111 protein-coding genes and 2 pseudogenes (2 of these 113 cut by a window edge) are annotated in these 110,319 nt (G+C 73.2%); 57 read left to right on the top strand and 56 right to left on the bottom strand.

Translation table 11 applies throughout. From position 1 onward, the window contains the following. From IEZ27_RS19800 to IEZ27_RS19790, 3 genes are all read right to left on the bottom strand, one after another. A protein-coding gene (locus IEZ27_RS19800) for a DUF427 domain-containing protein (RefSeq protein WP_125638780.1) crosses the window boundary here: on the bottom strand, nt 1–270 show its 5' portion. It extends 474 nt beyond the left edge of the window; the window shows 270 of its 744 coding nt (coding positions 1–270); its start codon is at nt 268–270; its stop codon lies off the left edge, out of view. Between the two features lie 40 nt (nt 271–310). After that, complete coding sequence (locus tag IEZ27_RS19795) at nt 311–895, bottom strand: hypothetical protein (protein WP_189648591.1); 585 nt, start codon at nt 893–895, stop codon at nt 311–313. A gap of 93 nt (nt 896–988) precedes the next feature. Then, nucleotides 989–1,456 carry an adenylyltransferase/cytidyltransferase family protein gene (locus IEZ27_RS19790; RefSeq protein ID WP_189648590.1) on the bottom strand — a complete coding sequence of 156 codons (468 nt, stop codon included), beginning with the start codon at nt 1,454–1,456 and terminating at the stop codon, nt 989–991. Nucleotides 1,457–1,750: 294 nt separating this feature from the next. On the opposite strand from IEZ27_RS19790, the gene IEZ27_RS19785 reads away from it, so the two are divergent. Beyond that, entirely contained in the window at nt 1,751–2,113 is a 363-nt protein-coding gene (locus IEZ27_RS19785; RefSeq protein WP_229824136.1) for an ATP-binding protein, read from the top strand. 25 nt (nt 2,114–2,138) lie between these two features. On the opposite strand, the gene IEZ27_RS19780 is transcribed toward IEZ27_RS19785, so the two are convergent. Beyond that, the gene (locus tag IEZ27_RS19780) at nt 2,139–3,113 is read right to left on the bottom strand and encodes a helix-turn-helix transcriptional regulator (RefSeq protein WP_189648589.1); all 975 of its coding nucleotides are present in this window, start codon (nt 3,111–3,113) and stop codon (nt 2,139–2,141) included. Nucleotides 3,114–3,178: 65 nt separating this feature from the next. Between IEZ27_RS19780 and thrS the strand changes: the two genes are divergently transcribed. Next, complete coding sequence (gene thrS / locus IEZ27_RS19775) at nt 3,179–4,486, top strand: threonine--tRNA ligase (protein ID WP_268246072.1); 1,308 nt, start codon at nt 3,179–3,181, stop codon at nt 4,484–4,486. 36 nt (nt 4,487–4,522) lie between these two features. Here thrS and IEZ27_RS19770 read toward each other — a convergent pair whose 3' ends face one another. Both IEZ27_RS19770 and IEZ27_RS19765 read right to left on the bottom strand, forming a co-directional pair. Beyond that, nucleotides 4,523–5,491 (bottom strand): magnesium transporter CorA family protein, encoded by a 969-nt coding sequence (locus tag IEZ27_RS19770; RefSeq protein ID WP_229824135.1) that lies wholly within the window; start codon nt 5,489–5,491, stop codon nt 4,523–4,525. Next, nucleotides 5,491–6,204: a DUF72 domain-containing protein gene (locus IEZ27_RS19765; protein ID WP_125638762.1), complete on the bottom strand. Its 714-nt coding sequence runs from the start codon at nt 6,202–6,204 to the stop codon at nt 5,491–5,493. The genes IEZ27_RS19770 and IEZ27_RS19765 overlap by 1 nt, the downstream gene beginning before the upstream one ends. 71 nt (nt 6,205–6,275) lie before the next feature. Between IEZ27_RS19765 and IEZ27_RS19760 the strand changes: the two genes are divergently transcribed. Then, on the top strand, nt 6,276–7,529 hold the full coding sequence (locus IEZ27_RS19760; protein WP_189648586.1) for a YibE/F family protein: 1,254 nt from the start codon (nt 6,276–6,278) through the stop codon (nt 7,527–7,529). Here the strand turns inward: IEZ27_RS19760 and IEZ27_RS19755 are convergent. Continuing rightward, nucleotides 7,475–8,332, bottom strand: coding sequence for an NAD(+)/NADH kinase (locus IEZ27_RS19755; protein WP_189648585.1), 858 nt, complete (start codon nt 8,330–8,332; stop codon nt 7,475–7,477). The two genes, IEZ27_RS19760 and IEZ27_RS19755, sit on opposite strands and share 55 nt — an antisense overlap. Before the next feature lie 79 nt (nt 8,333–8,411). Here IEZ27_RS19755 and IEZ27_RS19750 point away from each other — a divergent pair, with 79 nt between their 5' ends. Continuing rightward, complete coding sequence (locus IEZ27_RS19750) at nt 8,412–9,263, top strand: DUF72 domain-containing protein (protein ID WP_189648584.1); 852 nt, start codon at nt 8,412–8,414, stop codon at nt 9,261–9,263. Nucleotides 9,264–9,284: 21 nt separating this feature from the next. Here IEZ27_RS19750 and IEZ27_RS19745 read toward each other — a convergent pair whose 3' ends face one another. Further along, the gene (locus tag IEZ27_RS19745; protein WP_229824134.1) at nt 9,285–10,556 is read right to left on the bottom strand and encodes a cytochrome P450; all 1,272 of its coding nucleotides are present in this window, start codon (nt 10,554–10,556) and stop codon (nt 9,285–9,287) included. Between the two features lie 135 nt (nt 10,557–10,691). Here IEZ27_RS19745 and IEZ27_RS19740 point away from each other — a divergent pair, with 135 nt between their 5' ends. Beyond that, nucleotides 10,692–11,834, top strand: coding sequence for a carboxylate-amine ligase (locus IEZ27_RS19740; RefSeq protein WP_189648582.1), 1,143 nt, complete (start codon nt 10,692–10,694; stop codon nt 11,832–11,834). Nucleotides 11,835–11,892: 58 nt separating this feature from the next. Here the strand turns inward: IEZ27_RS19740 and IEZ27_RS19735 are convergent, their stop codons facing one another. Both IEZ27_RS19735 and IEZ27_RS19730 read right to left on the bottom strand, forming a co-directional pair. After that, nucleotides 11,893–13,437: an NAD(P)-binding domain-containing protein gene (locus tag IEZ27_RS19735; RefSeq protein ID WP_189648581.1), complete on the bottom strand. Its 1,545-nt coding sequence runs from the start codon at nt 13,435–13,437 to the stop codon at nt 11,893–11,895. Then, the gene (locus IEZ27_RS19730; RefSeq protein ID WP_189648580.1) at nt 13,437–13,997 is read right to left on the bottom strand and encodes a carboxymuconolactone decarboxylase family protein; all 561 of its coding nucleotides are present in this window, start codon (nt 13,995–13,997) and stop codon (nt 13,437–13,439) included. The genes IEZ27_RS19735 and IEZ27_RS19730 overlap by 1 nt, the downstream gene beginning before the upstream one ends. 153 nt (nt 13,998–14,150) lie before the next feature. On the opposite strand from IEZ27_RS19730, the gene IEZ27_RS19725 reads away from it, so the two are divergent. Next, nucleotides 14,151–14,543 (top strand): nuclear transport factor 2 family protein, encoded by a 393-nt coding sequence (locus IEZ27_RS19725; protein WP_189648579.1) that lies wholly within the window; start codon nt 14,151–14,153, stop codon nt 14,541–14,543. A gap of 24 nt (nt 14,544–14,567) precedes the next feature. Here the strand turns inward: IEZ27_RS19725 and IEZ27_RS19720 are convergent, their stop codons facing one another. Beyond that, nucleotides 14,568–15,083: a carboxymuconolactone decarboxylase family protein gene (locus IEZ27_RS19720; protein WP_229824133.1), complete on the bottom strand. Its 516-nt coding sequence runs from the start codon at nt 15,081–15,083 to the stop codon at nt 14,568–14,570. A 321-nt stretch (nt 15,084–15,404) separates the two neighbouring features. On the opposite strand from IEZ27_RS19720, the gene IEZ27_RS19715 reads away from it, so the two are divergent. Beyond that, the gene (locus IEZ27_RS19715) at nt 15,405–16,076 is read left to right on the top strand and encodes an NADPH-dependent F420 reductase (RefSeq protein WP_379478677.1); all 672 of its coding nucleotides are present in this window, start codon (nt 15,405–15,407) and stop codon (nt 16,074–16,076) included. A gap of 75 nt (nt 16,077–16,151) precedes the next feature. On the opposite strand, the gene IEZ27_RS55570 is transcribed toward IEZ27_RS19715, so the two are convergent. The 4 genes and pseudogenes from IEZ27_RS55570 to IEZ27_RS19700 all read right to left on the bottom strand — a co-directional run bounded on the left by IEZ27_RS55570 (nt 16,152) and on the right by IEZ27_RS19700 (nt 19,599). After that, nucleotides 16,152–17,141 carry a PP2C family protein-serine/threonine phosphatase gene (locus tag IEZ27_RS55570; protein WP_407672843.1) on the bottom strand — a complete coding sequence of 330 codons (990 nt, stop codon included), beginning with the start codon at nt 17,139–17,141 and terminating at the stop codon, nt 16,152–16,154. Nucleotides 17,142–17,515: 374 nt separating this feature from the next. Further along, a pseudogene (locus tag IEZ27_RS55565) lies at nt 17,516–18,160 on the bottom strand (PAS domain-containing protein); the annotation flags it as partial. A gap of 117 nt (nt 18,161–18,277) precedes the next feature. Next, on the bottom strand, nt 18,278–19,042 hold the full coding sequence (locus tag IEZ27_RS19705) for an SDR family NAD(P)-dependent oxidoreductase (RefSeq protein ID WP_189648577.1): 765 nt from the start codon (nt 19,040–19,042) through the stop codon (nt 18,278–18,280). Nucleotides 19,043–19,152: 110 nt separating this feature from the next. Beyond that, nucleotides 19,153–19,599 carry an ATP-binding protein gene (locus IEZ27_RS19700; protein WP_189648576.1) on the bottom strand — a complete coding sequence of 149 codons (447 nt, stop codon included), beginning with the start codon at nt 19,597–19,599 and terminating at the stop codon, nt 19,153–19,155. A gap of 344 nt (nt 19,600–19,943) precedes the next feature. Between IEZ27_RS19700 and IEZ27_RS19695 the strand changes: the two genes are divergently transcribed. Then, nucleotides 19,944–20,324 (top strand): STAS domain-containing protein, encoded by a 381-nt coding sequence (locus IEZ27_RS19695; RefSeq protein WP_189648575.1) that lies wholly within the window; start codon nt 19,944–19,946, stop codon nt 20,322–20,324. Nucleotides 20,325–20,372: 48 nt separating this feature from the next. On the opposite strand, the gene IEZ27_RS19690 is transcribed toward IEZ27_RS19695, so the two are convergent. From IEZ27_RS19690 to IEZ27_RS19675, 4 genes are all read right to left on the bottom strand, one after another. Further along, nucleotides 20,373–20,765, bottom strand: a complete 393-nt coding sequence (locus tag IEZ27_RS19690) for an STAS domain-containing protein (protein WP_189648574.1) — start codon at nt 20,763–20,765, stop codon at nt 20,373–20,375. Between the two features lie 154 nt (nt 20,766–20,919). Next, on the bottom strand, nt 20,920–22,110 hold the full coding sequence (locus tag IEZ27_RS19685; protein ID WP_189648573.1) for an alpha/beta hydrolase family protein: 1,191 nt from the start codon (nt 22,108–22,110) through the stop codon (nt 20,920–20,922). 23 nt (nt 22,111–22,133) lie between these two features. Next, nucleotides 22,134–22,931, bottom strand: coding sequence for an ABC transporter permease (locus IEZ27_RS19680; protein WP_189648572.1), 798 nt, complete (start codon nt 22,929–22,931; stop codon nt 22,134–22,136). Further along, nucleotides 22,928–23,881 (bottom strand): ABC transporter ATP-binding protein, encoded by a 954-nt coding sequence (locus tag IEZ27_RS19675; RefSeq protein ID WP_189648571.1) that lies wholly within the window; start codon nt 23,879–23,881, stop codon nt 22,928–22,930. Before IEZ27_RS19675 ends, IEZ27_RS19680 begins: the two co-directional genes overlap by 4 nt. 134 nt (nt 23,882–24,015) lie before the next feature. Between IEZ27_RS19675 and IEZ27_RS19670 the strand changes: the two genes are divergently transcribed. From IEZ27_RS19670 to IEZ27_RS19655, 4 genes are all read left to right on the top strand, one after another. Continuing rightward, nucleotides 24,016–25,344 carry a sensor histidine kinase gene (locus IEZ27_RS19670; RefSeq protein ID WP_189648570.1) on the top strand — a complete coding sequence of 443 codons (1,329 nt, stop codon included), beginning with the start codon at nt 24,016–24,018 and terminating at the stop codon, nt 25,342–25,344. Next, complete coding sequence (locus IEZ27_RS19665) at nt 25,344–26,018, top strand: response regulator (RefSeq protein WP_189648740.1); 675 nt, start codon at nt 25,344–25,346, stop codon at nt 26,016–26,018. The genes IEZ27_RS19670 and IEZ27_RS19665 overlap by 1 nt, the downstream gene beginning before the upstream one ends. Nucleotides 26,019–26,058: 40 nt before the next feature. After that, nucleotides 26,059–26,655, top strand: coding sequence for a TetR/AcrR family transcriptional regulator (locus IEZ27_RS19660; protein WP_189648569.1), 597 nt, complete (start codon nt 26,059–26,061; stop codon nt 26,653–26,655). A 121-nt stretch (nt 26,656–26,776) separates the two neighbouring features. After that, on the top strand, nt 26,777–27,139 hold the full coding sequence (locus tag IEZ27_RS19655; RefSeq protein ID WP_189648568.1) for a DUF1622 domain-containing protein: 363 nt from the start codon (nt 26,777–26,779) through the stop codon (nt 27,137–27,139). A gap of 48 nt (nt 27,140–27,187) precedes the next feature. Here the strand turns inward: IEZ27_RS19655 and IEZ27_RS19650 are convergent, their stop codons facing one another. Further along, the gene (locus IEZ27_RS19650; protein ID WP_189648567.1) at nt 27,188–27,943 is read right to left on the bottom strand and encodes a PASTA domain-containing protein; all 756 of its coding nucleotides are present in this window, start codon (nt 27,941–27,943) and stop codon (nt 27,188–27,190) included. Between the two features lie 165 nt (nt 27,944–28,108). Next, nucleotides 28,109–28,861, bottom strand: coding sequence for a peptidylprolyl isomerase (locus tag IEZ27_RS19645; RefSeq protein WP_125638696.1), 753 nt, complete (start codon nt 28,859–28,861; stop codon nt 28,109–28,111). Between the two features lie 174 nt (nt 28,862–29,035). On the opposite strand from IEZ27_RS19645, the gene IEZ27_RS19640 reads away from it, so the two are divergent. The 3 genes from IEZ27_RS19640 to IEZ27_RS19630 all read left to right on the top strand — a co-directional run bounded on the left by IEZ27_RS19640 (nt 29,036) and on the right by IEZ27_RS19630 (nt 31,682). Then, a complete protein-coding gene (locus tag IEZ27_RS19640) occupies nt 29,036–30,238 on the top strand; it encodes a sensor histidine kinase (protein WP_189648566.1) in 1,203 nt (400 codons plus the stop codon). 18 nt (nt 30,239–30,256) lie between these two features. After that, nucleotides 30,257–30,964: a response regulator gene (locus tag IEZ27_RS19635; protein ID WP_189648565.1), complete on the top strand. Its 708-nt coding sequence runs from the start codon at nt 30,257–30,259 to the stop codon at nt 30,962–30,964. 310 nt (nt 30,965–31,274) lie between these two features. Then, complete coding sequence (locus IEZ27_RS19630) at nt 31,275–31,682, top strand: DUF402 domain-containing protein (protein ID WP_189648564.1); 408 nt, start codon at nt 31,275–31,277, stop codon at nt 31,680–31,682. Nucleotides 31,683–32,532: 850 nt separating this feature from the next. On the opposite strand, the gene IEZ27_RS19625 is transcribed toward IEZ27_RS19630, so the two are convergent. Beyond that, nucleotides 32,533–34,011, bottom strand: coding sequence for an alpha/beta fold hydrolase (locus tag IEZ27_RS19625; RefSeq protein ID WP_189648563.1), 1,479 nt, complete (start codon nt 34,009–34,011; stop codon nt 32,533–32,535). 195 nt (nt 34,012–34,206) lie between these two features. On the opposite strand from IEZ27_RS19625, the gene IEZ27_RS19620 reads away from it, so the two are divergent. Then, nucleotides 34,207–34,734, top strand: coding sequence for a P-loop NTPase family protein (locus tag IEZ27_RS19620; protein WP_189648562.1), 528 nt, complete (start codon nt 34,207–34,209; stop codon nt 34,732–34,734). Nucleotides 34,735–34,899: 165 nt separating this feature from the next. After that, on the top strand, nt 34,900–35,496 hold the full coding sequence (locus tag IEZ27_RS19615) for a hypothetical protein (protein WP_189648561.1): 597 nt from the start codon (nt 34,900–34,902) through the stop codon (nt 35,494–35,496). A gap of 150 nt (nt 35,497–35,646) precedes the next feature. On the opposite strand, the gene IEZ27_RS19610 is transcribed toward IEZ27_RS19615, so the two are convergent. The 4 genes from IEZ27_RS19610 to pdhA form a co-directional block, all read right to left on the bottom strand. Beyond that, a complete protein-coding gene (locus IEZ27_RS19610; protein ID WP_229824131.1) occupies nt 35,647–36,075 on the bottom strand; it encodes a GNAT family N-acetyltransferase in 429 nt (142 codons plus the stop codon). A 334-nt stretch (nt 36,076–36,409) separates the two neighbouring features. Continuing rightward, nucleotides 36,410–37,849 (bottom strand): dihydrolipoamide acetyltransferase family protein, encoded by a 1,440-nt coding sequence (locus IEZ27_RS19605; protein WP_189648559.1) that lies wholly within the window; start codon nt 37,847–37,849, stop codon nt 36,410–36,412. Next, entirely contained in the window at nt 37,846–38,862 is a 1,017-nt protein-coding gene (locus tag IEZ27_RS19600) for an alpha-ketoacid dehydrogenase subunit beta (protein ID WP_189648558.1), read from the bottom strand. The genes IEZ27_RS19605 and IEZ27_RS19600 overlap by 4 nt, the downstream gene beginning before the upstream one ends. Before the next feature lies 1 nt (nt 38,863). Beyond that, on the bottom strand, nt 38,864–39,970 hold the full coding sequence (pdhA, locus tag IEZ27_RS19595) for a pyruvate dehydrogenase (acetyl-transferring) E1 component subunit alpha (RefSeq protein ID WP_189648557.1): 1,107 nt from the start codon (nt 39,968–39,970) through the stop codon (nt 38,864–38,866). A gap of 120 nt (nt 39,971–40,090) precedes the next feature. Between pdhA and IEZ27_RS19590 the strand changes: the two genes are divergently transcribed. Next, nucleotides 40,091–40,600, top strand: a complete 510-nt coding sequence (locus IEZ27_RS19590; protein ID WP_229824129.1) for an Lrp/AsnC family transcriptional regulator — start codon at nt 40,091–40,093, stop codon at nt 40,598–40,600. A gap of 40 nt (nt 40,601–40,640) precedes the next feature. Here IEZ27_RS19590 and IEZ27_RS19585 read toward each other — a convergent pair whose 3' ends face one another. Both IEZ27_RS19585 and paaZ read right to left on the bottom strand, forming a co-directional pair. Beyond that, nucleotides 40,641–41,432: an enoyl-CoA hydratase/isomerase family protein gene (locus tag IEZ27_RS19585; protein ID WP_189648556.1), complete on the bottom strand. Its 792-nt coding sequence runs from the start codon at nt 41,430–41,432 to the stop codon at nt 40,641–40,643. Then, nucleotides 41,429–43,474: a phenylacetic acid degradation bifunctional protein PaaZ gene (gene paaZ, locus IEZ27_RS19580; protein WP_189648555.1), complete on the bottom strand. Its 2,046-nt coding sequence runs from the start codon at nt 43,472–43,474 to the stop codon at nt 41,429–41,431. The genes IEZ27_RS19585 and paaZ overlap by 4 nt, the downstream gene beginning before the upstream one ends. A 91-nt stretch (nt 43,475–43,565) precedes the next feature. On the opposite strand from paaZ, the gene paaA reads away from it, so the two are divergent. The 7 genes from paaA (at nt 43,566) to IEZ27_RS19545 (ending at nt 49,039) form a co-directional block, all read left to right on the top strand. Beyond that, the gene (gene paaA / locus IEZ27_RS19575; protein ID WP_189648554.1) at nt 43,566–44,531 is read left to right on the top strand and encodes a 1,2-phenylacetyl-CoA epoxidase subunit PaaA; all 966 of its coding nucleotides are present in this window, start codon (nt 43,566–43,568) and stop codon (nt 44,529–44,531) included. Beyond that, entirely contained in the window at nt 44,528–44,821 is a 294-nt protein-coding gene (paaB, locus tag IEZ27_RS19570) for a 1,2-phenylacetyl-CoA epoxidase subunit PaaB (RefSeq protein ID WP_125638654.1), read from the top strand. The genes paaA and paaB overlap by 4 nt, the downstream gene beginning before the upstream one ends. A 15-nt stretch (nt 44,822–44,836) precedes the next feature. Continuing rightward, nucleotides 44,837–45,751: a 1,2-phenylacetyl-CoA epoxidase subunit PaaC gene (gene paaC, locus IEZ27_RS19565; protein WP_189648553.1), complete on the top strand. Its 915-nt coding sequence runs from the start codon at nt 44,837–44,839 to the stop codon at nt 45,749–45,751. After that, a complete protein-coding gene (gene paaD, locus IEZ27_RS19560; RefSeq protein WP_268246071.1) occupies nt 45,748–46,257 on the top strand; it encodes a 1,2-phenylacetyl-CoA epoxidase subunit PaaD in 510 nt (169 codons plus the stop codon). Before paaC ends, paaD begins: the two co-directional genes overlap by 4 nt. Nucleotide 46,258: 1 nt before the next feature. Beyond that, nucleotides 46,259–47,344, top strand: coding sequence for a 1,2-phenylacetyl-CoA epoxidase subunit PaaE (gene paaE, locus IEZ27_RS19555; RefSeq protein ID WP_189648552.1), 1,086 nt, complete (start codon nt 46,259–46,261; stop codon nt 47,342–47,344). Nucleotides 47,345–47,447: 103 nt separating this feature from the next. Further along, nucleotides 47,448–48,188, top strand: a complete 741-nt coding sequence (locus IEZ27_RS19550; protein WP_189648551.1) for an enoyl-CoA hydratase/isomerase family protein — start codon at nt 47,448–47,450, stop codon at nt 48,186–48,188. Further along, entirely contained in the window at nt 48,185–49,039 is an 855-nt protein-coding gene (locus tag IEZ27_RS19545; RefSeq protein WP_189648550.1) for a 3-hydroxyacyl-CoA dehydrogenase family protein, read from the top strand. The genes IEZ27_RS19550 and IEZ27_RS19545 overlap by 4 nt, the downstream gene beginning before the upstream one ends. 7 nt (nt 49,040–49,046) lie before the next feature. Here IEZ27_RS19545 and IEZ27_RS19540 read toward each other — a convergent pair whose 3' ends face one another. After that, a complete protein-coding gene (locus IEZ27_RS19540; protein ID WP_125638637.1) occupies nt 49,047–49,676 on the bottom strand; it encodes a TetR/AcrR family transcriptional regulator in 630 nt (209 codons plus the stop codon). Nucleotides 49,677–49,811: 135 nt separating this feature from the next. Here IEZ27_RS19540 and IEZ27_RS19535 point away from each other — a divergent pair, with 135 nt between their 5' ends. Then, nucleotides 49,812–50,657, top strand: coding sequence for a PHP domain-containing protein (locus IEZ27_RS19535; protein WP_189648549.1), 846 nt, complete (start codon nt 49,812–49,814; stop codon nt 50,655–50,657). A gap of 13 nt (nt 50,658–50,670) precedes the next feature. Here the strand turns inward: IEZ27_RS19535 and IEZ27_RS19530 are convergent, their stop codons facing one another. Further along, on the bottom strand, nt 50,671–51,411 hold the full coding sequence (locus IEZ27_RS19530) for a tyrosine-protein phosphatase (protein WP_125638631.1): 741 nt from the start codon (nt 51,409–51,411) through the stop codon (nt 50,671–50,673). A gap of 163 nt (nt 51,412–51,574) precedes the next feature. Between IEZ27_RS19530 and IEZ27_RS19525 the strand changes: the two genes are divergently transcribed. The 4 genes from IEZ27_RS19525 to IEZ27_RS19510 all read left to right on the top strand — a co-directional run bounded on the left by IEZ27_RS19525 (nt 51,575) and on the right by IEZ27_RS19510 (nt 56,298). Then, entirely contained in the window at nt 51,575–52,729 is a 1,155-nt protein-coding gene (locus IEZ27_RS19525; protein WP_125638628.1) for an ROK family transcriptional regulator, read from the top strand. A gap of 66 nt (nt 52,730–52,795) precedes the next feature. After that, nucleotides 52,796–53,470, top strand: coding sequence for an alpha/beta fold hydrolase (locus IEZ27_RS19520; RefSeq protein WP_189648548.1), 675 nt, complete (start codon nt 52,796–52,798; stop codon nt 53,468–53,470). A gap of 59 nt (nt 53,471–53,529) precedes the next feature. Next, nucleotides 53,530–54,387 (top strand): PhzF family phenazine biosynthesis protein, encoded by an 858-nt coding sequence (locus IEZ27_RS19515; protein WP_189648737.1) that lies wholly within the window; start codon nt 53,530–53,532, stop codon nt 54,385–54,387. 222 nt (nt 54,388–54,609) lie between these two features. After that, a complete protein-coding gene (locus IEZ27_RS19510; RefSeq protein ID WP_189648547.1) occupies nt 54,610–56,298 on the top strand; it encodes an RICIN domain-containing protein in 1,689 nt (562 codons plus the stop codon). A gap of 156 nt (nt 56,299–56,454) precedes the next feature. On the opposite strand, the gene IEZ27_RS19505 is transcribed toward IEZ27_RS19510, so the two are convergent. Together IEZ27_RS19505 and IEZ27_RS54995 are read right to left on the bottom strand one after the other, a co-directional pair. Beyond that, entirely contained in the window at nt 56,455–57,672 is a 1,218-nt protein-coding gene (locus IEZ27_RS19505) for an aminopeptidase (RefSeq protein WP_189648546.1), read from the bottom strand. Continuing rightward, nucleotides 57,669–58,229, bottom strand: a complete 561-nt coding sequence (locus tag IEZ27_RS54995) for an ArsR/SmtB family transcription factor (RefSeq protein ID WP_268246070.1) — start codon at nt 58,227–58,229, stop codon at nt 57,669–57,671. Before IEZ27_RS54995 ends, IEZ27_RS19505 begins: the two co-directional genes overlap by 4 nt. Before the next feature lie 125 nt (nt 58,230–58,354). On the opposite strand from IEZ27_RS54995, the pseudogene IEZ27_RS55560 reads away from it, so the two are divergent. Then, nucleotides 58,355–59,200: pseudogene (locus IEZ27_RS55560) on the top strand (alcohol dehydrogenase catalytic domain-containing protein); the annotation flags it as partial. 208 nt (nt 59,201–59,408) lie between these two features. Here the strand turns inward: IEZ27_RS55560 and IEZ27_RS19490 are convergent. After that, nucleotides 59,409–62,585 carry an AfsR/SARP family transcriptional regulator gene (locus tag IEZ27_RS19490; protein WP_189648545.1) on the bottom strand — a complete coding sequence of 1,059 codons (3,177 nt, stop codon included), beginning with the start codon at nt 62,583–62,585 and terminating at the stop codon, nt 59,409–59,411. Between the two features lie 87 nt (nt 62,586–62,672). On the opposite strand from IEZ27_RS19490, the gene IEZ27_RS19485 reads away from it, so the two are divergent. Beyond that, complete coding sequence (locus IEZ27_RS19485) at nt 62,673–63,998, top strand: FAD-binding oxidoreductase (protein ID WP_308427291.1); 1,326 nt, start codon at nt 62,673–62,675, stop codon at nt 63,996–63,998. A gap of 23 nt (nt 63,999–64,021) precedes the next feature. On the opposite strand, the gene IEZ27_RS19480 is transcribed toward IEZ27_RS19485, so the two are convergent. Beyond that, the gene (locus IEZ27_RS19480) at nt 64,022–64,468 is read right to left on the bottom strand and encodes a hypothetical protein (RefSeq protein WP_189648544.1); all 447 of its coding nucleotides are present in this window, start codon (nt 64,466–64,468) and stop codon (nt 64,022–64,024) included. Nucleotides 64,469–64,712: 244 nt separating this feature from the next. Here IEZ27_RS19480 and IEZ27_RS19475 point away from each other — a divergent pair, with 244 nt between their 5' ends. The 10 genes from IEZ27_RS19475 to IEZ27_RS19430 all read left to right on the top strand — a co-directional run bounded on the left by IEZ27_RS19475 (nt 64,713) and on the right by IEZ27_RS19430 (nt 76,497). Next, nucleotides 64,713–66,920: a glycoside hydrolase family 18 protein gene (locus tag IEZ27_RS19475; RefSeq protein WP_189648543.1), complete on the top strand. Its 2,208-nt coding sequence runs from the start codon at nt 64,713–64,715 to the stop codon at nt 66,918–66,920. Nucleotides 66,921–67,033: 113 nt separating this feature from the next. Continuing rightward, a complete protein-coding gene (locus IEZ27_RS19470) occupies nt 67,034–68,149 on the top strand; it encodes a GntR family transcriptional regulator (protein WP_229824128.1) in 1,116 nt (371 codons plus the stop codon). 55 nt (nt 68,150–68,204) lie between these two features. Next, the gene (locus tag IEZ27_RS19465; protein WP_189648541.1) at nt 68,205–69,497 is read left to right on the top strand and encodes an ABC transporter substrate-binding protein; all 1,293 of its coding nucleotides are present in this window, start codon (nt 68,205–68,207) and stop codon (nt 69,495–69,497) included. Continuing rightward, entirely contained in the window at nt 69,494–70,426 is a 933-nt protein-coding gene (locus IEZ27_RS19460) for a carbohydrate ABC transporter permease (protein WP_229824127.1), read from the top strand. The genes IEZ27_RS19465 and IEZ27_RS19460 overlap by 4 nt, the downstream gene beginning before the upstream one ends. Beyond that, the gene (locus IEZ27_RS19455) at nt 70,419–71,231 is read left to right on the top strand and encodes a carbohydrate ABC transporter permease (protein ID WP_125638599.1); all 813 of its coding nucleotides are present in this window, start codon (nt 70,419–70,421) and stop codon (nt 71,229–71,231) included. Before IEZ27_RS19460 ends, IEZ27_RS19455 begins: the two co-directional genes overlap by 8 nt. Before the next feature lie 34 nt (nt 71,232–71,265). Then, nucleotides 71,266–72,273 carry a Gfo/Idh/MocA family protein gene (locus tag IEZ27_RS19450; RefSeq protein ID WP_189648540.1) on the top strand — a complete coding sequence of 336 codons (1,008 nt, stop codon included), beginning with the start codon at nt 71,266–71,268 and terminating at the stop codon, nt 72,271–72,273. Continuing rightward, complete coding sequence (locus IEZ27_RS19445; RefSeq protein WP_189648539.1) at nt 72,270–73,040, top strand: sugar phosphate isomerase/epimerase family protein; 771 nt, start codon at nt 72,270–72,272, stop codon at nt 73,038–73,040. Before IEZ27_RS19450 ends, IEZ27_RS19445 begins: the two co-directional genes overlap by 4 nt. Then, the gene (locus IEZ27_RS19440; RefSeq protein WP_189648538.1) at nt 73,037–74,476 is read left to right on the top strand and encodes a beta-N-acetylhexosaminidase; all 1,440 of its coding nucleotides are present in this window, start codon (nt 73,037–73,039) and stop codon (nt 74,474–74,476) included. The genes IEZ27_RS19445 and IEZ27_RS19440 overlap by 4 nt, the downstream gene beginning before the upstream one ends. After that, a complete protein-coding gene (locus tag IEZ27_RS19435; RefSeq protein WP_189648537.1) occupies nt 74,463–75,488 on the top strand; it encodes an NAD-dependent epimerase/dehydratase family protein in 1,026 nt (341 codons plus the stop codon). The genes IEZ27_RS19440 and IEZ27_RS19435 overlap by 14 nt, the downstream gene beginning before the upstream one ends. 1 nt (nt 75,489) lies before the next feature. Beyond that, a complete protein-coding gene (locus IEZ27_RS19430; protein ID WP_189648536.1) occupies nt 75,490–76,497 on the top strand; it encodes a dihydrodipicolinate synthase family protein in 1,008 nt (335 codons plus the stop codon). A 97-nt stretch (nt 76,498–76,594) separates the two neighbouring features. Here IEZ27_RS19430 and IEZ27_RS19425 read toward each other — a convergent pair whose 3' ends face one another. Further along, on the bottom strand, nt 76,595–77,743 hold the full coding sequence (locus IEZ27_RS19425; protein ID WP_189648535.1) for a mandelate racemase/muconate lactonizing enzyme family protein: 1,149 nt from the start codon (nt 77,741–77,743) through the stop codon (nt 76,595–76,597). Nucleotides 77,744–77,957: 214 nt separating this feature from the next. On the opposite strand from IEZ27_RS19425, the gene IEZ27_RS19420 reads away from it, so the two are divergent. Further along, complete coding sequence (locus IEZ27_RS19420) at nt 77,958–78,455, top strand: CAP family protein (protein WP_189648534.1); 498 nt, start codon at nt 77,958–77,960, stop codon at nt 78,453–78,455. 67 nt (nt 78,456–78,522) lie between these two features. Here IEZ27_RS19420 and ppk2 read toward each other — a convergent pair whose 3' ends face one another. From ppk2 to IEZ27_RS19400, 4 genes are all read right to left on the bottom strand, one after another. Next, entirely contained in the window at nt 78,523–79,494 is a 972-nt protein-coding gene (gene ppk2 / locus IEZ27_RS19415) for a polyphosphate kinase 2 (RefSeq protein ID WP_189648533.1), read from the bottom strand. Nucleotides 79,495–79,607: 113 nt separating this feature from the next. Then, on the bottom strand, nt 79,608–80,684 hold the full coding sequence (pstS, locus tag IEZ27_RS19410; protein WP_189648532.1) for a phosphate ABC transporter substrate-binding protein PstS: 1,077 nt from the start codon (nt 80,682–80,684) through the stop codon (nt 79,608–79,610). A gap of 177 nt (nt 80,685–80,861) precedes the next feature. After that, nucleotides 80,862–81,554 (bottom strand): alpha/beta fold hydrolase, encoded by a 693-nt coding sequence (locus IEZ27_RS19405; RefSeq protein WP_189648531.1) that lies wholly within the window; start codon nt 81,552–81,554, stop codon nt 80,862–80,864. A gap of 2 nt (nt 81,555–81,556) precedes the next feature. Then, nucleotides 81,557–82,216 carry a DinB family protein gene (locus IEZ27_RS19400; protein WP_189648530.1) on the bottom strand — a complete coding sequence of 220 codons (660 nt, stop codon included), beginning with the start codon at nt 82,214–82,216 and terminating at the stop codon, nt 81,557–81,559. Between the two features lie 73 nt (nt 82,217–82,289). On the opposite strand from IEZ27_RS19400, the gene IEZ27_RS19395 reads away from it, so the two are divergent. Further along, nucleotides 82,290–83,264: a helix-turn-helix transcriptional regulator gene (locus tag IEZ27_RS19395; RefSeq protein WP_189648529.1), complete on the top strand. Its 975-nt coding sequence runs from the start codon at nt 82,290–82,292 to the stop codon at nt 83,262–83,264. A 264-nt stretch (nt 83,265–83,528) separates the two neighbouring features. Here the strand turns inward: IEZ27_RS19395 and nhaA are convergent, their stop codons facing one another. From nhaA to IEZ27_RS19375, 4 genes are all read right to left on the bottom strand, one after another. Continuing rightward, complete coding sequence (gene nhaA / locus IEZ27_RS19390) at nt 83,529–84,731, bottom strand: Na+/H+ antiporter NhaA (protein WP_189648528.1); 1,203 nt, start codon at nt 84,729–84,731, stop codon at nt 83,529–83,531. A gap of 157 nt (nt 84,732–84,888) precedes the next feature. Then, nucleotides 84,889–85,035 carry a hypothetical protein gene (locus tag IEZ27_RS19385; RefSeq protein WP_189648527.1) on the bottom strand — a complete coding sequence of 49 codons (147 nt, stop codon included), beginning with the start codon at nt 85,033–85,035 and terminating at the stop codon, nt 84,889–84,891. Between the two features lie 298 nt (nt 85,036–85,333). After that, on the bottom strand, nt 85,334–85,852 hold the full coding sequence (locus tag IEZ27_RS19380) for a PepSY domain-containing protein (protein WP_189648526.1): 519 nt from the start codon (nt 85,850–85,852) through the stop codon (nt 85,334–85,336). 299 nt (nt 85,853–86,151) lie between these two features. Continuing rightward, complete coding sequence (locus IEZ27_RS19375; protein WP_189648525.1) at nt 86,152–86,592, bottom strand: MarR family winged helix-turn-helix transcriptional regulator; 441 nt, start codon at nt 86,590–86,592, stop codon at nt 86,152–86,154. A gap of 23 nt (nt 86,593–86,615) precedes the next feature. On the opposite strand from IEZ27_RS19375, the gene IEZ27_RS19370 reads away from it, so the two are divergent. Further along, nucleotides 86,616–87,041, top strand: a complete 426-nt coding sequence (locus IEZ27_RS19370) for a hypothetical protein (RefSeq protein ID WP_189648524.1) — start codon at nt 86,616–86,618, stop codon at nt 87,039–87,041. A 71-nt stretch (nt 87,042–87,112) separates the two neighbouring features. Here IEZ27_RS19370 and IEZ27_RS19365 read toward each other — a convergent pair whose 3' ends face one another. Continuing rightward, nucleotides 87,113–87,601 carry an RNA polymerase sigma factor gene (locus IEZ27_RS19365; RefSeq protein WP_189648523.1) on the bottom strand — a complete coding sequence of 163 codons (489 nt, stop codon included), beginning with the start codon at nt 87,599–87,601 and terminating at the stop codon, nt 87,113–87,115. Beyond that, on the bottom strand, nt 87,598–88,062 hold the full coding sequence (locus tag IEZ27_RS19360; protein WP_229824126.1) for a hypothetical protein: 465 nt from the start codon (nt 88,060–88,062) through the stop codon (nt 87,598–87,600). Before IEZ27_RS19360 ends, IEZ27_RS19365 begins: the two co-directional genes overlap by 4 nt. A gap of 72 nt (nt 88,063–88,134) precedes the next feature. Here IEZ27_RS19360 and IEZ27_RS19355 point away from each other — a divergent pair, with 72 nt between their 5' ends. Further along, the gene (locus tag IEZ27_RS19355; RefSeq protein WP_189648521.1) at nt 88,135–88,584 is read left to right on the top strand and encodes a DUF3995 domain-containing protein; all 450 of its coding nucleotides are present in this window, start codon (nt 88,135–88,137) and stop codon (nt 88,582–88,584) included. A 39-nt stretch (nt 88,585–88,623) separates the two neighbouring features. Here the strand turns inward: IEZ27_RS19355 and IEZ27_RS19350 are convergent, their stop codons facing one another. From IEZ27_RS19350 to IEZ27_RS19335, 4 genes are all read right to left on the bottom strand, one after another. Next, nucleotides 88,624–89,484, bottom strand: a complete 861-nt coding sequence (locus IEZ27_RS19350; RefSeq protein WP_189648520.1) for a GNAT family N-acetyltransferase — start codon at nt 89,482–89,484, stop codon at nt 88,624–88,626. 73 nt (nt 89,485–89,557) lie between these two features. Continuing rightward, on the bottom strand, nt 89,558–90,514 hold the full coding sequence (locus tag IEZ27_RS19345; protein ID WP_189648519.1) for a methyltransferase: 957 nt from the start codon (nt 90,512–90,514) through the stop codon (nt 89,558–89,560). A 209-nt stretch (nt 90,515–90,723) separates the two neighbouring features. Then, complete coding sequence (locus IEZ27_RS19340; RefSeq protein WP_189648518.1) at nt 90,724–91,707, bottom strand: hypothetical protein; 984 nt, start codon at nt 91,705–91,707, stop codon at nt 90,724–90,726. 128 nt (nt 91,708–91,835) lie between these two features. Then, nucleotides 91,836–92,468, bottom strand: a complete 633-nt coding sequence (locus tag IEZ27_RS19335) for a DUF1345 domain-containing protein (RefSeq protein ID WP_189648517.1) — start codon at nt 92,466–92,468, stop codon at nt 91,836–91,838. A 166-nt stretch (nt 92,469–92,634) separates the two neighbouring features. On the opposite strand from IEZ27_RS19335, the gene IEZ27_RS19330 reads away from it, so the two are divergent. Then, the gene (locus IEZ27_RS19330) at nt 92,635–93,228 is read left to right on the top strand and encodes a peptide deformylase (protein ID WP_189648516.1); all 594 of its coding nucleotides are present in this window, start codon (nt 92,635–92,637) and stop codon (nt 93,226–93,228) included. Nucleotides 93,229–93,231: 3 nt separating this feature from the next. Here IEZ27_RS19330 and lexA read toward each other — a convergent pair whose 3' ends face one another. After that, a complete protein-coding gene (gene lexA, locus IEZ27_RS19325; RefSeq protein ID WP_379478678.1) occupies nt 93,232–93,840 on the bottom strand; it encodes a transcriptional repressor LexA in 609 nt (202 codons plus the stop codon). Nucleotides 93,841–94,401: 561 nt separating this feature from the next. Here lexA and IEZ27_RS19320 point away from each other — a divergent pair. After that, nucleotides 94,402–95,751, top strand: a complete 1,350-nt coding sequence (locus IEZ27_RS19320; RefSeq protein WP_189648514.1) for a S8 family peptidase — start codon at nt 94,402–94,404, stop codon at nt 95,749–95,751. Between the two features lie 94 nt (nt 95,752–95,845). Here IEZ27_RS19320 and IEZ27_RS19315 read toward each other — a convergent pair whose 3' ends face one another. The 4 genes from IEZ27_RS19315 to IEZ27_RS19300 form a co-directional block, all read right to left on the bottom strand. After that, on the bottom strand, nt 95,846–96,568 hold the full coding sequence (locus IEZ27_RS19315) for a peptidase inhibitor family I36 protein (protein ID WP_189648513.1): 723 nt from the start codon (nt 96,566–96,568) through the stop codon (nt 95,846–95,848). Nucleotides 96,569–96,654: 86 nt separating this feature from the next. Then, nucleotides 96,655–97,701, bottom strand: a complete 1,047-nt coding sequence (locus IEZ27_RS19310) for a helix-turn-helix transcriptional regulator (RefSeq protein WP_189648512.1) — start codon at nt 97,699–97,701, stop codon at nt 96,655–96,657. A 51-nt stretch (nt 97,702–97,752) separates the two neighbouring features. Beyond that, a complete protein-coding gene (locus IEZ27_RS19305; protein ID WP_189648511.1) occupies nt 97,753–98,625 on the bottom strand; it encodes an aldo/keto reductase in 873 nt (290 codons plus the stop codon). Nucleotides 98,626–98,631: 6 nt separating this feature from the next. Next, nucleotides 98,632–99,579, bottom strand: a complete 948-nt coding sequence (locus tag IEZ27_RS19300) for an NAD-dependent epimerase/dehydratase family protein (protein ID WP_189648510.1) — start codon at nt 99,577–99,579, stop codon at nt 98,632–98,634. Between the two features lie 72 nt (nt 99,580–99,651). Here IEZ27_RS19300 and IEZ27_RS19295 point away from each other — a divergent pair, with 72 nt between their 5' ends. The 3 genes from IEZ27_RS19295 (at nt 99,652) to IEZ27_RS19285 (ending at nt 101,796) form a co-directional block, all read left to right on the top strand. Further along, nucleotides 99,652–100,563: a LysR family transcriptional regulator gene (locus IEZ27_RS19295; protein WP_189648509.1), complete on the top strand. Its 912-nt coding sequence runs from the start codon at nt 99,652–99,654 to the stop codon at nt 100,561–100,563. Between the two features lie 89 nt (nt 100,564–100,652). Continuing rightward, complete coding sequence (locus IEZ27_RS19290) at nt 100,653–101,114, top strand: VOC family protein (protein WP_189648508.1); 462 nt, start codon at nt 100,653–100,655, stop codon at nt 101,112–101,114. A gap of 40 nt (nt 101,115–101,154) precedes the next feature. Continuing rightward, a complete protein-coding gene (locus tag IEZ27_RS19285; protein ID WP_189648507.1) occupies nt 101,155–101,796 on the top strand; it encodes a 4a-hydroxytetrahydrobiopterin dehydratase in 642 nt (213 codons plus the stop codon). 13 nt (nt 101,797–101,809) lie between these two features. Here the strand turns inward: IEZ27_RS19285 and IEZ27_RS19280 are convergent, their stop codons facing one another. Both IEZ27_RS19280 and IEZ27_RS19275 read right to left on the bottom strand, forming a co-directional pair. Continuing rightward, complete coding sequence (locus IEZ27_RS19280) at nt 101,810–102,844, bottom strand: cobalamin B12-binding domain-containing protein (RefSeq protein WP_189648506.1); 1,035 nt, start codon at nt 102,842–102,844, stop codon at nt 101,810–101,812. Then, nucleotides 102,841–104,409 (bottom strand): PP2C family protein-serine/threonine phosphatase, encoded by a 1,569-nt coding sequence (locus IEZ27_RS19275; protein WP_189648505.1) that lies wholly within the window; start codon nt 104,407–104,409, stop codon nt 102,841–102,843. Before IEZ27_RS19275 ends, IEZ27_RS19280 begins: the two co-directional genes overlap by 4 nt. Before the next feature lie 140 nt (nt 104,410–104,549). On the opposite strand from IEZ27_RS19275, the gene IEZ27_RS19270 reads away from it, so the two are divergent. The 6 genes from IEZ27_RS19270 to menC all read left to right on the top strand — a co-directional run. Then, a complete protein-coding gene (locus IEZ27_RS19270; RefSeq protein ID WP_189648504.1) occupies nt 104,550–105,326 on the top strand; it encodes an LLM class flavin-dependent oxidoreductase in 777 nt (258 codons plus the stop codon). Nucleotides 105,327–105,521: 195 nt separating this feature from the next. After that, a complete protein-coding gene (locus IEZ27_RS19265) occupies nt 105,522–106,883 on the top strand; it encodes a TrkH family potassium uptake protein (RefSeq protein ID WP_189648503.1) in 1,362 nt (453 codons plus the stop codon). Beyond that, the gene (locus tag IEZ27_RS19260) at nt 106,876–107,538 is read left to right on the top strand and encodes a potassium channel family protein (RefSeq protein ID WP_189648502.1); all 663 of its coding nucleotides are present in this window, start codon (nt 106,876–106,878) and stop codon (nt 107,536–107,538) included. Before IEZ27_RS19265 ends, IEZ27_RS19260 begins: the two co-directional genes overlap by 8 nt. A 118-nt stretch (nt 107,539–107,656) precedes the next feature. After that, complete coding sequence (locus IEZ27_RS19255) at nt 107,657–108,892, top strand: M20/M25/M40 family metallo-hydrolase (protein WP_189648501.1); 1,236 nt, start codon at nt 107,657–107,659, stop codon at nt 108,890–108,892. Continuing rightward, nucleotides 108,885–109,772: a GNAT family N-acetyltransferase gene (locus tag IEZ27_RS19250; RefSeq protein WP_229824125.1), complete on the top strand. Its 888-nt coding sequence runs from the start codon at nt 108,885–108,887 to the stop codon at nt 109,770–109,772. The genes IEZ27_RS19255 and IEZ27_RS19250 overlap by 8 nt, the downstream gene beginning before the upstream one ends. Beyond that, a protein-coding gene (gene menC / locus IEZ27_RS19245; protein ID WP_189648499.1) for an o-succinylbenzoate synthase crosses the window boundary here: on the top strand, nt 109,769–110,319 show its start. 559 nt of this gene lie beyond the right edge of the window; the window shows 551 of its 1,110 coding nt (coding positions 1–551); the start codon lies at nt 109,769–109,771; its stop codon lies beyond the right edge, outside the window. The genes IEZ27_RS19250 and menC overlap by 4 nt, the downstream gene beginning before the upstream one ends.

Below are 110,319 nucleotides of genomic sequence, written 5' to 3'. Positions count from 1 at the left end.
GACCAGCGCCGCCTCCGGCGCCTCGGCGGTGCCCGCACTTACCGTGTGGACGGCGGCGTCGCCCCTGCTCGGGGAGTGCTTGGACGTGCCGGTCGGCTTGAGCGCCGCCTCGTCGACGTCCTGGAGGGGGAGGTAGTAGGTGGGGTAGAAGGGGCCTTCCCACACCAGCAGGGCCCGGGTCGTGTCGGCGATCAGCCGGCCGCCCAGGTAGGTCCGCACGCGCTTGGCCGACCGCTCGACGCGGACCCGGCCCCGGTTCGTGGCATCCATGCTCGCGCCAACCCCCGTGGCGGCGGGGCTATTCCGGTCCTCAGACCCCGAACAGCGCCAGCGTCGCCCACGTCGTCAGCGTCCCGGTGACCGCGCCCGCCGCGACCTGCGCCCACGTGTGGTGCGCGAGGCGGACCCTGGCCCAGCACACCAGCGCGACCACGGCCGCGCCCACCAGGGCGACGGGCAGGACGGGCAGCACGTGCGCCAGCACCACCACCGTGCCCGCCGAGACGGCGGCGTGGAAGGAGATCTTCCAGCGGGTCGTGATCGGCACGGTCACCGCCAGGGCGACCAGCATCGCGGTCACGGTGGCCACCAGCAGCCGCGGCGCACCCAGTACGACGAGCAGCGCGAGCGCGACCAGCACGGCGGCCACGGCGGCCAGCAGCGGGCCGGTGCGGCGGGCGCGGTCGACGATGTGGTGGGAGTCCAGCCGGCCCGAGCGCACGCCCAGCGCGATCACCGCCGCCGGCACGCCGCCGCAGAACGCCGACGCGACCAGGCCCCAGGCGGCTCCCGTCCATCCTTGGGCGAGCAGGCCCACGGCGGGCGGCATGACGATCACCAGCACTTGCGGTGCCAGCAGGTTGGTCACCCGCTTCGCCACCAGGTCGGCCATCATGTGACGAAAGATTACGCGATCATGCCCCCGGCTCTTTCCACCGGACCCACCCCCTCGGGAGCGGGCGGACCGCCGGCTCTCGGGAGAGAGGGGTCAGCCCTTGCCTGCGGCGTTGACGATGCGGGTGGTGGAGCGGTCGGGAATGGCCGCCATCTCCCAGCAGTCGGCTCCCAGGATGGCCGCCGCCGCGGCCCGCGCGCCCGCGTGCGGGTCACCCGCCGTGTGGGCGAGCGCCCCGGGCCGCATCGGCGCGAGCAGGTCGATGTAGTCCTCCGGGCCGTGGGCCTCGGACGGCCCGGTCACCACGAAGACGCCGGACACGCAGCGCAGCGCGGCCAGCACCTCGGCCCGCTCCACCGCCGGGTTGAACGGCCGGCTGGGCCCCTTCCACGCCCGCACGCGCGGATCGTCCTCCACGCCGACCACCAGGGGCAGCCCGCGTGCGGCCACGGCGCCCAGGTAGCGCACGTGGCCCACGTGCAGGATGTCGAAGACGCCGGTCACGACGGCCGCCCCCGGCCGGTCGTACGGCTCCACCCAGACGGCCTCCAGGCTGCTCACGCGACCTCCTCCGACGGCCGGGCGAGTAGGCTGCTGTGCACGCTTTGCTCCCCCAGGGGCCTAGACGACTCGTCGATCGCAGCGTACTCGGTCGGCGCGCCGGGCCGTGCAGGCGACCTTGGGAAAGAGAGTTCCTACCTTTTCGCGATAATCTTTCGCCCCCCTCTCGCGCGTCTAGTGACGTCACCTGATTCGGGGGAGGTCATCGTGGCTCCGGACTCTCACCACGCAGACGGGGGTGAATCGCCCGGGTTCCGCGACGTCGCGGTCCGGTTGCCGGGGATTCCCTCCCAGGTGTCACGTGCCAGGGGGCTCGTGACCGCCGCGCTCGGCCGCGACCATCCACTCCACGACGACGTGGTGCTGCTCACCAGCGAACTGGCCACGAACGCCATCCTGCACTCCAGGTCGGGGGACGGCGGCTCGTTCACGGTGTCGGTGCTCAGCTCGGACACGACGGTCCGGGTGTGCGTGGCCGACGGCGGCGCGGAGGGCCCGCCGTGCGTGTGCCACGCGGCCCCGCAGGCCACCAGCGGCCGGGGGCTGCCGCTGATCGAGGCGCTCAGCCACCGCTGGGGTTTCGTGCGCGAGGCCGGCTCGACGACCGTCTGGTTCGAGCTGACGCAGGCGCGCGTCGCCGCCGGGGTGGCCGTCTAGAGGGTGGCCGTCCGGAGGACGGCCGTCAGACGTCGAGCCGGCACAACCCCTCGGCCAGCGCCTTGGTGGTCAGCCTGGTACGGCTGTCGCACCCCAGCTTGGCGAAGATGTGCTCCAGATGGGTGGTCACCGTGCGCACGCTCAGCACCAGGCAGGCCGCGATCTGCGGGTTGGAGTCGCCGGCCGCGACCCTGGTGAGCACGTCGACCTCGCGGCCGGTCAGCTCGTAGGGCAGCGGGCAGGGCCGTTCGGCGGCGACCGCGCCCTGCAGCGAGCCCTGGTAGCCGACGCCGGCCCGCAGCAGGCGCACCTCGTGCCAGCGTCCGCCGCCGTCGAGCCACAGCCCGCGCCGGCTCAGCTCGCGCGAGTCGATGAACGCCCGCGCGAACGCCGCCACGGCCGGGTCGTCCCACAACTCGTGCGAGACCTCGTGGCCGGGCACCGCGCGGCGCTCGCCGAGCCGGTCGAAGGCGACCGCGCGGAAGTCGGGCGGCAGGCCGACGGGGTCGATCACGCACCGGGTCAGGTCGGTGACGTGCGCGAGCATCGGGCTGACGGCCCCGACCAGGGCGTTGGTGAGCAGCGGGAAGGCGTGCCTGGCCGCCAGGTGCAGCAGGCCGGTGTAGCGGCCGCCGTCGGCGAGGAACAGCGGCGCGGTCAGCCCGGCCCGCCATCCGTAGGGGGCCAGGTGGCGGCGGAAGTAACGTTCGGTGCCCGGCTGCGGCATGGGCACCGGACGCCGTGCGGCGATGGCCTCGCGGCAGGCGTCGAGCGCGGCGTACTCCTCGGCGGCGTCGCGGTCGATGCGGCGGTGGCCGTCGGAGACGACGCTGTGGTGGCGGCCGGTGGCGGGGTCGAAGGCGACGAACTCGTAGGCGTCGAGCGGGACGACCCGGCGCAGCGCCGCCATCGCCGCGTGCGCGCCGCCGCCGCCCGCGACCTCGTAGCCGACCTCGGCGAACGCCTGCAACTGGCGGACGCTCAAGGTGATCTCAGCCACGGCTCTTTTATATCATTTGCCATTCCTTGACCGGCTGTTGAAGATTTTCTTCACGGCCGTCCGCGGTGCTATCGTCGAACGCATGCAGCGCGCACTCGTCACGACGACGCCGGACACGTTCCCGGCGCGCTGATTCCACGCATCCCGGGCGGACGCCCGGGAGCTGGTCGTTCGCCCTTTCCTCGCAAAGGACGATCATGAACGACCACCGCAGGCTCGGCCGCGAGCTCGGCATCTTCGGAACCGACCCGCTCATCGGCGCCGGCCTCCCCTACTGGCTGCCCGCCGGGGCGGCCGTGCGCAAGGCCGTGGAGGACTACGTCCACGAGCTCGAACGCCGCCACGGCTACGTCCACGTCAACTCCCCCGTGCTCGGCAAGCGCGAGCTGTACGAACGTTCCGGCCACTGGGCCCACTACGCCGAGGACATGTTCCCGCCCATGAACGTGGGCGGCGAGGAGTTCGTGCTGCGCCCCAGCCTGTGCCCGCACCACGCGCTGATCTACCGCTCGCGCGGGCGCAGCCACCGCGACCTGCCGCTGCGCGTGGCCGAGCTCGGCGGCATGTACCGCTCGGAGTTGTCGGGCGTGCTCGGCGGGCTGACCAGGGTACGGGCCATCCAGCTCAACGACGGTCACGTGTTCTGCGCGCCCGAGCAGGCCGCGGCCGAGGTGTCGGCGGCGCTCGACCTGATCGAGACCGCGCACGCCAGGCTCGGCATCGAGGCCGCCCGCTACCGCCTCTCACTGCGCGGCGAGGGCGGCAAGTACGTGGACGACCCCGCGATGTGGGCGCGTTCGGAGGCGATCCTGCGCGATGTGCTGAAGGAACGCGGCCGCGCCTACGACGAGGAACGCGGCGAGGGCGCCTTCTACGGCCCGAAGATCGACATCCAGATCGCCGACCCGGCGGGCCGCGAGAGCACCCTGTCGACCGTCCAGGTGGACCTCTACCAGCCCGAACGCTTCGACCTGTCGTACGCGGGCGGGCGGCGTCCCGTCATGGTCCACCGCAGCGTGGTCGGCGGGCTCGAACGCCTGGTCGCGCACCTGATCGAGGTGCACGGCGGCGCGTTCCCCGCGTGGCTGGCGCCCGTGCAGGCGGTCGTGCTGCCGCTGTCGGACGCCGAGCTGCCCGCGGCCGAGGACGTGCTGCGGCGGGCCGTGGCCGCCGGGCTGCGGGCCGAGCTCGCGCCCGCGGACCGGGGCACCCTGGGCGCCAGGATCAGGGCCCACCGGCTGGTGCCGTACCAGCTCGTCGTGGGCCGGCGCGAGGTGGCGGACGGCGTGCCCTCGGTACGGCTGCGGGACGGCGGCCAGGCGGGCCCGGTGCCGGTCGAGCGGCTGGCGGAGGAATGCCGGCCGCGGTTCTGAGCCCTCAGAGCCGGTCCTTCTCGCGGTTCTGAGCCCTCAGAGCCAGTCCTTCTTCTTGAACACCGCGTACAGCGCCACGGACGCCACCGCCACCAGCGCCGTCGAACCCCAGAACCCCCACAGCTCCCCGGACCCGGGGTAGGGCACGTTCTGGCCGTAGAAGCCGGTGATGGCGGTCGGCACCGCGATGATGGCGGCCCAGCTCGTCACCCGTTTCATGATGTCGTTGAGGCGGAAGCCCTGCTGGGCCAGCCGGGTCTCGCGGACGTTGGCCAGCATGTCGCGGATCGCCTCGACCCACTCGGCCGCGCGCAGGACGTGGTCGTAGACGTCCTGGTAGTAGGGGGTCATCACCGGGTCGGCCACGATCTCCTGGTCGCGGCGGAGCAGGGTGCCGAGCACCTCGCGCATCGGCATCGAGATCTTGCGCAGCCTGGCGGTGTTCTTGCGCAGCACGTACATGGCGCGCTGGAGTTCCCTGCCGTCGGGCGGCGTGTCGTCGAACAGCGACTCCTCCATGGCCTCGGCCTGCCCGTCGAGGTCCTGGACCAGCTCGAACTGGCTGTCCACGACGTAGTCGAGCAGGCCGTGCAGCAGGAAGGAGACACCGTGCGAGGCCAGGCGGGAGGACGCGTCCCAGCGCCGGACCACCTCGTCGATGTCGAAGCAGGCGTTCTCGCGGACGGTCACCAGGGCGTTGGGGGTGACGAAGACGTTCACCTCGACGGGGACGAGGCGGCCCTCGTCGAGGTGGATGCCGTACACGGTGATGAACAGGTGGTTGTCGTAGACGTCCACCTTGGGGCGCTGGTGGTCGGTGAGCACGTCCTCGACGGCCAGTTCGTGCAGGCCGAGCTCCTCGCCGACCAGGTTGAGCTGCTCGGGGGTGGGCGAGCACAGGTCGAACCAGACGGTGGCCTCGGGGTCGCCGACGTGGTCGGAGACCTCCTCGACGGGGAAGCCCTCCTTTTCGAGGGCGCCGTTCCTGTAGAGACGGGTACGCACTAGGCGAGTCTGGCAAATCGCCGCGCGTCCCGCACGGCCGCTCCCCCCTGATCGTTGTTGAAGTACACGTGGACGTCGTGCCATCCGGCCTCCCGTACCCTCCTCGCCCAGCTCCTCAGCGCCGCGTCGCCGTAGGAGGGACGGGGGGCGGCCAGGCCCTCGTGCAGGCGTACGTATCCCCAGTCGGCGGTGCGCCACAGCGGCGTCAGCGGCCGGCCGAGCCGGTCGGTCCAGCACAGCGCGGCCCGCCGGGCGAGCAGCACCTCGCGCACCTCGCCGGTCCACCAGGAGTCGTGCCGGGGCTCCACCGCCACCCGTACGCCGTCGGGGAAGCAGCCGAGGCAGCGGTCCAGCCGGGCGGGGTCGGCCCGCAGCGTGGGCGGCAGTTGCAGCAGGATCGGGCCCAGCTTCTCCTTCAGCTCCCCCGCCGCCGCCATCAGCCGCGCGACCGGCTCCTCGGGCGCGGCCAGCCGCTTGATGTGGGTGAGGTACCTGCTGGCCTTGACCGCCATCACGAACCCGGCGGGCGTACGCTCCCGCCAGGCGGCGAACGTCTCGGGCGTGGGCAGGCGGTAGAAGGCGTTGTTGCTCTCGACCGTGGGGAACTCCGCCGCGTACGTCTCCAGCCACAACCGCTGCGGCACCCCGTCCGGGTAGAGCACGCCGCGCCAGTCCTTGTACTGCCACCCGGAGGTGCCCACCAGCCTCGCCACATCGGGGCTCCTACCCCGGGCCGGGTGCGTTACTGTCGCAGTCCCGGAAGCCGAGGAGGAACTTTCACGCGATGGGCGCCGACCATTTCCACGGCCACTCCCATGGTTCGGCGCCGCCTTCGCGCGGCGCGGTGCTGGCGAGCCTGGCCGTGCTGGTGCCGCTGGCGGTGGCGACGCTGGCCTGTCTGGTGTGGCTCTGGCCGTCGGGACAGGCGGGGCAGGGAACGCCCGCCGGACAGTCCGCCGGCCGGGAGGAACGGGCGGCCGAGCGCGTCGAGGGCACGATCAGCTCGATCACGCTCAGGCGCTGCCCCACCGTCCAGGAGGGGATGCCCGTGCCCGACCCGGCCACCTGCGGCAACGCGACGGTGACGGTCGGCTCGGGGCCCGACACCGGCAGGAACGTCACCCTGCGCCTGCCGGGCGGGCCGGGGGCGCAGCGGTTCGCGGTGGGCGACGACGTGTTGCTGCTGCGGGCCGGCGACGGCGCCTACCAGCTCTCCGACCACGACCGCTCGACGCCGTTGTGGCTGCTCGGGGGCGCGTTCGCGCTGGCGGTGATCGCCTTCGGCCGGTGGCGCGGGGTGACGGCGCTGGTGGGGCTGGCGGTGACGTTCGGGCTGCTGCTGACGTTCGTGATCCCGGCCGTCCTGGCGGGCGAGCCGCCCATGCTGGTGGCCGTCGTCGGCTCGGCCGCGATCATGCTGGCGGTGCTCTACCTCACCCACGGCTTCTCCCTGACCACGTCGATGGCCGTGCTCGGCACGCTGGCCAGCCTCGCGCTCACCGGGCTGCTGTCGTACGGGGCGCTCGGCCTGGCCCGGCTGAACGGCGTCACCGACGACAGCGCGCTGACCCTGGGCATGAGCCTGTCGATCGACACCCGGGGGCTGCTGCTGGCCAGCGTCATCATCGGGGCGCTCGGCGTGCTCGACGACGTCACGGTCACCCAGGCGGTCACGGTGAACGAGCTGGCCGCGGCCAACCCCTCCTACGGCTTCGCCCGCCTGTACCGGGCCGCGGGACGCATCGGGCGGGCGCACATCGCCTCGGTGATCAACACGATCATCCTGGCGTACGCGGGGGCGTCGCTGCCGCTGCTGCTGCTGTTCAGCATCGGCTCCCAGCCGCTCGGCGAGGTGCTGACCACGCCGGTCGTGGCCCAGGAGATCGTCCGCAGCGTCGTGGGCACGCTCGGGCTCATCGCCGCCGTGCCCATCACGACCGCGTTGTCGGCCCTGGTCGCCACCCGCCGGTCGCCGGGCGAGGGTCAGCCGACCTCGGCGCTGCCGTCCACGCGCAGCTTGCGGCGGGCACGTTCATAGAAGGTGGTACCGAGCCGGACCACCTTCGCCGCCCCCGGCCAGGCGGTGACCGTGACGCTGTCGCCGGAGCACAGGTGGCCGACCACCCGGCCGTCCACCTCGACGGCGAGCCTGCCGCTGGTGGGCAGCACCTCCAGCGTCACCTCCTCGTCGGCGGGCAGCACCAGCGCCCGGTTGAAGGAGGAGTGGGCGGCGGCGGGCACCACGAGGATCGCCTCCACCCGGGGCGAGACGATCGGGCCGCCGGCCGAGAAGCTGTAGGCGGTGGATCCGGTCGTGGTGGACACGATCACGGCGTCGGCCGACAGGCTCACGAACGAGCTGCCCGACGGCCTGACGGACACGGCCGCCAGCCCCTCGCCGGGGATGCGTACCAGGGCGATGTCGTTGAACGCCGTCACCGCGACCCCCGCGACCACGCTCTTGACCGCCATCCGGGGCTCGATCGTGTACTCGTGGCGGTCGATGGCCGACAACGTGCCGGCCAGCTCGTCGACGTCGATCTCGGCCAGGAACCCGAGCTTGCCCAGGTTGACCCCCAGGATGGGCGTGGGCCGGCCGGCCAGCAGCCGCATGGTGCGCAGCATCGTGCCGTCGCCGCCGAGCCCGACCAGCAGGTCGGCCCGCTCGACGAGGGCGACGGCGTCGACCGGTACGGCGCTGCAGTCGATGCGCCCGACCTCCTCGGGCAGGCCGAGCACCGTGGCGCCCTTGTCCGCGGCCCACCGCAGGATGGTGTCGATCGCCTTCTTGGAGTCGCGCTGGGGATGCAACACCAGCCCGACCGTCCCGACCATGCCCATACGAACAGCCTAAACGGTACGGTTCCAGGACATCGGAGGCGGGCTCCGGCGGTGCGGCGGCTCCGCTAACGTCGGGGGCATGCGGCTTCATGTGGGATGCGCGATGTGGACGCACACACCGTGGAACGGACGTTTCCTGCCCCATCCGCTCCCGCCGGGAGAGCGCCTGCGCGCCTACTCGACCTGGTGCGACGCGGTCGAGGGCAACACCACGTTCTACGCGACCCCTGCCCGCGCCACGGTGGAGTCGTGGGCCCGGCAGATCGACCCCGACTTCCGTTTCGTGGTCAAGCTGCCCAAGTCCATCACCCACCACCACCGGCTGACCGGCGCCGAGCACGACCTCCACACCTTCCTCGACGCCATCGAGCCGCTCGGGCCGCGGGCGCACGCCCTGTGGGTGCAGTTACCGTCCTCCTTCGGGCCCGCCGACGTCGGCACGCTGGCCGCCTTCCTGCGCCGCCTTCCCAGCTCCCACCGCTACGCCGTGGAGGTGCGCCACCGCGCCTTCTTCGACGAGGCGCGCCCGGCCGCGCTGCTGGAACGGGTGCTGGGCGCCGCCGGGGCCGAGTGGGTGCCGTTCGACACGGTGACGCTGTTCCGCAGCCCGCCGACCAGCGACGCCGAGCGCGACGCCTGGACGAAGAAGCCGCGGGTGCCGCGCCGTACCCGCGCGCTCACCGGCCATCCGATCGTGCGCTACCTGGGCCGCGACTCCGTCGAGGCCACGGTGGAAGGCTGGCGGGAGTGGGTCGCCACGGTGGCGGGCTGGCTGCGCGAGGGCCGTTCGCCGACCGTGTTCATCCACACGCCCGACAACGCCGACGCGCTGACGCTGGCCCGCCGCTTCCACGACGAGGTACGCGCCCGGGTGCCCGAGTTGCGGCCGCTGCCCGAGCCGATGCCCGCCGAGCCCCCGACCCTGTTCTGAGCCCCGTTGCGACCGGTGGGCTCACTCCCGCGCCGGCCGGTCGCGCAGGGTGTAGCGGATCGGCAGTTGCTTGAGCCCGCCCACGAACGTGGTCGCGACCCAGGCGGGGTCGCCGTCGAGCTCGACGTTCTCCAGCCGGGGCACCAGCTCGGCGAACAGGGCCCGGATCTCCATGCGGGCGAGCGCGGCCCCGAGGCAGAAGTGCACCCCCGACCCGAAGGCCATGTGCCGGTTGGGGTCGCGGCCCGCGTCGAACCGGAACGGCTCGGCGAACACCTCCTCGTCCCGGTTGGCCGACGGGTACGACAACAACACCGACTCGCCCTCCCCGACCGGCGTGCCGCGTACGTGCGTGTCGGCGGCGGCGGTGCGCATGAACTCCTTGACCGGGCTCACCCAGCGGATCATCTCCTCGGCCGCCAGGGGCAGCAGTCCGGGGTCGCGGCGCAGCCGCCGCAGCTCGCCGGGGTGCCTGATGAGCGCCTCCAGGCCGCCGGCGATGGTGGAGCTGGTGGTGTCGTGCCCGGCGGTGGCGATGATGACGTAGTAGGAGGCGGCGTCGAGGTCGCTCAGCGGGCGGCCGTCCACGCGGGCGTTGGCGATCTCCGAGGCGAGGTCGCCGGTGGGCCTGGCGCGGCGGGCGGCGGTCAGCTCGCGGAAGTAGGCCAGCAGGTCGGCCAGCACCGCGGTGTGGTCGGCGGCGGTGCCGCCGCGGCGCTTGTCGTCGTCGTCCTGGCCGAACAGCTCCTGGGTGAGCCGCAACATGCGCGGGAAGTCCGACTCGGGCAGGCCGAGCAGCGACAGGATGACGTAGAGCGGGTAATGGACAGCGACCTGGCGGGCGAAGTCGCAGGCGCCGCCGTGGGCGGCCATGCCGTCGACGTAGCGGCGGGCCAGGTCGCGCACACGTACCTCAAGGGCGCGCATGGCCCGGGGGCGGAACCAGTCGGCGGCGACGGCGCGCACGACGCGGTGCTCGGGGTCGTCCATGTGGACGAGCGTCTTCAGTCCGGTGCCGCGCGCCCGCTGCTCGGCCAGGCGGGCGTCGATCTCGGCGCTCCTCAGCACCGGACGCGGTGCGCTCAGCCACAACGCGTTGTTCCGCTCGATCTCCAGTACGTCGGCGTGCCGGGTGACGGCCCAGAAGGGGTTGTAGCCGGGCACCTCCACGCGGTGCACGGGCGACTCGCGGCGCAACAACGCCAGGGCCTCGTGGAGCCGGGTCTCGTCGGTGTACGCGGCGGGCGTGGCGAACACGTGCCCCGCCTCCTCGACGGACAGGGTCGCGGTCACGGGCGGGCCCTCCTCTCGATGCGGCGGTACGGCCACGAGAGCCATTCCCCCGGGGCGAGCACGCCATTCGGCCCTCCGGTCGCGCCTCGAACGGGCAAGATCGGGTGAAGCGTACCCGGACCGAGTGGAGTGGACATGACGGCGACCGCCGAGTCGTTACGGCAGGCCCTCAGGGAGGCGACCGCGCGCCTGATGGGCGTCGAGGAGGAGTACCTGGTCGTCGATCCGGTCACCCGCGCGGTGGCGCCGCGGGCGGCGGCCGTCGTCGGACGCGCCGCGGCCTCCCTGGGCGAGCGGGTCTGCACGGAGATCACGCAGTTCCAGGTGGAGGCCAAGACGACCCCGTGCGCGAGCCGGGCCGAGCTGGACGCGGAGCTGCGGCGCATGCGCGAGGTCGTGGCCGCCGCCGCGCGCGAGGAGGGCCTGGCCGTGGTCGCCTCCGGCACGCCGGTCATCGGGGACGTCGTCCCGCCGCCCATCACCGAGCACCCCCGGTACGGGGTGGGCATCGAGAACTACCGCGCCCTCCACGACGAGCAGGCCATCTGCGCCGGCCACGTGCACATCCACGTGCCGGACCGGGAGCAGGCCGTGCTGGTCTGCAACCATGTGCGTCCGTGGCTGCCGGTGCTGCTCGCGCTCATGGCCAACTCGCCCTTCTGGTCCGGCCGCGACACCGGCTACGCGGGCTGGCGCATCCTGGCCTGGAGCAAGTGGCCGGTGGCCGGGCCGCCGCCGTACTTCGGCTCGCTGGAGCACTTCGAGCGTACGGTCGCGGCGCTCACGGCCAGTGGCGCGCTGGTCGATCCCGGGACGCTCTTCTGGGACGTGCGCCCGTCGGCCCGGCTGCCCACGGTGGAGGTGCGCGTGGGCGACGTGCCGGCCTCGACACGGGAGTCGGTGTTCCTCGCGCTGGTGGTGCGGGCGCTGGTCACGGTGTCGCTGCGCAAGGTGGAGGACGGTGATCCGGGGCCCGAGCCGCCGGCGGAGCTGCTGCGCGTGGCCTACTGGCGGGCCGCCAGGGACGGGCTCGGCGGGTTCGGCGTCGATCCGTTCACGGGTGCGCCGCGGCCGGTCGCCGAGCTGGTGGAGGAGCTGCTCGACCACGTCGGGCCCGCGCTGGCCGCCGCCGGCGACCTGGAGGCGGCCGACACGGGGTGGCGGCTGCTGCGCGAGGGCGGGAGCGGCGCCGACCGCCAACGAGCCGCGCACGCCCGGCGCGGCGCGCTCACCGACGTGGTCGACGACCTCGCCGCCCGCTTCACCTCCAACGACTGAAGCCGGACGTCGTCGCGCGCTTCTCTACGACTGAAGCCGGACGTCGTCGCGCGCTTCTCTACGGCTGAAGCCGGGCTGCCAGGAAGGCGCGCAGGGGGTCGGCGTGGCGGGCCGGGTGGCGCCAGCGGGCCTGGAGGTCTTCCAGGAGGTGCTGCTCGGCGACCTGCTCCCCGTGCCGCCAGGCCCGGATGACGGGATGCAGGAAGGCGCACTCGTCGGCCCGCTCGGGGGTGGGGTGGCGCTGGATGGCGAACACGTCGCCGCGGTCGCGGGGCCCCCAGCGCAGGGTCAGCGTGAGGCACAACTCCTCGCCGGCGAACCGCTCGCGGGCGTGGTCCTCCGGCAGGTCCTCATAGTGCCGTACGACGCCGCCGGGCCCGACGACGTAGGCGTCGCACAGGTACTCGAACTGCGTCCACAACGCCGAGCTGTGGTTGACCCGGTCGAGCATGGACTCCGTCAGCGCCCCGGCCTCGGCCGGCAGCTCGCGTACGGGCAGCGGCCTGCCCTCGTAGCGTTCGAGGAGCAGGGCGGTCAGGGAGCGCAGGTTGTAGCGGAAGCCGTCGATGAACGCCGAGGAGGCCCGTTTGAAGTCGCGGGCCTGCATCAGGGTGCCGGCGAAGTAGAGGCCGTCGACGTCGGCCGACTGGAAGTCGGGGCGGATCGCCGGCATCCGGCCGCCGGGGGCCAGGGCCGGGCGGCAGGAGTCGCCGAACAGGCCGGTGTCCATGGTGAAGCCCGTGCAGCGCAGGACCGCGTCGTAGTCCAGCAGCGCCCGCTCGCCGTCGGCCAGCGTGTACGTGATCGCGGCCTTGATCCCGCCGTCCTCGCGCCACAGGCGGTCCACCGTGCACTCCAGGACGCCGTGCAGGGTCTTGAACCAGTAGCTGTCCAGGAAGGCGCCGTACTGGCCGCGTACGTGGCCGGGGTGCTTGCTGGTCCAGGCCAGCCGTACGGGGCTGGGGCTGGCGAGGTGGATGACCGCGGCGTGCGGGAGCAGCGCCTGCGCGGTCTCGAACGCCGAGTTGCCCTTGCCGATGATGAGGACGCGCTGGTCGGCGAAGTCCTCGCCGGCGACGGAGACGTCCTCGTAGCCGGTGGCCAGCTCGATGCCCGGGATGTCGGGGATGTGAGGGCCGCCCCAACCGGTCGCCACGATCAGGCAGTCGGCGCGGAACACCTGGTCCCCGGCGTGGACGGCGAAGCGGCCGCCCTCCTCCTTCTCCACGCGCTCGACGGCCGTGGAGTAGCGCACGCGCAGCCCGTGGACGCGCTGGAAGTCGGCCAGGTAGCGGACCAGGCTGTCGGCGTGCGGGAAGTACTCCTGCGAGTAGTGCGGGAACATCACGTCGGGCTCGTCGTTGAGCAGGGAGTTCCAGTCCCAGCGGAGCTGGATCTCCCGGTCCTTCTCGCCGGTGTGCACCTTGTTCAGCGAGATGAGCCGCCGGTGGCGCGGGTAACGGCGGAAGAAGCCGCCGGGCGCGTCCTCGCGTTCCAGCGTGACGTAGTCGACCCCGGCTCGTTGCAGGAAGTAGCTGAGCTGCAGGCCGGCGGGGCCGGCGCCGATGATCAGGAACCGGTGTTCGTGTTCCTCCGCCGCCATCAGCCCTGCTGTCCCGGCGCCGGTGGGACGGTCGTGTAGCCGTGGGCGAGGATGCGCTGGGCGGCCAGGTCGTAGCCGGCCGGGTCGTCGGGCGCGTACGTGCCCAGGCCGTCGACGTACCGGTTGAACATGCAGAACGCGGCCGCGATCAGCACGGTGTGGTGCAGTTCCCGGTCGGTGGCCCCCTCCGCCCTGGCCGCGGCCACGAGCTTGTCGGTGACGTCCCTGCCGCTGCGCTGCACGGCCGCGGCGATGGCGAGCAGGGCCCTGAGCTTGGGCGACACGGGCGCCGCGTCGGGGTCGGCGCGGACCTGGTCCACCAGCGCCATGCCCTCGGGCAGTTGCGCGGCGGCGAACGCGGCGTGCGAGGCCGTGCAGAACCGGCACTCGTTGAGCCCCGACACGTAGGCCGCGATCAGCTCCCGCTCGCCACGGGACAGCGTGCTGTCCCCGCGGAGAAGGACCTCGGCCAGCGCGTTCATCGGCGCGGCCGTCTCCGGGCTGAACTGGAAAAGTCCGCGGATCCCTGGCTCGTCGGAATCGAGGGCAATATGGGGCATGCACGCTCCCAGCGATGCGGTTTTCTCCTAGTCTGCACACTCCCGCAAATTGCGCAAGATCCCGTTAAATGCGCCTCCTTCTTGTCTTCCCGCAACTGATCCGCGTAATGTCACGGACGCCACTTAAACCCCGTTTGTGACTGGGCGGTCGTCATGGATGAGCATCCCCACATCACCGTTGCCAGCAACACCTACGACGCCATTGCCAAGGGCGACCTGGAGGACCTTGGCCGGCTGCTCGCCGACGACGTGGTCTTCCACGTCCCCGGCCGCGGCCCGATGGCCCGCGACTACTCCGGCAAGGACGCGGTCCTCGGCTACCTGGCCGAGCTGCTGAAGGCCACCACCGGCACACTGCGCCTGGAGCCGGAGTCCTACCTCGTCGGCGACGACCAGGTCGCCGCGGTCCTGCGGATCCGGGGCGAGCGGGACGGCCGCACGCTCGACGACCGCGGCATGCAGCTCTTCAGGATCGCCGACGGGAAGATCAGCGAGCGCTGGAGCTTCCCGCTCGACCCCTACTCGGTGGACGAGTTCTTCGGCTGACCGTCCGGCGCCGGACGGGGCCGCTCAGCCGGCCTCGTCCAGTGCCTCGTCGTTCCACACCTTGACGTATCCGCTGGTCAGGCGGGCTCTGTCGGCGTAGTGGCCGGGGTCGTCGGTGGCCAGCGTGGCCAGGCCGTCCACGTACCGGTTGTACATGCAGAAGGCCGCGGCGATCAGCACCGTGTCGTGGATCTCCAGGTCCGTGGCGCCCTCGGCCCTGGCCGCGCGCACGTGCTCGTCACCGACCTCGCGTCCGCCGCGCTGAACCGCCGCGGCGATGGCGAGCAGGGCCTTGAGCTTGCCGGACAGGGGGGCCGTGCCCGGATCGGCGCAGGTCTGGTCGACCAGCGTCATGCCGTCCGGCACGCGTACGGCGGCGAAGGCCGCGTGGGTGTGGAAGCAGAACCGGCACCGGTTCAGCGACGACACGTACGCGGCGATCAGTTCGCGCTCGCCGCGGGACAGCGGGCTGTCCCCGCACAGCAGCACCTCGGAGAGCAGGGTCAGCGGTTCGGCCGCCTCCGGGCGATAGCGGAACAACCCCCGGATACCAGGCTCATCGGATATCAGCTGAATATGCGAACGCTTCCCGCCCGCGTGATTGACGAATTCACGCCGGTCCCCGTCGCGTGAGACCGTTTGCACCCCTGAATTTCCCATTCGGCCCTCCAACGTCCGTTTGCCTGCCTATGGGAACCAGTGTGCGGGTTCACCGCGCGGAGAATCCGGCCGGGAACGACCAGGAAGTTGCGTACCGGTGACCACTTGATGCCATCCGCGGCCCCGGCGCGCCGACAGCACCCTCGACCAGCGATAACGGACAGTGAGGATATCCTGGCTTACGGTAGCTGAAGCGGCACGATCCGGGGGCGGAGCATGAAGATCGGCATCATCGGCGCAGGGAACATCGGAGGCACGCTCACCCGGCGCCTGGCGGAGCTGGGGCACCAGGTGGCGGTGGCCAACTCGCGGGGCCCGCAGACGCTCGCCGGCCTGGCCGCCGAGACCGGCGCGACGCCCGTGACCGTCGAGGAGGCGCCCCAGGGCGCCGACCTGGTCGTCGTCACGATCCCGCAGGGCAAGGTGCCCCAGCTGCCCGACGACCTGTTCGGCGACGTCACCGAGGGCGTGACCGTCGTGGACACCGGCAACTACTACCCCCAGCGCGACGGCAGGATCGACGAGATCGAGGCCGGCATGCCGGAGAGCCGGTGGGTCGAGCAGCAGCTCGGGCATCCGGTGGTGAAGGCGTTCAACAACATCTACGCCGACCATCTCGGCAACGCGGGCCGCCCGTCCGGCGCGCCGGGGCGCATCGCCCTGCCCGTGGCCGCCGACGACGAGCGCGGCAAGAAGATCGTGATGGGGCTGGTCGACGCGCTCGGCTTCGACCCGGTCGACGCCGGCGGCCTGGACGAGTCCTGGCGGCAGCAGCCGGGCTCGCCCGTCTACACCACCGACAAGGACGCGGAAGGCGTCAGGGAGGCCCTCGGCCAGGCCCGGCAGGAACGCACGTCGGAATGGCGGGCCTGAAGGGCGAGCCTCAGGGCCGGTTCTCAGGGCCGGTCCTCAGTGCCGGTTCCCAAGGCAGGTCCTCAGGGCCGGTTCTCAGGGCTGGGTGGTGCGCAGGAGCAGCACGGCGATGTCGTCGGCGCGGTGCTCGACGGCCGCCACGGGGCCGATCATCGACTCCGCCAGGTCGGTGAGCGGCCGCCGCGGTGACGGGGCGAACCCGGCGGCCAGGTCGCCGATCGCCTCGCCGATGTCATGCCCGGGAATCTCGATGAGCCCGTCGGTGTAGAGGGCCAGCACCGAGCCGGGCGGCAGCGCGACCTGGGCGGTGACGTACTCGGTGTGCGGGTCGACGCCCAGCAGCAGGCCGGGCGCGGAGGCCACCATCCGGGCGGGCTCCCCCGGCCGGCGCAGCAGCGCCGGCGGGTGGCCCGCGCTGGCCACGCAGGCCATGCCCCGGGCCAGGTCGATGCTGATGTACAGGCAGCTCGTGAACCGGTCCGGGGCCAGCTCGGTCAGCAGGCGGTTGGTGTGCGCGAGCACCTCGCCGGGGTTGGCGCCCGCGGTGGCGTGCGCGTGGATGGCGGTACGCACCTGGCCCATGAGCGCGGCGGCGGTGACGTCGTGCCCCTGTACGTCGCCGATCACGGCGGCGGCCACCGTCTCCTCCAGGCGGATGAGGTCGTAGAAGTCGCCGCCGATGTCCATGCCGGGCGTGGCGGGCAGGTAGCGGGCGACCACCTCCAGCCCGGGGATGCCGGGCAGCGTGCGCGGCAGCAGGCTCGACTGCAACGACTGCGCGAACTGGTGCTTGATGTCGTAGAGGCGGGCACGTTCGAACGCCTGGGCGATGAGGCCGCCGAGGGCCGTCAGGCTCGCCCGCTCGTCGGCGGTGAAGCGGTGGGGACGGTCGTAGGCCAGGATGCACATCCCGGCCGTCCGCCCGCCGGCGGTCAGCGGCAGGAACGCCCAGGCGGACATGCCGTCCGAGCGGATCGCGTCCGGGTAGGTCTCGCGCAGCTCGGCCCAGTCGCCGAAGAAGGCCGGCGCCCCGGCGGCCAGGGGGTGGGTGGGCGGCAGGCGCATGAGGGGCCGGCCGTCGTAGTCCTCGATCGCCTTCTTGCTGTATCCGCGCGAGGCGGCCACGCACATGCGGCCGCCCTGGAGGTGAGGATGGCCAGGGCCTGTACGTGGTAGGCGGGCATCACGTGGTCGGCGACGAGGTTGATCACCTCCTGGGCGGTGACGGCCCGCGCGAGGGTGGTGGCCAGGTGCAGCATCTCGTGCAGCGCGACCAGTCGCGGCGGCCGGTCGGCGGCGGCGAGCCGGTCCGGCATGACCGGGCGGGGGTCGCGGGCCATCGTGCTCGGCGTGACGCGTACGGTCACACCGGCGATGCCCGGATAGAGGTGGAAGGCCAGCCACTGGCCGCCCGGATTGCGGGTGGTGAAGTAGGTGACCTGCTGGCCGACCACGGCGGCGCGGTAGCGGTCCTCGTAGGCGGGATCGGCCAGCCAGGGCAGCGCGTCCCACGGCCGCTTGCCGATCAGCTCCCCGGCGTCGGCCTGCAGCAGGTCGGCCGCCGGGGCGGTGAGCAGGACGAGCCGGCCCTCGACGTCGAGCATGCAGTAGCCCTCCGGCAGCCGGTTGAGGCCGGCCAGCAGGAGGTCGTCGCCGACGGGCGGCTCCCTGGTCAGCACCCGCGGCTGGTGCCCCGGCGGCACCGGCCGGTTCCCCCGGGGGACGATCTCCGCCAGGTCTTCGCAGGTGGCGGTGAGGACGTCGAGCTGATGGCCGGCGGGCCGGCGGGCCGGGGCCGGTGGCCAGAGCAGCATGAGGGCCCCTCGTACCTCGCCCCCGTGGTCGATGAGGGGCGCGGCGGCCATGGCGAACCCGTACGGGAAGGCGAGCGCCACGAGCGGGAACTCGCGGGCCATGGCCTCCCGGTCGGGCAGCCACACCAGCCGCCGCTGCCGCACCGCCATGGCGATCGGCGACTGGTCGGTCGTCCTGATCAGGACCCACGAGCGCGAGAAGGGCTCGGGGAGCCCCGCCTCGGCCTCCATCATCAGCACGCGCCCCTCCTCGGCCAGGAGAAAGAGCACGCACACGTGCGCCCGCGCGGTGACGGCCGCGCCGAGCAGCAGCCTGTCCACGCGGGCGGCGCCGTCCGCGTGGCCGGGAGGTGGCGGCGGATGGCCCGGTGGTCGGATCGCCGGTGGTCAGACCAGCGGGCCGAGGTAGGTGCCGCCCGAGACGTCGATGGTCTGGCCGGTCACCCACCGCGCCCGCGGACCGGCCAGGAACCCGACCACGTCGGCGACGTCCTCGGGCTCGCCGAGCCGGCCGAGCGCGGTCATGGACTCCAGCCCGGCGACCACCTCGGGGATGGAGGTGTAGCCCGCCGTCATGTCGGTGCGTACGGCGCCGGGCGCGACGGTGTTCACGGTGATGCCACGCCGGCCCAGCTCGTTGGCCAGCGTCGGGGCCATCGACTCCAGCGCCGCCTTGCTGATCGTGTAGCCGATCTGCGTGGTGACCGCGAACCGGCTGGCCGTCGAGCCCATGTTGATGATGCGGCCGCCGTCGTTCAGCAGCGGCAGCGCGCGCTGGACCACGAAGAACGGCGTGGTGACGTTGATCGACATCACCCGTTCGAACTCCTCCTGCGTCAGGTGCGCGACCGGGCTGGTCGAGGCGATGCCCGCGTTGTTGACCAGGATGTCCAGCCCGCGTCCGGCCAGTCCGGTGGTCAGGCCCTCGAACAGCCGGTCCACCGCGCCGTCCGTGCCGAACCTGGCCCGCACCGCGAACGCCTGGCCGCCGCCGTCCTCGATCAGGGCAACGGTCCGCTTGGCCGCCTCGTCGTCGCCGCCGTAGTGGACGGCCACCAGCGCCCCCTCAGCGGCCAGCCGCAGCGCCACCGCGCGGCCGATCCCCCGCGAGCCACCCGTCACCAGCGCCGTCCTGCCGTTCAGCATGCTCATTGTTCCGCTCCCCACCTGTGTGGCCTCTGCTCCGCGGTCGCGGAGACGGGTCAACAGTGGCGGGGGCCGCTCACCGTGCTCTCACCGGCGGCTCACCGCCCGTGGGGACGCTAGCTGACCGCGGGTGAGGAGTCGCCGCCCTCCCAGGGGCGCAGATGGGCGGCCAGGGGCAGGCGCATGCTCAGCCGCAGCCTGCTGCCTCCCTGCGGATGGTCGAGGCCGACCTCGTCGCACAGGTGGTGGATCAGCCACAGGCCGAGTTGCCGCGCCGAGGCCGAGGGACGGGTGAGGCGGGCGTCGGCCAGGTGTTCGGGCCTCAGGCGACCGGCGGTGTCGCAGACCTCGACCGTCAGGACGGCGGCGTCGGTGTAGGCGGTGACCGTGCCGCGGGCGCCGCCGTGCTCCAGGACGTTCGCGGCGGCCTCGTTGACGGCGAGCACCAGATGGTCGAGCCGCGTGCCGGACAGGCCCGCGTGGCGGGCGTAGACGCGGACCAGGTCCCGGGTCAGCGCCAGATTGTTGGTGATGGTGCACCGCAGGTGGAAGGGTACGTGCATGCGCTGCCCCTACCTCGTACGGGGACGACGGCCGCGTAAAGCGCGCCAGCCGGGGCAGGGGGTAAGGCGACCGAGTAAACGAGCCGAGCCGGGCGCGCAGTGGGCGCACCCGATCAGATCACCGGCGGCCCCTGCCGCGGTGGCCCGACCGGTGCCCGGCGGGGAAGGTTGATCACCCGACATCTGTGTCTCCCCTCTGCCCGATGTGCCGACGCTGGACGGAAGCGCGGCGCGCCGGGCGCTCTTGTTTTCCGGCGATCTGTCAGGGACGCCCGTGCCCTCCCATGACCGGTACGCGGCGTGGCTCGGCTCTGCCCTGAGACGACCGCATTGGTGTGAGAAACATGACCGACCGAACCGGCGGCCCTGCCGATGTGCTGCCCATGGTGCACCCCTTCGGCCTGCGCGTACGCGGCGAGCTCGACCGCCATGGACGCCCCGCGCTGGCCCGGGCGCTGGCCTGGGCGTCACGCATCGGCGAGGCCGACATCCATCTGGACCTGTCCGAGCTTACCTTCATCGACGCCGGCGGGCTGCGGCTGATCATCGGGACGGCAACCGACCTGCCGCCGCCCCGCAGGCTGGTGCTCCAGCACGCCCCGGCCTCCGTGCGCGAACTGCTCGCGCTGCTCGGATGGCGTCTGGGCCCCGGCCATCACCTGTATCCGGTGGCCGGCGAGTCACATCCGCACGGGCCCGACCCGGCGCCCTCGCCACCGTCCTGACGGCCCGCCCGGACGGCCCCTGACGGGTCCTGACGGGTCCTGATGGGGTCAGCACGGCCAGCCGCGTGGCCTGGCCTTGGTCCTGGTCACGGCCCGGTCTGCGGGCCGGCCGGTGGCGTCGGCCGGGTCGGCGTCCGGCGGGAACAGGTGTGTCAGCCGGGTGAGGGTGAGCAGCCGCGCCAGCGGCCCGTGCACACCCACCAGGCGGACCGTGCCGCCGCGCCGCTCGGCCTGCCGCCGGCCCACGACGAGGGCCCACAGGCCGCACGAGTCGCAGAAGTCCAGGTCGGTGACGTCGATCACGACCTTGGGACGGTCCGCCTCCAGGAGCCTCGCGAGGGTCCGGTCCAGCTGCATCCTGGTCACGCGGTCGAGCTCGCCGTCGAGGTGCACGACGTGACAGCCCGGCAGACGTTGGACGTTGATCGCTAACTCTGTCATGAGGGGATTCCAGAGCTCGGCGCCGCCCTGCCCACGTCCGGCACATCGACGGCGAAATCGGACATCGCCCGTCCCTACCCCGCGACGACGCCCTTGTTCCTCCGTACGTCCGGGGTAAGCACGATGTGACCCCGCGGCGACATCTGGCGGTCGCTCAGGACCGGGGAGCGTGGAAGGCGATCTCGGGGTTGTCCGGCGTGGGCCCGTCGAGCAGCGGCCGCCTGCGGTCCTTGAGCTGCCGGTCGAAGAAGGCGGCGAGGTAGAGGCGGGTGAGCCCCAGGGATCGCCCCGGCGTCAGCAAACCCTCCCCCTGCTTGCCGAGTGCCTCCTGGATGACGGACAGATCGGTGAAGCTCCCGTGGTTCGTCCGGTCCATGGTCAGCCAGCGTTTCCAGCCGGTCATCCCGGACCAGCCCCGGTCCCACGTGTCGTCCTTGCCAGGGACGTGGTCGGCCTTGCTGCCCAGCAACAGGAACGGACGGTCGAGCGTGACCTCCGGGTGGAAGGTGCCGTCCAGGTTCGCCCCCGCGCGTACGCGGCGGTCGGCGGCCATCGCGGCGGCGGCGGCGTCCCCGCCGAGGCTGTGGCCGGCCATGCCGATCCGGCGGGGGTCGATCAGGCGGGACTTCTTCCAGGCCGGGTGGCGGCCGGTCAGCTCGTCGATGACGAAGGAGACGTCCTTGGCGCGGCTGCGGGTGATGGTCGCCTGCCCGCCTTCCGGCGGTTTGGGCTGGTCGCACAGCGGGGCGCAGGTGATGGTCCGGCCGTCGGGGAAGGTCGTCCCGGAGGACTCGTAGGCGTGGTCGACCAGGGCGACGACGTAGCCGCGGCTGGCCAGGTCCTCGGCCAGGAACGTGAGGCTGGCGCGGGGCAGGCCGAAACCGGGCGAGAGCACGATCAGCGGGAAGCGGCCCCGGCCGGCGGGGGCGTCCTCGCGGGCGTGCGTACGGATGGTGCTGACCAGCTCGGGCGGGACGCCGGCGCCGGGGGCCTTGCGCTGGAGCAGGGAGGCGGCCTCCGCGGTGGTCATGTAGGGGGCGGGGGCGCCGGTGGCCGAGCGGGCGGGGTAGTACATCGAGACCATCAGGCGGCGCGGGCCGCTCTCGGGCACCCAGGGGTCGGTGCGGGTCTTGTCGACCAGGTACAGGACGTCGCGCCCGACCGGCGCCGCGCCGGTCGGGCGGGGCAGCTCCAGCCGCCCGGCCGCCGGGCGCCCGGTGGCGGAGGCGACGGGCGCCGGGGTGGCGGCGGCCGTGCTGGCGCCGGCCGTGGTGCAGGCGGGGATGGTCAGGGCGAGGCAGGCCGCCGTCAGCGGGACGGCGAGCAGGCGGGTGCGCTTGGTCATGGAGGTTCCTCTCATCGGTACGGTCACACGTCGCGGCGGCGTACGGCGACCAGGGTCAGGACGGCGGCGGCCAGCGGCCACGACGCGAACACCGCCCACGAGCCGGCCACCGTGGGCAGCGCCGGATCCTCGCGCAGTACCGGCAGGCCCAGGCACGTACGCCAGACGTAGAAGGGGACCAGGGCGTACAGGTCGTTGAGCCACTGGTGGACGGTCGGGCGGAAGAACGTCGGCACGACGACCAGCACCGCGCAGACGGTGACGACGGCGGCTGCGGTGTGCCGTACCAGGGCGCCGACGCCCATGCCGACCAGGGCCGACACCGGCGCGAGCAGTGCGTTGGCGGCCACGACCCGCAACACCGCCGGGTCGCCCACGGCAACGGTCACGCCGCGGCCCGCCAGGATGGCCTGGCTGACGCCGAAGGCGGCGGCCGAGACCAGCGCGCCGGCCGCGAGCATGACGGCGCCCACCACGGTCAGCCGCGCCGCCACGACACGATGGCGGGCCGGGACGGCGATGAAGGTGGTGCGGATCAGGCCGGTGGCGTACTCGCCGACGATCGTCAGCGCGCCCACGCTGCCCGCGCCGATCATGAGCATGGTGCCGGTCAGGCCGCTGAACGCCTCGGTCAGCGGGGTGATCCTGGCCCTGTCCATCGGGGGGAGGGCGGGCCAGGCGTTGTAGTCCTCCAGGCTGCGCTGGACGGCGACGGCCACGATCGCCAGCGTGCCCAGGACGAGCAGCCGGGAGGTCGAGCGGAGGGACCAGAGCTTGATCCATTCGGCGGCCAGCAGGTCGCGGAACCGGGCGCGCGTCATCCCGCCTCCCCCGTCGATGCGCCGGCGCGCACACCTTCCGCGTCTTCCGGAGTGGCGCGGTAGTCGGCGTGGGCCGTGGTCAGGCGCATGAACGCCTGCTCCAGCGAGCCCGTGCGCGGCGCGAGTTCCCGGAGCTGGATGTGCCGTTCATGGGCGAGCCGGCCCACGTGGGCGGCGCTCAGCCCGGTGACGGTGAGCGCGTCGCCGCCGTCCCGCCGTACGGCCGCGCCCTCCTGGGTGAGGACGGCGGCCAGCTCGGCGGGGTCGGCCGTACGCACCGAGACGGACGCGCCGCCGCCCCGCGCCGCGAACTCGGCCAGGCTCTCGTCGGCGATCAGCTCACCGCGCCCGATGACGACGAGCCGGTCGGCCGTGTGCTCCATCTCGCTCATCAGGTGGCTGGAGACCAGCACGGTACGCCCCTCCCCGGCCAGCCGCCGGAACAGCCCGCGCACCCACCGCACGCCCTCCGGGTCCAGCCCGTTGACCGGCTCGTCGAACAGCAACACCGGCGGATCCCCCAGCAGCGCGGCGGCGATGCCCAGCCGTTGCCGCATGCCCAGGGAGAACCCGCCGACGCGGCGCCGGGCCGCCTCCTCCAGCCCCACCTCCGCCAGCACCTCGCCCACCCGTCCGCGCGGCAGCCCGTTGCCGGCGGCCAGCGCGGACAGGTGCGCCCGGGCGGTGCGCCCGGGGTGGGCGTCGCCGGCGTCGAGCAGCGCGCCGACGTGCCGCAGCCCGGCGCCGTGACGTGCGAAGGGGACGCCGCCGACGGTGGCGCTGCCGCTGGTGGGACGGTTCAGGCCGAGGATCATGCGCATCGTGGTGCTCTTGCCGGCGCCGTTCGGGCCGAGGAAGCCGGTGACGTGGCCGGGCCGTACCGTGAACGTCAGGCCGTTCACGGCGGTCACGTCGCCGTAGCGTTTGGTCAGTGCGTTGACTTCGATCACCCGTCCAACGCTGCCGTGGCGGGGGCGGGCGGCACATCTGGCCGCGGGCCCGTTTCCGGCGCGGCGGGGTGGCCCGCGGGCATAGGCCCGCAGGCCGATGCCCGCCGCGAGCGGCCTTGACTACGATCTGCGGAATGCGCCACGAAACGCCCGAACCGCCCCTGACGCAGCGGCTGCCGCGCGGGGTACGGACCGCGCTGGCCTGGTGCGCCGTCGCCGCGGGCCTCCCGCTGCTGTACGCCGCCACGATGGCCGACGGCGAGCCCCTGCTGCCGGTGGTCGGGGCGCACGCGGCGTTCGCCGTCGCCATGGCGGTCCCCCTGGTGTGGGCCAGGCGGCGGCCGGTCGGGGTGCTGGCGGTGCTGCTGGCCGAGACGGTCGCGGCCGTGGCGCTGGGCCAGCCGCACGAGCGGGTCTGGCCCCTCCTCCCGGCCGCCGACCTCGTCCTCTGCCTGCTCACCACCACCCGAACCCGCCTGACCAGACCTCCTGGAACGGCCGCCGTGCGGACGGCGCGTACCCGCCTGGCCGAGGCCACCAGGACGGCACCCGCCGGTCTGGTCGCGGCGGTGGTGACGCTGGTCGTCCAGGAGGCCGCCTGGACCGCTGCCCTGCTGTCCCAGGGCCTGCGCGTCCTCGCGCCGGGGTTCCTCGCGGTGTCGGTGCTGCTCGGCCTGGGCGTACTGGCCGCCTGGACCGCGGGCACGGCCCTGCGCCAGCGGCGCGAGTACGGCGCCGCGCTGCGCGCCCACGACGCCCGGCAGGCCGTCACCGCCGAACGGCTGCGCATCTCCCGCGACCTGCACGACACGGTCGCCCATAGCATCGGCGTCATCGCCATCCAGGCGGGGGCGGGCGCCCGGGTGATCGGGAGCCGTCCCGAGCAGGCGCGCGAGGCGCTGACCGCGATCGAGGAGACCAGCAGGCAGACCCTCCGAGGACTACGCGACATGCTGGGCCTCCTTCGCGAACCACCTCCTGCCGACGACCCCGGACCGGGGGCCGCCGGGCCAGGAGCGGCAGTGCTCCTGACCGGACTGGGGGACCTGGACGGGCCGGGGGACCCGGACGGGCTCGGGGATCTGGACCGGATGGCCGGGACGGTCAGGGCGGCCGGTGTCGGGGTGGAGGTGCTGCGCCTGGGCCGTCCGCGCCCGCTGCCCGCCACCGTGGACCGGTGCGCGTTCCGCATCGTCCAGGAGTCGCTGACCAACGTCGTACGCCACGCGGGCGCCCGCCACTGCCGGGTCGTCCTCGACTACGGCGACGCGGACCTGCGCATCGAGGTGACGGACGACGGCACCCCCACCGTCACCGGCACCACCGGGTACGGGATCACCGGCATGCGGGAGCGGGCCGCGCTGCTGGACGGCGGCCTCACCGCCGGACCACGTCCCGAGGGCGGGTTCCGTGTCGCCGCCACGCTCCCCCTCCCCCTCCCCGCCGAGCGACTGGAGGCATGATGACCGTCCGTGTGCTGCTCGCCGACGACCAGCCGCTCATCCGCGCCGGCCTCCGCATGGTCGTCGAGGGCACGCCCGGCGTCGAGATCGCCGGCGAGGCCGGTACGGGCGCCCAGGCGGTCCGGCTCGTCCGGGAACTGCGCCCCGACGTCGTGGTCATGGACATCCGCATGCCCGGCATGGACGGCATCGAGGCCACCCAGGCCATCACGGCCGAGTCCGCGGGCACCCGGGTGATCATGCTGACCACCTTCGACGACGACGCCAACGTCTACGCCTCCTTGCGGGCCGGGGCCAGCGGGTTCCTGGTCAAGGACATGGCGCTGGAGGACATCCTGACCGCCGTACACGTCGTGGCGGCGGGCGACGCGCTGATCGCGCCCAGCGTCACCCGCCGTCTCATCGCCGACTTCGCGGGGTCGGCCCGTTCGGCCGGGGCCGGTCCTCCGCCGCGCGAGCCGACCGGCGTGACCGTACGCGAGCGTGAGGTCCTGACGCTGGTCGGCGGCGGCCTGTCGAACGCCGAGATCGCCGCCGAACTGCACATCAGCCCCGGCACCGCCAAGGCCCACGTGGCGAGCCTGCTCGCCAAGCTGTCCGCCCGCGACCGGGTCCAGCTCGTCATCGCCGCCTACGACGCCGGCCTGGTCTCACCACGCGCCACGAACGGCTGATCGCGCGCGCGGGAGCTCTCGCCGACGTATAGTCAGTTGGGTGACTGACTCAACGAGGACACGGGCCCGGGGGGCCGACAAGCGGCGCAGGCTGATGGCCGCCGCCGCCCAGGTCCTGCACGAGCAGGGCGTGGAGCGGACGACCATCGCCGACATCGCCGAGGCCGCCGGCGTGCCCGTGGGGAACGTGTACTACTACTTCAAGACCAAGGACGAACTGGTCCTGGCCGCGTTGTCCGAGCACGCCGGGCACCTCGCCGAGCTGACGGCCGAGCTCGACCGGCTGCCCGACCCGCGGGCCCGCCTCAAGGCCATGGTCGAGGCGTGGGTGAGCCGGCGCGACGTCGCCGCCCGCTACGGCTGCCCCACCGGCACCCTCGCCGTCGAGCTCGACAAGCGCGCCGAGGGCGGCCTCGACGTCGAGGCGGGCCGGGTCGTCCGGCTGCTCCTCGACTGGTCCGAACGCCAGTTCCGCGAACTCGGCCTGCCGGACGCCGACGACCTCGCGCTCACCTTCGTGGGCGCGTACCAGGGGATGTCGTTGCTGGCCAGCGCCCTGCGCGAGCCGGAGATCATGAGCCGCCAGGGAGCCCGCCTGACCCGCTGGCTCGACTCCCTCGGCGACGCCCCCGCCTGAGGCCGGTACGAGGGGTCCCCCCGAGGGCCTGGGCAAAGAGCCCGGCCGGTCCGGCGTGTCGGGGATGCGCGCCAGGGCGGCTGCGCCGATCCTTGCTGAAGGCGGGGCAAAGAGGGTGCTCATGGACTTTGCGCGGATCGTGGAGGCGGTCGGCCAGGCGGTCGATCTCGTGGGCGTGGCGATCATCGTGCTCGGCGCGCTGACGGCCACCGTGCTCTTCGTGCAGCGGCTGCGCGAGGGCGGAACGCCGCAGGAGGCCTACCGCTCGTACCGGCAGGGGCTCGGGCGGGCGATCCTGCTGGGGCTGGAACTCCTGGTGGCCGGGGACATCATCCGTACCGTGGCGGTCGCGCCGACGTTCACCAGCGTCGGCGTGCTCGCCCTCATCGTGCTCGTACGGACCTTCCTCAGCTTCTCGCTGGAGGTCGAGCTGGGGAACCGCCTGCCCTGGCAGGCGCGGCGCGGCGGCGACGTCACGGGCTGAGCCCGCGCCGCCCGGAGGCCGGAACACCCCGGGCGGCGCGGGCCGGGGTCACTTGAGCACGCAGGGCCGTCCGCTCGCGTCCCTGCCGCTGGACTCCCTGAGGTTCACCGCCGAGCCGCGCGGCACGGTCGCCCCCGCGCCGGGGCTGCTGAACAGCACAGTCCCGAAGACGTCGACGCAGGTGTTGTCGAACGTGACCGAGCCCACCGTCAGGCCGGCGCCGGCGATGGCGCTCCGCGCGCCGCTGTCGCTGAAGCCCCGGACGTCCGGCACGGAGGTGAGGCCGCACTGCACCCGGAACAGCTCCCACGACCGAGCCTGGGTCGCGTCGCTGTGCACCACGTCGGTGGTCCGGTTGCCGCCGCCCACGGCGGTCAGGAAGTGGCCGTCGATCGTCTGGATCGTGTATCCGTCGCCGCCCTGGCGCACCAGCTCGAACTTCTCCCACGCCTGCAGGACCGTGGCGTCGGAGTGGATGACGTCGGTCGTACGGCCCCCGCCGCCCACGGCGGTGAGGAAATGGCCGGTCGCCGTCTTGATGCCGACGTGCACGCCGTCGCCGGCGTCCACGAGTGTGAACCGCTCCCACGAGCGGGCCACGGTGGCGTCGCTGTGGATCACGTCAGTCGTACGGCCTCCGCCGCCCACCGCCGTCAGGTAGTTGTTGGTGTCGACCGTCTGGATCGTGCAGGTGGTGGGGGTGATGAAGGGCGTCGTCGCCGAGGCGGGCCCGCTCAGCCCCGCCGTTCCCGCGGTGGCCAGCACCAGCCCCGCCACCGCGCCTAAGGCTCGTCCGAGGTTCATGCATCTCTCCCTGCTCCTGGCTCCCGGTCGGAGCCCTCACCTCTGAGGCCGTTCCAAACCGTGCCGCCCCGTTCCACCGGCGGCGGAACGGGGCGGCAGCCGCGAGCAGGCGCCGTGAGCAGGGGGCGTGAGCAGGGGGCGTGAGCGGAGGGCTGGGCGCAGCGCCTATCTGCGGCAGACCTTGGCGTCCCGGATGTCGACCGGCAGGACGGGCTTGCCGTCCAGGGGCGGCGTGGGGCCGTCGGGCTCCGGCTGGATGCCTCCGGCGGCGATACGGTCGAGCGCGGCGAGCCCGGAGGCGTCCACCGTGCCGAAGACCGTGTAGTTGGGCGGCAGGCCGGAATCACCATAGACCAGGAAGAACTGGCTGCCGTTGGTGTCGGGCCCGGCGTTCGCCATGGCCAGCACGCCGCGCGCGTACGTCTTGCGCGTACCGGTCGGGTCGCCCGGCCACGGCGGCAGGTCGGTGGGCAGTTCGTCCTTGTACCGGTAGCCCGGCCCGCCCTCGCCGGTGAAGCTGGGGTCGCCGCACTGCAGCACCTTCAGCCGGTCGTACGCGGTGAGCCGGTGGCAGGACGTGACGTCGTAGAAGCGGTGGCGGATCAGGTGCACGAAGCTCTGCACCGTACACGGCGCCTTGGCCGCGTCGAGGGCGAGCCCGATGTCGCCGTGGTTGGTCCTGAGCACCGCCGAGACCGGGCGGGTGGGGGTGCGGCGCGGGTCCGGCGGCAACGGCACCTTGCGCACGGCCGGGTCGTCGGGGGTCTCGGTGTACGCGCACGGCCCCTTGGTGGTCCTCGGCGGCCGTTCCAGGGCCGTCGCGGAGGCCGGCATCGCGACGGCCGCGACCAGCGCGCCCGTCGTGACGGCGGATAACGCGGCGCGGGCCGCGAGTCGTACCAACGCTCTGCCGGACATCGTGTCCTCCACTGCGTGATGATCGCCGGGCTTCCTGTGGTCTAGTCGATCTGACCGGCCCAGTCAAGACCGAGGGCCGCACGACTCCGGCGCCGCCGTTCTGCAACTTCCGCGGCAGTCGAAGTCCAACCCCGGGTTGATGCGCCGGGGACGCCGCCGGGGTTAGCGTGACGGGTGCACTTCACCGCCTCATCCCTCGTCCGGCGGGTATTCGCGGTTCACCCCCTGCTGCTCGACGGCGCCCTGGCCCTGACCCTGGTCGTCGGCACCTGGCTGTGGGAGGAGTTCGAACCGGGCCGGGGCCGCCCCGGCGACGCCCTGTCGATGGTCCTGACCCTGCTGGTCAACGCGCCTCTGGCGCTGCGCAGGATGGCGCCGGTGGCCGTCCTGATGGTCTCGGTGGGCACGTCGCTGGTCTACCACGCGCTGGGCTACCACCTCGGGCTCAACAGCATCGGCCCGCTGGTGGCCCTCTACTCGGTGGCCGCCCACCGGTCGTGGGTGTGGTGCGCGATCGGCGCGGCGCTGGTCGTCACCGAATGGACCTACGCCTCCAGCCAGCAGCCGGGCATCGCCGTTTGGTCGGCCACGGCGCAGTCGCTGGTGGTGGGGGCCTGGGCGGTGGGGGCCGGCACCAGCGTACGACTGCTGTCGGAGCGTACCGGGCAGTTGGCCGACCTCGCCGCGCAACTCCACCGGGAGCAGGACGCGGCCGCCCATCGGGCCGTCACCCGCGAACGGGTGCGCATCGCCCGTGAGCTGCACGACGTCGTCGCACACCACATGTCGGTCATCTCCGTACAGGCCGGGCTTGGCCGCTACGTGGCGCTGACCGACCCGACCACTGCGCACGCCACGCTCGGCGTCATCGCCGACACCAGCCACGAGGCCCTGACCGAGATGCGCCGCATGTTGTCGATCCTGCGCATCGAGGCCCACGACGACGACGAGGGCCTCTACGCCACCACCCCCGGCCTGCTCGGCCTCGACCCGCTCGTCGAACGCATGCGCGGCGCCGGCCTGGCCACCGAGGTCACCGTCGAGGGCCGGGCCAGGCCGCTGCCACCCGGCCTCGACCTGTGCGCCTACCGCATCGTCCAGGAATCACTCACGAACGTGCTCAAACACGCCACCCCCGGCCGCGTCGACATCCACATCGGCTACGGCGCCAACACGCTGACCTTACGCGTCAGCAACGACGGCACGACCGCCGACGGGCACCACCCCGGCCCGGCGGGCCACGGGTTGATCGGCATGACTGAACGTGTCAGGCTCTACCAGGGTTCGATCACCGCCGGGCCGCTGCCGCAAGGCGGGTTCGAGGTGCTGGCGACCTTCCCGCTCTCCTCACCCGCCGAGGATGATCGGCCGCCGTGACGACCGTGAAGCAGGTGCATGATCAAAGTTCTCGTGGTCGACGACCAGGTGCTCATCCGCGCCGGTCTGGCCGCGCTCCTTCGCGCCGCGGGCCTGGAGGTGGTGGGCGAGGCAGCCGACGGCGAGGAGGCCGTACGCCTGGCCGTCACGCTCCGCCCCGACGTCATCCTGATGGACATCAGGATGCCCGGCATCAGCGGCCTGACCGCGACCGAACGCATCCTCGCCGCCGCACCCGACCCGCCGCCGAAGGTGCTCATCCTGACCACGTTCGACCTCGACGAATACGTCTACAACGCGCTGCGCCTGGGCGCCGGCGGCTTCCTGCTCAAGGACACGCCGCCCGAGCGCCTGATCGCCGCCATCCACACGGTCGCGGCGGGCGACATCCTGCTGGCCCCGGCCGCGACCCGCCGCCTGATCGAGGCGTTCACCGAGCCGCCCGCCCCGCTCCCCTCCCCCTCCCTCGACCGGCTCACCGGACGCGAGACGGAGGTGCTGCGGCTGGTCGGGCACGCGCTGTCCAACAAAGAGATCGCCGAACGGCTGTCGGTGAGCGAGGGCACGGTCAAGACCCACCTCAACCGGCTGATGGCCAAGCTGGGGCTGAGCAGCCGCGCGCAGGTGGTGGTGGTCTCGTACGACGCCGGCCTCGTAAGACCCGGCCACTCCCATCCCACCGCCACCCCACCCCCCGACCCCGGCCCCACCCCCTCCCCCGCCTGACCCAGCCCTGCAAAACGCGCGCCGCCCGGCCCGCGATTCCAGCTCATGTTCTGTGGCTGCCGCCAGGACCACGAACGTGAACGCCCCCTTGGTGCCCGAGTCAACGTTCTCCGTCCAGTCGATGAGCAGAGCGCTCCCCTTCTTGGGGCGGGCAACGGCTTACCCCAATACGATCCATTTGTGTGAGTGCGGACCAACCTCCTCAGATGGAAGCGATCCCGGAGCGGATCACTGTGCTGCGCGGCGAGCTGCCGTGCCCGGGTGTCCGGATCGGCCGGGTCGCGGCGTACGAGTTCGACATCCCGGAAGCATGTACGTTCGCCCGGACGCGGGGCGCCGACAACGTGCCTTCCTGCTGCTGGACGAGTCGGTACAGCTCAACCAGCCGGTGGTGTTCAAACCGGAGCACGCCGGCTGGTGGTACATCGACCTGGTCGAGATCCGGGAGAGCGGCGACACGGTCCGCGTGACCGACCACTACGTCGACTTCATCGTCGGCCCGCCCGGACTTCCCTACCGGGTGCTGGATCTACACGAGCTGGGCGAGGCGCTGACGTCGGGCAAGCTCACCACGTCGCAGGTCGCGCACGTCCTGGCCGCCGCCCAAGCCTTCGCCGACAAGCACCTACAGGGCAAGGGACACCGAGGACAGCAGTGGCCGGACTTCCCACCGGCCGCGCTGTCGCCTGTACGCGAGATCGAGATTCCCGGCTTCTGACCGGCGACCGGCGAACCCTGGGTGCGCCGACGGGCATGCCCCTTCGCGTAGGGGGGCTCGGCAACCTACAGCCGGCAGCCGAGCGGAGACCGCCTACGGACGGGAAAGGAATGATCCTGCAAAGGGTGAGGGCCTCCGGCTCAGTGCAGATTGCGCCAGCAAGCACCGAACCAAAAGGCCCTCACGCCCAACCGTAACGCGCGATCGGCTCAGCCGTGTGCCTACGCTCAGATCCCTCGTAGCAGCTTTCTGTAACCGGCGCGCTTGCCTGATCCTCGAAGCCTGTTATGTCCGGATGTTTCCTGTCACCGGTCTCGCTCTGAGGTGCGGGATACCTGCCCCTCCAGGAGAAGGCAGGGACGATGTGGGTCCGTGTAGCCTCCGCCTGTGCAGCCTCTGCCCGTGCGGCCGGAACTGCCTTGAGGGTCTACATGCCTTGAACTTGCTCGGCCACAGGCGCCGGCAGCCTGGGCTCTCAGTCGGCTTGGGCCCAAGCCGGTTCACCCGACGTCCTTCGGCCCAAGGGGACGGATCTGCGTGGCACGATGGCGCGATCAGTGAGTCGCCCATACCCGCGAAGATGGCCGTTCACATGGGGGCGGCGGGCACCTCGCCGAAGCCCTACGGTCCCAGACCGCACACCCCGGACTACGTGGGGCCCTGGACGACGCGGGGACCCGGACGACGCGGAGCCCAGGACGACGCCGGGACCCGGGCAGCTCAGCCCCCGACAACTCGACCCCAGACGGCGCAGCTCCGGACGGTGCAGCTCCGGACGGTGCGGCATCGGATTTTCGGCGGGCTGCTTGTTCGTTTCAGGGGTTGTGGGTCGCTGGGGTTTCTGTGGTTGTCAGCATTGGGTGTTTTGAGGGGGCATGGTTTGGTCGGTGAAGTAGCGGTTGATGAGGTCGCGGGCGCAGGGGTTGAAGCCGTAGAGGGTGTGGCCGGGGCCGTCGTGGCGGATGGTGGTGCTGCCGGGGACGGCGGCCAGGGCGCGTTGCACCGCGTCCGACTCGCCCCAGGCGCCCGCGCCCAGGATGGGCGGTACGCCCTTGGGGAGAGGGGCGGGCGGGTTGGTGACCGCTGCCGGCCAGCCGATGCAGGCGAGAGTTGCCGAGGCCAGCGTGTTGGCGGTGCCGGTCAGAGGGGCGATCTTGCGGAGGCGGGCGTCGGTGGTCGTCAGCTCTTTGAGGTTCGGGTAGCGCGGCCAGTCGAGGCATTCGGTGACGGGGGTGGACTGGTCCGGAAAGCGAAGGCCCTGGGCAGGGACGAAGTCGGACGCGTCGCCCTTGTCGGCCTTGCGGATCGCCTTCGCCAGGGCGGGCCAGGACGGCGCTCCCTGGCGAGCCATGAACAGGGCGAGGGACTGCAGGTCGCGGGTGTCGTATGCCACGTTGGCCGTCGTGGTCGGGATGGGCATGCGGCGGGCACGGTCGACGAGCTTGCGCCACAGGCCGGGTGTGTCCTGGCAGTCATGGGTGGCGCACCAGGTGAAGAAGCGTCGCATGGCCTCGTCGTTGGACTTCGCCATCTCCTCCAGTTCGCGCGGCCAGTCGGCGGTGCTGTGGTTCCAGGTGCCGTCGAGGACCATCGTGCGGATCTGGCCGGGGAAGAGGCGGGCGTAGTCCTGGCCGTAGAAGCCCGCGTAGGAGGCGCCGTAGTAGTTGAGTTTCGCGCCGCCCAGGGCCTTCCTGATCGCTTCCATGTCTCTGGCCTGGTCGGCGGAGCTCATGTTGGCGAACAGTTCGGGGTCTTTGCGGCGGCAGGGCTCGGCGTAGCCGCGGTCGGTGTCGGACAGGCGGCCGAAGTCGGCTTCGTCCTGCGGGCCTTCCGGGATGGGGAGGCGGGTCCAGAGGCACGGGAGGCCGGTGCTCAGGCCACCGAACTGCTCGCCGTAGCCGCGGGTGTCCCAGGTGACGATGTCCATGCGCTCGCGTAGCCGGGTCCACCAGTCGGGGACGGATTCGGTGGTGGCTATGCCAGGGCCTCCGGGGCCGCCGTAGGAGACCAGGACGGAGCCTTCGGAGGTGCCGGTCGCGTTGAGTTTGCCCAGCTTCAGTGTGATCTTGCGGCCGTCGGGCTTCTGCCAGTCCACCGGGACCTGGAGGTCGGCACACGTCATGCCGATCTTGTCGTTGGGGCAGGGCTGCCAGGTCAGGGAGGATTTGGCGGGTGGGGTGGGGAGGGTGGCCGAGGAGACGAAGGTTCGGCTCTCGCCCGTGATCGCGGTCCTGTCTCCGATCGTTGTTGTGCGGGGGGTGGCGGCTGCGGCGGGGTGGCCGTACGTGACCAGCACAGCCGTCAGGACGACGGCGAGAGGTTTCAGCATGCGGTCATGATTGCGGCGCGGGGGTCGGGAGCGCGTCGGACCAGGGGTTGGTCTTGAGGAGGTGAAGTCCTACCACGGGTTGTCAGACCGTGGTCTGTCAGCGCCGCAGGCCGGGTGGGACTGCGGGGGCTTCTCTGCTCGTTTCGGCGTGGCGGACGGAAGGGTGCCGGCTCGCGGGTGCGCTAGCCTGCGGGGATGCGTCGGATCCTGGTGGCGGGCATCAGCGGGGCGGGCAAGTCCACCCTCGCGCGGGCCCTGAGCAGTCGTCTGTCCGTGCCCTACCACGAGATGGACGCCCTGTACTTCGCCGGTCCCGGCTGGGCGGTGGACGAGATGTTTCCCGCGCGGGTCGCCGAGATCGCCGGGAGCCCGGCGTGGATCTTCGATTCCTTCGGCTATCCGGAGGTGCGCGACCTGCTGTGGGAACGTGCCGACACCGTCGTCTGGCTCGACTATCCGCGCCGGGTCGTCATGCCGCGTATTCTGCGGCGTTCGCTGCGCAGGACGCTTCTGCGCGAACCGGTCTTCAACGGCAATCGGGAGACGGTCGCGGGATGGTTCCGGGGTGACCATCCGGCCTGGTGGGCGTGGTCGCAGCACGCGTCCCGGCGGGCGGAGATCCGGCGGCGTGCTCGCGACCCGCGTTTCGCTCCCTTGCGGGTGCTCCGCTTCAGCAGCACGTACTCGTCGGCGGTCTGGCTGCGGTCGCTCAGGCAGGTCTGAGTCGGGGCTGGTTCTCCTCTCGCGGCTTCGGTACGTCGCTGACGGTCGCGTTCACGGGGGCAGCGGTTGCGGCGGGCCGGTCCGGATGGACCAGGAGCCCAAGATTCTGGACCTCTCGCTTCGCGGGGCTCGATGCGGCCGGGGGCTGGTCGGCAGAGTCGGGGCATGGTTGAGATTTCGTCCGTGCAGGGCGAGGCGCAGGGTCGCCGCTCCCCCGTGGGTCGGGTGCTCATGGCTGTCGCGCGTCGATGGCCGACCTGGCTTGGGCTGGCGTTCATGGGGTTCACCGTTCTGGACCTGAAGGACGGTCGGGATGCGGCTCTGGTGGTGTTTCTGGCCGCGCTCATCTATCTCGCCACGGCGGTGACGGGGAGGCCGGGCGTGGTCTGGCCGATGTTCGGGGCGTCGGTGGTGGCGGTGCTGGTGTTGCGGCTGCTCGACCTCGATCCGTGGCCGGGGCTGGTCGGGGGTGCGGTGTGCGTCGCGGCCGTGGGCCTGGGGGGTGGACTGCTGCATACGCCGTGGCTCGGAGCCGTGCAGGTTCCCGCCATGCTGGTCTTCGGCGCGGCGTCGGTGGCCGCGCTGTCCCTGTCGCCCGCGCTCGGCGGTTGTCTCGTCGCCGCCGCCCTGATCGGGCACGCCACGCTGGACGTGATCGTCTGGCGCAGGAACAAGGTGGTGGCTCGATCGCTGGCCGAGTTCTGTGCCGCACTCGATCTGCCGCTCGGTGTGGCGGTCCTGGTGTTGACGTTCACGGCCTAGGCAGGCGATTGCGCGCAGCCATGAGCGGTCGTACCTCGTCGTTCGGCGCGGTGCGATCGGCCGACGGGGGCGAGCGTGACCGGCGGTGTTCTTCGGCGGCCCGAGTGGGCCGCGTCGAACCCCGCCGGTCACGCTCGCCTGGTTCACCGGTCAGGCGGCCGTGAAGGAGATCCACACGTCCGGCGGGACGTCAGGGCGGTTCGGGACCGCTCGGCGTTCCTCCGTCCACGCCTCGCCGGCGATCTCGGTGGCCACGCGCCTCCAGAACGCCACGGCTGCCTCGTTCGAGTCCTGGAAGGCGATCTCCCAGGGGCCGGGATGCCGGGAGATCACCTCTCGCACAGCCACCATCCCGATGCCGGAGCGGCGCGCTCCCCGTACGACGAAGAAGCTGTTCAGGACCCGCTCAGGGCCGGACAGCGCGCGCACGAACGCGAACCCGACCGGGTGGTCGTCGCTGGTGAACAGGTAGGACGCCCAGTCGGCGTCCTGGAACGCGGCATGCAGGCGGTCACTGTGATAGGTGGCGTCAGGGGCGGGAAGACCGCCCTGGAACTCCGACATGTCGTGGCGGAACATGAGCCAGAGTCGTTCGATTGTGGGGAGATCTGCGGCGCTCGCGGGCCGCACGGTTGCTTGCAGAGTGGTCATACAAGCAGCTTCCGGCCGAAATCAACATCCGGCCGGAAGGTAAGAATAGCACTATTTGATCACCAGAACGCAAGCCGGTGCACAGCGGTCAGGGTGAGGGGCCGGGTGTCTTCGGCGGGAAGGCGTTCGTGCTGGGCGTGGGATGGGCGGATTCGCGGAAGGTCGGGAGGAAGGTGGCTAGCGGCTGGTCTTCGGGGCCGGGGATTCGGTGGCGGGACGTACGCACGTGTCGGTTACCCCGTTCTGCCGGGGTAACCGTGAACTACACGTGGGCGAGCAGGACGGCGGGGTTCTCCACGCAGTCGGCGACGAAGCGGAGGAAACCTCCGGCGGCTCCGCCGTCGCATACTCGGTGGTCGAAGGTCAGGGAGAGCTGGGTGACCTTGCGGGGCACCACCGCGCCGCCGTGCACCCAGGGGCGGTCGATGACGCGACCCACGCCGAGGAGCGCGGCCTCCGGGTGGTTGATGATCGGGGTGGAGCCGTCCACGCCGAAGACGCCGTAGTTGTTGAGGGTGAACGTGCCTCCGGTCAGGGCCGCCGGTGGGAGGCCGCCCGAGCGGGCCAGGGTGGTCAGGCGGGTGAGTTCGGCGGCCAGTTGCGCGGTCGTCATGAGGTGCGCGTCCCGTACGACCGGGACGACGAGGCCGCGGTCGGTCTGGGCGGCGAAGCCCAGGTTGATGTGGCCATGGCGGACTATTTCGGCTCTCGCCGTGTCCACCGAGGAGTTCAGTTCCGGGAAGCGTCGCAGGGCGGCCACGCAGGCTCGGGCCAGGAGGGCCAGCAGGCCGATGCCCAGGTCCGGGCTGGTCCGGCGGAGGGTGTCGCGGGTGGCGAGGAGGTCGGTGGCGTCCGCGTCGACCCAGGTGGTGGCGTCGGGGATCTCGGTACGGCTGCGGGTCAGCTTGTCGGCCACGGCTCGGCGCACGCCTCGGAGGGGGATGCGTTCCGCCGTCAGCGCCGTGAAGGCTCCAGGGTTTGTGGTGGCCGGGCCGGGGGGCGGCGTCGTGGGGGCCGCCGGGGTGACGGCTGCCGGGGCGGGGGTGGCGAGGGCGTGTTCGACGTCGCGGCGCAGGATCACGCCGTGAGGTCCGGTGGGGAGGATCGCGGTCAGGTCCACGCCGTGCTCGCGAGCCATCCGGCGGACCAGCGGCGAGATCACGCGAGCCGCACGCTCCGGCCCGCCCGAGGACGAAGGTCCAGTCGCGGGCGCGGGCGCGGAGGTGGGCGCGGGAGCGGAGGTGGGAGCGGGCGCGGGGGTGGGAGCGGGCGTGAGGGCCGGGGCGGAGGTGGGTTGGGGGGACTTGGGGTGGGGGGAACGGCGGCGGCGGGTGGGGGAAGCGGGGGCGGTGCCGTACCCGATCAGGACGTTGCCCGAGCCGGCGCGTTCCTCCTCCCGGTATCGGGCCGCCGCGGGGTCCTCCCCCGTCGAGGTCTCGGGCGGTACGGTCGCGGAGCCGATCTCGATGAGGGGCTCCCCCACCGCCAGGACGGCACCCGCGTCCGCGTGCAACCGCAGTACGGTCCCCGCGTACGGCACCGGCACCTCCACCGCCGCCTTCGCGGTCTCCACCTCCACCACGATCTGGTCGATCTCCACGGTGTCCCCGGGGGCGACCTTCCACTCGACGATCTCGGCCTCCGTCAGGCCCTCGCCGAGGTCGGGCAGCCGGAACACCTGCCGCGCGGCGGTCGCCGTCATGACGCCTCCCCGGCGAGGTGCAGCAGGTCGGGCTCGTCGTCGAACTGCAGCCGGTCCACGGCGTCGAGCACGCGGTCGACGTCGGGCAGGTGCGAGTGTTCGAGTATCGGCGGCGGGTACGGGATGTCGAACCCGGTCACGCGCAGCACCGGCGCGGCCAGCGAGTGGAAGCACCGCTCCTGTACGCGGGCCGCGATCTCCGCCCCCACCCCGGCGAACCCCTGGGCCTCCTGGACGACCACGCAGCGGCCCGTCTTCCGTACCGAGGCGACCACGGTCTCGTCGTCGAACGGGACGATCGTCCGCAGGTCGACCACCTCCAGCGAGAGGCCGTCCTGGGCCGCGGTCTCGGCGGCCTGGAGCGCCACCGGCACGCTGGGACCGTAGGCGACCAGCGTGGCGTCGCGTCCCTCGCGGCGTACCACCGCCCGGCCGAACCCGGCGGCGCGGCGGTCGGCGGCCGACGTCTCGTCCTTCGACCAGTACAGCCGCTTGGGCTCCATGAAGATCACCGGGTCGGGGTCAGCGACGGCGTCGCGCAGCAGCCAGTACGCGTCGTCGGGCGTGGCGGGCGTGACGACCTTGAGCCCCGGCGTGTGGGCGTAGTACGCCTCGCTGGAGTCGCAGTGGTGCTCGACGCCGCCGATGCCGCCCGCGTACGGGATGCGGATCACCATCGGCAACGACAGCCGCCCGCGGGTGCGGTTGCGCAGTTTGGCCACGTGCGAGGCGATCTGCTCGAAGGCCGGGTAGGCGAAGGCGTCGAACTGCATCTCGATCACCGGGCGGAACCCGCCCATGGCCAGGCCGACGGCCAGGCCCACGATCCCGGCCTCGGCCAGGGGCGTGTCGAAGCAGCGTTCCTCGCCGAACTCCCTGGTCAGGCCGTCGGTGACGCGGAAGACGCCGCCGAGCAGGCCCACGTCCTCGCCGAAGACGAGGACACGCTCGTCCTCGCGCAGGGCGTCGCGCAGGGCGGCGTTCAGCGCCTGGGCCATGGTCATCGCGGTCATGTCAGTCCTCCCGCGCGGTCAGCTCGGACGCCAGCAGGGCCCGCTGCTCGTTCAGCTGGGGCGTCGGCTCGGCGAAGACGTGGTCGAACAGCTCGAAGGGGTCGGCCCGCGGGTCGGCGTTCATCTCGTCGCGGAGGCGGGCGGCGTACTCCTCGGCGGCCTTGTGGGCGGCGGCGACGTCCTCGGCGGCGAGCAGGCCGCGCTCGCGCAGGTACGTCTCCAGCCGGGCGAGCGGGTCGGCCGACTCCCACTGCTCGACCTCCTCGCGCTCCCGGTAGCGGGTGGGGTCGTCGGCGTTGGTGTGGGGGTCCATGCGGTACGTGTGCGCCTCGACGAGGAAGGGGCCGCCGCCGGTCCTGGCGTGCGTCACGGCGGCGGTCAGGACCGAGAGCACGGCGACGAGGTCGTTGCCGTCCACCTGCTCGGAGGGGATACCGTAGCCGATGCCCTTGTACGCCAGCGCCGGGGCCGCGCTCTGCTTGGCCAGCGGCACCGAGATGGCGTACTTGTTGTTCTGGACGAGGAACACGACGGGCGCGCGCAGGACCGCGGCGTAGTTGAGCGCCTCGTGGAAGTCGCCCTCGCTGGTGCCGCCGTCGCCGATGAAGGCCATGACGACGCCGTCCTCGCCCTTGCGGCGCATGGCCTCGGCCATGCCGACGGCGTGGATCGTCTGGGTGGCCAGGGGCGTGCACTGGGGCGCGACGCGCGTGGCGGCGGGGTCGTAGCCGCAGTGCCAGCCGCCGCGCAGCAGGGTGAGCACCTCGACGGGGTCGAGGCCGCGGGAGACCAGGGCGACGGAGTCCCGGTAGGTGGGGAAGAGCCAGTCGTCCTCGCGCAGCACGAGGACGCCGGCGATCTGGCACGCCTCCTGGCCTCGGCTGGACGGGTACACGGCGAGCCGGCCCTGCTTGGTCAGCGCGGTCGCCTGGCGGTCGAAGCGGCGGCCCAGGACCATCCGCCGGTACGCCTCCACCAGTTGCCCGTCCGCGGGCGCCGAATAGCCGGCGGGCGGCTCGACGGCCGTGCCGTCCTCGGCGACGAAGCGCACCGGCAGGGGTGAGGGCAGCAGGTCGTCCACCGTCTGGGGACTCCTCCTCACGGACATGGCGACGCTCACTTTCTCTGGACGTTTGTGAGGGAAAGCGTCCGCTTCCGGAACCATCCGTTCAAGACATCAGGCATGATGAGCGACAAATGGCTTTATATCGGATTTTGGGAGGGCCAATTGTCGACCAACGAGGGTGCTGAAGGCGGCTGGCCGGGACGTTCGGCCGCACATCTGGACGGGGTGGACCGGGCGATCATCGCCGAGCTGCTGCGCGACGGCCGCATGTCGATGCGCACCCTCGCCGAACGCGTGCACGTCTCACGCGCCAACGTCTACGCCCGGCTCACCCGGCTGATGGACGACGGCGTGATCACCGGTTTCACCGCCGAGCTGGCGCCGCACCGGGCGGGGCTGGGCACCAGCGCGTACGTGTCGGTGACGATCGAGCAGAACTCCTGGCGGCAGGTCACGGCCAGGCTGCGCGAGACCCCGTACGTGGAGCACTTCGCCATGGTCGGCGGCGACTACGACGTCCTGGTGCTGGTCAGGACGCCGGACAACGCGGCGCTCAGGCACGTCGTGCTGGAACGCATCCAGGACATCCCAGGCGTACGGGCCACCCGTACCTGGCTGGTGTTCGAGGAGGCCCGCGGCCGGGGCGCGGAGTGGGGGGCGCACGAGAGCTGACGCGGCGGCCCGGACGTCCCGCGAGGGCGTCCGGGCCGGCTCAGCGGCCCTCGAAGACGGGCCTGCGCTTGGCGAGGAACGCCTCGACCGCGCCCGCGTGGTCGGCGGTCAGGCCCAAGCGGGCCTGGGCCTGGGCCTCGGCGGCGAGCACCGCGCCGAGGTCCTGCTCCCACGACTGCGCGATCAGCCGCTTGGACGCGGCGTAGGCGGCGGTCGGCCCGGCCGCGAGCCGGGCGGCCAGCTCCCGTCCCGCCACGGCCACCTCGGTATGCGGGACCACCCGCGCCGAGATGCCCCACGCGGCCGCCTGCGCGCCACTGAAGGGCTCGCCGAGCAGCACCAGCTCCTTGGCCCTCAACTCCCCGACCGCGCGCGTGAGCGTCACGGACAGGCCGGAGTCGCAGGTCAGCCCGACCCCTGTGAACGCCGTGGCGAGCACCGCGTCCTCGGCCAGGACCCGCAGGTCGCAGGCCAGCGCGAGGGCCAGTCCGGCGCCGACACAGGCGCCCTCCACGGCGGCGACGACCGGTTTGCCCATCGTGGCGAGGAGCCGCACGACCGGCGCGTAGTCGGCCTCGACGGTGTCGAAGGCGTGGCCGGGGTCGGCGCGCAGGGCCTCCGCGTGTTCGGCGAGGTCCTGGCCGACGCAGAACGCGCCGCCCGCGCCGGTCAGCAGCACGGCCCGGACGGAGTCGTCGTCCGCGACCTCCTCCAGCGCCCGGCGCAGGGCGTTCTTGCACGCGGCGTCCAGCGCGTTGCGCCGTTCGGGACGGTGGAGCGTCACCACCGCCACGCCGCCGTCGTGTTCGAGCAGGACCGGGGTGTCGGTCACGTCAGTCCTCCGGGCCAGGTCTTGGCCACGAGGGTCAGGACGTCGTACGTGGCGACGGGGACGTCGTCCTGGTTGGTCACGGTGGCGTCCCAGCGGACCTCGCCGTAGTCGGCGTTGCCGCGCGGCGTGATCTGCTTGACGGTCAGCGTGACGCTGATCGCGTCGCCGGCCTTGACGGGCGTGAGGAACCGCAGGCCGTCGACGCCGAAGTTGGCCAGCACCGGGCCCGGCGCCGGGTCCACGAACAGCCCGGCGGCCAGGGAGACCACCAGGTAGCCGTGGGCGACGATGCCGCCGAACAGCGGGTTGCGGGCGGCGGCCTCGGGGTCGGTGTGGGCGTAGAAGGTGTCGCCGGTGAAGTCGGCGAAGTGCTCGATGTCGGCGAGCGACACCGTGCGCGGCGCGGAGGCGATCGTGTCGCCGATCCGCAGCTCGGCCAGCGACTTGCGGAAGGGGTGGACGTCGGACTCGGCGCGGGCCGAGCCGGTCGTCCAGCGTCCGGTGATCGCGGTGAGCTGGTCCGGCGAGCCCTGTACGGCGGTGCGCTGCATGTGGCTCAGGACGCCGCGTACGCCGCCCAGCTCCTCGCCGCCGCCGGCCCGCCCGGGGCCGCCGTGGACGAGGACCGGCAGCGGCGAGCCGTGCCCGGTGGACTCCTTGGCGTCGTCGCGGTCGAGGACGAGGACCCGGCCGTGCCAGGGCGCCAGCCCGAGCACGACGGACCGCGCCACCTGCGGGTCGTGGGTGGCGACGGAGGCGACCAGGCTGCCCTTGCCGCGCGCGGCCAGGGCGACCGCCTCCTCGACGCCGTCGTAGGCGAGCACGGTGGCGACCGGCCCGAACGGCTCCACGTCGTGCGCCTCGGCGGCGCCGGGACGGGCGCGCAGCACGAGCGGCGTCATGAACGCGCCGCGCTCGGGGTCGCCGTCGAGCAGGGACTTGCCCCGCGGGTCGCCGTAGACCACCTCGGCGCCGGCCCGCAGCGCCTCGACGGCCTTGCGCACCTCGTCGCGCTGCCCGAGGCTGGCCAGCGGGCCCATCCGTACGTCGGGGTTGCGCGGGTCGCCGACGGTCACCGCCGACAGGCGCGCGGCCAGCGCCTCGACCACCTGGTCGGCCAGGTTCCCCGGGACGAGCACGCGGCGGATGGCCGTGCACTTCTGGCCCGCCTTGACCGTCATCTCGGTGACGACGCCCTTGACGAACAGGTCGAACTCGGGATCGTCGGGTCGCACGTCGGGGCCGAGGATCGAGCAGTTGAGCGAGTCGGCCTCGACGCCGAGGACGACGCCGCCGTCGAGCACGTTCGGGTGGCGGCGCAGGATGCCGGCGGTGTGGGCCGAGCCGGTGAAGGCGACGGAGTCCTGGACCCTCAGCTCGTCGAGCAGCCCGGTCGCGCTGCCCGCGAGGAGCTGGAGGCTTCCCTCGGGCAGGATGCCCGACTCGATGATCTGCCGGACGGCCAGCTCGGTGAGGTAGGCGGTCTGGCCGGCGGGCTTGACGATCGACGGGAGCCCGGCGAGGAAGGCGGGCGCCAGCTTCTCCAGCATGCCCCAGACGGGGAAGTTGAAGGCGTTGATCTGCACCGCGACGCCCGGCCTGGAGGTGTAGAGGTGCTGGCCGGCGAAGGTGCCGCCCTTGCCCAGGCGTTCCAGGGCGCCGTCGAGGACGACGGTGTCGTTGGGCAGCTCGCGCGCGCCCTTGCCGGCGTAGCTGAACAGGGTGCCGATGCCGCCGTCCACGTCGACCATGGTGTCGCGGGCAGTGGCGCCGGTGCGCGTGGACAGGGCGTACAGGGCGTCCTTGTGTTCGAGCAGGTGCTTGGCCAGCGCCTTGAGCAGGGCGGCCCGCTCGTGGAAGGTCAGGGCGCGCACCGCGGGACCGCCGGTGTCCCTGGCGTACCGGACCATGGCGGCGACGTCCAGCCCTCGGCTGGAGATCCGCGCGACCTCCTCGCCCGTCGCGGCGTCGAGCAGGGGTTCCCCGTCGTCCGCCGCCCGGAACCATCGTCCGGCGGCGTAACTCTCCAGCAGCGCGCTCACGCTGTCTCCTCTCTTGCGCGGAAGCCCCGACTCATGCAACCGTATTACTGACCGAGCGATAAGTAAATAAGACCGATGTCTCGGAGGGACGATGACCACGACGCCGGCGGAGCCGGACCAGGAGGAGCGGCTGCAGGCCGCCTTCGACGCGACCATCGCGGGTCACGACCGGATCGAGCCCCGCGACTGGATGCCGGAGGCGTACCGCAGGACGCTCGTACGCCAGATCGCCCAGCACGCGCACTCCGAGATCATCGGCATGCAGCCCGAGGGCGAGTGGATCGGGCGTGCCCCGTCGCTGCGCCGTAAGGCGATCCTGCTGGCCAAGGTGCAGGACGAGGCCGGACACGGCCTCTATTTGTACTCCGCGTGCGAGACGTTGGGCGTCTCCCGCGCCGAGTTGACCGAACTCCTGCTGACCGGCAGGCAGAAATACTCCTCGATCTTCAACTACCCGACGCTGTCCTACGCCGACGTCGGCACGATCGGCTGGCTCGTGGACGGCGCCGCGATCTGCAACCAGGTGCCCCTGTGCCGCACCTCCTACGGCCCGTACGGGCGGGCCATGATCCGCATCTGCAAGGAGGAGTCCTTCCACCAGCGGCAGGGCTACGAGCTGCTGATGACGATGATGCGCGGCACCGACGCCCAGCGGGAGATGGTCCAGGAGTCGGTGAACCGGTTCTGGTGGCCCTCGCTGATGATGTTCGGCCCGCCGGACGAACGCTCCCCCAACAGCGAACGCTCGATGGCCTGGGGCATCAAGCGCAACTCCAACGACGAGCTGCGCCAGAAGTTCGTCGACATGAGCGTCCCGCAGGCCAAGGCGCTCGGGGTGACGCTGCCCGACCCCGACCTGCGCTGGAACGAGGAGCGCGGGCACCACGACTTCGGGCAGCCGGACTGGTCGGAGCTGGCCGCGGTCATCCGCGGTGACGGGCCGTGCAACACCCAGCGGATGAACCACCGCCGGGCCGCCCACGAGGACGGCGCCTGGGTACGCGAGGCCGCCTCGGCGTTCGCGAGCCGGCCGGCCGCCGAGGCGGGCGCCCGATGAGCCCCGACCGGCGGGAATGGCCGCTCTACGAGGTGTTCGTCCGGGTCAAGCGCGGGCTCAACCACGTCCACGTCGGCTCGCTGCACGCCCCCGACGACGCCATGGCCCTGCGCCACGCCCGGGACGTCTACACCCGGCGCAACGAGGGCGTGAGCATCTGGGTCGTCCGCTCCGAGGCGATCACCGCCTCCAGCCCGGACGAGAAGGACCCGCTGTTCGCGCCGAGTGGCGACAAGGTCTACCGCCACCCGACGTTCTACGACATTCCCGACGACGTCCCGCACATGTGAGAAGGGCGGACCAGCGTGAACGATGACCACGGCAGCATCTTCGACGGCCTGGCCGGCGGGGACTCCGCGCAGTGGGCGTTCGGCACCGACTTCGAGGACCCGCTGGCCGGCGTGGACACGACGGTGCCCGAGGGCGTCGGCCACGCCGAGCTGGCCGCGTACTGCCTCATGCTCGGCGACGACGCCCTGATCATGTCGCAGCGCCTCACGGAGTGGTGCAGCCGCGCCCCCGACCTGGAGGAGGACATCGCGCTCGCCAACGTGGCGCTCGACCTGCTCGGGCAGGCGCGCCTGCTGCTGGCGCGGGCGGCCGCGGCCGACCCCGGCGTGGTGCCCGCGCTGCCCGAGGGCTCGCCGGTGCCTCCCGAGGACGCGCTGGCCTTCTTCCGCGACGCCGGGCAGTTCAGGAACGTACGGCTGGCCGAGGTGGCCAACGGCGACTTCGCGCACGTCGTCGTCCGGTTGCTGCTGTTCTCGACGGCCCGGCTGGCGTTGCTGGAGCGACTGGCCGGCAGCGTGGACACCGTGCTGGCGGCCGTGGCGGCCAAGGGCGTCAAGGAGGTCGCCTACCACCGCGACTGGGCGGGCCGCTGGTTCCTCACCCTGGCCCAGGGCACCGAGGAGTCGCGCCGCCGGCTCGACGACGCGCTCGCCGGGTTGTGGCCGCTGCTGGCCGAGCTGGTCACCGCGCATCCCGTCGAGCTCGCGCTCGCGCGTTCGGGCGCCGGCGTCGATCCCGCCACGCTGCGGGCCGACGTGGACGCCGTCCTCGGCCAGGTGCTCGCCGTGAGCGGCGTACCCCGCCCACCTGGCGGCGAAAGCGACGGCTCTGTAGGGACCGGGCGGGACGGCGGGCACACCCCGGCGCTCGGCGACCTGCTCGCCGAGATGCAGTCGGTCGCCCGCGCACATCCGGGCGGCCTCTGGTGACCCCCCGCGAGCGGGCCGTCGAGGCGGCCGGGCGGGTGCGGGATCCCGAGATGCCGATGCTCACCCTCGCCGACCTCGGCGTGCTGCGCGGCGTCGAGGTGGGGCCGGACGCGGACGGCGAGGTCGTGGTCGCCTCGATCACCCCGACGTACACCGGCTGCCCGGCCATGGCGACCATGCGCGACGACCTCGTGCACCGGCTGCGGGAGGCGGGGTTCCCGCGGGTCGAGGTGCGCGTCGTGCTCGACCCACCGTGGTCGAGCGACTGGATCTCCGAGCGCGGCAGGGCCGCCCTGCGCGAGTCCGGGTTGTCGGCCCCCGGTCCGGCGCGCCGGGTGTCCGGGCCCGTCCCGCTCACGCTCGGGCCGGCGCGTCCCGCTCCGGCCTGCCCGCGCTGCGGCTCGCGGGCCACCCGGCTGACCTCCGAGTTCGGCGCCACCGCCTGCAAGGCGCTCTACGCCTGCGCCGACTGCCTGGAACCGTTCGAGCATGTCAAGGAGATATGAGATGACCACGCTCGCGCCCGCGCCGGCCCGGGCGCACGCCGCCTTCCACACGCTGACCGTGGCGGCGGTCGACCACCTGTGCGAGGACGCCGCGGCGATCACCTTCGCCGTGCCCGGGGAGCTGCGCGAGGCGTACGCCTTCCACGCGGGCCAGTCGCTCACCCTGCGCCGCTTCGTGGACGGGCGGGAGGAGCGGCGGTCGTACTCGATCTGCGCCCCCGCCGGGGACGCGCCGCGCATCGGCGTACGGGAGATCCCGGACGGGCTCTTCTCCACCTGGCTGGTCCGCGACGTACGGCCGGGGACGCGGATCGAGGTGCAGACCCCGACCGGCTCCTGGCGGGCCGACCCCGGGCGCGGCGAGCGGCACCTGTGCGTGGCCGCCGGATCGGGCATCACGCCGATGTTGTCGGTCGCCTCGACGGTGCTGACCCATCCCGGCGCGCGGGTCTCGCTCCTGTACGGCAACCGGACCAGCGGCACCGTGATGTTCGCCGAGGAGCTCGGCGACCTGAAGAACCGGTACGGCCCCCGCTTCCAGCTCGTCCACGTGCTCTCCCGTGAGCCGCGCGACGTCGAGCTGTTCTCCGGCCGGCTGGACGGCGACCGGCTGCGCCGCCTGTTCACCGAGCTGGTGCCGATCGAGACGTTCGACCACGTCTGGCTCTGCGGGCCGCTGGGCATGGTCGAGGACGCCCGGCGGGTGCTGGCCGACCTCGACGTGCCCGCCGAGAACGTGCACGTCGAGCTCTTCTACGTCGACGCTCCCCCGCCGGTGCCCAGGCGGTACGAGGGCGTCCCGGCCGGCGCGACGACCGTGCTGACGACGGTGCTCGACGGCCGCCGGACGACCGCCACCGTCTCGCGCGGGTCGACGCTGCTCGACGGCGCCCAGAAGACCCGCTCCGACCTGCCGTTCGCCTGCCGGGGCGGGGTCTGCGGCACGTGCCGGGCGGTGGTCCGCGAGGGCGCGGCCGACATGCGCCGCAACTACGCGCTCGAACCGGCGGAGGTGGCCGCCGGGTTCGTGCTCACCTGCCAGACGTTCCCGGCCGGCGACCGTGTCACCGTGGACTACGACGCCTGACCGTACGCCACGACGCCTGATCCCGACGCCTGATCCCGACGCCTGTTCCCGACGCAGAGGAGCTTCCCGTGACCGACGCCTTCGCTTCCCCGGTGGAGCGCCCATGACCCTCATCGTCGAGGAGGGCGCCGACCGGGTGGTGTGGCGGCTCAACCGGCCGCAGGTGCGCAACGCGATCGACCGGGAGCTGGTCGCCGCGCTGCACGAGGCGTGCGCCGCCGTCGAGGAGGAGCCGCGCGTCGTCCTGCTCACCGGCGAGGGCACGACCTTCGCCGCCGGGGCCGACATCGCCCAGCTCCGCGAGCGGGACCGCGGCGACGCGCTGCGCGGCATCAACTCCAGGATCTTCGACCGCATCCACCGGCTGCCGATGCCGACCGTGGCCCTCGTGGACGGCTATGCCCTGGGCGGCGGCGCCGAGCTGGCCTACGCCTGCGACTTCCGCATCGGCACGCCGCGCACCCGGATCGGCAACCCCGAGACCGACCTCGGCATCATCGCCGCGGCGGGGGCCGCCTGGCGGCTGGCCGAGCTGGTCGGGGAGCCGCTGGCCAAGGAGATCCTGCTCGCGGGCCGCGTCATGACGGCCGAGGAGGCGCGGGCGGTCCACCTGCTCAACGACGTCGTGGAGCCGGAGGACCTGCTCGCCGCCGGTCACCGGCTCGCCGACCGCATCACGGCGCGGGCGCCGCTGGCGACCCGGCTGACCAAGGCCGTCTTCCACGCGCCGCGCGCCGCGCACCCGTTCGTGGACGACCTCGCCCAGGCGGTCCTGTTCGAGACCGAGGAGAAACACGCGCGCATGACGGCATTCCTGGACCGGCGGAAGGAACGACGCCCATGACCCTGCCACCGAATCTGCCAGAGCTCGTCGGCGTCTTCGGCGGCGGCCGGATGGGATCGGGGATCGCACACGCCTTCCTCGCCGCCGGCAGCCACGTGATCGTCGTGGAGAGCGACCCGGAGGCCGCCGGCCGGGCGCTGGAGCGGGTGACCGGCAGCCTGGCCAAGGCCGCCGAGAAGGGCAGACTGGGCCTGCCCCTCCAGGACGTCCTCGCCCGGCTGCGTACGACGGCCGACCCCGGCGAGCTGACCCCGTGCGAGCTGGTGGTCGAGGCGGTGCCGGAGGACGCGGCGCTCAAGGCCAAGGTGTTCGCCCTGGTCGAACGGCAGGCGCCGGGCGCGGTGCTGGCCACGAACACCAGCAGCCTGTCGATCGGCGGGCTGGCGACCGGCCTGGCCGCGCCGGAGCGTTTCATCGGGCTGCACTTCTTCAACCCCGTCCCGGTGAGCGACCTCATCGAGATCGTCGTCGGGCCGCGTACGGCTCCCGAGCTGGTCGAACGGGCCCAGGAGTGGGCCGCGGCGCTGGGCCGCACGCCGATCACGGTCGCGGACTCGCCGGGCTTCGCCAGCAGCCGGCTCGGCGTCTGCCTGGCCCTTGAGGCGATGCGGATGCTGGAGGAGGGCGTCGCGAGCGCGGCCGACATCGACACGGCCATGACCCTCGGCTACCGCCATCCGACGGGCCCACTGCGCACCACCGACGTGGTGGGGCTGGACGTGCGGCTGGCGATCGCCGAGCACCTGGCCCGCGAGCTCGGGCCGCGCTTCGAGCCGCCGCGCATCCTGCGCGACCTGGTGGCGGCCGGGCACCTCGGCCGCAAGACGGGCCAGGGGTTCTACACCTGGTGAGCCCCGGTCAGGACGCGTGCCTGGCCAGGCCGTCGAACGCGATCGCGGTGACAGCGTCGGCGACCATCGCCCGGTCGTAGCTGCCGTCCGGGCGGTACCACTCCACCAGCGAGTTCACCATGCCGAACAGCAGCCGGCTCACCAGCGTCGGCGGCACGTCGTCGCGCAGGGCGCCCTCGGCGACGGCGTCGGCGACCAGCGCGGCCAGGCGGTCGTCGAGCCAGCGGCGTCGTTCCAGGGCCGCCAGCTCGACCTCGCTGTTGCCGCGCACACGCAGCAGGAGCGTGACGGCGGGCTGGTGCGCGACCAGCACCTCGACGCTGCGCCGCACCACCTCGCGCAGCCGTTCGTGCGCGGTCCGGTCGGCGGCCTCGCCGGAGGCGGCGGTCACGGCGGCGGTGAGCTCGTCGAGCGCGTCGTCGAGGGCCTGGCCGAGCAGTTGCTCCTTGCTCGTGACGTGGTGGTAGATGGCCGGTTTCGTCAGGCCGAGCTCCTTGGCCAGGTCGCCCATGCTGGTGGCGTCGTACCCCTTGCGGTTGAACAGCTCGACCGCGGCGCGCAGGATCGCGGCCTGGTCGTAGCCAGGGCGGCCGCGCCCGCGGCGCGGGGGCGGCCCGGCGGGCTCGGTCGTCGTCACGAATGCAGCATCTCACGGCAGATCAGACGACTTTCCCGATGCGCCGCCCCGGGACGCGGCGGCCCCCGCGGGGTACAGTCGGTGATGATCTTCGCCTGATTCCCCCTGGAGCCTGATTCCCCTGGAGTGAGTCCTGTGACGTTGCCTGCCGACAGCCATGTGCACAGCGAGTGGTCCTGGGACGCCCCGAACGGCGACATGGAGCGTTCCTGCGCGCGGGCGGTGGAGCTCGGCCTGCCCGCGATCGCCTTCACCGAGCACGTCGACCACACCGTCTGGACGGTCGCCCCCGGCGCCCTCGACGGCTACGACCACCTGCTGGCCCTGACCTCCCCGGACGGGCACCTCACTCCCCCGGCCTTCGACGCCGCCGGCTACCTCGCGGCCGTCGAACGATGCCGCGAACGTTTCCCCGGCCTGCGCATCCTGAGCGGCCTGGAGGTGGGCGAGCCCCACCGGCACGCCGACGCCGTCGCCGGCGTGCTCGCCGCCGGAGGGTTCGACCGGGTGCTCGGCTCCCTGCACAGCCTGCCCGCCGGGGAGGGGTTCAGCGAGCCGCCCGGCCTGTACGCGAGCCGCCCCGCGGCCGAGGTCGTCCGGGACTACCTGGCCGAGATCCCCGAGGTCGTCGCGGGCAGCGACGCGTTCGCCGTGCTGGCCCACGTCGACTACCCGGTGCGTTACTGGCCGGTGGAGACCGCCGGGCCGTTCGACCCGAAGGCGTTCGAGGAGGAGTTCCGGCACGCGCTGCGGGTGACGGCCGGGTCCGGGCGGGCGCTGGAGATCAACACGGTGGTGCCGCTGCACGCGACCCTGCTCGGGTGGTGGCGCGAGGAGGGCGGCCAGGCGGTGACGTTCGGCAGCGACGCCCATGAGCCGTCCGTCGTCGCGCGCCGGTTCCGGGAGGCGGCGGACCTGGCGTGGGCGCACGGCTTCCGCCCGGGGCGGGACCCGTACGACTTCTGGGGCCGTACGGGCTGATCCCGGGCGGTCGTCACCGGTCGGTCAGGCGGGCGCGGAGCAGGTCGGCGTCCGCCGGTGGCAGGCCGCCGGCCAGCAGGTACGCCTCCGCCCCGCCGTGCCGGGCGTCCAGGTGGGCCAGGGCGGCGAGCATGGTGCCGGCGGTGATCTGGGCGAACAGGCGGCGTGACCGGTCCCGTACGTCCTCCTCGCGCAGGTCGGCGAGGTGGTCGTCGAGGCGCAGGCAGGCGGCGGTCACGGCGTAGTCGGCGGCCACGTCGTCGTGGGCGACGCCGGCCAGCGAGAGTGCGAGCGCCACCGCGAGGCCGGTGCGGTCCTTGCCGGAGTGGCAGTGGAGGAGGACGCCGCCGGGCGGCGCGTGCGCGATCGCCGACAGGACGGCGGCGAACCGATGGGCGCCCCGGTCGAGGATCACCCGGTAGATGGCGGGCAGGGTGTCGCCCAGTGCCTCCAGGACGGTGTCCTCGTCCCGCAGGACGGGCAGGTGGCGGCGGCCCGGCACGGGCGGGGGCGGGTCGGCCAGGCACTCTGTGGCCAGCCTGAGGTCGGCGACGAGCCGTACGCCGTGGGTCAGCAGCGCCGGGACGCTCTCCGCCCTCGGACGGTCGCCGCGCACCAGCGCGCCCCACCGGATCCGCCCGCCGTCCGCGGTGGGCAGTCCGCCGAGATCGCGTACGTTGGCGCACCCGGGCCACTCCAGCACCCGCGTACGGTCCTGGCGGCTGCCGCTCTCGCCGGCGTCGACGACCGACATCAGTCCCTCTTCTCTCTCAACTTTCGAAGGAATCTTTCATTAGTAGCACCGGCCCTTCCGGAGGGTCAACGGCCAGTTTCGTGGCGTGCGCGGGAGAGATGACCGGCACGTCGACCCCTGGCATATCCTGGGGTTACAGAGGAAACCTACGTTAAGGACGGCGATGGCGGATCTACGCGGCGGCGACCTGTCCCGGTTGAGACAGCTCAACTCGCTGACCGCCATCCGGGCGCTGCGCGGGGCCGGACCGCTCACCCTGTCGGCACTGGCCGAGCGTACGGGCCTGTCGCGGCCGTCCATGAAGGAGGTCGCCGGCGAGCTGATCGACCTGGGCTGGGTGGAGGAGGTGCCGCCGAGTCCCGGCACCATGGGCCGGCCGGCCCGCCGCTACCGCTTCCGCGCCGACAGCGGCTACCTGGTCGGCGTCGACGTGGGCGGGCACAACATCCGCGCCGCCCTGTCCGACCTCGACGGCGAGATCCTGGCCGAGACCCGGCAGCCGGTGTCGCTCGACGCGCCGCTGGAGGAACGCCTGGCCGCGATCGAACGGGCCGTCTCCGGCTGCCTGACGCTCGGCCGCGTCGCGGTGTCCGACCTGTGGATGATCGCCGTCGGCACCATCGGCATGATCGACGTGGAGGGGCGGGTCATCTACTCGGCCGCGGTCCCCTCCTGGCGCGACCTCGACCTGGCGGGCCGGATGCGCGAGATGTTCCCGTGCCAGGTGCTGATCGAGAACGACAGCCGCCTGGCCGCCATGGCCGAGACCCGGCGCGGCGTCGCCCAGGGCGCCAAGGACGTCGTTTTCCTGCACGTCGGCCGGCGCATGGGCGCCGGGCTGATCATCGGCGGCAAGGTGCACAGGGGGTTCGGGGCGGCGGCCGGGGAGATCTCCATGCTGCCCGAGGCCCGCTGGTTCGACGCCCCCGAGCACCTCAACGGCTGCGCGGTCGTCCCCGAGGGCACGCCGCCGGAGGACGCGGCCGGTTTCACGCTGGCCGCCGCCAGGAACGGCGACCCGGTCGCGCTGGAGGCCGTCGGGCGTTTCGTCGACGACCTGGCCCTGGGCGCGGCGGCCATGGTGCTCGTGCTGGATCCGCAGGTCGTGGTGCTGGGGGGCGGGTTCTCGCGGTCGGCGGACGTGTTGCTCGGGCCGCTGCGCGAACAGCTGGAGCGGCGGTGCATGCGCATGCCGGAGGTGCGGGCGTCCACGCTGGGGGACGAGTGCGTGGTGGCGGGCGCGATCGACTACGCCGTCGACCACCTCGACGAGCAGCTCTTCACGCCGGAACGGGGTCCGCTGCCGCTCACGCGCTGAGATCGTACCGATCGGTTCGATTGCTGCTAGCATCAGCCGATCGACGAACGACGAGGAGGGCGGCCCATGGCCACGTACGTCCTGATCCCTGGCATGTGCCACGGCGGATGGTGTTTCGACGACCTCGCCGAGGGGCTGCGCGCACACGGGCACCGCGTGCACGCCCTGACGCTGACCGGTCTCGCCGAACGCGCCCACCTGCTGCACGCCGGGGTCAACCTCGACACCCACCTCCAGGACGTGATCGCCTACATGGAGGCGTACGACGTCCGGGACGCGGTGCTGGTGGGCCACAGCTACGGCGGGATGGTGATCACCGGGGTCGCCGACCGCGTGCCCGAACGCGTGAGCGCGCTGGTCCACATGGACGCCATGGTCCCCGGCGACGGCGACTCCTGCTGGGGCCTGGTGTCCGACCGGGAGCGCGCGTGGTACGCCGACGTGGTGGAGAACGGCTACGGCGTGCGCCCGCTGCCGTTCTTCGACCCCCGCGCGACGCCGCACCCGCTGGCCTCCCTGCTCCAGCCGCTCCGGCTCACCGGCGGCCTGTCCGCCGTCCGGCGCCTGGTCTACGTCTACGCGGCGGCCTGGGACGGCGAGTCCCCCTTCACCCCCACCTACCTCCGGTTGCGCGACGACCCGGCCTGGACCGCCCACGCCCTGGACGGCGGCCACAACCTCATGCGCGACACCCCCGACGCCCTCCTGAAGATCCTCCTTCAGGCGGCCAACCCGAGCTGACCACTCCGTCCGGCCCGGCCGAGGGGTGGTGCCAGGGGTTTCGGTAAGGTCATCCGGTGATGTCCGATCTTGCGGTGATCGTGCGTGCCTGTGTGCGTGACGGGGTCGGCGGCAGTCCGACCGCCGTACTGGCGGACGGCCCGTTCACCGAGGACGAGCGCCGGGCGGTGCCGGTCGGATGCGGCACCTCGCACGCCGTGTTCGTGTCCGCGGACGGCGACGGGCCGGTGTCCCTGCGGTTCTTCACCTCCGAGGGCGAGCTGCCCGCCTGCGGCCACGGAACGGTGGCCGCGCTCGCGGTCCTGGCCGCCCGTACGACCCCGGACCACCGGGTCGCACCGCACGCGGGCGACGCGGAGCGGCGGTTCGTGTTGCGGGCCGGGGGGCGGGTGTTCGGCGGGAGGGTCGTGCGGCGGGGCGAGGGATTCGAGGGGGTGTTCGACCCGGGGCCGGTCGCGGTGCGGGAGACGACGGCCGCCGAACTCGACCTGATCCGGCCGCTCTTCCCCGCGCTCGCCGGGCCTCCCGTCGTCGCCTCCGTGGGACGGCCCCGGCTGCTCGTGCCCGTCGCGGGACGCGCCGAACTGGCCGCCCTGACGCCCGACCTGGACCGCCTGCGCGCGGCGTGCGACCGGCTCGGCTGCTACGTCCACACCGTCCCGACGGCGGACGGGCGGGTCGCGGCCCGCATGTTCGCCCCCTCCATCGGCGTCCCCGAGGACGTCGCCAACGCCAACAGCACCGCCTGCCTGGCCGCACACCTGGCCGGCCGGGGCCTGACCGCCCTCACCGTGGACATGGGCGACTCCCTGTCCCGGCCCGCCACCATCACCGCCACCATCACCGCCACCGCCGAGGGCGGCCCGCAGGGCGTGAGCGTCGCCGTCGGCGGCCTCGCCCTGCTCGGCCCGAACTGAGCCGCCTGCCTCGGTCGGAGAAGGCCGCCTGCATGAATCCTGCAATCGGTTGTTGCAGAAATAACCACGCCACCAGGCAGAACGCCGAGCGGGTTTGCAGTTTTACCTGGACGTATTGACGTTTCCTCCACGTGAAGCCACTGTTACCGCAACCGGTTGTTACGAGCGCGCGCACCTCCCTGATCCTCGAATCCGGCACACCTCCACGAAACGGAGCTGGACGTGCGTAAGAACCATCCCTCGGGAAGGCGGCCGGCGGTCGTGCTGACCACCGGCCTGCTCGCCGCCGCCGGCCTGGTCGCCGTGCTGAACACCCCCGCCTCCGCCGCCCCCGCCGGCGGGAACTACACGCTGGTCAACGGCGCGAGCGGCCTGTGCGCCACCGTGCCGGGCCAGAGCACCGGCGACGGCGTGCAACTCGCGCAGAACGCCTGCGCCGAGTCCGCCGGGCAGGTCTTCACCCTCACCGCCTCGGGGAGCGGCTACCAGATCAAGGCCGCGCACAGCGGCAAGTGCCTCGGCGTACGCGACGCCTCCACCAGCGCGGGCAAGCCCGTACAACAGGAGGGCTGCACCGGCGCCGCCTCCCAGACCTGGCAGCTCACCACCTCGGGCGCCGCCTACCGGGTGGTCAACACCAACGGCGGCAAGTGCCTCAACGTCAAGGACAACTCCACCTCCCCCGGCACGCTCCTGCAGCAGAACTCGTGCGACTCGGCGGCCACCAAGCAGTGGACCCTGAAGCCCGCCGGCGGCGGCCCCACGACCACCCCCACCCCCACGCCGACTCCGACCGTCACGCCGACCACCCCGCCCACCGGCGACGCCCTGTACGCCGCCCCGGGCGGCAGGGACGGCGCGACCGGCACCCGGTCCGACCCGACGACGCTCACCTCGGCCATCACCCGCGTCGCCCCCGGCGGCACGATCTACCTGCGCGGCGGCACGTACGCCTTCTCGCAGACGGTCACCATCGCCCCGGGCAACAACGGCACGGCCGCCGCCCGCAAGAAGTTGTCGGCCTACCCCGGCGAGACCCCGGTGCTGAACTTCGCGGCCCAGAGCGAGGACCCGGCCAACCGCGGGCTGGCCCTCAACGGCTCGTACTGGCACCTGTACGGCATCACCGTCGAGCGCGCCGGCGACAACGGCATCTTCGTCGGCGGCAGCGACAACATCATCGAACGCTCGGAGACCCGCGGCAACCGCGACACCGGGCTGCAACTCTCCCGGATCGCCTCCGACACGCCCCAGAGCCAGTGGCCGGCCCGCAACCTCGTCCTCAGCACGGTCTCGCACGACAACGCCGACTCCGACGGCGAGGACGCCGACGGCTTCGCCGCCAAGCTGACCGTCGGGCCCGGCAACGTCTTCCGCTACGCGGTGTCCCGCAACAACATCGACGACGGCTGGGACCTCTACACCAAGCCCGACACCGGCCCGATCGGCCCGGTCACCATCGAGGACTCACTGGCCTACGACAACGGCACCCTCAGCGACGGCAGCCAGGCCGGGAACGGCGACCGCAACGGCTACAAGCTGGGCGGCGAGGACATCAAGGTCAACCACGTCGTCCAGCGCAACATCGCCTACCGCAACGGCAAGCACGGGTTCACCTACAACCGCAACCCGGGCACGATGACGGTCAGCGGCAATGTCAGCATCGACAACGCCGAGCGCAACTTCTCCTTCGACGCGGGCGGTTCGGTCTTCCGCGACGACACCTCGTGCCGCGGCGGCAGCGGCAGCAACGACAAGATCGTCGGTGACGCCGACGGCTCCAACCAGTTCTGGTCGGGCTCGAACGGGTCCCGCTGCTCCTCCTACGGCGGCACCCTGACGTGGTCCTTCGCCGCGGACGGCCGCCTGGTCGTGACCTTCGGCGGCGTCCCGGTCACCTTCACCCGCTGACCGGCCTCCCGGTCACCTTCGCCCGCCGACCGGCGTCCCGCCCGGGTCCGGGCTCCGAACTCGGGGCCCGGACCTGCGCCGCTCGTCCGGACCTGCCATCCGCCGCTCGTCCGGACCTGCCATCCGCCGGTTTTCAGACCTGCCATTCGCCGGTTTTCAGACCTGCCATTCGTCGGCGCGCAGGAGCTCGACCTCGCCCCCGTCGTGGCCGATGCCGGTGACGGTGACCTCGGGGCCGCCCACCATGAAGTCGACGTGCACGCCGGAGACGTTGACCCCGGCGGCCTCCTGCGCGGCCGGGTCCAGGGCGCGCAGCGGGCCGGGCACGCCGGGCGGCAGGCCGGCTCCCCACGCCAGATGGCAGGTGGCGTTCTCGTCCAGCAGGGTCTCCAGGTAGGTGACGCCCGAGCGGCCGACCGGCGAGGAGCCGTCCACGAGCGCCAGCTCGCCCAGGCGGGCCGCCCCGGCGTCGGTCGCCTGGTGGGTGCGGACGACGTCCGCGCCGCTGCTCGCCCGTACCTCGCTCACCACGCCGGCGGTGAAGGTCAGCTCCAGGTCGCGGATGACGTTGCCGTCGAGCGCCAGCGGCCGCGTGGCGCGTACGGTGCCCTCGACGCGGCGGTGGTCGGGCGTGGTGAACACCTCCTCCGTCGGCAGGTTGGCCTGGAAGACGTGGCCCTCGGGGGTCTCCAGCCGGGCGGCGGTCCAGTGGGCGCCGGGCAGCAGGCCGATGGTCAGGTCGGTGCCCGGCCCCTCGAGGCGGACGGCGTCCAGGCGCATGGCGTTCAGTGTCGCGGCGCGGGCGAGCAGTTCGGCGATGCGCTGCTCCCAGGCCGCCCTGGGGTCGGGACGGTCGAGGCGCAGGACGGAACGCAGGTGCCCCCAGAGCCGGTCCTCGTCGGGCTCCCCGAAGATCGCGCGCGCCCACTCCTCCGTCGGGCAGGGCACCATGACCCAGCGGACCAGGTTGCCGAGTTGCAGGCGCTGCCGCGACGACAGGTACGGCATGCGGTCGAGGCCCGCCCGGACCTGGTCCTGACCGGCGAGCAGGTCGGGGGTGGCGGTGCCGCGCAGGTTGACCAGGACGCCGCCGTGCCGGGCCAGCTCCTCGTTGCGGGCGTCGAGCCAGGACGGCACCTCGCCCAGAGTGTCCGGGGCCGCGTGCCGTACCCGGGAGAGTTTGGCGTAGGGGTCGAAGTACCACACGTCCACGTAGCGGGCGCCCCGGGCGTAGGCGGCCTCCGCCAGGGCGCGGGCGAGCGGGGCGTGCTCGATCTCGGCGTTGACCAGCACGCGGTCGCCGGGCAGGACCGGTACGGCCACGTCGAGCACGAGGTCGGCGTACCCGGCCAGTTCGGATGGGGGGATGGTCACGGCTGTCTCCTCGGGTGGCCGGCCGGGGGAGGCCGGCGGTCGTCGTCGAGCTCCAGCAGCAGCGCGGTCATGCTGACCTTGATCCGGCCGCCGGTCCTGGGCGGTCCCGCGTGCTCGTGGACCAGGGTCACCGCCTGGTCGAGCAGGCCGGCGACCTGTTCCCAGACCGGGCGGTCGAGCCACACCTCGGCGTCCACGGACAGGCGCTGGGCCCTGGCCTGGGCCAGGCGGCGCGCGAGGTCCTCGTTCAGCGCCTCGTGGAGGAGCCGCCGGCCGTTCGCGCCGTCCAGCCGGGCGGCGTCGGCGAGGACGTAGCGGTAGCGCCGCCGGGGCCTGCCCTTGCCGCCGGGCGCGGGCGGGTCGTCCAGCGGCTCCAGGAAGCCCGCCTCGGCCAGCCGGCGCAGGTGGTAGCTGGCCGAGGCATGGGCGATGCCCAGCTCCTCGGCGACCTCCGTGGCCGACATGGCGACGCCGGTGAGCAGCGAGACCATGCGGATGCGGAGGGGGTTGGCCAGCGCCCGCAACGGCACCAGGCCGTCGTCCTCTTCCGTGGACATGCCGGTGATCCTAGCTTTCCCAACAGATATTGGGAAAGTACGTGGGGTAAACGGGGCGGAAGTGGAAAAGGTGGCCTTGTGAGGGTCTCCGGTGAGGCCGCCGCTTCCCGTACGAAGGAGACGCCATGCCGTCCTCCGCCCTGGAACGTTCCATCCAGGTCGCCGAGCCCGGCGGCGACCTGTCCCCGGTGTGGGTGGACACCCGCGACCCGGGCCCCGGCGAGGTACGGGTCACCGTCGAGGCGTGCGGGGTGTGCCACTCCGACGCGCTGATCATCAGCGGCGCGATCCGGGACACCACCTTCCCCGTCACACCCGGCCACGAGATCGCGGGGCGCGTCGACGCGATCGGCGACGGCGTCGCCGGCTGGTCCGTCGGCGACCGGGTGGCCGTCGGCTGGTACGGCGGCAGCTGCGGCCACTGCGACGCCTGCCGCGAGGGCGACGGCGTGTTGTGCCCCGAGCTCCAGGTGCCGGGCGCCGCCTATCCGGGCGGGTTCGCCGACTTCGTCGTGGTGCCGGCCGTGGCCCTGGCCGCGATCCCCGACGAGCTGACGGCGGTGCAGGCGGCCCCGCTGGCCTGCGCGGGCGTGACCGTGTACAACGCGCTGCGGCGCAGCTCGGCGCGGCCGGGCGACACCGTCGCGATCCTCGGCCTGGGCGGCCTCGGGCACCTCGGCGTGCAGTTCGCCGCGAAGATGGGCTTCGAGACGGTCGCGATCGCCCGCGGCCCCGAGAAGGAACCGCTGGCGCGCGAGCTCGGCGCCTCCCACTACATCGACGGCGCCGCCGGGCAGGTGGCCGGCGAGCTGCTGGAGCTGGGCGGGGCCAAGGTGGTGCTGGCCACGGTGACCAGCTCCGCGGCGATGTCGGCCACGATCGACGGGCTGGGCAGGCGCGGCGAGCTGATCACCGTCGGCATCGACACCGAACCGCTGAACGTCGCGCCCCTCCAGCTCGTGAGCGGCGCCCGGCGGGTGTACGGGCACGCCTCCGGCATCGCCGTGGACACCCAGGACACCATGCGGTTCGCCGCCCGGAGCGGCGTGCGGGCGTGGACGGAGGAGGTCCCGCTGGAGGAGGCCGCCGGGGCGTACCAGCGGGACCTCCTCCGTCCAGGCCCGCTTCCGCATGGTCCTGACCACCGGCAAGTGAGCGTCCGGACGTCACGACCGGGACCTACGCGCGGCCGGCGGCCAGGGTGTGGGCGCGGGCGGCGTCCTCGTCGCCGAGGCGGCGGGCCAGCCGGGCCAGTACGAGGTGGGTGGAGCCCCAGCAGGCGGTGCCCATTCCGGCCACCACGAACTGATCGGCGTACGGGAGCAGGCGCTCGTAGAGCGCGCGCGGGTCGGGCACGCCGAGCCGGGCGGCGACCAGCCCCCAGACCGGCACGAGGAAGTCGGCGACCCAGTCGTCGGGGACGTCGGTCCCCCAGCGCGCGATCAGGTCGCGGGCCAGTTCCGGGCGGCCCGCCTCGGCGGCGGCCAGTACGGCGACCGGCCGCAGGGGCACGAGGTGCGGCTCACCGGCGGTGGCCACCAGCTCCTCCACGGTCTCGGCCACCCGCCCCTGCCCGCGCCGGCAGGTGAACGTGGTCACCAGCCGCCGGAACGTGCCGCCCCACACCGTCGGGCCGAACCGCATGTCGCCGTGCTCGGCGAGCAGGCGCTCGGCCTCCTCCCACCGGCCGTCGAGAGTGCTGCGGGCGGTCTGGGCGATGCGGACCATCGACTCCAGCTCCGGGCGCGGCGTCGCGGCCAGCAGCGCCTCGCAGCGGGCCAGCTCGCGGTCCCAGGCGGGCAGGTCGCCGTCGCGCAGCAGGCAGGACATGAGGAAGACCCGCGCCATCACCTCGCCGCTGACCGGCAGGCCGGGCAGGGCGGCCAGCTCCTCGGCCATGGCGCGCCGCTCGGCGTTGCGGCCGGGGCGGAACGCGGCGAGCAGGTAGTTGTTCATCGTGCGGGCCAGGAGCGGCGTGTCGCCGGTCTTCCTGGCCAGGGCGACGGCCTCGGCGGCGTGGCGTTCGCCCTCGGCGCCGCGCGGGCCGTAGTGCAGCTCCAGGGCGAGGGTGCCGAGCAGGCCGGCGCGGTCGGCGTCCGGGAGCGGGCCGGCCAGCAGGTCTTCGATGACGGTGACCAGGTCGGCGTCCACGACGCCGTACGGGCGCCAGTTCCACAGGGCCGGGCCGCCGGCGGCGGTGATCGCGGGGACGAGCGCGTCCCGGTCGCCGGCCGCCCTGGCCAGGCGGATCGCCTCCTCCCAGTCGTGGCGCGCGTCCTCGGGGTGTCCGGCGGCGCGGTGGTCGTGGCCGAGCTCGGTGAGCAGGCGGGCGCGTTCGGCGTCGCGGCCGGGGGCGAGCGCGGACAGGGCCAGCGTCCAGAGGCCGGCCGCCTCGGTGTGGGCGAGCTGGGCGGCGGCGTGGCGGGCGGCGCGGGAGGCGTGCCGCACGGTCCTGTCCGCGTCGGCCAGGCGACCGGCCTGGGAGAAGTGGTGGGCCAGCGTGGCCGACTGCGACTCGGGCAGGACGGGCTCGAGCGCCTCTCCCGTACGCAGGTGCAGGCGCGCGCGGTCGAGGCGGCTGAGCCCGGCGTACAGGGCCTCCTGGACGAGGGCGTGGGAGAAGCGGTAGTCGGCCCCGGAACGCGGCTCGACCAGCAGTCCGGTCGCGACGGCCGGTTCGAGAGCGGCCATCACCTGCTCGGCGGTGCTGCCCGTGACGCTCTCCAGCACGGCGGCGGAGACGTCACGACCGGCGACCGCGGCGGCGGCGAGCAGGTCGCGGGTCTCCTCGGGCAGGCGGGCGACGCGGCGCTCGATCACGTCCCGCACGCCGCTCGGGACCGTACGCTCGCCGCCGGGCAGGCGCAGGACCTCGCCCAGGTAGAACGGGTTGCCGCCGGTGCGGTCGAGCAGCGCCTCGACCAGGCCGGGCGCGTCGGCGACCCGCTTGGCCCGCAGGAAGGACGCCACGTCACCCGGCGTGAACGGCGGCAGCTCCAGCCGCTCACCCGAACGCGCCAGGCCGGCCAGCGTCTCGCGCAGCTCGCGGGGATGGTCGCCGGGCTCGGGACGGCAGGTGACCAGCACGAGCAGCCGGCGGCGGAGGGCGGACTCGGCGACGAACTCCAGCAGTCGCAACGAGGACACGTCGGCCCAGTGGAGGTCCTCCAGGACGACGGCCAGGGGCGTGTCGGGGCCGGTCAGGACGTCGAGGACCCGCTCGTACAGGCCGAACAGGTCCTGCTCGGGGGCGGGCGACCGGCCGGACAGCAGTCCGGAGGTGTCGCCGGCCTCGCGCAGGATCTGCGTCCAGGGCCAGAAGGCCGGGGCGGTACGGTCGGCGCAGCGTCCCCACGCGACCCGGAAGCCGCGCGCCGCGGCCAGGTCGGCGGCGGCCCGGACGAACCGGGTCTTGCCGATGCCCGCCTCCCCCGTGACCAGCACGGCTCCGCCCTCGCCGCGCCGCACGCCGCCCAGCCGCCGCGCCACGAGCTCCAGTTCGGCCGAACGCGCGATGAGACCATCCTGCTCCGGCTCGGGCGCGGCCGGTACGAGAGCCGCCACCGGTTCGGGCACGGACGGCCGCAACTCGGGCGCCTGCTCGAACACAGCCCGTTCCAGCTCCCGCAGGTCGGGGCCGGGACTGAGCCCGAGATCGGCCGACAACCGCTCCCGTACGCGGCGCAGCGCGGCCAGCGCCTCGGCCTGCCGTCCGGCCCGGTAGAGCGCGCGTACGAGCAGCGACCAGGCACGCTCCCGGTACGGCTCGGCCTCGACCAGCGCCTCCAGCCCGGGGACCAGGGGCGCGTCCTCGCCCAGCGCCAGCCGGGCGTCGAAGCGGTCCTCAAGCGCCGTGACGCGCGTCTCGGCGAGCCGGGCGGCCACGGGCTGAGCGAACTCCTGCCCGGCGAACTCCCCCAGCGGGTCGCCGCGCCACAACCCGAGTGCCCGGTCGAGCAGCTCGACGGCCTTGCCGGGTGAGCCGCCCGCCAGCGCCGCGCGGCCCTCGCCGGCCCAGGCGGCGAAGCGCCACAGGTCGATCTGTCCCGGCGCGACGGCGAGCAGGTAGCCGGGCTCGCGGGTCAGCAGGACGTGCGGGGGCGTGCGCGGCGGCCGGTCGGGCTCCAGGACGCGGCGCAGGTGGGCGATGTACGCCTGAAGGGTGCGGGTGGCCCCGGCGGGCGGCTCCCCGGCCCACAGCTCGTCGATCAGCCGGTCGAGTGAGACCACCCGGCCGGGCTCCAGGGCCAGCATCGCGACCAGGGCGCGCTGCTTGCGCGTGCCGAGATCCAGCGCGCCTTGCCCGCCGCCGGTGACTTCAAGCGGCCCGAACAGCCGAAACTCCAACCCCGTCATGTCCGTCCCCACCCTACGGCACCTCAACTCGATCCCAGCTCGGCCCCAGCTCGCCCCCTGCACAGTAGAGCCATCGACGAGGAAACAGTGACGAAAGGCAAGAACATGAACATCGGGGACGAACTGCGCGGCGTGCTCCGCGGCACGGTGCTCACGGCCGGCGACGAGGGTTTCGAGCAGGCCAGGCGGCCCTGGAACCTGGCGGTCGAGCAGCCCGTACGGGCCGTGGTCGAGGCCGCCGACGCCGAGGACGTGGCCGCCCTGGTCCGGCACGCCCGCCTGGCCGGGCTGACCGTCGCCGCCCAGCCGAGCGGCCACGGGGCCACCGGCGACAACGACGGCGTGGTCCTGCTGCGCACCGGCCGCCTGGACGACCTGCGGGTGGACCCGGTCGAGCGGGTCGCCAGAGCCGGTGCGGGCGTCAAGTGGGGGCGCGTGCTGGAGGCGGCGAGCCCGTACGGGCTGACCGGCCTGGCCGGCAGCAGCCCCGCGGTCACCGTCACCGGCTACACCCTGGGCGGCGGCCTGAGCTGGTTCGGCCGCAGGCACGGCTTCGCCTCGCGGAGCGTGCGCGCGTTCGAGGCCGTGGACGCCGCGGGCGAGCTCGTCCGGGTGACCGCGGACAGCGACCCCGACCTGTTCTGGGCGCTGCGCGGCGGCGGCGGCGACTTCGCCGTCGTGACCGCGATCGAGTTCGACCTGCACCCCGCCCCCACCCTGTACGGCGGCCGCCTGCTGTGGCCCGCCGCGATGGCCCCGGCCGTCCTGGACGCCTACCGCGAGGTCACCGCCACCGCGCCCGAGGAGCTGACCCTCTGGTACGACCTCCTGCAGTTCCCCGGCGCGGCTCCCCTGGTCGCCGTGGACGCCACGTTCCTCGGCGCGGGCGGCGACGCCGAGACGCTGATGCGCCCGCTGGAGAAGGTCGCGGGGCGGCTGTCGGACTCCCGCGCCGTGCTCCCGGTCGCCGAACTGGGCGGCATCACCGCCGAGCCCACCGACCCCGGGCCCGGCGTGTCCCGCGCCGAGCTGCTGACCGGACTGACCGACGAGGTCGCGGCGGCGCTGCTGGACGAGCCCATCGACCCGCTGCTCAGCGTCCAGCTCCGGCACCTGGGCGGCGCGCTGGCCCGCCCGTCCGGCACCCCGGCCGGGCACCTGGACGAGCCGTACGCGTTGTACCTGTTCGGCATCCCCGGCCAGGACGGCGGCGCGGCCGTACGCGAGCGTATGGAACGGCTGACGGGGGCGCTGGTGCCGTACACGTCGGGGCGCAAGCCGTTCACGTTCCTGGCGCCCGGCGAACGCGCGGCCGCCGCCTTCTCCCCGGCCGACCTGGCCCGGCTCCAGGAGATCAAGCGCACCCGCGACCCCCGCGACACCTTCCGCAGCAACTTCCCCGTCCTCGCCTGACCCCCGCCGGGGGCGGCGGGCGGCTACGGGCGGCGGGGCGACGACAGGTAGGAGCGGGCCGTCTCCAGGCCCAGTACGATCACGACGATCCCGGCGACCCCGTGGTACCAGCGCCAGCCGATGCCGATGCCGACGAAGCCGTCCAGGATCATGATGGCCGCGCCCCCGCCGACGGCCAGCAGCATCACGGCCAGCACGGCGAGCAACGGGCCCCTCGGGAGGCGGCGGCCCGCCGCGGTGACCGTGGCCAGGGCGACGCACGCGCCCAATACTCCCGAGCCCGCCGCGAACCACTGCGCGAGGGACGGGTCCAGGAAGTAGCCCGCGGCCTCGGCCGCCGGCACGGGCGGCCCGCCGGGGAAGCCGAGCCTGCCCTGCGCGGCGAAGTCCGCCTTTCCGGCGGCGTACCCGAGCATCAGCGCCGCCAGCGCGTACGCCGGCCAGCGTCGCGGACGATGAATGTCAACCATGCTTGCGACGCTAGAGACCGCCCGGCCACCCCCACTCCCCATCACGCGGGAACCCCCTCCCCCACCAGAGGGACCCCGCGAACACCCCCGCACCTCTCCACCCCGGGAACCCCCCGCGCAAGAGTGGCTGGAATTCATGCCATTTTTGTCGCCGGAATTCGAGGCTATGGTTTCGCCATCTCACGGATTTGATGCCCGGACTTATCCATTTCCGGCATTAATGCATTCCTATGGAGGTGGCTTCATGCCCGCAGGGCTGTGGAGAATCCCGGGCGCACTCCTGCTCGCCCTACCGCTGACCATCACCACGCCGGGCACGGCCCACGCGGCGGACCCCCCGTCGGTGGTGATCGACTCCTCAGAGCCCGCCCCCGGCCTGGTACGGCTCACCGGCCGCTTCACCGGCGCCTACGACGTGACGCTCGTGGTGGACGGCGAGCGCGTCGAGCGGGCCACGGTCAGCGACCCCGACGCCGACGACAGCGGGACCTGGACCTACGACCTCGACACCCGCGCGCTGGACGGCGAGATCGAGGTCTACGCCAAGGCGACCGCCGCCGACACCCGCTACGGCGCCTGGTCCCGGCCACTGACCCTGAGCGTGGACAACCCGCGGGCCAGAGCGCCGCAAGTGGCCATCGCCGAGCCCGCCGACGGCGTCCGGCTCACCCGTCCCACGCCGGTCAGGGTGGACGTGACCGGTGCGGACGTGCGTACGGTCCGGGTGCGTGTCAACGGCGGCCCCTGGCAGCGCGCCGCCGGGGCGAGGGGCCGCTACGTCACGCTGGTGGACCCGGCGCGGTACGGCGACGTCATGGCGAGCCTGGAGGCGGAGGCGGTCGACGCCCGCGGCCACGTGGCCAGGTCGTCCACCACGTACGTGGCGCTCGGCGCGGCGGCGAAGCGGCCTCCCGTGCCGCACCGGCAGGACCGGGCGATGTGGATCTGGGAGAAGGCGTCCTACAACCTGGTGCTCAACCCGGGCTCGCGCCGCCTGCTGGAGACCGTCCTGCCCGCCGGATCGACCCTCTACCTGGGCGTGGACACCTACGCCGGACGCGACCTGCTGGAGGACGCCCGTCCTGAGCTGCGCGACCTGGTGGCCTGGGCGCACGGCCGGGGCATGAAGGTGCACGCCACCGTGGCCGGTGGGACGCGGCCGCCGTACCTGGGCGCGCTGTCGCGCTACCGGGAGCGCGCCGTACGGGAGATGGAGCGGGTGCTCGACTACAACCTGTCCTCGAAGCCGGGCGCGCGGTTCGACGGGATCAACGTCGACATCGAGCCGTACAGCCTGCCCTGGTTCACCAGCGGCAAGCCCGACGTGCAGGTGCAGTGGCTGGACACGCTGCGCGCGATGATCGCGCGCCGGGACGCCTCCGGGCAGCCGCTGCTGTTCGGCCCGGCCGTGCCGCGCTGGCTGGACACCTCCGCCTGCTGCACCGGCATCCCGTACGGCGGGACGACCCGCACCATGGCCGAGCACATCCAGGACCTCAGCGACTACGTCGCGATCATGGACTACCGCGACCAGGCGGACGGCGGCGTCGGCATCATCGCGCAGGCGGCGGGCGAGCTCGCCTACGCCGAGCGCATCGGCAAGCCGCTGTCGGTGGTGGTCGGCGTGGAGACCCTGGACATCGCGACCAGCGGCGATCCCTCCAGCATCACCTTCCGCGAGGAGGGCAGGGACGCGCTGGAGGCCGAGCTGGCCAAGGTCTCCCAGGCGTTCGCGGGCAGCCCGGCCTTCGCCGGGATCGCGCTGCACCACTACGACTCCTACCGGGAGCTGCCCACGGTCTGGGGCCCGTCGGCCCGGTGGCCGGAGCCGCCCGCCGACTCCGGGCCGCCCACCGGGGTGGCCTCGCCGCCGCAGGCAGTCGCGTTCGACCACGCCACGGTGGACCTGACGTACGGGCGGGCGCGCGACGACACCGAGGTCGCCTACTACGAGGTGCACCGCTCGACCGAGCCGGACTTCACCCCGGGCCCAGGCACGCTGGCCGGGAAGGCGCGCGGCCTCACCCACACCGACGCCGGCCTGCTGCCCGCCACCGCCTACCACTACCGGATCGTCCCGGTGGACGTGGCCGGGCACCGCGGCCCGCCCTCCGCGCCCGTCACCGTGACGACCGGTACGACGGAGCTGCGTCCCATGGTCGTGGAGTCGATGGCGGTGACGGTGGACGACGGCGTGGCCCGCGTACGGCTGCGCGTGGTGGACAGGGAGAGCGGGCAGCCGGTGGCCGCCACCGTACGCGGGCGCTTCACCTTCTCCGCCGGCCGGTACGTGACCGTGACCGCGGGCGCCGACGGCTGGGCCACCGCGACGTCGGAGGCGCTGAAGCAGCCGACCGGCGAGGTCGGCTTCGCCGGTCACCGCCTGACCGCCGCCGGCCGCTACTGGGCCGCCGCCTACGACCGCGACAAGGACGTCATGGCCCGCTGGTAATCACTCTTGAGGAGTGAATTCATTCCTTATAAGCACCGAATAACGGAGTGAATTTAGGGTTGACAGCACTTCTGAATGACGAGAAGAATCTCGTCATGGAGCCACCTGAAGGAATGAATTCCCTCCCAAGGGGAAGGCGATTCCGCACCCTCGCGGCGCGCCTGCGGCAGGAGATCGTGCAGGGCCGCTGGCCGGTCGGCGGCAGGCTGCCGACCGAGTCGGAGCTGGCCGGGACGTACTCGGTCGGGGTGAACACCGTGCGCCGCGCGGTCGACCTCCTGGTCGAGGAGGGCCTCGTCCGGCGCCGGCAGGGGTCGGGAACCTTCGTGACCAGCTCCGTCACCCCGGGGGCCAGGCCGCGTCTCATCGGCGCGCTCGTCCCGTCGACCACCTACTACTTCCCGCAGGTCGTGCAGGGCATCGAGCGGGCGGCCACCACCGTCGGCGTGCAGCTCGTGCTGGCCTGCTCCAACTACGACCCCGACGTCGAGGCCGGGCAGATCCAGCAGCTCGTCGACGTCGGCGTGGCCGGCCTGCTCCTGGTGCCCAACCTGCACCTCACCGCCGACCCCGACGCCCACCTGGCCGGCCTGCGCGGCCTGCCCGTGCCGTACGTGCTGGTGGAACGCCGGCCGGCCGACCCCCGCCCGGCCGACCCCACCTCCTACGTCTGCACCGACGTGCACGGCGGCGGCTACGCCGCGGTGCAGCACCTCAGCGGGCTCGGCCGCGGCCGGATCGGCTACCTCGGCCGGAGCGGCACCGCCAGCTCCGAGCAGGTCTTCGCGGGATACCGCCAGGCCGTCGCCGACCTCGGGCTTCCGGAGATCCCGGAGGCCGTGGCCAGGCAGCCCGTCTGGACCGGGCCCGACATGCTGGCCTACGCCAACTCGCTGGTCGCCGAGAAGGTGCGCGCGGTGGTGTGCCTCGGCGACCGCGAGGCCACCGCGCTCCTTCCCTACCTGCGCCGGGTCGGCCTGACCGTGCCCGACGACATCGCCGTGGTCGCCTACGACGACGAGGTCGCCGACCTGTCGGAGGTGCCGCTCACCGCGGTCTCGCCGCCCAAGGCCGAGGTGGGCCGCATGGCGACCGAACTGCTGCTGCGCCGGATCGAACTCGGCCCCGTCGCCCCGGTCTGCCGGGTCGTGCTGCAGCCCCGCCTGGCCGTGCGCGCCTCCTGCGGAGCCGCCTCCGGCAGCCTGGTCGAGGTCCGCGTCCCGACGTGACGCCGGCCTCCCCCTCACCCCCCTTTCCCCCTCTTCGTTCCTGTTGGAGGATCCAATGAGAGTGCGCGTGCTCGCCGCTGCCGCGGTGGCCGTCCTCACCGTGGCCGGCACGGCGTCGTGCGGCGGCCAGGCCGACGACTCCGGAGCGGTCACCCTGAAGCTCGGCTTCTACGCCGCCGCCGGTGACCCGGCCGACACGACCATGCGGGAGCTCGTCAAGGAGTTCACGGCCGCCAATCCCTCGATCAAGGTGCAACTTGAGGTCGCGCCGTACGTCAAGTTCTTCGAACGGCTCAGGACGCAGATCGCCGGCGGGCAGGCGCCCCAGGTGTGGTTGTCCGACGGCGTGCTCGTGCAGGAGTTCGCCGCCCGGGGCGCGCTGGCCGACCTGAGCGACCGGGTCAAGACCGTCAGCGCCGCCGACTACTCCGGCATCGACCTCAACCGCGACGCCCAGGGCCGGGTCTTCGGCTTCCCGCAGGGCGCCCAGACGCCGGTGCTGTTCTACAACAAGAAGCTGTTCGCCGAGGCCAAGGTGGCCGAGCCGACGGCCGAGTGGACCTACGACGACCTGGCCGCCGCGGCCAAGAAGCTCACCAAGGACGCCAACGGCGACGGCAAACCCGACACCTACGGCTTCCGCGCGTACTCTCCGGGCTTCACCGAGAGCTGGTGGCCGATCGTCAAGGCGTTCGGCGGCGACGTCGTCACCGACGGGGGCCGTAAGGTCGTCGTCGACAGCCCGCAGTCCACGGCCGGGCTCGACTGGATGTTGCGCGCCATGGGCAAGGACGGCTTCGCCCCCGACTACGTGACCACCGAGGCCATGGGCAAGGGCGTCGTGCACACGCTGTTCGCCACCGGCCGGGTCGCCATGTCGTACGGCATCTACGCCCGTACGCTGCCGGCGGTGAGCGCGGGCGTCGACTTCGGCGTGGCGCCGCTGCCGAAGGGCCCGGCCGGGCGCGGCAACGTCGCGATCGTCAACTCGTGGGTGGTCAGCAAGGCCGCCTCCGCGGCGCAGGCCGACGCGGCGTGGAAGTGGATCACGTTCTTCTCGGGCGAGGGCCCGCAGCGCAAGTGGGCCGAGCTCGGCGAGGCGATCCCGATCAACAAGAAGGTCGCCTCCACGGCCCTGCCCGCCGACCGCGGCCCGGTCTTCCTGGAGTCGCTCGACGCGGCCACCGACCTCGGCACCAACGCCGTGTGGTCGGAGTACACCGAGGCCCTGGCCAAGCGCATGAACGAGGCCCTGTCGGGCGCCACGCCGGTCGCCACCGCGCTCCAGACCGGCCAGAAGGAGGCCCAGGAGGTCATCGACCGCTTCTACGCGGGGAAGACGCAGTGACGGTGCTCACCAGGCGTTCCGGGCGGGTGGCCGCCGAGCCGCGGCCACCCGCGCCCAAGCGGCGCTCGGGCGAGCGGGCCTGGGCCTTCGCCTTCGCCTCGCCCTACCTCCTGCACCTGGTCGCGCTGGCCGCCTGGCCGCTGCTGGCCTCGCTGTTCTTCAGCATGACCGAGTACGACCTGATGTCCCCGCCGAGGTTCGTCGGGTTCGGCAACTTCACCCGCCTGTTCGGCGACCCGGTCTTCTGGCGCACGCTGGGCAACACCGCCTACTTCGCGGTGTTGTTCGTACCGGCCCAGACGGCACTGGCGCTGGCCCTGGCGGTCGCGCTCAACCAGCGGCTGCGCGGCATGGCGTTGTTCCGGGCGGCCTACTTCGTCCCGGTCGTGTCCTCCTGGGTGGTGGTCGCCTACGTCGCCGACGCGGTCTTCAACCCGCAGACGGGCATCGCCAACCAGGTGCTCGGCCTCCTCGGGCTGCCGGCCGAGAACTGGTTGCAGGATCCGGCGCTGGTGATCCCCACGCTGGCGGCGGTCGCGGTGTGGAAGGGCGTCGGCTACATGACGGTGCTCTTCCTGGCGGGCCTGCAGGCCATCCCCGAGGAACGCTACGAGGCGGCCAGGATCGACGGCGCCTCGGCCTGGAACCGGTTCCGGTACATCACCCTGCCGGGTATCTCCGGCACCACGTTCCTGGTGCTGGTGCTCACCTCGATCGAGACGCTGCAGTCGTTCGAGCAGGTCTTCGTGATGACCGACGGCGGGCCGCACGGCGCCAGCGAGCTGACCGTGCTCTACCTCTACCGGCAGGGTTTCCAGTTCTTCCAGATGGGCTACGCCTCGGCCGTGGCGTGGGTGCTGTTCGTGCTGGTGCTCGCGCTGACCCTGGTGCAGTTCCGGCTCCAGCGCAGGTGGGTGCACTATGCGTAAGACCGTCTCGTACGTGCTGGTGCTGGCGGGCGCGGCGGTCATGCTGCTGCCGTTCGCCGCGGCGCTGGGGAACTCGCTGAAGAGCTTCGCCCAGTACATCCAGGTGCCGCCGGTGTGGCTGCCCGACCCGGTCCAGTGGGACAACTACGCCGAGGTGTGGCGGCGCACGCCGTTCGGGCTGTACCTGGTCAACAGCCTCGTGATCGCGGTGCTCGCGGTCGCCGGGAACGTGCTGACCAGCGCCATGGTCGGCCACTCGCTGGCCAGGATGCGGCTGCCGGGCAAGCAGGCGCTGCTCACGATGGCCCTGGGGACGATGATGTTGCCGACCGTCATCACGATCGTCCCGAACTTCCTGTTGTTCCGGTCGCTGGGCTGGCTGGACTCGCTGCTGCCGCTCATCGTGCCGTACTGGCTGGCCACGCCCATCGGGATCTTCCTGATGCGGCAGACGTTCCTCGGCATCCCCAAGGACTTCGAGGAGGCGGCGGGCCTGGACGGCGCCAACCCCTGGCAGGTGTTCTGGCGCATCCACCTGCCGCTGGCCAAGCCCGCCCTGGCCACGCTCGCGGTCTTCACCTTCACCACCTCGTGGAAGGCCGTGCTGGAGCCCACGATCTACCTCACCTCGCCGGAGAACTACACGCTGCCGGTCGGCGTGCTGAGCCTCAAGGGGCAGTTCGTCGGCAATGACCAGCTCGTGACGGCCGCGGCGATGATGAGCCTGCTGCCGATGCTGATCGTGTTCGTGCTGGCCCAGCGTTACTTCGTCCGCGGAACCATGTCCGCGGGTCTCAAGGGCTGAGATCAGGCCCTCCGTCCGATCCGGAAAGGAAATCGTGACCACAACATCCGGGCTGCGCCTGGGCGTCATCGGCGCGGGCACCATCGCGGAGTTCCACGTGGCCGCCGCCCGCCAGAGCGCCGGGCAGGTGAAGGTCACCGCGGTGTGCGACGTACGGGCCGAGGCGGCCGAGAAGCTGGCCGCCGAGGCGGGCGCCCGCGTCTTCACCGACCACCGGGCGATGCTCGACGCGGGCGGCCTCGACGCGGTCGTGATCACCGTCCCGCACGCGCTGCACGCCCCGATCACCCTCGACGCCGCCGCGGCCGGGCTGCACGTGCTCGTGGAGAAGCCGATCGCCACCACGCGCGAGGACGCCGTCCGCATGATCGAGGCGTGCCGGGCGGCGGGCGTCGTGTTCGCGGTCGGGCACGTCCTGCGCTTCGTCCCGATGTTGCGCGCGGCGGCCGGCTTCCTCGCCTCGGGCGAGCTCGGCCGGGTCGTGGTGGCCTCGGAACGGCGCACCGCCGACTACGCCGACCCCTCGCGGCCCCGCTGGTTCCTCGACGCCGACATGGCGGGCGGCGGCATCGTGCTCAACGTCGGCACCCACAGCATCGACAAGCTCCAGATGCTCGTCGGCTCGCCGATCACCGAGGTCACCGCGCACGTCGCCGGGCCGCCCGGCGCGGCGGTCGAGACCGAGGCGGTCGCCCTGGCCCGGCACGCCGACGGCACCCGTTCGGCGATCTCCGTCACCGGCACCGGCCTGCCGTTCACCGACGAGTCGGAGATCGTGTGCGGCGAGGGCGCGCTGCGCATCAGCCGGGGCGAGGGCGTCTGGTCCTTCCGCGGCGGCGTCGCCACCCAGGTCGCCGCGCCCGGCATCGGCGAGATGGCCACCGCGTTCGCCGCGCAGCTCGCCGACTTCGCGCGTGCCTGCGCCGGGCGCACCGCCCCCGAGGTCACCCCCGAGTACGCCCTGTCGGTCCTCGACGTCGCCCTGGCCGTCTACGAGTCCGCCCGCCGGGGTTCCACCGTCACAGTGAAGGGACAACCATGAACCCGCTCGCGTTCAGCACGCTCGGCATGCCGGGCGCACCGGCCGAGGAGGTCATCGCCACCGCCTCCCGGTACGGCTGCGCCGCCGTCGAGCTGCGCTGCGCCGAGGGTGAGATCGTCGCGCCGGACACGCCCGCCGGCGAGCTGGCCTCGATCGCCCGTACGTTCGCCGCCGCCGGGATCGGGATCGTCGCCGTGTGCTCCTACACCCGGGTGGCCCGTCCGGACGGCGACCCCGTGGCCGAGGTGCTGCGCCACGTCGAGATCGCCGAGGCGCTCGGCTCGCCGTTCGTACGGGTCTTCGGCGGGGTCGAAGGGCAGGACGACCCGGCCGCCGCCGCGACTCGGAGGCTCGCGGAGGTGGCCGGCCGACTGCCGGACAACGGCGTGGACGTGCTGCTGGAGACGCACGACGTGTTCCTGACGGGCGTGGCGGTCGCCGGGGTGCTGGCCGGGGTCGGCTCGCCGCGGGTGGGCGCGTTGTGGGACGTGGTCAACCCGTGGCGGGCCGGTGAGAGCGCCGCGGACACCGCGGACGCGCTGGCGCCGTACCTGCGGCACGTGCAGATCAAGGACGCGGCCTCGCCCGCCGACCTGGCGCCGGTGTTGCCGGGCCGGGGCGCGGTGGGCGTGCCCGGCGTGCTGGCCGAGTTGGACCGGATCGGGTACGCGGGCTTCCTGGCGCTGGAGTGGGAACGCGCCTGGTACCCCGACGCGGCGCCCGTCGGCGAGGCCCTCACCGCCTTCCGAACGGTGCTGGGCCGATGATCCCGCCGGCCGCCTCGGCGCGTCCGGCGGAGGGAACGTTCCAGCCGGGCGTGCGCGCGCCCGTACGTGGGCCGCACGCCGCCCTGGCCAGGGAGCTGCTCGGACCGGCCACGGGCGGCGACGCCTCCGGCGAGATCGAGCTCCGCCTGGTGTCCGACCCGTCGCTCGGCGCGGAGGGCTACACCCTGGCCGTCACCCCGGAACGGGCCGTGATCTCCGCGGCGGACGTCGCCGGGCTGCGCTGGGGCGTGCAGACGTTGCGCCAGCTCGACGGCCCGGACGGCGTGCCCTGCGGGACCGTACGGGACATACCCAGGTACGCCTGGCGCGGCGTGATGATCGACGTGGCCCGCTGGTGGCGGCCGATGTCGTTCCTGCGTTCGTACGTCGACCTGCTGGCGCTGCACAAGTTCAACGTGCTGCACCTGCACCTGACCGACGACCAGGGCTGGCGGTTCGAGGTACGCGGCCACCCGCGCCTGACCGAGGTCGGGGCCCACCGCGCCGAGTCCCCCGCCGGGCACGCCCGGGAGGGCAGGTTCGACGGCACCCCGCACGGCGGCTTCTACACCCAGCGCGAGCTGCGCGACCTGGTGGCCTACGCGGCGGCGCGCGGCGTGAACGTGGTGCCCGAGATCGAGTTCCCCGGCCACTCGCAGGCCGCCATCGCCGCGTACCCGTGGCTCGGGCACCCCTCCGCGACGCCCGTACGGGTGCGGACCTCGTGGGGCATCTCCTCCCACGTGCTCGGCGTCGGCGACCGGGCCGCCGGGTTCGCCCGGGACGTGCTCGACGAGTTGTGCGAGGTGTTCCCGTCCCCGTACGTGCACATCGGCGGGGACGAGGTGCGCGGCGCGGAGTGGGCGGCGAGCGCCGAGGCCGCGCGGCGCGTGGCGAGCGCCGGGCTCGACGGGCCGCAGGCGCTGCTCGGCTGGTGGGGCCGGCTCCTGGCCGATCACCTGCGCGGGCTCGGCCGGCGCGCGGTGGCCTGGGACGACATGCTCGACCACGACCCGCCCGAGGACATGGTGATCATGGCCTGGCGGGGCGTGGACCGGATCGAGGCGGCCCTGCGCGCCGGGCACGACGTGGTCGCCGCGCCGCACACGCACACCTACCTCGACTACGCCGAGTCCGACGGGCCGGGCGAGCCGGTCAGCATCGCCGGCCCGCTCCCCCTGGAGACGGTGTACGGCTACGACGCGGGCGAGTCCGTCCTCGGCATGCAGGCCCAGCTCTGGGGCGAGTACCTGCCCACCAGGGACCGCTTCGACTACAACGCCTTCCCCCGCCTGTGCGCCGTGGCCGAGGCGGCCTGGTCGGCGGGACGGGACCTGGGCGGATTCACCCGGCGACTGGCCGATCACCTGCCGCTCCTCGACCGGCTGGGCGTGGCCTACCGGCGGCCTGAAGGGACTGCGCGTGTTCACCTCTGAACAAGAGCTTGAGGAGCGGCTGGCCACGCCTTCGGCCGCGCTGGTCGCCGACGCCGCCCACCTGGACGGCGACCTCGTCGTGCTCGGCGCCGGCGGCAAGATGGGCCCGAGCCTGGTCCGGCTGGCCCGCCGCGCCCTGGACGCCGCGGGCCGCGGCTCGGCCCGCGTGTACGCCGTGTCCCGCTGGTCGGACGGCCGGGCGGCGCGGGCGCTGGCGGACGAGGGCGCCGACGTGGTCGCCCACGACCTGATGGGCGGCGACGACCTGGCCGGGCTGCCCGACGCGGCGAACGTCGTGTTCATGGTCGGCGCCAAGTTCGGCACGTCGGCGGCGCCGTACCAGGCGTGGGCGGTCAACGCGGCGCTGCCCGCGGCCGTCGCCCGGCGCTACCGGGGCTCCTCGATCGCGGTGTTCTCCACCGGCAACGTGTACCCGCTGGTGGACGTGGCCCGCGGCGGCAGCGCGGAGGAGGACCGGCCGGACCCGGTGGGCGAGTACGCGATGAGCTGCCTCGGCCGGGAGCGCGTCTTCGAGCACGCCGCCGCCGCGTACGGGACCAGGGTCGCGATCCTGCGCCTGAACTACGCGGTCGACCTGCGCTATGGCGTGCTGGCCGACCTCGCGGCCACGGTGTCGGCCGGCGAGCCGGTCGACCTCACCACCGGCCACGTCAACGTCGTGTGGCAGGGGTACGCGAACGAGGTCGCGCTGCGGTCGTTGCGGCACGCGCGCGCCCCGGAGGCGTTCACGCTGAACCTGACCGGGCCGGAGACCGCCTCGGTGCGGCGCACGGCGGCCCGGCTGGCCGCCGCGATGGGGACCGAGGCGTCCTTCACCGGCGGCGAGAGCGGCACCGCGCTGCTCAGCGACGCCTCTCGCTGCCACGGCCTGTTCGGCTACCCGGACGTGCCGCTGGACACCCTGATCGCGTGGCAGGCCGGCTGGCTGTCGCGCGGGCTGCCCCTGTCGGGCAAGCCGACCAAGTTCGCGGTACGCGACGGGAGGTTCTGAGATGTCGATCGGCCTGCTGCGGGAGGGGACGGTCATCCCCGCCCACCCGCTGGCGCTGACCGGCGGGCGCACCCTCGACGAACGCCGCCAGCGCGCGCTCACCCGCTACTACCTCGCCTCGGGGGCGGGCGGCGTGGCCGTCGCGGTGCACACCACGCAGTTCGAGATCCGCGAGGCGGGGCTGCTGCGGCCGGTGCTGGAGATCGCCGCCGAGGTCGTGGCGAAGGAGGCGGACCGGCCGTTCGTCATGGTCGCGGGGGCGTGCGGCGACACCGCCCAGGCCGTGGCGGAGGCGGAGCTGGCGGCCTCGCTCGGCTACCACGCCGTGCTGCTGTCGCCCAAGGTGCCCGGCGCGGGCGAGCCTGAGCTGCTGGCGCGGGCCAGGGCGGTGGGCGAGGTGCTGCCGGTGATCGGCTTCTACCTCCAGGAGGCGGTGGGCGGGCGGCGGCTGAGCCCGTCGTACTGGAGGTCGCTGAGCGAGCAGGAGTCGGTCGTGGCGATCAAGATGGCGCCCTTCGACCGCTACCGCACGGTCGACGTGGTCCGCGCGGTGGCCGCCTCGGGACGCGGCGACGACATCGCGCTCTACACCGGCAACGACGACAACATCCTGGCCGACCTGCTCGCCCCCGTCGCGGGCCGCCGCGTCGTGGGCGGGCTGCTCGGCCAGTGGGCGGTGTGGACGCGGGCCGCGGTGCTCATGTTCGAGGAGGTCCGCCGGGCGTGGGCCGGGGACGACGAGGTCCTGCGTTCCCTGCTGGCCCGCGCGGCCGACCTCACGGACGCCAACGGCGCGGTGTTCGACGTGGCGGGCGGCTTCCACGGCTGCATCGCCGGGGTGCACGAGGTGCTGCGCGGCCAGGGGCTGCTGGCCGGGACGTGGTGCCTCGACCCGCGTGAGGGGTTGTCACCGGGGCAGGCCGGCGAGATCGCGCGGGTGCGCGCGGCCTACCCGTGGCTGGTGGACGACGAGTTCGTCGCCGCGCACCTGGACGACTGGCTGCGCTGACCACCGCGAAGCCCTGGCTCGGCTGACCACCGCCGGGCCGGGGCCGGGACCTCTCCCTGCCCCGGCCCGGCGGTCGTGACGCTTCCCGCCGCGTGGGTCAGACCGTCCAGTGGGCCGTCGCCAGGGCGTGGACGGCGTCCTCGTCCACCTCGACGCCGAGGCCGGGGCCGGTGGGCACCAGGGCCGTCCCGTCCGAGACCTCCACCGTCCGGCCGCCGACGTACGCCGAGTGCACGAACTGGCGGCCGTTCAGATCGACCGGGGTGTCCACGCCGAAGGCCGCGAACAGGTGCAGCGAGGCGGCGAACCCCAGGTCGGTGTCCGTCAGCCCCGACCCCATGACGCGCAGCCCGGCGTCCTCGGCGAGCTGGCACAACCGGCGTGACAACGTCAGGCCGCCCGACCGCTGAACCTTCGCGATGGCGATGTCGACGGCGTCGAGCTTGACGAACGTGGCCAGGTCGGAGGGGTGACGCAGGCTCTCGTCCAGCGCGACCGGCAGCGGGCTGTGGTCGCGCAGGCGGCGCAGCCCGGTGACGTCGTTGGCGGGCAGCGGCTGCTCGAACGCCGTCACGTCCAGGTCGGCGAGCCGGCGGGCCATGCGCAGCGCGCCGTCCACGGTGTAGGCCTGGTTCGCGTCCACCCACAGGGGCGCGTCCGGGGCCGCCTCCCTGACCGCCGCGACGACGGACACGTCCGTCGCCTCGTCGTGCAGGCCCACCTTGACCTTGTACGCGCCGTAGCCCTGCGCCCGGCCCTCCTCGACCGCCTGGCGTACCTCGCCGGGCGTCTGACCTGCCACGATCCAGCCCAGCGTGATCCGGTCGAGGCGCCGCTGTCCCCACAACACGCCGACGGACACCCCGAGCGCCCGGCCGAGCAGGTCGTGCAGCGCGATGTCGAGCGCGGACTTGGCGATGGGCGACCCGATCGTCAGCCCGCGGTTGATCACCTTCTCGTACGCGGCGCAGGCGCCGTCCAGGTCCCAGGCGGGGCGGCCGAGCAGGGCGGGGGCCAGGTAGCCGGCGATCGTGGTCGAGATCGACTCGACGGTCTCGTACGTCCAGGCGGGTGTCGGCGTCGCCTCGCCCCAACCGGTCACCCCGCCGGCCGTCACCTTGACGAGAACCCGTTCGGCGGGCTTTCCCGCAGTGGTGACGTTTCCGCCGGAAATACTGAACGAGCGGATCGACGGCAATTCCACGACGAATATCTCAATCCGCTCCACGACCAGCGATTCCATCATTCTCCAAAGGGCAGGAATTCATGCTTCCACCGGCATTTCAGCGTCCCGAATCTAGCATGCCGGAAATGATTCACGAATCAATGGCAGGAATTCATGCGGCAAATGCCGTGGCCCTTTCGCCCCGGGCCGTGGCCGCATCCGGACGTTGACCGGCCGCCCGCCCCGGCGCAGGCTACGGAGGTCCCCAACTTCCGTTCACGACGAGGTGATCGTGATGGCCGGAACCCGTCCCGCACTGCCGGACGCGACCAGCGCCAGCTTCCTGGCCGAAGCACTGAACGAGGCCAACGCCTACCGGGCCAAGCACCACGCGCCCCCCATGGAGATGGACGCCAAGCTCGTCGAGTACGCCAAGGAGCGCGCCTCCTCGCGCTCGGAGTACGCGAAGCTGTCGGCCGGCCACGACGGCCTGCGCGACACCACGGGCGAGAACATCTTCTGGGGCACGAGCACCGGCGCCACGCCGAAGGCCGCCGGTGACGCCGTCAGCGCCTGGTACAACGAGATCGCCGACTACAACTGGACGACCCCGCCGGGCGACTTCGCCAAGACCGGCCACTTCAGCCAGCTCGTCTGGAAGGACACCACGAGGGTCGGCGCGGCCCGGGTGGCCGGCCAGGGCGCCGACGGATTCGAGACGTACATCGTGTTCGTCTTCGAGACCCCCGGCAACTACGAGGGCGAGTACCCCCAGAACGTCCTGCCCGCCTGAGGACGCGCTCCCGTGACCGGACGGGCCGGTCCTCCCGGCCCGCCCGGCTCACCCGGTCCCGAACGACTCACCCTGTCCCGAACGGCTCGGCGCCGTGCGAGGCGACGTGGTCCTCGTCGAAGATGTCGCCCGCCGAGATCACGATGCGCGGGTCGGGCACGCCGACGACGTCGTGGTCCTTGTCGTCGTAGTCGAAGAGGCTGAGCACGTGGCGCATGGCCTCCAGCCGGGCGCGCTTCTTGTCGTTGCTCTTGATGACCGTCCACGGCGCGCACTCGGTGTCGGTGTGCAGGAACATGTCCTCCTTGGCCTCGGTGTACTCGTCCCACTTGCGCAGGGAGGCCAGGTCCATCGGGGACAACTTCCACTGCCGCACCGGGTCCACCTGGCGGATGATGAAGCGGGTGCGCTGCTCGGCCCGTGAGACCGAGAACCAGAGTTTGACCAGGTGCAGCCCCGACTGCACCAGCAGGTTCTCCAGGCGCGGCACCTGCTCCATGAACTCCAGGTACTCGCCCTCGTCGCAGAAGCCCATGACCCGCTCCACCCCGGCCCGGTTGTACCAGGAGCGGTCGAACAGCACGATCTCCCCGTTGGCCGGCAGGTGGGCGATGTACCGCTGGAAGTACCACTGGCCGCGTTCGCGTTCGCTCGGCTTCTCCAGCGCGACGACGGTCGCCCCGCGCGGGTTGAGGTGCTCCATGAAGCGCTTGATCGTGCCGCCCTTGCCGGCCGCGTCGCGCCCCTCGAACAGCACCACCAGCCGGCGGCCGTTGCTCTTGATCCAGTACTGCAGCTTGAGCAGCTCGATCTGCAGCAGCCGCTTGTCCCGCTCGTACACCTCCCTGGACAGGCGTTCGTCGTACGGGTAGTGCTGCCGCCAGGTGTCCACCGGCCGGCCGTCGGCGCGCAGCAACACCGGATCGTCGTCGTCGGAGTCGTCCACCCACAACCCGGGAGTGGTGTCGAGCAGTTCGCTCTGCTCGGCCGCCGCCAACGGGCCGACGACGACCTTCTGCTCGTGCTCCGGACCGGTCATGCGGCCCGCGGCGGGATGTTCGCGTTCATGGCATCCTCTCTTCACCGGACGCCGCCCCGCTAATCGTGCCGGCGCCCGTGACTCCGGGAATTCTCCCGGAAGCGGCGGCCCGTTCAGCTGGTGGGTCCCAGGCGGAGGCGCACCTGGGTCAGCAGGTCGTGCGGCAGGGGGGCGTAGCCGTACAGGGCCAGGTAGGACTGGCCGGCGTCGCTGGCGGTGTAGTCGAGGAAGGTCCGTACCAGCGGGTCCGGCCGGCCGGCGCAGATGATCTCGTACGTGACCTGGACGATCGGGTACGCGCCGGGGACCTTCCGCCGATGGTCGAACGCCAGCACCAGGTCGCCCTCGCGGCCCACGACCCGGGCGCCCTGCACGGCCTTGCTGGCGCTCTCCGGCGAGAGCTCGACGAACTCCCCGGCCGCGTTGCGCACGGCCGCGGTCCTCAGGCGGGCGCTGCTGGCGAAGCCGTACTCGACGTACCCGATCGAGTCGCCGGTGTGCTGGAGGACCTGGGTCATGCCGCTGGAGCTCGTCACGCCCCGGCCCGCTCCGGGCCACGTCCTGGACGGCGGGTACGGCCAGCCGCCGGTGGCCCGCAGGAAGTCGGTGAGGTTCTGGGTGGTGCCGGACTCGCCGGAGCGGTGGAAGACGTGGACGCGGGTGCCCGGCAGGCGGCGGGCGTGGTTGTCGGCGGCGATCTCGCGAGCGTTCCACTCGGTGAGGCGTCCGGTGAAGATGCCGGTCAGGGTCGCGGGCGACAGCCGCAGGCCGGGCACGGAGGACAGGTTGTAGGCCACCGCGACGGGCCCGACGACCATCGGCAGGTGCTCGGCGCGCCCGCCGCAGCGCCGGTCGGCCCGCGCCTGCTCCTCCGGGGTCATCGGCACGTCCGAACCGGCGAACGCGCTGCGTCCGGCGATGAAGTCCTCGATGCCGGAGTTGGAGCCGTTGGGCTCGTAGGTCACCCGCAGTTCGGGGTGGACGCGGCTGAACTCGCTGATCCAGGCGTCCATCGCCCCTTTCTGCGCGGTCGAGCCCGAACCGCGCAACCACGCGACGACCGGCTCGGGGGCGGGCTGCTCCTCGTTGCTCGTGCTCAGGACCACGGCCCCGGCCACGGCGGCGGCTCCGGCGACCAGAACGAGCACGACGACCAGGACCGACTTGGCCGTCCTTGTCAGCCTTGCCATTCCACAAGGCTAGGAACCGGTCGCATCCGGACAGCCCATCTGCCGATCAAGCCCCCGGACATAAACGGTCACCTTGTTGCCAAGCCCCCCATACGAAAGCACCGGCGGCCGGGCGGCGCCCACGTTCGCGCCCACCCGGCACGCACGTGCACGAGGTGCACTCCCGGTACGGAGGGTTCAGGGCCGCACGTCGTCGGCCGCCTCGGCCAGGATCCGGGCCAGCTCTGCCGGCCGGGTGAACATGGGCCAGTGGCCCGAGTCGATGTCGACCAGGTCGAGCCGCTTGACCCGGGCCAGCTCGGGCACGTCCCCGCCGTCGATCCACTCCCGCGCCTGGCCGGGGGTGAACTCGGGGCACACGACGACGGCCGGCACGCCGAACCGCCGCTCGTCCGTCAGCCGTACGACGCCTTTGGCCACCCCCTCGGGGACGGGGATCGCGGCCGCGGCGAACCTCCGCCTGGCCTCCTCGTCGAGGTCGGCGGAGTCCGGCCCCTCGAACGGTCCCCACCCCGGGAAGGGCACCGCGCCGTCCACGACCTCGAAGAAGTCGCCGTACGCGGCGCCGTCGTCGGCGGGGAAACCGCCGATGAAGGCGACCTTGGCGACCCGTTCCGGGCGTGCGTCGGCGGCCAGCCAGGCCAGGGTGCAGGCCGCGGAATGCCCGGCGACCAGGGTTTCACCGGGCGCCGCGTCCACGGCGTCGAGCACGGCGGCCACCTGGTCGGCGAGCGTGGCGGAGGTGGCGCCGTCCCCCTGACCGGGGAGGGCGATCGGCACGGGACGGTGGCCGAGCGCCTCGATCGCGGGCACCACCTCGTCCCAGGCGGAGGCGTCGAGCCAGAGGCCGCCGATGAGCAGGATGTCCATGGTCAGTCTTCCTTCTTCAGTACGTTCAGATCGCGTTCCGCGTAGAGCCGGTGCTCCCATTCCTCGTGCAGAACGATGTGCAGGCACTCCTTGAGCGGGAATCCGGCGAGCCGCGGCCAGCCCGGTTCGGTGCGGGTCACCTCGGAGGCGAGCTCCCCGGCGGTGAGCGAGGCGACGACCCGGCCGACCATCGCCCGGCGGTCGCGGCGGACCGCGAGCACCTCCTCCAGCGAGGGCCGCGCCGCGCGGTCCCACGGGACGCCGTCCCAGCCGGGCGCCTCGTCCCACGGCAGGTCGAGCGGGTGCCACGGCGAGGGTTCGCCGAGGACGGCCCGGCCGACCCAGGCGGCGGAGGCGAAGTTGAGGTGCCGCAGGGTCTGGATGAAGGACCACTCGCCGTCGACGCCACGGTGGAGCGCCGCCTCGGGGAACGTCGCGGCGCGCGCGAGGGTGCCCTCCCACAACCGTCCGAGGACGGCCCACGCCTCGCGGAACCCCTCGGGGTCCTCGGGGCGCATCTTGGCGCGCTCGGGCATGCGGCGGTTCAGCTCGGCGCCGCGCACCCGCGGGCCGGACAGGTCGGCCGCGCGCACCCGGGCGTCGCGCAGGCGCACACGTTCGAAGGTGGCGCCCGTGAGGTCCAGATCTCGGAACTCGGTCATGGCAGGCCAGGCTAGAGCCCATTCCGGACGTTCTACTTCCGGATTGTGCCGTGGCCGCTCTAATGTGGCCCGGGTGCCCGCCGAACTCAGCCCCACCGCCCGCGCCCTGCGCGCCATGGAGGTCCTGCGGCAGCGTCCGGGGGTGACGGCCGGGGAGCTGGCCGCGTCCCTCGGCGTGACGGAACGCGCCGCCCGCCGCTATGTCGGGATCCTGCGGGAGGCCGGCATCCCCGTCGAGTCGGCCAGGGGCCCGTACGGCGGTTACCGGCTCGGCCGCGGCACGCGGCTGCCGCCGGTCGCCTTCACCGAGCCCGAGGCGCTCGGCCTGGTCATGGCCGTGCTCGACGGCCAACCGGCCGCCGCCGACAGCGACGACCTGGTGGGTACGGCCCTGGCCAAGGTCATCCGGGCCCTGCCGGAGGGCGTCGGACGCCAGGCCGCCGCGCTGCGTGAACACGCCTCGGCCGCCCCCGACCGGTACGCGGCCCGTCCCGACATCGCCATCACCAGCGCGCTGGTCGCCGCGTCGGCGGCCCGGCGGCGCGTGCTGATCGCCTACCGGAGCGAGTCGGGCCGGGAGTGGGAGGCGGAGGTGGACCCCTGGGCGGTCGTCGTCCGGCACGGGCGCTGGTACCTGTTGTGCCACTCCCGCCGCGCGGACGCGATCCGCACCTACCGGGTCGACCGCGTCCGCGCCGTCCGGCAGAGCACGCACACGTTCTGCCCGCCCGACGGCCTCGACCCGGTCGCGGCGCTGGAGGAGAACCTGGGCACCGGCTGGGAGTACGCCACCCGCGTGGTCTTCGACGCGCCCCTGGCCGAGGTGGCGCCCTGGGTCCGCCCGCCCATGGGACGGCTCGAACCGTACGGAGAGGGCTGCGTGCTGGTCGGCAGCACGAGCAACCCGGCGATGTACGCCCAGGAGTGGCTGCCGGTCGTGCCGTTCGCCTTCCGCGTCGAGGGCGGGCCCGAGCTGCGCGCCGCGGTCGCCCACCTCGCCACCCGCCTCACCGCCGCCCTGACGGACCAGCCGCGGGACCCGGGGTGAACGTGATCGTCAGGTCTGGAGGAGGGTGGCCGCGAGGATCCCGGATGGTTCGTCCTCGGCGTCAGCACGGTCGCCCTGATCATGGTGATCCTCACCGTGGTCCTCACCCTGAGCTGAGCCTGCACCTCGTCCGGACCGCGCTCGCGCTCGCGGCGTTCGCCTGCCTGGTCGCCGTCCAGACCTTCTACCGCGACTGACCACCACTTCATCGATCGAGACGGACACCGTCCCGGACCGGACGCAAGCGCCGCCGGAGGCAGGTGGTCAGGCGGTGGCCAGCCGCCGGCCGCGTACGCCGAGGATCACGGCCGCCAGTACGGACGCCGCGGCCGAGGCCAGCAGGATCGCGCCCTTGGCCTGGGTCAGGTGCGTCTGGCCGGTGTAGGAGAGCTCGGCGATCAGCAGCGAGACCGTGAACCCGATCCCGCCCAGGACGCCGACACCGGCGATGTCGGTCCAGGCCAGCCGTGGGTTGAGATGGGCGCTGGTGAGACGCGCGGTGAGCCAGGCGGCGCCGACGATGCCCACGGGCTTCCCCGCGAGCAGTCCGGCCAGCACCCCCCAGGTCACCGTCCCGGACCAGAAGCCGCCCGCCCCCGACAGCGGGATCCCGGCCGACAGCAGCGCGAACACCGGCAACACGATCCCGGCGCAGAACGGCCGCAGCGCGTGCTCGGCGCGCTGGGAGGGCGGCTCGGGCTCGCCGTCCCGCGGCCGGGTGCGCATGAGCAGGCCCATCGCCACGCCCGCGATCGTCGCGTGCACCCCGCAGGCGTGCGCCAGGGCCCAGATGGTCACGGCGAGCGGCCCGTACAGCAGCCAGGCGGGCAGCACGCGGCGCACGGCGGTGACCGCGCGCCCCCGCCCGTGTTGCAGGTACGCCCACACGGCCAGCCCGGCGGCGGCCCCGGCCAGGGCGGCGAGGTTCAGTCCGGAGGTGTAGCCGACGGCGATCACGACGACCGCGCACACGTCGTCCACGGTCGCCAACGTCAGCAGGAACGTCCGCAGCGGCGCGGGCAGGCGACGGCCCACGACGGCCAGGACCGCGAGCGCGAAGGCGATGTCGGTGGCCATCGGCACGCCCCAGCCGGCGGCCGCCTCGCCGGACGCGGCGGCGTTCACCGCCAGGAACACCAGCGCGGGCACCACGACACCGCCGATCGCGGCCACGACGGGCAACGCGGCGCGGCGCGGGTCGCGCAGTTCCCCGTGCACGAGCTCCTGCTTGAGCTCGTTGCCGACGATGAAGAAGAACACCGCCAGCAGCCCGTCGGCGGCCCACGCCTGCGCGCTCAGACGCAGGCCCAGCCCCTCCGGGCCGAACGACCACGTACGCAGGGCCTCGTAGGAGGCGGCGAAGGGCGAGTTGGCCCAGATCAGGGCGGTCAGGGCGGCGCCGATGAGCAGCACGCCACCGACCGCGTCCAAGCGCAGGGCGGCAACGGTCCGCGACAGGACAGACATACGAAAAGAAACTCCAGAACAGTACGAAGAGGTCGGGCCACCGGCTTGCCCAGGCCATCACGCACCTGCACCGCACGACTTCGCTCGGCTGTGCGGGGCTGCGGGGGCTGGGGGTGGCCGTGGAGGGCTGTGGGATGGCTGCGCTTGGCGAGGCGCGTCAGCGGTCCCGCGGCGGGCATACGGCCGCGATCGTGCCCCACCTGCTGACGTAACCGTTCGTACCGACCGGGCGGAACTCCAGCGGGCGCAGCGGGCGGGCGTGCCGCTCGCGCACGAGACGAAGGCAGCAGCGGATCTCGCGCACCCTCGCCCTCCCCGGTCGTCCCATCACGTCCCCCACCACCCTACAAGCCCCCGAACTCCCCCAAATCCGACTAACACCCCAGTTCCACCCATCCGCTCCGGCGGGCTCCGGGCTCCGGCGGCCGGAACCGGCGCTGCTCCTGGGGACGCCCACGCCCCGGAGACCGCCAAGCTCCAGCCTGCCGAGCCGGTGCGGCGTCGACGCCGCACCGGCGTCTCACCAAAGGGGCGTCTCATCAAGAAAGCGGCCCACCCCAGGGCTTCTGTGCCCCGGGGTGAGCCGCTTCCGGCGTGCTTTCTCAGTCGTCCTCGTGCTCGCTGCCGCCGTGGTCGTCGTCGTGGTCGTCGTCGTCGCTGACCTGGCCGCCCTTCTGGTCGTCCTTACGGTCGCCCGCCTGGTTCTCCGCCTTGTCGTCCGAGCGGTCCTCGGCCTTGTCGTCCGAGCTGTTCTCGGCCTTGCCGTCTGCGTGGTCCTCGGCCTTGTCGTCGTCCTGGTCGTCTGCCTCGTCGGTGAGGACCGTGCCCTTGGTGGCGTCGACGGTGATCTCGCGCTCGCCGCCGTCGGCGGTCGTGACGTCGATCTCCCAGACCTGGCCGGCGTCCTCGTCCTCCAGCTCCACGGACGTGACCTTGCCGCCCGGCACCTTCTCCAGCGCCGTCTTCTCCGCCTGCTCCCGGGGGATCGCCGGGGCCGGGGCGGAGGCCGGGGTGGCGGGGGTGGTGGGGGCGGCGGGGGTGGTGGTGGCGAGGGCCGTGCCGGCGCCCGCGGCGAGTACGGCGGCCGCGGCCAGTCCAGCGATGATCATAGGCTTGCGCATTCGGGAACCCTCCGGTGCGTTCGGGTGTCGTCCTGACGCCTCCCAGGCTGGCCCATGACTCGATAGCGATGAGCTGCGAGAACCCTAACGTGCGGTTAAGGTCCGAGCCGATGGGTGATCGTCGGCGGCGGCGCCGGCGCGGGTGATCCAGCGACGGGTGAGTCAGGCGCGGCGGGCCAGGCCATGGATTGTGATGACGGGTCGGCGAGGTCGAAGAACGCATCGACGGCCCGTTCGGCGTTCGTGGCAGCGGGCGGGCCATGTGCCGGCGCCGCCCCACTGCTCGGCATAGTGCCCGGTCACTTCTCCACGAGGCCGGTCGCGGCGGCGATCCGGCCCAGGATCTGGCGCAGGGCCGCCACCTCGGTGGGGTCGATGGCGCTCAGCAGTTCCTCGTCGTTCTGCCGGGCCAGCGAGAGAGTCTGGTGTCGCAGGTCCAGGCCGGTCGATGTCAGTTCGATGAGCTGACGCCGGCGGTCCGCGGTGTCTCGTACTCGTCGTACGGCATCGAGGGTCTCCAGTTCGTCGAGCATGTCGACGACGACACTGGGGGTCACCCCGACGGCCTTGGCCAGCTCCAATTGTGCCCGGGGTCCGCCGGCCAGGAGTTCGAGGACGGCACAGTGTCGCGGGCGCAGGCCGAGCGGGGCCAGGCGATCCGCGAACTGCCCGTTCGCCTGCTGGCCCAGCTTGCCCAGCAAGAACCCCACCGTGTTGGTCAACGACCCTTCCACCGTCACGCCGCCAATGCTAGCCTAACCACATGATTCGGCAGCCGAATGATATGGCCCCCTCACTAAATGCGCGTCGGTTCGGCGCGCTTGTCGCCGTCCTCAACGTGATCACCTCCGGCTACTTCGCGGTCACCAGCCTGGTGGACCCGGGCGCCCTGGTGCCTGGAGGCGATCAGGCCGCACCCAAGACCTATGCCGCCTACATGGTGGTCCGCAGCGTGGTGCTGCTCGGCGGAATGGCCTGGTTACTGGCCCTGCGCGCCTGGCGTGCCCTTGCCCTGCTGCTCGCCTTCAACGGCGCGGTCCAGATCGGCGACACGGCGATCGGCGCGGCTCACCATCAGGTCCCTCAGACGATCGGCCCCCTGGTGTTCGCCATCGCCCTGCTGACAGCCGCCTGGCTGCTCGCCGGCCGCAATCCGGCCCCGGGACGGATCCGGCCGACCTCACAGTAAGACCGGCCGCCGGGTGCGGCTCAAGCGGATCGCCCTGGAAACCTGAGGCCCGTGCCGCCGGTTCCGGGGGCTCACGAACGCCACGCCCTGCGGAAGCTGTCCCGTGCGCGGTGCAGGCGTGACTTGACGGTGCCCGACGGCACCCGCAGCAGCCGCGCCACCGCCTCCTCCGGCAGCCCCTCCAGATCGCGCAGGACCAGCACCGCGCGGTGCTCGGGCGACAGGCGTCCGAGCACGTCCCGGATGTCGACGGCGTGCTCGACGTCGTACGGCGACGGCAGGTCGGCGAGCTCCGCCGGACGGGCACGGCCGGCCCGCCTGGCCACCCTGACCGCCTCCCGTACGGCGATCGCCCGCGCCCACCCGTGCAACGCCTCGGGATCGCGCAACTCCCGCAGGTGCCGGAAGATCGCGATCAGCGACTCCTGGACGGCGTCGGCCCCGGCGTCCAGCGCGATGGGCCCGCAGATCTTCCCCAGGTACGGCGTCAGCTCCCCGAGCAGCTCGTTCATCGCCATCGTGTCCCCACGCTGCGCCGCCCGTACCAGCGCGGCCGTCATGACGTGCGCTCGGCGAACCTGGCCGCCAGCCTGGCCAGCGCCTTCTCCCCGGCCGTACGCACACCCCAGGGCACCAGCGCCGCCCGTCCCGGGACACGCACTCCCCCGGTCTGCGCGACCAGCGTGCCCCCCGGGACGGCGGTCGCGGCCAGCCCCACGAGCAGGAACCGGCTCTGCATCCAGCACCAGCCCGGCCGCAGGTCGACGTCGAACCTGGCACGCATGCCGTACCGGCTGCGGGCCCTGGCCACCAGGCGCCCGTCCGTACCGGCCGGTTCGAGGGTCAGGCGACGCATGTCGGGTTCGAAGGTCCCGAACTCTCTCTCCAGATCGCCCGCCACGGCCCAGACGGCGGCGAAGGGGGCGGGGATGACACGTTCGGCGACGTACGCCCCGGGGATGGCGGCGGCGAGCACGCGCAGCCTCCGTACGGGGTCCAATTCGGCAACAGGCCAGCTCATGTCCATCCAGAGGCGGTCGGGACGCGAAAGGTTCCATGGAACCATCTCGGGATCCGCCGCCTCTTGCAGGGCATGAACACCTCACGTCTCGGCGCCCTGACCGGCGCGATCCTGCTCACCGACGCCGCCGCGCACCTGTACTGGCTCACCGGCCGCACCTGGCCCGCCTCCGGAACCCGCACGCTGTCGCTGGCCGTGCTGAACTTCGAGGTGCCGTTCACCTTCCGCGTCCTCGCGCCGCTCGTCCTGCTGCTGAGCGTGGCGGCGGGGGCGGTGATCGCGTGTTCCCGGGGCCGGGGCGGCCGGCTCGCACTGCTGGTCACGGGAGCCGTGGCGGCGGGCACGTCCGTACGCGCGGCAGCCGGTCTGGTGTGGATCCTCGGCGTGGGGGCCGACACCGGCACCCCGTTCTACTGGCTCAACCTGCTCCTCTACACGCCGCTCTGCGCGTTCATGACCGTCTCGACCTGGATCGTCCTGGCACGGGGGTTCGCCCGCGCCAAAACGGTCCAGCCCGCATGACGGCGTCCGTCGGACGCACTCGCAGCGGGCCCGGCGGGCTCACTCGTAGCGGGCCCGGCGGGCGATCAGCTCGAACCCGAGGCCGCGGAAGAGGGCGGCCGAGGCCGGGTTGTTGACGTTGACGTCCAGGAAGACCTGCGTCGCGCCGGCGGCGCGCATACGGCCGAGCGCGGCCACGGCCAGCGCCCGCGCCAGGCCGCGCCGCCGCCAGGCGGGTACGGCGCCCACCTGGACCAGGAACTCCTCCACGCACGTCACGAAGCCGACGGCCGTCTCCCCGTCCCGCGCCACCAGCGAGCAACCGGGCTGGAACTCGTCGTCGACCAGCCAGTCGATCCACTCCTCCCGCGACCACCCGGGAAAGCCTGGACGGTCGGCGAAGGACGCAGAGTACGCCTGGTAGAAGTCCTCTTCGGTGTCCGGCGACCACTCCTCGACCGTCACCTCCGGCGGCAGCGGGGCGGCCGGGAGCGGCGCGGTCAGGTCGCGGCGGAAGACGTCCTCGGCGAACGTCTGGCGGTAGCCGCGCGCGAGGAAGAGCTCGTGCGCCTGCGGGGTCACCGACTCGACCTCCACCCGGACGCTCCCCGCCGTCCCCGTCGCGTCCGCTGTGTCCGTCAGCCGGTCGAGCAGGCCGGAGCCCAGCCCCCGCCCTCGGTGGTCGGGGTCGACCAGGCCGGTCGCCGCCGACACCGCGCCCACGGGCCGCACCGCTCCGCAGGCCACCAGCCGGCCCTCCGAGAACGCGCCCACCGCCGGACCGGCGGTGTACCTGCGTCCGAGGAAGGACTCCGACGTGGTCGCCGGGAGCCCGCCGTCGTGCGCCGCGCACCGGCGGGCCAGGGCGGCGATCGCCGGCAGATCCGCGGCGGACAGCGCGGCCCATTCGATGGTCACCATGACCTCCTTCGCGTACAGGTGACCGAGTATGGCACCGCGTTTCAGGGGGCCGTCGAATGGTTTTCCCGGGGTGTCAGACGTTCCGCGGGGTGCAGTCGAGGATGACGTTGCCGAGCGGGGTGTCGTGGACGCCGGCCACGTCGAGCCCGGCGCCGGTGGCGATGGCGGCGTAGTCGCCGACGGTGCGCTCGCGGCCGCCGCTGAGCACGAGCATGCGCAGGTTCATCTCGGCGAACATGGCCGGGTCGTCGCCGGAGCCGCCACGCGACTCGATCATGACGACCCGTCCGCGCGGCCCGGCGGCGTCGGCGCAGCGCCGCAGGATGCGCTCGGCGTCCTTGTCGCCCCAGTCGTGGATCACCCGCCTGAGCACGTAGACGTCGCCGCCCGCGGGCAGCGGCTCGAAGAAGCTCTGCCCGGCGAACTCGCACCGCCCGTCCAGCCCGCGTCCGGCCAGGAAGCTGCGGCCCCGCTCCAGCGTGTCAGGCAGGTCGACGAGCGTGGCCCGCAGCCCGGGACGGGCACTCAGCACCTCGGCGATCAGGGCGCCCGTGCCGCCGCCGACGTCGACCACGTGGCCCACGCCGGACCAGTCGTAGCCCTCGACGACGTCGCTGAGGTCCTCGGCGCCGCCGGCCATCAGGCCGTCGAACGACTCGCCCAGCTTGCGGTGCTCGGCCAGATGGCTCCAGATGGGGACGCCGAAGACCGCCTCCCACGCCGGGCCCCCGGTGCGTACGGTGTGCAGCAGGCCGGTGAACGCGACGTCCATCTGCCCGCCGAAGCCGTCGAGGTCGAGCCGTTCGCGCATCATGGACGGGTGGCCGGAGGCCAGCAGCTCGGCGGGGCCGTTGACTGCGAACACGCCGGGCCCGGGTTCGGTGTAGACGCCGTGGCAGACCAGGTGGCGCAGCACGCGGCCCAGCGCGTCGGCGTCGGAGCCGGTACGGCGGGCCAGCTCCTCGACGGGCAGCGCGTCACCTGCCAGCAGATCGGTCAGACGCAGGGTGGCCGCCACACGCACGGCCATCGGGGTGACCATGTCGGTCACGGGGGCGAGCACCGCCCATGCCGCCTCCCACTCCGTCGGACGAGCGCTTTCTTCGCCGGTGCCTGTCACGGCCGCAGCCCCCTCTTCCCATGGGATCAAGGCTTGCCCGCCCGCAAGCTACCACGCGGAGGGCCGCCGCAGGAGCCCTCCGGGCAAGCCCTTCCCGGGATCGCGGCCGGCCCGCCTTCTCAGCCCAGGAGCCCGTCGAGCAGGCCCCTGATCCCGAGCGCGTCCAGGACCGAGCGCCGCTCCTGCGGAGCGACGGCCGACATGGGCTGGTACGAGGACATCGGCATGTCGGCGGACAGAGGCACACCGGCCGACCCGGTGCCGTTGAAAGACGCGGTGCCGTACGGGGACGTGGTGTCGTACAGAGACATGGTCCCGTCGGCCGCGCAGACCACCGACGGCCTGCCGATCAGCATGTCCAGGGTCCTCCTGACGCCGATCGCGTCGAGCAGCGACATCCGCGACGCGCTGACGTCGCCCGCCGTCCCGGCGGTGTCGGCCCCGGCGGTGTCGGCCGCAGCGCCGTCGGCGGTGCACATCGCGGGCCGGTTCACCAGCGCTTCGAGGACCGCCGCGGCGCCCGCGGCGTCCAGCAGGGACGCCGGCTCCGCCCTGGCCGGCTCCGCCCCGGCCTCCAAGGTGTCCTCGGCCTGGCCGCATCCCAGGGCAGTGATGACGAGCGGTTCGAGAACCTGCTCGGCGTCCGTGCCGGCCGCCGTGTCAGCCGCCGTGCCGACGTCTGTGCCGGCCGTCGTTCCGGTGTCCGTGCCGGCCGCCGTACCTGCCGCCGTGCCGGGGTCGTCATCGTCGAGCAGGAAATCGTCGAGCAGGAAGTCGTCGAGCAGGAAGTCGTCGAGCAGGCCGGGGAACTCGGCGGTCGCGGCGAACGACGTCTCCGCCGTGAGGAACGCCTGGCCGGTGGCCCCCGTCGCACCGAATTCGTCCGTCGGTCCGGTCTCCTCCGCCGGGCGGACGAGTCCCTGAAGGAGCGCCCGTACGATCGGGGTGTCGAGCAGCGTGATCGACTGCCCTCCGGCGACCTGGACCCTGGCGGCGACGCACGGCGCGGCGCTCCGGTCACCCTCCTCGGCCGTCGCCGGGCCGGCCGCCGCCAGCAGGCCCATGGTGGCCAGACCGGCGACGGCGATCGTTCTTCTGCACATGGGTGCCTCCCTGTGGCATTACGTGATCATCCGCAGCGATCATTACCCATAGCAGTGGATCAACTACTCTATGATTGTTTCCAGCCCTCTTTACCCAAGACAACCGGCCTGCTCCGACGTGCGGCGATTCAGCCCGTGATCATCCCGGCCACGAGGTTGATGGCGGTGGCGAGGATGCCGGTGCCGAAGACGTACGACAGGAGGGTGTGCCGCAGGACCACCGCGCGGATCGCCGAGCTCGAAACGGACGTGTCCGACACCTGGTACGTCATGCCGAGGTTGTAACTGAAGTAGAAGAAGTCCCGGTACGCGGGCGGCTGCTCGGAGTTGAAGTCGATGCCGCCGGCTCCTGTGTAGTAGGCGTAGGCGTAGCGGGTCGCGTACATGAGGTGGAGGGCGGCCCAGGCCATGAACACGCCGCAGAGCGCGGTGGCGGCGGCGACGTGGCCGGTGTCGGGCCCGCCGCGCAGGAGCAGCAGCACGATGGCGACCAGCCCGCACGACGCGACCCCGACGACCACCAGTTCCTCGGCGACGGGCCGGAAGTCCTCGCGCCGGACGTTGCGGTGGGTGGCGTCGGCGTCCATCGGCCACATCACCGCCCAGCCCGCCACGACGAACACCAGCTCGGTCACGGCGATGGCGGTCAGCGCGCCCAGCGGGGCGTCGGCCGGCAGCCCGACGGCCACGCCGGCCGCGATCCCGACGGCCACCGCGCCCGCGAGGCGGGGTACGGCGTCGAGCGGCAACCAGATGCTCATGCACTCGGATGGTAGCCGCGTTTCTGCAGTTCAAACCGGATGAAACGGGCCGGGCGCGGGCTCGCGGCACCCGCATGCTCTACCGTCTGCTGGGTGACCGTCGAGCGAAAGGACCCCCTTAGCCCATGAACATCCCTTACATCCCCGGCCCGGCGGGCGGCCGGTCGTGAGCGCCGAGGAGCTGACCGAGCGGGTGCACGCCCTGCTGGCGGCCCCCAGGCCGTGGTCCGTCACCCAGATCGGCGACCCCGTGCTGCGCCGGACGGCCGAGCCGTACGACGGCCAGCTCTCCGACGGACTCCTGCGCGAGCTGCTCGACGCGATGTTCAGGCACCTTCCGGGCGTCGGCGTGGGCCTCGCCGCGCCGCAGGTCGGCATCCCGCTGGCGCTCGCGGTCATCGAGGATCCCGCCGAACTGCCGCCCGGCCTCGCCGCCGAGCGCGAACGTGTGCCGCAACCGCCGCTGGAACTCGTCAACCCGGTCGTCACGCCGATCGGCACCGGCTACCGCGCCTTCCACGAGGGCTGCCTCAGCGTGGAGGGGCTGACCGCGGTCGTCTCCCGCCACGCCCGGGTACGGTTGTCGGCCCTCGACGGCGGCGGGCGCGCGTACGAGACGGAGTTGTCCGGCTGGCCGGCGCGGATCGCCCAGCACGAGACCGACCACCTGAACGGCACCCTCTACCTCGACCGCGCCGATCCCCGCTCGCTGTCGACCACCGCCAACCACGAACGCTTCTGGACCCCCGCGGCCGGCTGAGCGCTACACGCTGCGCAGGACCGAGACCACGATGCCCAGCACCACGGCCTCGTCGCCGTCGATGACGTCGTAGCGGGGGTTGCGCGGTTCGAGCAGGACGTGCCCGCCGCGCCGGCGGAACACCTTGACCGTGGCCTCGCCGTCGATCATCGCGGCGACGATCTGGCCCGAATGGGCCTCGGGCTGCTGGCGCACCACGACGATGTCGCCGTCGCAGATCGCCGCGTCGACCATCGAGTCGCCGCGCACCCGCAGGCCGAAGACGGTGCCGCGGCCGGTGAGGTCGCGGGGCAGGGTCAGGGTGTCGTCGAGGTGCTCGTCGGCCAGGATCGGCGCGCCCGCGGCGATGTCGCCGACCACGGGGACGCTCACCATGTCTCCCCCGGACCCGGACGACGGGGGCCGCAGGAACAGGCGTACGTCGATCGGGCGGGTCGCCGCCCGGCCGCGGCTGAGGAAGCCCTTCTCCTCCAGGCTTCTCAGGTGCCGGGAGACCGACGAGGGCGAGCGCAGCCCGACCGCCTGGCCGATCTCGCGCGCGCTCGGCGCGTAGCCGTGTCCGACCACCCAGTCGCGGATCGCGGCCAGGATCCGCTGCTGGCGCTGAGGCAGGGCCGAGACGTTCAGGTGCTCGAACACGTCATGGTCGTCGTAGGTGGTCACAGGGAAATGCTAGAGGTCACCCGCCCGGCGCGGTGGCGACCGCCGGCGGAACGGGCGATCCCGGCCGCGAGGGCACAGGCCGCCGCCTGCGGGGGAAGCGGAGGAAGGGGCACCCGCTCGGGCTGATCGCCTGGGGGATGGCGGGCGCGGCCCTGGCGCTGATCCCGTTCGCGCGTCCGTGGGATCTGCGGTGGGGGGCGTTCACGGTGTCCGTCACGCCCGCCGCCGGCGCCCGGACGCTGCCCGTACTGGCCGCCTTCCTGTGGATGGTGGTGGTCGCGAGCGGGGATGGGCGGGTTCCAGGTCGCGGGCGGCGCGGTCATGTTGTCCGGGGCGCTGCTCGCCCAGACCGCGACCCGGCGGCGTCCGTCCCGGCAGGGCGGCGACAAAGAGGTGACCTCTCTGGCAAGGCAGTGCTATCGCTACCATAAGTAGTTGATTAACTACAACGGGTATTTACAAGGAGAAGGCAACGACTCTCCCATCCCGTCCAGAGAAAGGAGTGGAGCCTTGCGTGTCCTGATCCAGCTCCGCCCCGCCCGCGAAACCGTCGAAGCCGTCCTCGACCCCGGCGTCACCGCCACGGTCGCCGACGTGGCAGGTGACCTGCCGGGAATCGTCCTGGACCAGGCGTTCGCCCCCTTGGCCCTGGCGCGTGCGATGCCCAGCTCGCCCTCGGGCGGCCTGCTGTCGGCGCTGAGCCGGCCGCGCGGCTTCTCCCTGTCGGCCGAGCACGCCAGCGTGCTGGTGCGCGGCGAGCTCGCCGACGACGACCTGACGTCCAGGCTGGCGCTGCTGTCGTCGTCCGTACGCGAGATCGTCGGCGTGTTCGCCGACCCGGTCATCCGCCCGCACCTCACCTGCGCCGACACCGGCCCCGTCGGCGACTGGCACGACGTCGAACGGCTGCTGCGCGTCAACGACCTGCGCGCGGCCGGCTACGACGGCCACGGCGTCACCCTGGCCGTCGTGGACGGTGGCGTCAACGCCGACCACGTGAGCGGCAAGCTCGGCCGCCAGGTCACCCTGGACGCCGCGCGCAGTTGGGCCCCGCCGGGCGTCACCCCGACCCCCGGCGCCTACCCGGTCGAGCACGGCAGCCTGTGCGCGTTCAACACCCAGCTCGCCGCGCCGCGCTCGACGCTGCTCGACATCGCCGTCCTGCGGAGCAGGAAGGGCTCGGTCGAGGGCATGCTGTCCGACGCCGTGGCCGCCTACACCCATCTGCGCGGGCTGCTGGAGGCGATGCCCGCCGAGTCCCGTTCGATGGTCGTCAGCAACAGCTGGGGGCTGTACAACCCGGAGCAGGACTTCCCGCCCGGCCATCCCGGCAACTACTCCGACAATCCGGCGCACCCGTTCAACGTCATGATCTCCAACCTGGAGCACGCCGGGGCCGACATCGTGTTCGCGGCGGGCAACTGCGGCCGCGACTGTCCGGCGGCGGACTGCGGGTTCACCGACATCGTCGGCGGCAACGGCCATCCCAAGGTGGTCACGGTGGCCGGGGTCGACACCCACGGCGAGCGTGTCGGCTACTCCTCGCAAGGGCCGGCCCGGCTCGGCGACCACAAGCCCGACCTGACCGCGTACACCCACTACATCGGCTCGGAGATCGGCGGGCCCGGCACGCCCGACACCGGCACCTCCACCTCCTGCCCGGTCGTCGCCGGCGTCATCGCCGCCCTGCGCACCCGCCACACCTCGGCCAAGCTGTCGCCCGCGCAGCTCCGCACGCTGCTCGACCGCACCGCCGAGGACCGCAGCACGGTCGGCTTCGACCATGACTACGGCTACGGCATCGTCAACCCGCCCGCCGTCCTGGCCGCGCTCCGCTCGCACCGCGTCCAGGCCGCCTGAAGGCGCGGCGGCGCCGCGTGCCCGCGCGCGACACGGGTACGCGGTGCCGCCGCCCGCCGGGGAGAGGGCCCTCAGCGGGCCGGCGGGTCAGGGGTCAGCCGTGGTTCCAGACCGAGGAGATGCGGTCGTTCCAGCCGCTGGGGACGAGGGTCGGGATGTCGGAGTAGGGGGAGACGATGATGGAGCTGCCGGCGAAGTTGATGTGCTCGTAGTAGCGGACCGTGCAGTTCGTGGCGCCCATGGAGCTGATGACGTCGTTCCAGTCGTGCAGGTGCAGCGGGCCGTGGTAGACGTCGGTCAGGTCGTTGTGGGCCAGGCGCGCGCCGCACCAGAACCAGTCGCCGCCGTACTCCACGTGCTCGAACATCTGCACCTGGCCCTGCGTGGCCGGGCGCGGGTCGCGCAGTTGCGCCGAGGCCCACAGGGCGCCGTTGATCGCGGTGTCGTCGGTGAGCGCGGTCAGGCGCTCGGGGTGGTACAGGTACGTCAGCGGACGGCCGTCGTACCGCGTCAGGTCCGCCGGGTCGTGCTCGACGCCGTCCACGACCACCGCCATGGCGGGCGCGGGGTGGGTGACGGGCTGCACGGGCGCGATCTTAGCCCGGACGGCCCGGGCCGGCGTACGGGCGGGGTCCATCGGCGTGGGCGGCGCCGAGCGGGGTGCCCGGACCGCCTTGCCGACGAGCGCCTCCAGCGTGGTGATGCCCTGGTCGCGCAGGAGCGCCAGTACGTCGGCCTCCTCCAGGCCCCCGACTTGGTCGGAGAACTCCAGGAAACGCTCGACCTGGCGGCGGGCGGGGGTTGAGATCTGGGTCATGGGTGCCTCCCCTGGTAGTGCTGTGTGCTCCTTCATGGTCGGGCGGGGCGGCGGCGCGGACAGCCCCCCAGTGTTGGGGATGGCGTTCAGGTGGTGAAGGCGGCCATGAGCTCGTCCCGGCCGCTCGCGCCGGTCTTGCGGAAGACCGCTTTGAGGTGGTCGTGCACGGTGTGCCCGGACAGGTCGAGCAGCCGCGCGATCTGTTTCGGGGCGGCTCCCCGGCACAGCAGGTCCAGTACGCCGCGTTCGCGGGGGGTGAGGGCGTACCAGTCGCAGAACGAGGGCAACATCAGCGCGCCGGAGGCCGACTGGATCACCACGGCCACGTCGCCCGTGCCGTCCTGGTCCAGGGCCTGGCCCTCGACGGCGAGCCAGCGGCCGTAGCGGGCCGCCGGGGCGCAGATGATCGGCCGGTCGGCGGCGGCGCCGCGTACGTGCTCGACGGCGTCGGCCGCCAGCGCCGTGACGAACGTGTCGGCCAGCCAGGCGTGCACGCCGTGCCGGTCGGGGCAGCGCAGCCGGTCGAGCCACGCCTGGGCCTGCGGGGTCACCGCGCGGATCCCCTGGTCGGGGCCGACGACGATCACCCCGGCGGGCAGGGCGGGCATGGTGGGGGCCAGCGGGGCGGCGGTGACGTACCCGCGCAGCACGGTCATCAGGGCGGGGGCGAGAAGTGCCGCCCTGCGCAGGTCGTCCTCGGTGAAGGGCGGCTCGTCGCAGGCGCGTACCAGCCCGAGCAGGCCCCAGACGCCGCCGCGCGGGTCGCGCAGCAGCAGCCGCAGCTCGCCGGAGGCCCCGCAGGCCACGAACGCCCGCCGCGCCCTCCCCCCGGCGGCGCCGGCCACCGCGACCGGCACCCGCAGCCGGGCCAGGGACGCGGGCCGGCAGGGGTCGCCGTGGGCACGGCGGTGGGCGAGCAGCGACAGGGCCAGCTCGCGTTCGTACCGGTGCCAGAAGCTGAACGAGCCCTGGCCGAGCCCGGTCGCCGGGCTGGTGCCGACCAGGCGCAGGGCGTCGTGCCGCAGCAGCGGGGCGATGGCGGCGGACACGGCGGCCCCGACGTGCTCGGCGGCGACGCCCCGGCCCAGGAGCGCGCGCAACTCGCGGACCGCACGGTCCAGGCATGAACTCACGGGCCCACGTCAGCACGTCCGGCCCTCCCATGGCAAGCGGAGAGTGGCCGGTCAACTACCGAAGGTGTCCAGCCGGCGTAGTTCCTCCTGGGTCAGGGTCAGGGACGTCGCCTGGGCCGAGGCGCGGACCGACTCGGGGCGGGTGGCGCCCGGGATGGGGATGACGTGCTCGGACTGGGCCAGGTGCCAGGCCAGGCAGACCTGCTGCGGCGTCGTGCCGCGTTCCTCGGCCACCTCGTGGAACGGGGTGCGCGGCGGGGCGGAGCCGGGGCCGTCCAGGGCGCTGCGGGCGATGCCGCCCAGAGGGCTCCATGGGAGGAAGGCGATGCCGAGACGGTCGCAGAGCCGCAGTTCGGGCAGGCTGTCGCGGTGCTGGGGGCTGAAGCGGTTCTGGACCGAGACGAGGGAGTCGCCGAGGATGTCCCTGGCCTCGCGGATCTGGTCGCGGGTCACGTTGGAGACGCCGGCCGCGCGGACGAGCCCGGCGTCGATGAGGTCGCGCAGCGCGCCCACCGACTCGGCCCACGGGACCGCCGGGTCGGGCTTGTGCAGCTGGTAAAGGCCGATCTCCGGCACGCGCAGGCGGCGCAGCGAGCCCTCGCAGGCGGCCCTGATGTGGGCGGGACGCCCGTCGACCGTCCAGGTGCCGTCGCCGGGACGGCCGCGCCCGCCCTTGGTGGCGACCAGCACGCCGTCGCCGGGCCGGGCGGCCAGGGCCTCGGCCAGCAGTTCCTCGTTGTGGCCGAGCTCTCCGGCGTGCCAGTGGTAGGAGTCGGCCGTGTCGATCAGGGTGATGCCGGCGTCGAGGGCGGCGTGCACGGTGGCGATCGCGCGGGCGCGGTCGGGACGGTCCTCGATGGACAGCGGCATGGCGCCGAGGCCGACGGCGCTGACGTCGGCGGTGCCGAGGCGACGGGTGATCATGGTGGTTCAGCTCTCCTGGAGGAGGTCGGCGACGGCCCGCGGGAGCCAGCCGGCGACCTCGGTGAACGGGAAGCCGAGCGCGGCGGCCCGGCCGTTGTCGATGGCGTACGGGCGGTCGAAGGAGAACGGCGAGGCCGGCTCGCCGCCGGTCACGACGCGGTAGGCGGGAGCGGGCGCGTCCGTCGCGGCGGCGATCGCCGTGCACAGGCCGGTGACGGTGAGCGCGCCGTGGGAGGCGGCGTTGAGCGCGCCGGTGGCCACGGACCGGGTGGCCGTCCAGTGCAGGAACGCGGCGATCTCCTCGTGGTGCACGAACGACGTGGGGGCCGGGTCGCGGTGCACGACGACCGGCAGCCCGGCGCGTACGCGGTCCACGTAGTGCCGCAGGCGGCCGGTGAAGTCGGCCGCCCCGCCGCCCAGGACGTGGGCGCTGCGTACGGCGACGAACGGGAAGACCGGGTCCCGGGCGAACACCGCCTCGGCCTGCCGCTTGCCCTCCGCGTACGAGCCCGCCTCGCCCAGCAGGCGGGACACGGCCTCCGGCGACCGCCACGGCAGGTCCGGGTCCACCGGCCAGGACGCCGCCTCGACGGTCTCCTCCCGGACCGGCGTCGCGGCCGGGGGCAGCAGGGACGGCGAGGTGGCCGGGTCGTAGACCTCCATGGTGGAGGTCATCACGTAGCGGGCGGTGCGGCCGGCGAACACGCGGCGGGCGACGTCGGCGTGCAGCGGTGTGTAGCAGACCTGGTCCACGACCGCGTCGAAGGTCCGGCCGGCCAGGGCACGGGCGAGGGCCGCCGCGTCCGCCCGGTCGGCGACGACGTGGTCGGCCCCGGCGGGGGGCGCCGCCGAGCCGCGGTTGACCACGGTCACGTGGTGTCCGTCGTCCTGGAGCAGGCGGATCAGGTGGCGGCCGAAGTAGCGGCTGCCGCCGATGACGCAGATCTGGGGCATGCGGCCAAGACTGGCCCGAACGGGGTCCACAGTGGTAGTGGTGACTTGCTGGCCCCGTATTAAGGAGAACTGTTGATCGACGCCCACCGGCTCAGGGTGCTGCGGGAGGTGGCCGCGCACGGCAGCTTCAACCGGGCGGCGGCCGCGCTGCTGCTCACGCCGTCCGCCGTCTCCCAGCAGATCGCCGCGCTGGAACGGCAGCTCGGCACGCCCGTCGTCACCCGCAGCACGCGCGGCGTGGCCCTCACCGAGCCGGGCCGGCTGCTCGTGGAGACGGCCGAGACGATCGCGGCCGAGCTGCGGCACGCCCGGGAGCGCATCGACGAGCTGGCCTCCGGCCGGGGGCGGCTGACCGTCGCCACCTTCACCAGCGGGGGCCGCGTGCTGCTGCCCGGCGTGCTGTCGCGGTTCGTGGCCGCCCATCCCCAGGTGGAGACGAACGTGGTCGAGCGGGAGCCGGAGGACAGCCTGCCCCTGGTCCGGCGGGGCGAGGCCGACCTGGCCGTCGCCTACCACTTCGACGGGCCGCTGCCGGTGCTGCCGGGGGACCGTACGGGCCTGAGCTGGACGCCGCTGGCCGAGGACCCGATGTCGGTGGCGCTGCCCGCCGCCCATCCGCTGGCGGGCCGGGCGTCGGTGGACCTGACCGAGCTGGCCGAGCAGCCGTGGGTGATCGGCTGCTCGAAGACGGAGGCGTTCCTGCGCGGCTACGCCGCCGCGGCCGGGTTCGGGTTGCGGGTCAGCGGCTCCACCAGCGACTACCACCTCGCCCAGGCGCTCACGGCGGCCGGGCTCGGGGTCAGCCTGGTGCCGTCCATCTGCCTGGCGCGCGAGACGCCCGGGCTGGCCTTCGTGCCGCTGAACCCGCCGCGTCCGGCCCGCTACATCGGGATCGCCACCCGCCGGCGGCGGCAGGACCACCCGCTGGTGCCGATCCTGGTGGAGTGGCTGCGCGAGGCCGCGGAAGCCCTGCCCGGCCGCTGATGGCGGACCCGACCTGTCCGCCGCCGGTGTCAGAGTGGCGGAAGGGGTACGCAGCCCCCGTACCCCTTTGTCACGAGACGGAGAACCAGATGAGCCGCGACGTCCAGGTCACCTTCGACGCCCACGACCCCAAGGCCCTGTCGTCGTTCTGGCGCGACGTGCTGGGCTACGTGCACCCCGGCCCGCCCGGGGTCGAGCTGCCAGAGGGCGCCGACCCGCTGGCCGCCTGGGACGACTTCCTCGCCGGGATCGGCGTCCCCGCCGGTGAACGCGACACACGCTCGGCCATCGAGGACCCCGACGGGCGCGGCCCCCGGCTGTTCTTCCAGCGGGTGCCGGAGGGCAAGACCGCCAAGAACCGTGTGCACCTCGACGTACGGGCGGCTCCCGGGCTGCGGGGGGAGGAGCGGATGGCGGCGCTGGAGGCCGAGTGCGAACGGCTCGTCAAGCTGGGGGCGACGCGGGTGGCCCGCCACGAGCCCGCTCCCCCGATGAGCGCCGGCCACATCGTGATGACCGACCCGGAGGGCAACGAGTTCTGCCTCGACTGAGGCGGCCGCCGGCCGGGACGGGCGCCTGCGAGAATGAGCCATGGCCAAGCTGACCGGACCGCAGATCGCGCAGGAGGGGCTGACCGGGTGGGCTCACCTGCTCCGCGGCCTCCAGACCCGCATCCACACCGAGACGTTCGCCGCCGGGCTCGCGCTCGTCGACGCCGTCGGGGCCGTGGCCGAGGAGATGAACCACCATCCCGACCTCGACCTGCGTTACACGCATGTGGACGTCCGGCTGACCAGCCACGACGCGGGCGGGGTCACCGGCCGCGACGTCCGGCTGGCGCGCGCGATCTCCACCCTGGCCGCCGACGCGGGCGTACGGCTCGACTCCTCGGCCGTCTCGCTGCTCGAACTCGGCCTCGACACGCCCGACCGGGCCTCGGTGCGGCCGTTCTGGGCGGCGATGACGGGGATGGAGCCCGACGCGGGCGGCGACCTGCGCGACCCGGCCGGGACGCTGCCGAACGTGTGGTTCCAGGCGTCCGGCGACGAGGAGCCCCGCCAGCGCTGGCATCTCGACGTGTGGGTGGAGCCCGCGCAGGTCCGCTCCCGGATCGAGGCGGCGGTGGCCGCGGGCGGCAGGCTGGTGAGCGACAGCGAGGCGCCGAGCTACTGGGTGCTGGCCGACCCCGAGGGCAACCACGCCTGCCTGTGCACGTGGGAGGAGCGCGGCTGATCCGCGACGGCGGTCAGCGCAGCCCGGCGCGGGCCAGGGCGACGATCTCGCGGGTGCGCGGCAGGCCGGCGAGCCGGGCGTCCAGCGCGTCGAGCATGACGGCCGGCAGGCGCGCGGGCGCGTCCCGCGTGGCGAGCATGCGCGCCGTCCAGCCGGTGAAGGAGGCGAACAGGGCGGGGTCGTCGACGTACACGGCGGCCCTGAGGAAGTCGACGGCGTACGCGACCTCCTCGGCGGTGTGCCCGGCCGGTTCCGTGCCCTCGGCGACCGGCACACGTTCGTCCAGGTCGGCCATGACGCCCCTGACCAGCTCCGGCGCCCGTTCGGTGAGCAGGGTGTACTCGTGGCCGGCCAGATGCGGCGGCCGGTCGGCGCTCAGCCCGGCCGCGGACCGGCGCGGCAGCGGCCCGGCGTCGAGCAGGTCGGCGGCGGCCCGCGCGTCGGGCGCCCAGGCGTCGGCCCCGAGCAGCCGGGCGTAGCGGCCGTCCGGGCCGAAGGCGGCGCCGCCGACGAGCACGGGCACGCCCGCCGCCTGGCAGGCGGTGATGGCCGCGTGCGCGGCGGGCAGCCGGGTCGCGATCGACCCCGACAGCGCGACCGTGCCGGGAGCGGTCCTGTGCACGTGCACGACCAGGTGCGCGGTGGGCACGTGCGCGCCCAGGTAGTCGACCTGCCAGCCGCGCAGCCGCAGCACCTCGGCCAGCAGCCGGGCGGGGAAGGTGTGCCACTCGCCGTCCACGCACGCCACGCTCACCCGTCCCTTGGACGGCCCGGCCCGGTGGCCGTGCGCGGCCGGTTCGTGCGCCAGGACGGCCAGCACCCGCTCGTGGACGGCGGTCGCCGTGTGCTCCTGCGCGACGGTGAGCCGGTTGGCCACCCAGTCCAGGCCCACGCGGGCCTGCGCGACGGCGACGACGTCGAGGAGCATGGTCTCCAGGGGCACCCCGGCGTCGAGGGCGGCCCGCGCGGCGTCGATCGCGGCGTACTCGTCTCCGGCCGTCGCCGCCGCCCGCAGCGCCTCCGCGTAGCGCTCGGCCTCGTCGTTCACGTCCCCGGCCCTTCGGACGGGCCGGGCGCCTCGCGCGGCGCGCCGACGGCGACGATGGCGATGTCGTCGCGCTCCCGCTCGCCGGCCCACTGCGAGGCGAGCATCTGCACGCGTTCGGCCAGGGCGTCGGCCGGCATGCCGGCGCACCGCCGCAGTTCCTCCCGCAGCCGGTCCTCGCCGAACATCTCGTCGCCGAGCGGCCCGCCCCTGGCCTCGATGACGCCGTCGCTGTAGAGCAGGCACGTCTCGCCGGGGTCCAGGAACACCGTCTCGGTCACGCTGGTGACCTGTTCGAGCAGGCCGATCAGGGTGCCGCGGGTACGGGCGTCCTCCACCCGGCCGTCGTTGCGCACGATCATCGGCGGCGGATGCCCGGCGCTGGTCAGCCGCAGCGCCAATTGCGTGCCCCGGCGCTCGACCCCGGCCAGCACGAGCGTGACGTAGCGCGGGCTGGGCCCGGCGAGCAGCACGTCGTTGAGCCGTTCCAGGACGCGCTGGTGGTCGTCGGCCAGCGGCAGCAGGGCCCGCAGCGTGTTGCGGATCTTGCCGGTGAGCACCGCGGCCTCCAGTCCCTTGCCGGAGACGTCGCCGAGCACCACGAGCGACGCCCCGCCCGTTCCCGCGACGGGGTGCACGTCGTAGAAGTCGCCGCCGACCTGCGCGCCGTGGCCCGCCGCGCGGTAGCGGGCCGCCACGTCGGCGACCTCCAGGTACGGCGTCATCGGCGGCAGCAGGTCGGCCATCAACGTCTCGGTGATGGCCGCCTGCTCGGCGTACAGGCGGGCGATGGCGATCGCCGTGCCGGCGCGGGCGGCGAACAGGCGGGCGAACACGTCCTCGGCCGGGGAGAAGCCGGCCGTGTCGCGCAGCAGGATCAGGGCGCCCGCGGGCAGTCCGTAGCCGGGCAGCGAGATCACCACGGCGGCCCGCGCCTCGCCCTGGTTCTCGCCCCGTACCCAGGCGGGGGTCAGCGCGGGGTCCACCCAGCGGGCGGGCACCGGCGGGTAGGCGCGCAGCGCCTCGGCGAGCCCCGGCATCTCCTGCGGGTCGATGTCCAGGTCCCTGCGCACCCCCTCGCCGCCGGCGTCGTGGCAGGCGATCGTGTACCGGCGTCGGCCCAGCGGAATGACGACCCGCGCGGCGTGGGCGAGATGCCGTACGGCCAGGCGGGCGGCCACCTCCAGGCAGCGGTCCAGGTTGAGCGAGGACAGCAGCTCGGTGGCGGCCTCCACCATGGACGCGGCCGAGTCCCGTTCGGCCCGCAGCACCTCCATGTCGCGTTCGCGGGCGGTGACGTCGACCAGCCACCAGGTGACGCGGTCACGGCCGGCGCGTACGGCGTGAGCCTCGAACACCCGCCCGCCGACCGGCCCGCGAACCGGCTCGGGCGTCCCGCCCCCGGCGGCGGGCAGGCGGGCGAGGAGGTCGTGGTGGGCTCGGGCGAGCCAGTCGGGGGTGAGGCGGGTCGCGCCGCCCAGCAGCGACCGGGCGGCCGCGTTCGCCTGCTCGACGGTCCCCGAGGCGTCGGCGACCAGCATCGGGTACGGCGTGTCCTCCCCCAGCATGCCGATCGCGCCCCGTTCGTGATCGCCTACGAGATTGTCACTCTACTGACGTGACCTTCGGGGCTTTGTCGACGCCGAATCGTCTTTGTCGCATTTTTAGCGTGGGCGGCCACGCGGGACGCGGGCGTAGCCTTTGCCCCATGGTGCGCTTCGCTGTCGGGCTGCCCAACGTCGGCGAGTTCGGTGACCCCGCCCTGCTGACCGACCTCGCCGTCGGCGCGGAGGAGCACGGCTGGGACGGCGTCTTCGTCTGGGACCACCTGCTCTACCACCAGCCCGGCTGGCCGGTGGTGAGCCCGACGGTGGTGGTGTCGGCGATCGCGGCCCGCACCCGGCGGATCCGGCTCGGGGTGCTGATGACGGCCCTGCCGCGGCGGCGCGTCCAGACGGTGGCCAAGGAGACCGCGACGCTCGACGTGCTGTCCGGGGGGCGGCTGGTCTTCGGCGCGGGGCTCGGCTCGCTCGACGCCGAGTACGCCGACTTCGGCGAGGACCCCGACCTCAAGGCCCGCGCCGCCCGGCTGGACCAGGGGCTGGAGGAGCTGACGCGGTTGTGGGAACGGCTGCCGCCGGGGCCCGTCCAGAAGCCGCGCATCCCGGTGTGGTGCCCGGGGCGCTGGCCGGTCCTGGCGGGCTTCCGGCGGGCGGCCCGGTGGGACGGCGCGATGCCGACCTTCCGGGACTTCGGGCGGGAGCGGCCGGTGCCGGTCGGGGAGTTCGCCCGGGTGGCCGACTTCCTGGCCGCTCAGCGGGGGTCGCTGGAGGGTTTCGACCTCGCCCTTGAGGGCCGCGCCGCCGACGGCCTGGTGGAGGGGTACGCGGCGGCGGGCATGACGTGGTGGGTGGAGGCCATGGGGTGGTGGCGCGGCGGTGTGGCCGACGCCCGCAGAACCATCGAAACCGGCCCACCCCGCTGACCTCGTCCCCTGAGCCGGGGTTCCGTTCGGGGGGAGTGGGGGCATCGTGTGACGGTGCGGTCGGTGGGTGGTCTACCGTCTGATCGTGCTCGCCTCACGTCATGTCCCCCGCCCGCCGGCCCGCGCCGTCGCGCCGCCGCGCGGCCTGCCGTCCCGGTCCGGCGTCCGGGGCCACGAGAACGGCCGGACTGTGCCATGAAGCACCAACTGCGGCTGACGGGCGTCTTCCTGTCCCGGTTCCACCACCCGGCGCAGGTCATCGCGACCGGGTTCGCCGCCCTCATCCTGGTCGGCACGGCCCTGCTGACCTCGCCCATGGCCACGAACTCCGGCGAGTCGGCCGGCTGGCTGACCGCGCTGTTCACGGCGACGTCCGCGGTCTGCGTGACGGGCCTGGTCGTGGTGGACACCGCCACGCACTGGTCGGTGTTCGGCGAGGTGGTGATCGCCGGGCTGGTGCAGGTGGGCGGCCTGGGCATCATGACGATGGCCACGCTGTTCACCGTCCTCGTCGCGGGCCGGCTGGGCCTGCGCGCCCGGATGTTCGCCCAGGCCGAGACCAAGACGCTGAGCATGTCCGACGTGCGGCGCGTGGTGCGCAACGTGGTCATCTTCAGCCTCGTCTCCGAGCTGGTCGTCGCCGCCGTGCTCACCGGGCGCTTCATGACCGGCTACGGCGAGCCGCCGGGCCGCGCGATGTACCTGGGCTGGTTCCACGCGGTGTCGGCGTTCAACAACGCCGGGTTCGCGTTGTGGCCGGACAACCTGATGAGCTTCGTCACCGACGCCTGGATCTGCCTGCCGATCGCCCTCGCGGTGATCGTGGGCGGGCTGGGCTTCCCCGTGGTGTTCGAGCTGGCCCGCGCCTGGCGCCGGCCCAGCCGCTGGTCGGTGCTCACCCGGGTGACCGTCGGGGTGACGCTCGTGCTGCTCGCGGTGGCTACGCTGATCTTCCTGGTGACCGAGTGGCGCAACCCCAGGACTCTGGGCGGGCTCGACGACTCCGGCAAGCTGCTGGCCGCGTTCTTCACCGGGGTCATGCCGCGTTCGGGCGGCTTCAACAGCCTGGACATCGGCCAGCTCTACCCGAGCAGCCTGCTGGCCACCGACCTGCTGATGTTCATCGGCGGCGGCAGCGCCGGCACCGCGGGCGGCATCAAGGTCACCACGTTCGGGTTGCTGGCGTTCATCATCTGGGCCGAGCTGCGGGGCGAGCCTCGGGTGAACATCGGCCACCGGCGCCTGGCCGAGTCCGCGCAGCGCCAGGTCATCTCGATCACGATGATCGGCGTCGTCCTGGTCGCCGTCTCCACCTACCTGCTGCTCGCCATCACCCCGCACAGCCTGGACCAGGTGCTGTTCGAGGTCGTCTCGGCGTTCGGCACGAACGGGCTGTCCACCGGGATCACCGCCCACACCACGCCGGCCGGGCACCTGCTGCTGGCGGCGCTGATGTTCATCGGGCGCATCGGCCCGCTCACGCTGGGTTCCGCGCTCGCCCTGAAGGAGCGCACCCGCCGCTACGAACTACCCGAGGAACGTGTCATCGTTGGCTGACAAGAAGACGGATCCCGTCGTGGTCATCGGCCTGGGCCGGTTCGGCACCTCGCTCGCCCTGGGGCTCACCCGGCGCGGCACCGAGGTCCTGGCCATCGACAACCGGCCCAAGGTGGCCCAGAGCCTGGCCGGGCAGATCACCCACATCGCCACCGCCGACTCCACCGACCTGGAGACGCTGCGCCAGCTCGGCGTGCCCGACTTCTACCGGGCGGTCGTCGCCATCGGCGGCGACCTGGAGGCCAGCATCCTGACCACGTCGCTGCTGATCGAGCTGGAGATCGACGACATCTGGGCCAAGGCCGTCAGCCGCCAGCACGGCCGCATCCTGCGCCGCATCGGCGCCCATCACGTCGTCTTCCCCGAGCACGACATGGGCGAGCGGGTGGCCCACCTGGTCAGTGGCCGGATGCTGGACTTCATGCAGGTGGACGAGAACTTCGCGATGGCCAAGACCCATCCGCCGAAGGACTACATCGGCGTCCCGCTCGGCCGTTCCAACCTGCGGCGCAAGTACGGCGTCACGGTGGTGGCCGTGAAGAGCCGGGAGGAGGAGTTCACCTACGCCAGCGCCGACACCGAGCTGGCCTACGGCGACGTGATCATCGTCTCCGGCCGTACGGAGGACGTCGAACGGTTCGCCGAGCTGCCCTAGCCGCCGGGCGCGGTCGTCGTGGCGGCCCAACCCGGGCGGGCGATGTTGGCCGGTCCGACAGGCCCGTCCTGGTCGTGGTTCACGATGATGGGCGGTCCGTCGACCGGAGGCAGCCATCATGACACCACGCCGTACCGCGCCGGGCCAGGAGGCCGCGCTGATCGCCGGCATCGAGCGGCTCGTACGCTGCGAGTCGCCCTCGGACGACCTGGCCGCGGTGGCCCGCAGCGCCGCGGCCGTCACCGAGGTGGGCGCCGCCCTCCTGGGGGCCGGGCCCGAGCGGATCGTCCTGGACGGGCGTACCCATCTGCGCTGGCGCTTCGGCCGCGAGCCCCGGGTGTTGCTGCTCGGCCACCACGACACGGTGTGGCCGGTCGGCTCGCTGGAGCGGCTCCCGTTCGAGGTGCGGGACGGGGTGCTGCGCGGGCCGGGCTGCTTCGACATGAAGGCCGGGCTGGTGATGGCCTTCCACGCGCTGGCGGCCCTGGACGACCTGGACGGCGTGACCCTCCTCGTCACCGGCGACGAGGAGCCGGGCTCCCCCACGTCCAGGGAGCTGGTCGAGGACGAGGCACGCGGGTGCGCGGCGGCTCTGGTGCTGGAGGCCGCCGGTCCCGGCGGCGCGCTGAAGACCGAGCGCAAGGGCGTGTCCCGCTACGAGGTCCTGGTACGTGGACGGGCCGCGCACGCCGGGCTGGAGCCGGAGCGCGGCGTGAACGCGACGGTCGAGGTGGGCCACCAGATCGCGGCCGTGGCGGCGCTGGCCGACCCCGCGCTGGGCACGACCGTCACCCCGACCCGCCTGGAGGCGGGCACCACCGTGAACACCGTCCCGGCGCGGGCCCGCTTCGAGGTGGACGTGCGCGTACGGGACGCCGCCGAGCAGCGGCGCGTGGACGCGGCGATGCGGGCGCTGCGGCCGGTGCTGCCCGGCGCGGGTGTGGCGGTCGGCGGCGGCCCGAACCGGCCGCCGCTCCCGGCCTCGGCGTCGCGGGAGCTGTTCGACCGGGCCCGCCGGCTCGCCGGCGCGCTCGGGATCGGCCCGCTCGCCTCGGTCGCCGTAGGCGGCGCCTCCGACGGCAACCTCACCGCCGGGACCGGCACGCCCACCCTGGACGGACTCGGCGCGGTCGGCGGCGGCGCCCACGCCGACGACGAACACGTGCTGGTCGCGGAGCTGCCGGGACGGACCCGGCTGCTCGCCGCGCTGGTCGCCGAGCTGCTGGCGGCGGAGAGGGCCCGGCCGGGCGGCGACGCCGCCGGTTGTCCACCCGGACGAAACCGGCGCCACCGCCCGGTGCTCGCCGACCAGCTACGGGACGGAAGCGGCTGCGACCATGACCGGCGTGACTGATCTCATCCGTGACCGCCGCGAGTCCCGGCTCGTCGAGGCCGCCTGCGAAGCGGCACGGGCCGCCGCGGACGGCGCGGGCATCGACATCCGCCCCTTGGACAGCGTCGGCGAGCTGGAGGCCGTCCGCCGCCTGTACGAGCACATCTGGCGTACGGGCGAGAACAACCCGCCGGTGACGGCCGACCTGCTGCGCGCGATGGCGAAGGCGGGCAGCTACGTGAGCGGCGCCTTCGACGGGGACCGGATGGTGGGCGCCTGCTTCGGCTTCTTCTCCCCGCCGGCGCGCGGGGCGCTGCACAGTCACATCGCCGGCGTGCTGGCGAGCACGCAGGGCCGCAACGTCGGCTTCGCGATGAAGCTGCACCAGCGCGCCTGGGCGATGTCGCGCGGCGTCGGCGAGATCTCCTGGACCTACGATCCGCTGGTACGCCGCAACGCGTACTTCAACCTGGCCAAGCTGGGCGCCGATCCGGCCGAGTACCTGCCGAACTTCTACGGCCCCATGGACGACGACATCAACCGCGCCGACGACACCGACCGCGTCCTGGTCCGGTGGCGGCTGGAGACGCCCGGCGTCGAGGCGGCCTGCGCGGGCCGGCCGAGGCAGGCGGACGCGGCGGCGGCCCGCGCGGCGGGCGCGGCCGTGGCGCTGGAGGTCTCGGCGGCGGGCGGCCCGCTGGTCCGGTACGCCGGCACGCCCACGGTGCTGGTCGGCATCCCCGGCGACGTGGAGGCCATGCGCGAGAGCGACCCGGCCCGCGCCGCGGACTGGCGCGGCGCGCTGCGGGACGTGCTGGGCGACCTGCTCGCCGGGGGCGCGCGGGTACGCGGATTCGACCGGACAGGCTGGTACATCGTGGACAGACAGGAGTCGGAGTGAAGATCACTGGGGTCGAGATCCGTACGGTCGAGATGCCGCTCGTGACGCCCTTCCGCACGTCGTTCGGCACCGAGACGGTACGGGAGGCGCTGCTGGTGCGCGTGGTCACCGGCGAGGCCGAGGGCTGGGGCGAGTGCGGCGCGGGCACGGCGCCCCTGTACTCCTCGGAGTACACGCACGCCGCCGCCGACGTCCTGGCCCGCTACCTGATCCCGGCGCTGGCCGGGGTGCCGGACCTGGACGCGCACCGGGTCGCCCCGGCGCTGGCGCCGTTCAAGGGGCACCGCATGGCCAAGGCCGCGCTGGAGACGGCCGTCCTGGACGCGGACCTGCGGGCCCGCGGCGTCCCGTTCGGCCAGGCGCTCGGCGCCGTACGCGACACCGTGCCGTGCGGGGTTTCGGTGGGGATCACCGAGTCGATCCCGGCGCTGCTCGACGCCGTGGCCGAATACCTGGACGCGGGTTACCTGCGGATCAAGCTGAAGATCGAGCCCGGCTGGGACATCGAGCCGGTCCGGGCCGTACGCGAGCGGTTCGGCGACATCCC

The sequence above is a fragment of the Nonomuraea spiralis genome, from assembly GCF_014648435.1.
GTDB lineage: Bacteria > Actinomycetota > Actinomycetes > Streptosporangiales > Streptosporangiaceae > Nonomuraea > Nonomuraea spiralis.
Note: the sequence above shows the minus strand (reverse complement) of the source record. Positions and strands in the feature narration are given on the sequence as shown.

Bases quoted from the DNA above. Each gene is read 5' to 3' on its own strand.
- IEZ27_RS19795 (WP_189648591.1), bottom strand. From the start codon at position 895: ATGATGGCCGACCTGGTGGCGAAGCGGGTGACCAACCTGCTGGCACCG.
- IEZ27_RS19760 (WP_189648586.1), top strand. From the start codon at position 6,276: ATGGGCGCCGACCATTTCCACGGCCACTCCCATGGTTCGGCGCCGCCT.
- IEZ27_RS19755 (WP_189648585.1), bottom strand. From the start codon at position 8,332: ATGGGCATGGTCGGGACGGTCGGGCTGGTGTTGCATCCCCAGCGCGAC.
- IEZ27_RS19750 (WP_189648584.1), top strand. From the start codon at position 8,412: ATGCGGCTTCATGTGGGATGCGCGATGTGGACGCACACACCGTGGAAC.
- IEZ27_RS19740 (WP_189648582.1), top strand. From the start codon at position 10,692: ATGACGGCGACCGCCGAGTCGTTACGGCAGGCCCTCAGGGAGGCGACC.
- IEZ27_RS19735 (WP_189648581.1), bottom strand. From the start codon at position 13,437: ATGGCGGCGGAGGAACACGAACACCGGTTCCTGATCATCGGCGCCGGC.
- IEZ27_RS19730 (WP_189648580.1), bottom strand. From the start codon at position 13,997: ATGCCCCATATTGCCCTCGATTCCGACGAGCCAGGGATCCGCGGACTT.
- IEZ27_RS19725 (WP_189648579.1), top strand. From the start codon at position 14,151: ATGGATGAGCATCCCCACATCACCGTTGCCAGCAACACCTACGACGCC.
- IEZ27_RS55570 (WP_407672843.1), bottom strand. From the start codon at position 17,141: ATGCGCCTGCCGCCCACCCACCCCCTGGCCGCCGGGGCGCCGGCCTTC.
- IEZ27_RS19705 (WP_189648577.1), bottom strand. From the start codon at position 19,042: ATGAGCATGCTGAACGGCAGGACGGCGCTGGTGACGGGTGGCTCGCGG.
- IEZ27_RS19700 (WP_189648576.1), bottom strand. From the start codon at position 19,599: ATGCACGTACCCTTCCACCTGCGGTGCACCATCACCAACAATCTGGCG.
- IEZ27_RS19695 (WP_189648575.1), top strand. From the start codon at position 19,944: ATGACCGACCGAACCGGCGGCCCTGCCGATGTGCTGCCCATGGTGCAC.
- IEZ27_RS19690 (WP_189648574.1), bottom strand. From the start codon at position 20,765: ATGACAGAGTTAGCGATCAACGTCCAACGTCTGCCGGGCTGTCACGTC.
- IEZ27_RS19685 (WP_189648573.1), bottom strand. From the start codon at position 22,110: ATGACCAAGCGCACCCGCCTGCTCGCCGTCCCGCTGACGGCGGCCTGC.
- IEZ27_RS19680 (WP_189648572.1), bottom strand. From the start codon at position 22,931: ATGACGCGCGCCCGGTTCCGCGACCTGCTGGCCGCCGAATGGATCAAG.
- IEZ27_RS19670 (WP_189648570.1), top strand. From the start codon at position 24,016: ATGCGCCACGAAACGCCCGAACCGCCCCTGACGCAGCGGCTGCCGCGC.
- IEZ27_RS19665 (WP_189648740.1), top strand. From the start codon at position 25,344: ATGACCGTCCGTGTGCTGCTCGCCGACGACCAGCCGCTCATCCGCGCC.
- IEZ27_RS19655 (WP_189648568.1), top strand. From the start codon at position 26,777: ATGGACTTTGCGCGGATCGTGGAGGCGGTCGGCCAGGCGGTCGATCTC.
- IEZ27_RS19650 (WP_189648567.1), bottom strand. From the start codon at position 27,943: ATGAACCTCGGACGAGCCTTAGGCGCGGTGGCGGGGCTGGTGCTGGCC.
- IEZ27_RS19645 (WP_125638696.1), bottom strand. From the start codon at position 28,861: ATGTCCGGCAGAGCGTTGGTACGACTCGCGGCCCGCGCCGCGTTATCC.
- IEZ27_RS19635 (WP_189648565.1), top strand. From the start codon at position 30,257: ATGATCAAAGTTCTCGTGGTCGACGACCAGGTGCTCATCCGCGCCGGT.
- IEZ27_RS19630 (WP_189648564.1), top strand. From the start codon at position 31,275: ATGTACGTTCGCCCGGACGCGGGGCGCCGACAACGTGCCTTCCTGCTG.
- IEZ27_RS19625 (WP_189648563.1), bottom strand. From the start codon at position 34,011: ATGCTGAAACCTCTCGCCGTCGTCCTGACGGCTGTGCTGGTCACGTAC.
- IEZ27_RS19620 (WP_189648562.1), top strand. From the start codon at position 34,207: ATGCGTCGGATCCTGGTGGCGGGCATCAGCGGGGCGGGCAAGTCCACC.
- IEZ27_RS19615 (WP_189648561.1), top strand. From the start codon at position 34,900: ATGGTTGAGATTTCGTCCGTGCAGGGCGAGGCGCAGGGTCGCCGCTCC.
- IEZ27_RS19610 (WP_229824131.1), bottom strand. From the start codon at position 36,075: ATGTTCCGCCACGACATGTCGGAGTTCCAGGGCGGTCTTCCCGCCCCT.
- IEZ27_RS19605 (WP_189648559.1), bottom strand. From the start codon at position 37,849: ATGACGGCGACCGCCGCGCGGCAGGTGTTCCGGCTGCCCGACCTCGGC.
- IEZ27_RS19600 (WP_189648558.1), bottom strand. From the start codon at position 38,862: ATGACCGCGATGACCATGGCCCAGGCGCTGAACGCCGCCCTGCGCGAC.
- pdhA (WP_189648557.1), bottom strand. From the start codon at position 39,970: ATGTCCGTGAGGAGGAGTCCCCAGACGGTGGACGACCTGCTGCCCTCA.
- paaA (WP_189648554.1), top strand. From the start codon at position 43,566: ATGACCACGACGCCGGCGGAGCCGGACCAGGAGGAGCGGCTGCAGGCC.
- paaB (WP_125638654.1), top strand. From the start codon at position 44,528: ATGAGCCCCGACCGGCGGGAATGGCCGCTCTACGAGGTGTTCGTCCGG.
- paaE (WP_189648552.1), top strand. From the start codon at position 46,259: ATGACCACGCTCGCGCCCGCGCCGGCCCGGGCGCACGCCGCCTTCCAC.
- IEZ27_RS19550 (WP_189648551.1), top strand. From the start codon at position 47,448: ATGACCCTCATCGTCGAGGAGGGCGCCGACCGGGTGGTGTGGCGGCTC.
- IEZ27_RS19545 (WP_189648550.1), top strand. From the start codon at position 48,185: ATGACCCTGCCACCGAATCTGCCAGAGCTCGTCGGCGTCTTCGGCGGC.
- IEZ27_RS19530 (WP_125638631.1), bottom strand. From the start codon at position 51,411: ATGTCGGTCGTCGACGCCGGCGAGAGCGGCAGCCGCCAGGACCGTACG.
- IEZ27_RS19525 (WP_125638628.1), top strand. From the start codon at position 51,575: ATGGCGGATCTACGCGGCGGCGACCTGTCCCGGTTGAGACAGCTCAAC.
- IEZ27_RS19520 (WP_189648548.1), top strand. From the start codon at position 52,796: ATGGCCACGTACGTCCTGATCCCTGGCATGTGCCACGGCGGATGGTGT.
- IEZ27_RS19515 (WP_189648737.1), top strand. From the start codon at position 53,530: ATGTCCGATCTTGCGGTGATCGTGCGTGCCTGTGTGCGTGACGGGGTC.
- IEZ27_RS54995 (WP_268246070.1), bottom strand. From the start codon at position 58,229: ATGTCCACGGAAGAGGACGACGGCCTGGTGCCGTTGCGGGCGCTGGCC.
- IEZ27_RS19490 (WP_189648545.1), bottom strand. From the start codon at position 62,585: ATGACGGGGTTGGAGTTTCGGCTGTTCGGGCCGCTTGAAGTCACCGGC.
- IEZ27_RS19480 (WP_189648544.1), bottom strand. From the start codon at position 64,468: ATGGTTGACATTCATCGTCCGCGACGCTGGCCGGCGTACGCGCTGGCG.
- IEZ27_RS19475 (WP_189648543.1), top strand. From the start codon at position 64,713: ATGCCCGCAGGGCTGTGGAGAATCCCGGGCGCACTCCTGCTCGCCCTA.
- IEZ27_RS19470 (WP_229824128.1), top strand. From the start codon at position 67,034: ATGAATTCCCTCCCAAGGGGAAGGCGATTCCGCACCCTCGCGGCGCGC.
- IEZ27_RS19465 (WP_189648541.1), top strand. From the start codon at position 68,205: ATGAGAGTGCGCGTGCTCGCCGCTGCCGCGGTGGCCGTCCTCACCGTG.
- IEZ27_RS19455 (WP_125638599.1), top strand. From the start codon at position 70,419: ATGCGTAAGACCGTCTCGTACGTGCTGGTGCTGGCGGGCGCGGCGGTC.
- IEZ27_RS19445 (WP_189648539.1), top strand. From the start codon at position 72,270: ATGAACCCGCTCGCGTTCAGCACGCTCGGCATGCCGGGCGCACCGGCC.
- IEZ27_RS19440 (WP_189648538.1), top strand. From the start codon at position 73,037: ATGATCCCGCCGGCCGCCTCGGCGCGTCCGGCGGAGGGAACGTTCCAG.
- IEZ27_RS19430 (WP_189648536.1), top strand. From the start codon at position 75,490: ATGTCGATCGGCCTGCTGCGGGAGGGGACGGTCATCCCCGCCCACCCG.
- IEZ27_RS19425 (WP_189648535.1), bottom strand. From the start codon at position 77,743: ATGATGGAATCGCTGGTCGTGGAGCGGATTGAGATATTCGTCGTGGAA.
- IEZ27_RS19420 (WP_189648534.1), top strand. From the start codon at position 77,958: ATGGCCGGAACCCGTCCCGCACTGCCGGACGCGACCAGCGCCAGCTTC.
- ppk2 (WP_189648533.1), bottom strand. From the start codon at position 79,494: ATGACCGGTCCGGAGCACGAGCAGAAGGTCGTCGTCGGCCCGTTGGCG.
- pstS (WP_189648532.1), bottom strand. From the start codon at position 80,684: ATGGCAAGGCTGACAAGGACGGCCAAGTCGGTCCTGGTCGTCGTGCTC.
- IEZ27_RS19405 (WP_189648531.1), bottom strand. From the start codon at position 81,554: ATGGACATCCTGCTCATCGGCGGCCTCTGGCTCGACGCCTCCGCCTGG.
- IEZ27_RS19400 (WP_189648530.1), bottom strand. From the start codon at position 82,216: ATGACCGAGTTCCGAGATCTGGACCTCACGGGCGCCACCTTCGAACGT.
- nhaA (WP_189648528.1), bottom strand. From the start codon at position 84,731: ATGTCTGTCCTGTCGCGGACCGTTGCCGCCCTGCGCTTGGACGCGGTC.
- IEZ27_RS19380 (WP_189648526.1), bottom strand. From the start codon at position 85,852: ATGCGCAAGCCTATGATCATCGCTGGACTGGCCGCGGCCGCCGTACTC.
- IEZ27_RS19370 (WP_189648524.1), top strand. From the start codon at position 86,616: ATGATTCGGCAGCCGAATGATATGGCCCCCTCACTAAATGCGCGTCGG.
- IEZ27_RS19365 (WP_189648523.1), bottom strand. From the start codon at position 87,601: ATGACGGCCGCGCTGGTACGGGCGGCGCAGCGTGGGGACACGATGGCG.
- IEZ27_RS19360 (WP_229824126.1), bottom strand. From the start codon at position 88,062: ATGAGCTGGCCTGTTGCCGAATTGGACCCCGTACGGAGGCTGCGCGTG.
- IEZ27_RS19355 (WP_189648521.1), top strand. From the start codon at position 88,135: ATGAACACCTCACGTCTCGGCGCCCTGACCGGCGCGATCCTGCTCACC.
- IEZ27_RS19350 (WP_189648520.1), bottom strand. From the start codon at position 89,484: ATGGTGACCATCGAATGGGCCGCGCTGTCCGCCGCGGATCTGCCGGCG.
- IEZ27_RS19345 (WP_189648519.1), bottom strand. From the start codon at position 90,514: ATGGCCGTGCGTGTGGCGGCCACCCTGCGTCTGACCGATCTGCTGGCA.
- IEZ27_RS19340 (WP_189648518.1), bottom strand. From the start codon at position 91,707: ATGTGCAGAAGAACGATCGCCGTCGCCGGTCTGGCCACCATGGGCCTG.
- IEZ27_RS19335 (WP_189648517.1), bottom strand. From the start codon at position 92,468: ATGAGCATCTGGTTGCCGCTCGACGCCGTACCCCGCCTCGCGGGCGCG.
- IEZ27_RS19315 (WP_189648513.1), bottom strand. From the start codon at position 96,568: ATGACCCAGATCTCAACCCCCGCCCGCCGCCAGGTCGAGCGTTTCCTG.
- IEZ27_RS19305 (WP_189648511.1), bottom strand. From the start codon at position 98,625: ATGATCACCCGTCGCCTCGGCACCGCCGACGTCAGCGCCGTCGGCCTC.
- IEZ27_RS19300 (WP_189648510.1), bottom strand. From the start codon at position 99,579: ATGCCCCAGATCTGCGTCATCGGCGGCAGCCGCTACTTCGGCCGCCAC.
- IEZ27_RS19290 (WP_189648508.1), top strand. From the start codon at position 100,653: ATGAGCCGCGACGTCCAGGTCACCTTCGACGCCCACGACCCCAAGGCC.
- IEZ27_RS19285 (WP_189648507.1), top strand. From the start codon at position 101,155: ATGGCCAAGCTGACCGGACCGCAGATCGCGCAGGAGGGGCTGACCGGG.
- IEZ27_RS19275 (WP_189648505.1), bottom strand. From the start codon at position 104,409: ATGCTGGGGGAGGACACGCCGTACCCGATGCTGGTCGCCGACGCCTCG.
- IEZ27_RS19270 (WP_189648504.1), top strand. From the start codon at position 104,550: ATGGTGCGCTTCGCTGTCGGGCTGCCCAACGTCGGCGAGTTCGGTGAC.
- IEZ27_RS19265 (WP_189648503.1), top strand. From the start codon at position 105,522: ATGAAGCACCAACTGCGGCTGACGGGCGTCTTCCTGTCCCGGTTCCAC.
- IEZ27_RS19255 (WP_189648501.1), top strand. From the start codon at position 107,657: ATGACACCACGCCGTACCGCGCCGGGCCAGGAGGCCGCGCTGATCGCC.